Source organism: Rhizobium sp. 22-785-1 (assembly GCF_053521965.1).
The window spans coordinates 57,672-172,373 of sequence record NZ_JBNWDI010000005.1 but is presented as its reverse complement, the minus strand read 5'-3'; the positions used below and the strand labels follow the sequence as shown (position 1 = coordinate 172,373).

Here is a 114,702-nt window from a genome sequence, read left to right as displayed (position 1 = left end):
GGCTATGCCTTCATCCTTGGCATCATCTGCCTCATCCTAGCAGCGGGCGGTGTCTCGCGCCAATCCGAGAGAGCGAAAGCATGAATATCGGTCAGGCGGATGTGCGGCTCGAACAGGTGTCGCTCAGGCTTGGGGAACAGGATTTCCTCTTCGATACGTCCTTCCAGGCGGGCAGGGTCACGGCGGTCGTCGGCTCATCGGGTTCGGGTAAATCCACCCTTCTCAACCTCGTCGCAGGTTTCGAGAGGCCGGCAACTGGCCGTGTGCTGATCGGGGTTAAGGATATGAGCGAGTACGATCCGGCCGAACGCCCAGTGTCGCTGATCTTTCAGGATAACAACCTCTTCGCCCATCTCGATATCGCCACCAATATCGGGCTTGGCATCCATCCTTCTTTGCGTCTGTCCAGCGAAGATAAGGCTCGGATTACGACCGCGCTGGAACGCGTCGGGCTCGCCGGTTTCGAGAAGCGCTTTCCGTCGAGCATGTCTGGGGGAGAACGCCAGCGGGCAGCCCTTGCGCGTGCGCTGGTACGCGAACGTTCCGTCATGCTGCTGGACGAACCCTTCGCAGCGCTCGACCCGGGTTTACGCGCAGGCATGGCAAGCCTGTTGAAAGCGCTTCATGCGGAGAGCAACAACACCGTTCTCCTCGTCACCCATCATCCCGACGACATTCGCCGGCTGGCCGATACAGTGGTCCTTCTGTCCAACGGCGAGATCGTGTTTCAGGGAACGACTCAGGCGTTCTTCTCAGCAACCGATCACCCACAGGTGATGGATTTCCTCCACCAGTAGCGCATGGCTGCGCCACAATTTGGACGCGGGGGGGTGTCAATCCTCCACACACGCAGTGAAGCTGCTCATTTTTTGCACTTGCCAATCAGGCTCAACTATTTGAGACATGTATAGAGAACGTCTTTTTTCAGGGTCTTTCCGAAATATGGATCGTTTTGGATGTTCAGGCATTTCGGTGCCTGCGGGGTGTAAGCTGATATTCTGGTCTGCATATAACGGATGATCAGGAACGTTTGGAGCGGACTGGCAGGATGATGACGCGTGTGAAGGCCTCAAAGGGCCGCTACGGTCACGAAAGGGAAAAGCGGTCGATTTCGCGGCGGGGCATCGTAGCCCTCGGTGCCGCGGCATTGATGCTGTCCTCATGCCAGTCACTGTTCAGCCCGGCTTACCAATCCACACTCAAACCCTCAGACAATCCACAGACCGTGGAAGAGGTGCAGAAGAACGATCCGCGTGCGCAGATGGGAGCGCGCGAGCATCCGCGCATCGTCGCAAGCTATGGCGGTGAATATCACGACGAGAAGACCGAGCGTCTGGTCGCCCGTATCACCGGTGCGCTGACGGCGGTGTCGGAAAATCCACAGCAGTCCTACCGCATCACCATTTTGAATTCGCCAGCCATTAACGCTTTCGCGCTGCCGGGCGGCTATCTCTATGTGACCCGCGGCCTGCTGGCGCTTGCCAATGACGCGTCTGAAGTGGCAGCCGTGCTGTCGCACGAAATGGGCCACGTCACGGCCAATCATGGCATCGAGCGTCAGCGTCGTGAAGAGGCGGAAGTCATTGCAAGCCGCGTAGTGGCGGAGGTTCTTTCCAGCGATCTCGCCGGCAAGCAGGCGCTTGCGCGCGGCAAGCTTCGTCTGGCTGCCTTCTCGCGCCAGCAGGAATTGCAGGCCGACGTGATCGGCGTGCGGATGCTGGGTGAGGCGGGTTACGACCCTTACGCCTCGCCGCGCTTCCTCGATTCCATGGCGGCTTATGCGCGCTTCACCTCGGCCGATCCCGATAGCGACCAGAGCCTCGACTTCCTGTCGAGCCATCCGAATACGCCGCAGCGTATCGAGCTTGCCAAGCGCCATGCCCGCGCCTTTGGCCAGGAAGGCCAGGTGGGTGACAAGGGTCGCGACTGGTTCCTCACGGGCATCGATGGTCTGCTCTATGGCGATAGCCCGCAAGAGGGCTATGTCCGAGGCAACACCTTCCTGCATGGCAATCTCGGCATCCGCTTCGACGTGCCGGAAGGCTTCCAGATCGACAACAAGGTGGAAGCGGTTCTGGCAACCGGCCCCGGCGATATGGCGATCCGTTTCGATGGCGTGGCCGATCCCAAGCAGACGAGCTTGCCCAACTATCTGACGAGCGGCTGGGTGGCGGGTCTTTTGCCGGATACGGTTCGGGAAATACAGGTCAACGGCTTGCCAGCGGCCACCGCCCGCGCCAGCGCCGACAAGTGGGATTTCGACGTCACCGTCATCCGTGTCGGCAACCAGATTTTCCGTTTCCTCACTGCCGTGCCGAAGGGCAGCACGCAATTGGACACAGTTGCAAATCTCCTGCGCTCCAGCTTCCGCAAGATGACGCCTGCCGAAATTTCCTCGCTGAAGCCGCTTCGTGTCCGCGTCGTCACAGTCAAGCCGGGTGAAACGGTCGCCTCGCTTGCCGCGCGGATGATGGGGACGGATCGCAAGCTGGAGCTTTTCCGCGTGCTGAACGCACTTAGCACCACGGCTGCCATCGAGCCGGGGCAGCGCGTCAAGATCATTTCGGAGTAAGCGGAGCGCGTGACCGCGCCCTCGCATCCATAGTCTCGCTCAGACTGTCGGAACGTCGAACACTTCGCCTGGACGCATCGGGCGGAATTTTTCGCGTGCGACACCCTGATCCTTTAGTGCTGCTTCCAGCGCTATGATGGGCGCATCGATCGCCTCATCGGTCAGTTGCACGGTTCCCCAATGATGGCCGCAGGCATAGGCCGCATTGCAAATCTTCATGCCCTCGACCGCTTCCGCGGGGTTCTGGTGCTGGCCCTTCATGAACCAGCGTGGCTCATAGGCGCCGAAGGGCAGGTTGGCGAGGCGGAAGCTGCCATGCTTCTTGGCGACGGCGTGATAGTTCAATCCGCTGTGAAAGCCGGTATCCCCGATATGATAGATCTTGCCGCCTGGCGTTTCGATGACGAAGGCAGCCCAAAGCGCCATGCGACGATCATTGACGCCGCGCGCCGACCAGTGGTGGCAGGGTTCGAAATGGATTCTGACATCGGGGCTGACGGCAAGTGCGTCGCCCCAGTCTCCGACCGAAATCTTCGCCGCCTCGACCTGGGTACGGATGATCGCATCATTGCCAAGCGGCGTGACGAAATGCGGCTTGTGCTCGACATGCAGCCGGTGAAGCGTTTCAAGATCAAGGTGGTCGTAGTGGTTATGCGTGACCAGCACGAGATCGATCGGCGGCAGATCCTCGAACCGAATACCGGGCGGATTGACGCGCTTGGGTCCGACAAAGCTGAAGGGACTGGTGCGCTGCGACCAGACCGGATCGATCAGAATATTCAAGCCCGCCGTCTGGATGAGGAAGGAGGCGTGGCCAACGAATGTGACGCGCAGATCCTTGCCCTCGACGCGGGCCTGAGGCTTGGCTGTCGGATAGGGGCTTGGGTAGCTCTCCGGCCACTGCGCCTTTTGGCCGTTGAAGCGCCATTTCATCAGGTCGCCAAAGCCGTTCGGCTGTTCGCCATTGGGATTGAAGAAGCGAACACCGTCGAAATGGTCCGAAACGGGGCCTTTGTAGTAAGCGCTGGCATAGGAGCGGCTGGCAAAAATGCCGCCGCTGGCAAGCAGGATGCCGCCAATGGCGGAGAGGCGAAAGAAGTTTCGACGGTTCATGATATAAGCTATAGGAAGCGGATGGATAAACGACAAGCGCCTGACCCGTAGAAGACGCTCCCCGAAGTCGTCAAATTGAGGGCGTTTCGCCAAAACGCCGGACTTGCCTTGACTTTGGCGCGCTTTTCCTGTTTATCCCGCCCGATCAGCTGGCAGTTTCAAGACTCCAAGCCACCGACCGGGACCCGCAAAGGTATAAAGAGATCCCGGAGGTCAACACCCGACAGCGCAATGCGCCCTCGGGTGCTTTTTGGCTTTGCGCGTTCTTGGGCGTCTTGTTTTTGCCAGCAAAAGCACCGACGTTTCGGGAAACCGAAACGAAGAAGGAAGAACAGATGTTTGAAAACCTCCAGGACCGCCTTGGCTCCATTCTGAATGGACTGACCGGCCGTGGCTCGCTTTCGGAAGCCGATGTTTCCGCAGCGCTGCGTGAGGTTCGCCGTGCGCTTCTGGAAGCGGACGTGGCGCTGGAAGTCGTTCGCTCCTTCACCGAAAAGGTGCGTGAAAAGGCGGTTGGTGCCTCCGTTCTGAAATCCATCAAGCCCGGCCAGATGGTCGTCAAGATCGTTCACGACGAGCTTGTCGAGATGCTGGGTTCGGAAGGTGTTTCGGTCGATCTGCATGCACCAGCGCCTGTCGTCATCATGATGGTGGGTCTGCAGGGTTCGGGTAAGACGACCACCACCGGCAAGATTGCCAAGCGGCTGACTGATCGCGAGAAGAAGAAGGTGCTGATGGCATCTCTCGATACGCGCCGTCCCGCAGCCCAGGAGCAGTTGCGCCAGCTTGGCGTGCAGACCGGCATTGACACGCTGCCGATCGTTGCCGGCCAGTCGCCGACCGATATCGCCTCGCGCGCGGTCCAGGCGGCCAAGCTTGGCGGCCATGATGTCGTGATCCTCGATACCGCCGGTCGCACCCACATTGACGAGCCGTTGATGCTGGAAATGGCCGACATTAAGAAGAAGGCCAATCCGCACGAAATCCTGCTGGTGGCCGACAGCTTGACCGGTCAAGACGCCGTCAATCTGGCGCGCAATTTCGATGAGCGCGTCGGCATTACCGGCCTCGTTCTGACCCGTATGGATGGCGATGGCCGCGGCGGTGCAGCCCTTTCGATGCGCGCCGTCACCGGCAAGCCGATCAAGCTCATCGGTACCGGCGAGCGCATGAACGAGCTGGATGAGTTTCATCCACGCCGTATTGCAGACCGCATTCTCGGCATGGGCGACATCGTTTCGCTGGTCGAAAAGGCGGCCGAAAATATCGATGCGGAAAAAGCCCGCGCCATGGCCGAGAAGATGGCTAAGGGCAAGTTCGACCTCAACGATCTGGCCGATCAGCTGCGCCAGATGCAGAAGATGGGCGGCATGGGCGGCATCATGGGACTTATGCCCGGCATGGCCGGCATGAAGGACAAGATGGCCTCTGCCGGTTTGAACGACAAGATGTTCGACCGTCAGCTGGCGATCATCTCCTCGATGACCAAGGCCGAGCGCGCCAATCCGGATATTCTCAAACATAGCCGCAAGAAGCGCATCGCTGCCGGTTCCGGCACGGATGCCGCCGAAATCAACAAGCTGCTCAAGATGCATCGCGGCATGGCCGATATGATGAAAGCCATGGGCAGCAAAGGCAAGGGCGGCATCATGAAGCAGATGATGGGCGGTCTGGCCGGCAAGATGGGGCTCGGCGGCATGGGTGGGATGCCTGATCTCGCCAATATGGACCCCAAGCAGCTTGAAGCGTTGCAGAAGCAGGCGGAGGCCGCAGGTCTCGGCAAGCCGGGTGCTCTGCCTCCCGGTCTTGGTGGGTTGCCGGGCGGATTGCCTGGTCTGGGTGGCGGCAAGCTACCGGGCCTCGGCGGTCTTCCGGGGCTTCCCGGTTTTGGCAAGAAGAAGTGAGGCCATCCGTGACCACGACAGACGTCAAAGAAAAACTCGCTGAATACCGCCAGTCCATCGACAATGTCGATGCCGCACTGGTTCACATGCTGGCCGAACGCTTCCGCTGCACCAAGGCGGTTGGCGTGTTGAAGGCCACCTACGATTTGCCGCCGGCGGACCCGGCGCGCGAAGAATACCAGATAGAACGCCTGCGCCGTCTGGCCAAGGATGCCAATCTGGATCCGGATTTCGCCGAGAAGTTCCTGAACTTCATCATCAAGGAAGTCATCCGGCATCATGAAGCAATTGCCGCTGAACACAACGGCACAGAAAAGACCGCCTGACCGGCGGGCAAGCCATTATAAGGAGAACTCACATGGCACTGAAAATTCGTCTCGCACGCGGTGGTTCCAAGAAGCGCCCGTACTACCAGATCGTCGTAGCTGACGCACGCAGCCCGCGTGACGGCCGCTTCCTCGAGAAGGTCGGCTCCTGGAACCCGATGCTGCCCAAGGACAGCGCCGATCGCATCCAGATCAATGGCGATCTCGTCAAGGAATGGCTCGCAAAGGGCGCACAGCCGACCGACCGCGTTCTGCGCTTCCTCGCAGAAGCCGGCATTGCCACGCGCGACGCTCGCAGCAACCCTGAAAAGGCAAAGCCAGGCAAGAAGGCTCTTGAGCGCGTTGCCGAGAAGAAGCAGAAGGCTGAAGACGCCGCTGCTGCTGCCGCTGAAGCTGCTGCTGCAGAATAAGTCTGGTTTATCCTTTATAGAAACGGGTGGCACGGTTTCCGCGCCGCCCGTTTTCATGTTTACTCCCCAAGGGCTTGGCGACAGATCGGCCAGGCACTAAAATCATTCGCACAAGACGCGACAACGGACGGTTCAATGGCAAAGCTGGAAAACCCCATTCTCATGGCCAGGATTGGCGCAGCCCAGGGCTTGCGCGGCGAAGTGCGGGTCAGCTCCTATACCGACGATCCGCTGGCGCTTGGCGATTACGGCAATCTGGTTGCCGCTGATGGGCGCGTATTCGAAATTCTAGAGGCGCGCCAAGGCAAGAATGTTGTCATCGTGCGCTTCCGCGGCATCAACGACCGCAACGCCGCCGAGGCTCTGAACGGCCTCGAGCTGTTCATCGATCGCGATAATCTGCCGGACGAAGATCTGGATGAGGACGAATTCTTCTACACCGATCTGGAAGGTCTCGATGTGGTCGATGCCGAGGGCAAGAGCTATGGTTCGGTCAGCGCCGTGCACGATTTCGGTGCGGGCGATCTCCTGGAACTCAAAGGGGCTGGACGCCGTCCAGCACTCATCCCCTTCACCGAAGCCGCCGTTCTCGAAATCGATCTGGAGGGCGGAAAGATTCTGATCGATCCTTTTGCGGCTGGGCTGATCGACAATCCGGAAGACGGCAAGGACGATCCCGATCATCCGATCTTCGGCAAGGGCAAGAAGTAAGCCGATGCGCTTCAAGGCAACCGTGCTGACGCTCTACCCGGAAATGTTTCCGGGGCATCTTTCCTATTCTCTGGCTGGCAAGGCGCTGGAGCGCGGCCAATGGCAGATGGAGCCGGTGCAGATCCGCGATTTTGCCACCGACAAGCATCGCAGCGTCGATGACACCCCAGCAGGTGGCGGTGCTGGCATGGTGCTGAAACCCGATGTGCTGGCAGCGGCCATCGACGCCGTCTCTGAAGGCGATACGCGACCACGCCTGCTAATGAGCCCGCGTGGCAAGCCGTTGACGCAGGAACGCGTGCGGGAACTGGCGGCAGGCGAAGGCGTCATCATCATCTGCGGTCGTTTCGAAGGCGTGGATCAACGGGTGATCGATGCGCGCGGTCTCGAAGAGGTTTGCATCGGCGACTATATTCTTTCGGGCGGCGAGCCCGCAGCCCTGACGCTTCTCGATGCGGTGGTGCGCATTCTTCCCGGCGTGATGGGCAACGACCTGTCCGGCGTGCATGAAAGTTTCGAAGGCGGACTGCTTGAGCATCCGCATTATACAAGGCCACAGGTCTGGGAAGGCCGGGACATTCCCGCCGTTTTGACCTCGGGCAATCACAAGCTGATCGACACGTGGCGGCATGAGCAGGCGCTGGCCCTGACGAGAGAGCGCCGCCCGGATTTGCTGGCCGAAACTCAAGCGGTGAAGAAGTAGTAGCCCGTCAGCAGTAGCCCGACCGTGATCACCAATGCTCGGATGATCCATTGTGGAACGCGGCGGGCAAGATAGACGCCACAATAGCCGCCGAGCGCAGAGGCGGGGATCATGATCAGCGCCGCGTGCCAGGCGACAACACCACCGCCGACGAAGACGATAATGGCGACGGCGGCAATGACGACGGCCAGCAGGTTCTTCAGGGCGTTGAGATGATGATAGGTGCCGCCTGCGGTGAGGCCGAGCACTGCGAGCATCATGATGCCCATGCCGGCACCGAAGAATCCGCCATAGATCGAGGTGAAGAACTGGCCGATTAGGCTGGCGACATTGCTTTTCGGATGCTCTTCATTCGAGCGCGGACGGAGCAACGGCCCGGCGGCAAAGAGGGCAGTGGCCGCAAGCAGAAGCCACGGCACCATCTGGCGGAAGGACGGGTTGTCGAGCGAGAGAAGCAGCAGGGCGCCCCCCGTCGAGCCAAGGATCGAGAGAATGGAGAGCAGGACCGCGCCCTTCCAGTGGGCGCGAATTTCCGGCCAGTAGGCGATGACCGAGGTGACGTAGCCGGGAAACTGGACGATGGAGGAGGTGGCATTGGCGGAAATGGGGGCGATACCCGCCACGGTCATGGCACCGAAAGTCAGGAATGTACCGCCGCCGGCAATGGCATTGACCGCGCCGGACAGAAAACCGCTGACGAACAGCATGAGAATGATTGCAATGGACATGGCCCCTCCCGGCGTTCCATCTCCCATATAAGCAGATATCATTTCCGGCAATCAGGTCACGACCGACAAAATATTGTCACGAAAGGGATGACAAAGCGGCGATCTTCCTGTATTGGCCCGCGTGGAATTGGGCTTATGCCCATTAACCGCAAGCAAAGAATGGCGAACCCGCTCCTGCCGCAAGGCACAATTCCAAGGACAGGATCCAAGGAATGATCTCGTTGAGCGCTCTGGCTGTTTCAGAAGAACTCAGAGGTTAACATGACCAACATTATTGCACAGCTGGAAGCCGAACAGGCCGCCAAGATCGAAGCGAAGCGCAAGCTTCCTGAATTTTCTCCTGGCGACACCGTTCGCGTCAACGTGCGCGTTACCGAAGGTAACCGTACCCGCGTACAGGCTTACGAAGGCGTCGTTATCGCTCGCTCCGGCGGCGGTCTCAACGAGAACTTCACCGTTCGCAAGATCTCCTACGGCGAAGGCGTAGAGCGCGTATTCCCGGTTTACTCTCCGCTGGTTGAAGGCGTTGAGATCGTTCGCCGCGGTAAGGTTCGCCGCGCGAAGCTCTACTACCTGCGCGACCGTCGCGGCAAGTCCGCTCGTATCGTTGAAGACACCGGCGTTCGCGCTCGCAAGCTCAACGACGCCGAGCGTCAGGCTGCTGCCGAGGAAAAGGCACGCATCGAGGCTGAAAAGGTTGCAGCAGCACAGGCTCTGGCCGCCGAAAAGGCAGCAGCAGAAGCCGCTGAAGCCAAGGCAGCTGAAGAAGCTGCAGCAGCAAAAGCTGCTGAAGGCGCAGCTGAATAAGCTTTCGCTTTTGGGATTTTCGAAAAGGCGGTCTTCGGGCCGCCTTTTTTGTTTTGGGATTTCGTTGCCTGCCGCGCCACGAGCGTTCTACTCGGAAGCCAGGTTAAAAGACGGGTGGCATTCTAACCGCCGCCGTTTTCTTGAAACGCATATCTCTTGCGTGGCGGGTTCAAAGCGTGTCAATTTCCGCCATGTTTTTCAGGAGGCCGCCGTTGTTCAGACGCTCGTTTTTCATTGCCATCGCCGCAACGCTGCTATCGCCGGTTCTCGCATCGGCCGCCGATCTGCCGGATCTGAAGGGTCGCGAGATCGTCGTGGTGACGGAAAACGCCTATCCGCCGCTGCAATTCGTCGATCCGAAGACGGGCAAGCCGATCGGTTGGGAATATGATGCGATGAACGAGATCGCCAAGCGGCTGAATGCCAAGGTCGAGTATCAGAACGCCTCATGGGATGCGATGATTCCAGCTGTCTCCGCCGGGCAGTACGACATCGGCATGACCGGCATCAGCATCAAGGACGAGCGCAAGGAGAAGGTGGATTTTTCCAATCCCTACATGCGCTCGGAAATGTTCATGCTGGTGCGGGCAGACGAGACGCGCTTTACCGATGCCAAGAGCTTTGCGGCCTTCGACAAGGGGCTGGTCGGTGCTCAGGCTGGCACAACGCCTTTCTACACGGCCGTTTACGATATTCTCGATGGCAATGAGCAGAACCCGCGCATCAAGCTGATGGAAACCTTCGGTGCCACCGTGCAGGCGCTGCGCACCGGGGATGTCGATCTGGTGCTGACAGATGGCGTTGCCGGCAAGGGCTATGTCGATTCGTCGAATGGCACGCTGAAGCTGATCGGCGGGCCGCTCGGCGGCGACGATTTCGGCTTCATCTTCAAGAAGGGCTCCGATCTCGTGGCACCCGTCAATGCCGCGATTGCTGCCTTGAAGGCAGACGGCACCTTTGCCGCGCTCGATAAGAAGTGGTTCCTGGATTACAAGCTTGGCGAATAAGCGAATGGGCCTTTCGTTCTGCCCGGGCGTTCGGCTTTGAAGCGCCCGCCTTCGAGACATGCCGCCGATGATTTTCCTTGGTGGCTGGTGGCTCTGATTGGTATCGGCGCCATTCTTGCGGTGGTGATTGCCGTCAACGGCATCTATGCGCAGGTCTTCACCACGGTAATCAACGGCATCGGCATGACGGTCTTCGTGACGCTGGCCGCCTTCTTGCTTGCCTGCCTTTGGGGCCTGCTGATCGCGCTGCTCGGCATGGCCGATAGCATCCTGCTGCGACAGATCGCACGGTTTTACATCGAGACCATGCGCGGCATTCCGATCCTGGTCGTGCTGTTCTACATCGCCTTTGCCGGTGCGCCGCTTCTTGTCGATGGCATCAACTGGCTGATGACGCCGTTGATTGCTTCCGGTTGGGTCGAGCCGGTTATCGTGCGCGACTTTTCCCTGACGTGGAGGGCAATTCTGGCACTGACGCTCTGCTACGGAGCGTTCCTCGCCGAAATCTTCAGGGCGGGTATCGAGGCTGTCGATCAAGGCCAGATCGAGGCGGCAAAGGCGCTTGGGCTTAGCCGCTACCAGCGTTTCAGGCTGGTGATCTTTCCCCAGGCGGTGCGGACTATCTTTCCGCCGCTCTCCAATGATTTCGTTTCGATGGTGAAGGATAGCTCGCTGGTCTCGGTGCTGGGTGTCGCGGATATCACGCAGCTCGGCAAGGTCTATGCGGCGGGATCGTTCCGCTTCTTCGAGACCTATTCCATCGTCGCTTACGTCTATCTGATCCTGACGCTCGGACTGTCGCTGATCCTGCGGCGCATCGAAAAAGGGATGCGCCGCAAGCAGGGGCGTTGAGAGCCTCAGGCCTTCACATTGGGCTGCGATGTGATCTGCCTGGCGATCATTCGTCCGGCGATGATCACGAGCACACCGGCAATCGCCAGACAGGCCGAGAGGAAGAACATCGGTGCGATGGTGCTTCCCGTCTCATCTCTGATCCAGGGAACGACGTTCTGGGCAACGAAGCCGCCGAGATTGCCGACCGAGTTGATGGCTGCCAGACCGGCTGCAGCGCCCGCACCCTTCAGGAACCGACCGGGAAGGCTCCAGAACACGGGTTGTCCGGCAAAGATGCCAGCGGCTGCGATGCAGAGGAAGGCGAACTGCGCAACCGGCGCGGTCATCAAAGCGGACATCAGGAGGCAGAAGGCGCCGACAAAGGCAGGCACGACGATATAGGTGATCTTCTTCTCAGACCGGTCGGCAGCCGACGGCACCAGATAAAGTGCAACGGCAACGATCAGCCACGGAATGATGTTGATGAAGCCATTCGCGGTGTTCGACACGCCGAAGCTCTTGACGATGGTCGGCAGCCAGTAGCTGAGGCCATAGGCCGCAAGCGGAAAGCCGACATAGCAAAGCGACATGAAAAGAACGCGCGGATTGATCAGCGCGCGGAAGCCATCCTCGGCATGTTCGTCCATACCGGAGTTTTCCGATGCGATGCGCTTGTGCAACCAGTCCTTTTCGTCCTGCGACAGGAACTTCGCCGTCTCGGGCTTATCGTCGAGGTAAAAGATCGTGACGATGCCTGCGATCACCGCCGGAATGCCGGTCGCAAGGAAAACCCACTCCCAACCCGCGTAACCCCAGAGCCCGTCGAGATCGAGCAGCATTCCGCCAAGCGGTGCGCCGATGGCGTTGGCAAGTGCTGAGAAGATCATGAAAAGACCGACCATGCGGCCGCGATAATCGCGCGGGAACCACAGCGTCAGGAGATAGAGGACGCCGGGAAAGAAACCGGCCTCGCAGACGCCGAGAAGAAAGCGCAGGATATAGAACATGGTGGGGCTGCTGGTATAGGCGAGCGCAATCGTCACAAGCCCCCAGGAGATGATGATGCGGGCAAACCAGAGCCTTGCGCCAAATCGGTTCAGCAGAAGGTTGCTCGGCACTTCGAAGATGAAATAGCCGATGAAGAACAGCGACGCGCCAAGGCCATAGGCATATTCGCTCAGCCCCAGATCGCCGACCATCTGCAGCTTGGCGAAGCTGACATTCTGACGGTCGATATAGGCGATGAGATAAAGGATGCCGAGAAATGGCATCAGGCGCCATGTGATTTTTGAAATAAGTGTTTTTTCAGATACCAATGTGTATCCCTCCCTGTCGGCGGCACGCCGAGGTGCTGCCCGAGTTGACGAGACCGTGTCTCACGCAGCCTTCACGGCATGGTTGAGCAAGCGGTTCCGGTGCCGTCCTAACGTCAGACGCGAGACATTTATCCCGCACGCAACGTCCGGCATTTCTTTTTGCATTGCACAAAAAGAGATTTCTTAAATATCCTACCAGCCGTTTTCAATCACAAAGCGCCATGTTGCTGTTGAAAAGCCGATCTGCTATGAAATGGCCATGGGATCGAAATTCGGATGTCTCGCGCCAAATATTTTCGTGCTGCAGGATCACAAGCGTCTGCCGGCACGATTTTTCGCGCGTATTTCCGGCGCGTTCAATGGCCGACTTACGTCCGCCTGATGGCCTGAGAAGGCTGTCGGCCTTTACTCCACATCCCCACTTTCCTTTTTGACATTCGAATGGATAAAGCCATGAGCGCACCGCGTACTCTGTATGATAAAATCTGGGATGATCACGTCGTCAATCGCGACCCCGATGGAACCTGTCTTCTCTATATAGACCGTCACCTGGTGCATGAGGTGACGTCGCCGCAAGCATTCGAAGGCCTGCGCATGGCCGGTCGTCCGGTTCATTCGCCCACCCGCACGCTCGCCGTCGTCGACCACAACGTGCCGACCACGGCTGATCGCGTGGAAGGCATCAAGAACGAGGAAAGCCGAATCCAGGTGGAAGCGCTGGCGCAAAACGCCAAGGAATTCGGCCTCGAATATTATTCCGAGCGTGATAAGCGCCAGGGCATTGTCCACATCGTCGGGCCGGAGCAGGGCTTTACCCTGCCAGGCATGACCATCGTCTGCGGCGATAGCCACACCTCCACCCATGGCGCTTTCGGTGCGCTGGCGCATGGTATCGGCACGTCCGAAGTCGAGCATGTTCTGGCAACGCAGACGCTGATCCAGAGGAAGGCCAAGAACATGCTGGTGCGTGTCGATGGCAAGATTCCCGAAGGCGTTACGGCGAAGGACATCATTCTCGCCATCATCGGCGAGATCGGCACGGCAGGCGGCACGGGCCACGTCATCGAATTTGCCGGTGAGGCGATCCAGTCGCTGTCGATGGAAGGCCGCATGACGGTCTGCAACATGACGATCGAGGGCGGCGCGCGCGCTGGCCTGATTGCCCCCGATGAGACGACCTTCGAATACATAAAGGACAAGCCGCGCGCGCCGAAGGGCGAGACGCTGGAACAGGCGATTGCCTATTGGAAGACGCTGAAGTCGGACGAAGGCGCCCATTACGACAAGGTCGTGGTGCTGGATGCCGCCAACCTGCCGCCCATCGTCTCCTGGGGCTCGTCGCCGGAAGACGTCGTTTCGGTTCAAGGCATCGTGCCGAACCCGGACGATATTGCCGATGAGAACAAGCGCAATTCCAAGTGGCGCGCGCTCGACTATATGGGCCTGAAGCCCGGCACCAAGATGACCGATATCGCCATCGATCGCGTGTTCATCGGCTCCTGCACCAATGGCCGTATCGAGGATCTGCGCGCCGCCGCCAAGATCGTCGAAGGCCGCAAGGTAGCGCCAACCGTTTCGGCCATGATCGTGCCGGGCTCCGGCCTCGTCAAGGAACAGGCCGAGAAGGAAGGTCTGGACAAGATCTTCCTCGAGGCAGGCTTCGAGTGGCGCGAGCCGGGCTGCTCCATGTGCCTGGCGATGAATGACGACCGTCTGGCACCCGGCGAGCGTTGCGCCTCCACCTCGAACCGCAACTTCGAAGGACGTCAGGGCTACAAGAGCCGCACACATCTGGTTTCGCCTGCCATGGCTGCAGCCGCAGCGGTTGCCGGTCACTTCGTCGATGTGCGTGAGTGGCAGTAAGCATTCACCGTGATGGAGACTTTCGCACCCCCGGGTCATTCCGGGGGTGTTTTTTCTGGCTCTCTGCGCATCTGCTTTTCCTGCAGCCAGACTGGTAATTCCCCTGCTATTCCGCCATATAGGGGCAAATGAGGCGCTTGTTGCGCACTCCTCTCAGCAAGGTCAGGCACATGACGCAGACGGTCGAATTCGCGAAGATGAACGGGCTTGGCAACAAGATCCTGGTTGTCGATATGCGCGGCCGCAAGGACATGGTCTCCCCGCAAGCGGCCATCGCGCTGAATGCCGATGCCGAGACCGCCTTTGACCAGATCATGGCGATCCACGATCCACGTGTGGCGGGCACCGATGCCTATATCGACATTCTCAATTGCGATGGCACCAAGGCGCAGGCCTGTGGCAATGGCACACGCTGCGTGGTGCAGGCACTTGCCGCCGAGACCGGCAAGAAGGCCTTCACCTTCCAGACGGTCGCCGGCATTCTGAATGCCACCGAGCGTGAGGACGGGATGATTTCCGTCGATATGGGGCAACCCCGCTTTCACTGGCGCGATATTCCGCTTGCGGAAGAGTTTCACGATACAAGCCGCATCGAATTGCAGATCGGCCCGATCGACGAGCCGGTGCTTCATTCGCCTGCCGTCATGTCCATGGGCAACCCGCACGCCATCTTCTGGGTGGATCGCGATCCGATGGAATTCGATCTGGCGCGCTTCGGACCGCTGCTAGAAAACCATCCGATGTTTCCGGAAAAAGCCAATATTACGCTTGCGCAGGTCATTTCCGACACCCGCCTTCGCACCCGCACTTTCGAGCGTGGTGCTGGGCTGACGCTTGCCTGCGGATCTGCCGCCTGCGCTGCTGCCGTCTCGGGGGCGCGGACCGGTCGCACCGGTCGTCGCGTCGAGATCGATGTGGCTTCCAGCCCCGTGCGTATTCCACTCACCATAGAATGGCGCGAGGACAACCACGTCATCATGACCGGTCCCGCTGAATGGGAATGGGCTGGACAAGTCGATCCCGTCACCGGCCAATGGACGCGTGAGGTGGGCGTGAAGCAGGGCGTCCTATGAGCGGTGTCGAGGTCATAACCTTCGGCTGCCGCCTCAATACCTATGAATCGGAAGTGATGCGGGCTGAGGCCGAAAAGGCGGGGCTCAACAACGCGGTGCTGGTCAATACCTGCGCGGTGACGGGCGAGGCCGTGCGCCAGGCGCGTCAGGCGATCCGCCGGGCGCGCCGCGACAATCCGCATGCGCGCATCATCGTCACCGGCTGCGCTGCCCAGACCGAGAAGCAGACCTTTGCCGCCATGCCGGAAGTCGATGCCGTTCTCGGCAATGAGGAGAAGCTGAAGAGCACCTCCTACCGTGCCCTGCCGGATTTCGGCGTCTCGGCGGAAGAGAAGCTGCGCGTCAACGACATCATGAGTGTGAAGGCCACTGCGCCGCAGATGGTCAAGCACATCGATGGGCATGTGCGGGCTTTCATCCAGGTGCAGAATGGCTGCGATCACCGCTGTACCTTCTGCATCATCCCCTACGGACGCGGCAATTCCCGCTCCGTGCCGATGGGTGCAGTGGTGGATCAGGCACGCAAGCTGACCGAGAGCGGTTATCGAGAAATCGTGCTGACCGGTGTCGATGCCACGAGTTATGGTGCCGATCTGCCGGGCGAACCCTCGCTGGGTTACCTGGCGAAGACGCTGCTGAAGCAGGTGCCAGATATTCTCAGACTCAGGCTCTCCTCCATCGACAGCATCGAGGCGGATCGTCATCTGATGGACCTGATTGCCGACGAGCCGCGCTTCATGCCGCATCTGCATCTGTCGTTGCAGCATGGCGACGACATGATCCTGAAGCGGATGAAGCGCCGCCATCTGCGAGACGATGCCATTAGCTTCTGCCGCGAGGTCCGCGCTCTTCGCCCGGAGATGGCGTTTGGCGCCGACATGATCGCCGGTTTCCCGACCGAGACGGACGAGATGGCGGAGAATGCCGCCACACTTGCGGAAGAGTGCGGCATTTCCAGCCTGCATGTGTTCCCCTACAGTCCACGCCCCGGCACGCCCGCTGCCAGGATGCCGCAGCTCGACCGTGCGCTGGTGAAGGAACGGGCGGCAAGGCTTCGTGCTCGCGGCGAGGCGCTGCGTATCGCGCATCTTGACGCCATGGTCGGAAGTGAGCAGACGATCCTCGTGGAAAACAATGGTTTTGCCCATACGGACAACTTTACCCTGGTGGCGGCCCCTGATCTTGCGCCGCGCACTCTTGCGCGGGTTGCCATTACGGGCCACAACGGTAAGCACTTGAATATGCAATATCTGGCGGCGCAAGCGGCCTGAAAAATCACGAGACGGAACAGTCATGGCCCTCGGCTTCATCAAAAAAGTCTTTTCGTTCGGCAAGGACAAGGCCGAAACGGATAGTCCGGAAAGCGAAGAGGCCGTCTCCCGCCTTGAGGATCGCAGCGCCTTCGAAGAGGCGTTGAGCGAGGCGGAAGCCCATACGCTGCCCGCGCAAGACCCTGTACCCGATGTAGAGATGAAAAGTGCCGCAGGCCCTGTCTCTGACGACGTCGGGCAGGCAAGTGACACCGCTGGAAACGAGGACGAGGAAGCGCCGCTTCTGCCCGGGCCTGAGCTGGTTGGTGATATCGGCATGGTGCCGCTCTCTTTGCTGGAGGCGGAAGCTGAGGCCGGTGAGGACGTGGATGGTGCCGAGCAGGTGGATGCGCAAGCACCGCTGGACGACAATGCTCTGGGCGGCATTCTGGATGAAGCGGAAGCGGCAAGCGGCATTCCGCCGGCTGCGCTTTCACCTGCTGTTCCAGCTGCACTTCCCCCGGCGCTACCAAAAGGCTTTGCCTCTGCGGCCGATCGTGTCGAGCCGGTCGAGGCTGCACCTGAGCTGAAGCTCACCTGGTTCCAGCGCCTGCGCGCCGGTCTCGCACGCACATCTTCGCAGCTGACGAACCAGATTTCGGCGCTCTTCACCAAGCGCAAGCTCGATGAAGACACGCTGGACGAACTTGAAGACCTGCTGATCCAGTCGGACCTTGGCGTCGAGACCGCCATGCGCATCACCGGTGCCTTGTCTTCCGAGCGCTATGGCAAGGATGTCAGCGGCGAAGATGTTGCCAAGATCATGGCAAGCGAGATCACCAAGGTGCTTGAGCCCGTCGCCAAGCCGCTCGAACTCGATCTGTCGCACAAGCCGCATGTCATTCTGGTGGTCGGCGTCAATGGCACCGGCAAGACCACCACCATCGGCAAGCTTGCGGCAAAACTCTCCGGCTCCGGCCTGAAGGTGATGCTGGCCGCGGGCGATACATTCCGTGCGGCTGCCATCGAGCAGCTGAAGATCTGGGCCGATCGCACCGGCTCGGAATTCATCGGTACCAAGCTCGGGGCCGATGCGGCAGGGCTTGCCTATGATGCCTATGAACAGGCACGGGCGAAGAAGAGCGACGTGCTGATCATCGACACGGCAGGCCGTCTGCAGAACAAGACCGAACTGATGGCGGAGCTGGAAAAGATCGTGCGCGTTCTTGCAAAACTCGATCCGGACGCGCCGCACACGGTTCTGCAGACGCTGGATGCGACGACCGGCCAGAATGCCATGAACCAGGTGGAGATATTCCGCAACGTTGCCGGCGTCTCGGGCCTGATTATGACAAAGTTGGATGGCACGGCGCGGGGCGGTATCCTCGTTGCCATCGCTGCCAAGCACAAGCTGCCGGTCTATTTCATCGGCGTTGGCGAAGGCGTGGACGATTTGGAGCCGTTCGAAGCAGAAGATTTCGCCAAGGCGATTGCGGGAGTTTGAGTATGGACGTGGAAAGCAATCAGCGCGAAAGCGAAAAGATGGTGCGTGAGGTCAGCCCGCTTCTGAAGTTCGTTCTGGAACTCGGACCGCTTGTTGTCTTCTTCTTCGCCAACTCCAAGGGCGACTGGCTGGCGGAAAAGCTTCCCGTTCTGCATGAGTTCGGTGGGCCGATCTTCATCGCCACCGGCCTCTTCATGATTGCGACGGCGCTGGCGCTCACCGTCTCCTGGATTCTCACGCGCACATTGCCGATGATGCCGCTGATCTCCGGTCTCGTCGTTCTCGTCTTCGGCGCACTGACGCTCTATTTGCAGAACGACACCTTCATCAAGATGAAGCCCACCATCGTCAATACGCTCTTCGGCGTCATTCTGCTCGGCGGGCTGTTCTTCGGTCAATCGCTTCTCGGCTATGTCTTCAACTCCGCCTTCAAGTTGGATGATGAGGGCTGGCGCAAGCTGACACTCCGCTGGGGCGTATTCTTCCTGTTTCTTGCAGTGCTGAACGAAGTCGTCTGGCGCAATTTCTCGACCGATACATGGGTTGCCTTCAAGGTGTGGGGCACCATGCCGATCACTATCATCTTCACCATGGCGCAGATGCCGCTCGTCATGCGCCACTCGGTCGAGCCCCTGACCAAAGATGATAAATGACCAAGGACGACAAATGACGGTTTCGGTTGTGCCTGCCTCTCGCGCGTCTTCGGTCAAATGGTATTGGATGGCAGCGGGGCTCCTCGTCGCGCAGATCTTTATTCTCTACATGATGGGCCGCGTGCCGATCTGCGAATGTGGCTATGTGAAGCTCTTCGAACCCGGTGTGAACACGCCCGGCAATTCGCAGCACATTGCCGACTGGTACACGCCGTCCCACATCATCCATGGCTTCCTGTTCTATGGGCTCGCATGGCTTCTGTTCCGTAGCAAGCCTCTGTCGTTCCGGCTGTCTCTTGCGGTTCTGGTCGAGGCTGCCTGGGAAATCCTGGAAAACTCGCCGATCATCATTGACCGCTATCGCACTGCCACCATGGCGCTCGGCTATAGCGGCGACAGCATTCTCAATTCGGCGATGGACACGGTCTTCATGATCGTGGGCTTCTTCTTCGCTGCACGCATGCCAGTTTGGCTGACGATCCTGATTGCGATCCTCTTCGAGATCTTTACCGGCTGGCTGATCCGCGACAATCTTACCTTGAATGTGCTGATGCTGGTCTGGCCGGTAGACGCTATCAAGGAGTGGCAAAACGCGCTTCCTGGCGCCTGATCCGGGTTTGTCAGCGTGCGAGCGGGCGCTTTATTAACAAACGCGCCGTATATCTCGATGCCTGTTTTATCATTTCTTCAGAGGCGTCCGTCTTGCAGGACAATTTTGCTTATCTGCTGCCCTTTATCCTGCTCACATTCGGGTTGATCTTTCTTAGCCTCCAGACCGTGGGGTTTCATTCCGGACGCTACTGGGGCATGGGCTTTCTTTCAGCCGCCAGCGGCTTTGCCCTCCCGATGGTGCTGACGGACACGTTTCTGATCACCCAGGCGGTCGTCTCCAACCTGGTGTTCTTCGCGGCTTTCTTCTTTTATGGCCACGCGCTGCTTGTCCATTTTGGCGTGAAGACGCATTGGAGGCTGCGGCTTGCTTTCGCCGCTGCCGGATATTGCGCGGTGTGCTTCTTCATCTTCATCGAGCCGAATTTGAGAAACGAGCTGGCAACGTCCGACACGGGGCTAGCGCTGCTTCTCGCACCATCCATCTTCCTGGCGCGCAGGCAAGCGCGCAACCTCATGGATAAGCTGCTGCTGGTGGCGGTCAGCCTCGTGGTGATGGAGACGATGACGCGGGTGACGCTGTTGTTGACGCAAACCAGCGCCGCGTCGATGGAAAGCCTCGATACCTATCTCTTCTCCGACTACGCCTATATTGCTCAGTTTGCCGCCAGCATTTGCGGATTTCTAATGGCGCTGTCTGTGTTGGCGAGTGGCGCCGCGCGGGTGCTGGATCAGCATCGGCTGCTGGCAGACCAGGATTCGCTGACAGGGCTGTTAAATCGGCGAGGCTTCGATCTGGGCGCGCCGGATTTTCGCGTATCGCCGCTACCTTCCGGTGCCGTGCTGATCTGCGATATCGATCACTTCAAGACGGTCAATGACCGCTTTGGCCATGCAACCGGCGATCGGGTCATCATCGCGCTTGCGTCGCTCCTTAAGGACACGCTGCCTGCCAATGCCAAGATTGCGCGCTTTGGCGGCGAGGAATTCGTTGCTTACGTTCCCGATCTCCCGGCGTCGCAGCTGGCGGTGCTTGCCAATATGGTGCGCAGCGCCTTTGCCGCGCGTAACTGGTCAAACGGGCCGTTTCCGGTTCACATCACCAGCAGCTTCGGCGTATCCGCGATCGCGCTTGGCGACCACTCCATCCATGATGCGATCTCGCGCGCGGATGGCTTCCTCTACAAAGCAAAGCAGGCAGGACGAAATCAGGTAGTTCACGAAGGAGTTGCTGTTGTGAGTGTCACGCCTGCGGCCAGCCTCAAGATCGTTGCGAGCTGACGTTCACCACCGCAGCCATCAATCTCCGGCAGCAGCGCTTTCGATGGCCGGGATGAGTTCTCGTTCGTAGGTCGTCACGTCGATCGGGCCGACCTTCTTGTAGATGATCGTGCCGTCCGGACCGACCAGATAGGTCTCCGGAATACCGTACACGCCCCAGTCAATCGCCGCCCTGCCGTTCGGATCGATACCGATGGCGGCATAAGGGTTGCCGAGTTCGCCGAGAAAACGCACGGCGTTATCGGTCTTGTCCTTGTAATTGATGCCGACAATGTTGAGACGTTTGTCCTTGGACAGCTCCTTCAGCATCGGGTGCTCCTGCCGGCAGGGCACGCACCAGGATGCGAAGACGTTGACCAGCGTCAGCTTGCCGGCAATCGCCGCATCGGTCAGCGCGGGCACATTGGAGCCCTCCAGCGGCGGCAGTGTGAGCGAAGGTGCCTTGGTGCCGATCAGTGCCGAGGGAATAGCGCTGACATCGAGGCCGTTGACGTCCTGCTCATAGAGCATCTTGGCAGCGATGGCGGCAAAGCCGCCAAAGACCAGCAGTGGCAGAAGCGCCAGCACATAGCGCGATCGGCCACGCGATGCGGACGGTGGAGAGGCTTCTTTGTCGCTCATGCCGAAGGCGCCTCGGTTTTGGCCGGACGCGAGCGGCGGCGAATGCCGAGCGCTTCCAGTTCTTTCAATTCTCGCTTTCGGGCGCGCCCATCGAGCCAGACCCAGGCGATCAGGGACAAGACGATCAGGCCGGTGAGGGCGTAGGACATGCCGATGTAAAACGCGTGGGTCATCTCTTACGCTCCTCGTCCAGCCGCACGCGCGGCGAGGCGCCGCTGTGCGGCGATGCGACGGCGCATGATTTCATTGCGCATGGCGGCAAGGTGAAGCGTGAAGAACAGCAGGGTGAAGCCGATTGCCATGGTCAGCAACGGCCAGAGAAATTCCGGGTCGATGGCCGGACCGTCCATGCGCATGACGCTTGCCGGTTGATGCAGCGTGTTCCACCACTCCACCGAAAACTTGATGATCGGGATGTTGACGAAGCCGACGAGGATCAGAACGGCGCTGACACGCGCCGCCTTCGACGGATCGTCCATCGCCTTGTTGAAGGCAATGAGGCCGAGATACATCAGGAACAGAATGAAGACGGAGGTCAGGCGCGCATCCCAGACCCACCACGTGCCCCACATGGGCTTGCCCCAGAGCGAACCGGTGATGAGTGCAATCAGTGTGAAGGCCGCACCGATTGGCGCTGCGGACTTGTGGCTGACATCGGCCAGTGGATGGCGCCAGACCAGCGTGCCGATGGCCGACAGCGCCATCACGGTATAGCACATCATGGAGAGCCAGGCGGCAGGCACATGCACATACATGATGCGCACGGTGTTGCCCTGCTGATAATCGCCCTCCGTCGAGAAGGCGAGATAGAGACCAGCCAGCAGACACAGGGCGGAGAGCCCTGCTAGCCATGGCAGAATGCGCGATGACAGCGCCAAAAACCGGGTGGGATTGGCAAGATCGCTGAACTTGGTGATGGCTAGGCTCGTCTGGGTCATGGCATCTTTCTGGCCGCGGGCAAGGTCCTTTTACAGTGAGGACGAAGCCGCGGCAATTGATCCTTATCAATCCGTGGAGTTGCGCAGTGCCAAAGCGGCAAAGAACGGGCCGACCACCGATGAAAAGAGCGTGATGGCAATCAGGATCATGAAGGGCGGAAGGAATGGGGCGGGATCTTCCACCGCTGCGTAAGACGCGCTGACGCCGAAGATCAGCACGGGGATGGCAAGCGGCAGGACAAGGATAGATACCAGCAGGCCACCGCGCGGCAGGGCAACGGCGACGGCTGCACCCACCGCACCGATAAAGGTGAGGGCAGGGGTTCCGACCAGCAGCGTCAGCATGACGGCACCGATGGCCACCTCTCCCATGTTCATGAACAGGCCCAGCAGCGGCGAAGCGATGACCAGCGGCAGGCCGGTTGCCGTCCAGTGCGCCAGGCATTTGACCAGAACCGTCAGCACCAGCGGATTTTCATGCATCAGGATCAGGTCAAGGGAGCCGTCGTCCCTTTCTGCCTGAAACAGCCGGTCCAGGCCGAGAAGCGCTGCAAGCAGGGCGCCGATCCAGACGATGGCAGGGCCGATGCGGGAAAGGAGATTGAGGTCCGGGCCGACGCCGAAGGGTATGACGGCAACGACCGTCATGAAGAACAGGACGCCGATCAGTGCACCGCCGCCAGCGCGGATGGAGAGCTTGAGGTCTCGCAGGAACAGCGCGATCATCGGGCGGGGTTCCTGCTTCCGGGGCGTTTGCGCTTGAGGGTATGCTCGGTACAGGTGAGGAAGCTCATCAATAAACCTCCTCCACTCCGGCAAACCCAGTCATCCGCAACTCTTTGGCATCCTCCAGTCCAAGCGGCTGGTGCGTTGCCGCGACCACGAGACCACTCCTTGCCAGATGCGCCTTCACCAATCCGGTAAACATGCGGTCCGCCTCTGCATCCAGCGCTGCCGTTGGCTCATCCAAAATCCAGATCGGCTTCCAAGCCACGAGCAGCTTGGCCATGGCAAATCGCCGTTGCTGGCCGGCGGAAAGGTATCCGAAGGGCAGGTGGGTGATACCGGCAAGGCCGACGATCTCGGCAGCGTCTTCGATGGAGGCAGAGGGCACGCCGTTGAAGTCACCGAAGAAACGCTTCCAGAAGGAGAGGTTCTCGTAAACTGTCATTTCCTGTTTCATGGCGTTGCGGTGGCCGAGATAGTGGCTGACTTCAGCGGGCCGTGTGCCCTCTTCAATTCCTTCGCCGGCTATCTTTATGGTCCCGGTCTCGGCAGGCAGCAGGCCTGCAAGGACGCGTAGAAGCGTGGATTTGCCTGACCCGTTGGCGCCGGTGAGAACGAGGGCGACGCCATCCGTTAACTGGAGAGAAACGTTCATGAATATAAAATCTTCGCCCCGTCTGACGCCAAGATTTTCCGCTGTCAGATGCACTGCTCCGCCTCGTTTAAGAATTTCATCATCTCGATCAAAAAAAATCGATTTTAGCCATGAGTTGGTCTGGCACGTTTTGGCGAAATTATCTATATGGGTCTCAACCACGCCAGCGGCCGGCGTGAACATCACCTAGCGCCGGACCTGAATATTGCGGAAGCAATTTTCTCGTGCGGACAGCGGAAATGGTCGTACCCGCATCCTGATGTGCATGATAGTGCATAGGTGTCCGCACGCGCGTGTTGGCTATCAGAATGAACGGGGTTTACTACCGTGGCAAAATCTCTCGACAGTTTCAATTGTCGTTCCGTTCTTACCGTCGACGGTAAGGAATATGTCTATTACAGCCTGCCGAAAGCGGAAGCGAACGGCCTCAAGGGCGTCGCCAATCTCCCCTATTCGATGAAGGTTCTGCTTGAGAACCTGCTGCGCAATGAAGACGGCCGTTCGGTTCGCAAGTCCGATATCGAGGCTGTTGCCGAGTGGCTGAACAACAAGGGTCTGAAGGAAGCGGAAATCGCTTACCGTCCCGCCCGTGTTCTGATGCAGGACTTCACCGGCGTTCCCGCCGTCGTCGATCTCGCAGCCATGCGCGATGGCATCAAGGCTCTCGGCGGCGATCCGGAAAAGATCAACCCGCTCGTTCCCGTCGACCTCGTCATCGACCACTCGGTCATCGTCGACGAGTTCGGCAATCCGAATGCTTTTGCCCGCAACGTCGAGCTCGAATATGAGCGCAACGGCGAGCGCTACCGCTTCCTCAAGTGGGGCCAGCAGGCGTTCAAGAACTTCCGCGTCGTTCCGCCAGGCACCGGCATCTGTCACCAGGTGAACTTCGAATATCTCGGCCAGACTGTCTGGACGAAGGACGAGGATGGCGAGACGATCGCTTATCCGGATACGTGCGTCGGCACCGACAGCCACACGACCATGATCAACGGTCTTGGCGTTCTGGGCTGGGGCGTTGGCGGCATCGAAGCCGAAGCGGCCATGCTCGGCCAGCCGGTTTCGATGCTTCTGCCTGAAGTCATCGGCTTCAAGCTGACGGGCACGCTGAAGGAAGGCGTTACCGCGACCGACCTCGTTCTGACCGTGGTGCAGATGCTGCGCAAGAAGGGCGTCGTGTCCAAGTTTGTCGAATTCTTCGGCCCCGGCCTCGACACACTGCCGGTCGCAGACCGTGCGACGATCGGCAATATGGGTCCGGAATACGGCGCGACCTGCGGCTTCTTCCCTGTCGATACCGCCACCGTTGGCTACCTCAACATGTCCGGCCGCGCGAAGGATCGTATCGCGCTCGTCGAAGCCTATTCCAAGGCGCAGGGCATGTGGCGCGACAATGACGGCTCGCAGCTCGTCTTCACCGACACGCTGGAACTCGACCTCAACGACGTCGTGCCATCCATGGCCGGTCCGAAGCGTCCGGAAGGCCGCCTGCCGCTCGAAACCATTGCTTCGAACTTCGCGACCGCTCTCGAGAACGACTACAAGAAGCCTGGCCAGATCGACACTCGCTATGCGGTGGAAGGCGAAAGCTACGACCTCGGACATGGCGATGTGGCAATTGCCGCCATCACGTCTTGCACCAACACCTCCAACCCGTCGGTGCTGATCGCTGCCGGTCTTCTCGCCCGCAACGCCGTTGCCAAGGGCCTGAAGTCCAAGCCGTGGGTAAAGACATCGCTTGCACCTGGAAGCCAGGTCGTGGCGGAATATCTGGAAAAGGCTGGCCTGCAGAAGGAGCTCGACGCGCTCGGCTTCAACCTCGTCGGCTTCGGCTGCACGACCTGCATCGGCAACTCCGGCCCGCTGCCAGCGCCGATCTCCAAAACCATCAACGACAAGGGTCTGATCACCGCTGGCGTTCTTTCCGGCAACCGTAACTTCGAAGGCCGCATTTCGCCGGACGTCCAGGCGAACTACCTCGCTTCCCCGCCGCTCGTCGTCGCTTATGCGCTGGCCGGCACGGTGCAGAAGGACTTGACGAAGGAGCCGCTCGGTGAAGACCAGAACGGCAACCCGGTCTATCTGAAGGACATCTGGCCGACCTCTGCGGAAGTCCAGGAATTCATCCAGAAATACGTGACCCGTGAACTGTTCGAGACCAAGTACGCGGACGTGTTCAAGGGCGACGAAAACTGGCAGGCCGTTCAGGTTCCTGATGGTCAGACCTATGCCTGGGACGACAACTCCACCTACGTCCAGAACCCGCCTTACTTCGTCGGCATGGGCAAGAAGGGCACTGGTCTCAAGGACATCAAGGGCGCGCGCGTTCTCGGTCTCTTCGGCGACAAGATCACCACCGACCACATCTCTCCGGCCGGTTCGATCAAGGCAGCGTCTCCTGCCGGTGCTTATCTCACCGAAAACGGCGTGGCGGTTGCCGACTTCAACCAGTACGGCACGCGCCGTGGCAACCACGAAGTGATGATGCGCGGCACGTTTGCCAACATCCGCATTCGCAACCACATGCTCGGGCCGAACGGCAAGGAAGGTGGCTACACCATCCACTATCCGTCCAAGGAAGAGATGTCGATCTACGACGCTGCGATGAAGTACAAGGATGAGGGCGTTCCGCTCGTCATCTTCGCCGGTGTCGAGTACGGCAACGGCTCCTCGCGTGACTGGGCGGCAAAGGGCACCAATCTGCTCGGCGTCAAGGCCGTGGTGGCGCAGTCCTTCGAGCGTATTCACCGCTCCAACCTGGTCGGCATGGGCGTCGTGCCCTTCACCTTCCAGGAAGGCACAACTTGGGCAAGCCTGGGTCTGAAGGGCGACGAAACCGTCACCATCGAAGGCCTCGAAGGCGAGATCAAGCCGCGCGAAACCAAGATCGCAAAGATCACCTATTCGGACGGCACAGTGAAGGAAGTTCCGCTGCTTTGCCGCATCGATACGCTGGACGAAGTGACCTACATGGACAATGGCGGCATTCTGCAGACCGTTCTTCGCGATCTGGCAGCCTGATCCATCCGTCAAAGACATCGAACGCCGGGAGCAATCCCGGCGTTTTTTTGTGTCCGATCGGGACGCTCTGCGCATGAGATCATGATTGGGGAATTGCGTGAACGCGACGGCTCGCCATCCAGGTCTTTTGCACCCGCACGGGGCTTGCGATGCTCACCCCATCGTGACTTCCTCTTGAACAGAGTTCGAGGCTATTTTCCGCCTTGCCTCCACACCCAAATTGATTGCATCAATGGTTCGGACCGGCATTCAGACAAGGGTTCATATCATGCCGAATAAAATTGGCCCGCAGCGAAGCGGCACTTTTAGAAATGGGCTTCGCAGCTTCGGCGTTTCCCTGTGCCTTTTCGGCGGGCTTTCTGGCGGTGCAGCTTACGCACAGGACGGGCTGAAAGGCGTGGTCGAACTCTTTACCTCGCAGGGCTGCGCGTCCTGCCCACCGGCGGATGCCAATTTGCGCAAGCTTATCCAGAACGGCGATGTGATTGGCCTGTCCTATCACGTGGACTACTGGAACTATCTCGGCTGGACGGATTCGCTGGCGTCGAAGGAAAACACCGAGCGGCAATATGGCTATGCCCGGGCGCTCGGGCGCAACAATGTCTATACGCCACAGGCCGTGGTCAACGGACGCGACCATGTGAAGGGCGCGGATATCCAGACGATCTACAAGCGGCTCGACGATTTCAATCATGCGGGAGAGGGCCTGAGCGTTCCCGTCAGCACCGAGCGCGTCGGCGACGAGATCGAGATCGACATTGGCGCCGGTGAGGGCAAGGCAGAAGTCGTGGTTGCCTATTTCAACCGCGAGCAGGTCGTGGACGTCCAAAAGGGCGAGAACCAGGGCAAGACCATTTCCTACTGGCACAGTGTCTATGACGTGCAGACGGTGGGCATGTGGGATGGCAAGGCTATGACGGTCAAGCTGCCGGCAAGTGTGATGGCAAAGGCCAAGTCCGGCGGTTGCGCCGTGTTGCTGCAAAAAATGGATGCAGCGGGCAATCCGTCAGCTATCGTCGGCGCGAACGTGCTGATGCATTCTGAGGGGTAAGGCTCTCGGAATAGGTTTCCCCGATCCCCGCGAGGGGGAGATCCGGTCCGGGCATTGGGGGCTGGGGGTAAAGGGTCAATGCACCGGACCGGGTCATCTTGGTGCCTAGGCATCAATTGACGATCGCACTATTCCACCGAATTCGGGCCATGATTTGTTTGAAATTGGGCATTTGAGCCAGTCCGCGTGCCTCATTGGTTACCGATCAAGGTGTCGTTTGCACATCAACGTTGCGGGCTTGCAATTTGTCCAAGCCGGGCACAGACTGTCGCGCAGATGTCATATGCAGTCGAGCGAGGTGCCGGATGACCGATCAGCCGGATTTGCATTACGCGAATTCTCAGACGCGAGAAGGCTCAACCGTCGTTGATCTTCGTGAGTATAAACAAAGCAAGGATCCCTTGCCTGTCACCTTCCACCGCCGGGAATTGGACGCCATTCTGCGCATCTATGGCCGCATGGTGGGCGAGGGCGAGTGGCGCGACTATGCCATCGACCACATGAAGGAAAAGGCGGTGTTCTCCGTCTTCAAGCGCTCCGGCGAAATGCCGCTGTTCAGGATCGAGAAAAACCCGAAGCTAGCTGCCAAGCAGGGCGCTTACTGCGTTATCAACACCGATGGCCGCATTCTCAAGCGTGGGCATGAGTTGCCTCAGGTGCTGAAGGTATTCGACAAGGCTTTGAAGCTGATCGACTAGAGCGCCGTGCGCCTATTGGACGCGCAACGAGCGCTTCGCCGCTTTGAATTGATGTATCGTGCTTTCCGCAGATCGGGTCCGATTTTAGGGCCGGTGCTAAAAAACAGTCAGAAGCGGCGCTTCCTCTGCCTCGTAAGTGGACATGAAAAAGGCGGCCGGTGGCCGCCTTTATGTTTGAGCGCTGTCGCGACCCTTAGTTGTTCCGGTTGCCCAGGAACTGAAGCAGGAACATGAATAGGTTCAGGAAGTCGAGGTAGAGCGTCAGCGCACCCATGATCGCCTTGCGACCGGCTACGAGAACGTCGTCACCTTCGAAGTACATTTCCTTGATCTTCTGCGTATCGTAAGCCGTCAGACCCGCAAAGATCAGGACACCGATTGCAGAGACAGCGAAGCCTAAGCCGTCGGACTTAAGGAAGATGTTGACGATCGACGCGATGATCAGGCCGAACAGGCCCATGATCAGGAACGAGCCCATGGCGGACAGGTCCTTCTTGGTCGTGTAGCCGTAGAGCGACAGCGCGCCGAAAGAAGCAGCCGTAATGAAGAACGTCTGGACGATGCTGGCTTCGGTATATCTCAGGAAGATCGAAGAGATCGAGAGACCGACGAGTGCCGCATAGACCCAGAAGGTCGACTGGGCGGCAGACACGCTCATCTTATGCACGCGGAAGCTCAGGAAGAAAACCAAAGCTAGCGGAGCCAGCATGACGGCCCAGCGAAGCGGGGATGCATAGATCGCGTAGCCCAATTCCGTCAGCATCTTTCCGTTGGGCAAAGTCGCGACAGCCGCAGCTGGATCAGATGTCACAGCGAGGCTAGCAAAACCGAAGGCAGCAACACCGGTAATCACCAGTGCGAGCGCCATAAGGTTGTAGACCTTCACCATGTAGGAGCGAAGACCTTCGTCGATCATCGCACCAGACTGAGCACGGCCCTGGGCCACGCGGTTCTGGTAGTTGTTAAAGTCAGCCATTGTTTCCTCTTTTAGCTCCGAAGTTGCTACGGTGTCGGGATAAGACCGTTACACGGACATTACCCCAGGCGCCGCTGCGGAGCTACAGCAAGCCTACCAGAGAATATGAGACGATGGCGCATTTGTTACAAGAGCGGAGAATGCCGAAAAAACACCGTATGCGCGAAAAGCGATAACGTTTTTGACATCATTACGAAGAATTAATCGTAAAAGTTAAATCGCGCGCAACTTTTCCGATTTCAGCTTCTGCTTTGCATCTAGTGGATTATTCACCCGCCTGGCGCAGCACAGGTGCTGCCTTCTGCCCGAGAATGCGCCATGTGCCGATCAGGCCGATGCCCACCGTCATCAGGAGCGACACGACAAGCGTGCCGATCGCCACATCTGGCAGGAAGCTGGACGGCAGCTTCATGATGCGGGCAATCACGAACCACGCGGAGACACCACCCGCCAGAAGGGCAAAGGTGGCGGTCGCAACGCCGAGGATGATATACTCATAGGAGAAGGCTCGGATTAGCATGGAGCGGGTGCCGCCGAGCGTCTTCAAAATCACCGCATCACGGGTGCGCGCACGGTTCCCCGCCGCCAGAGCACCGGCCAGCACCAGCACGGAGGCAATCAGCGCAACGGCAGCCGCCGCACGGATCGCGGTGGCCAACTGTCCCACCAGCCTGTCGACGATATCGAGCGCATCCTTGACGCGCACGGTGGTGATTGTCGGATAAGCATTGGTGATGCTGCGCAGGATCTCGCCTTCCTTGGCGGGTGTCGCCGAAGGGTCAGCGAGGGTTGCAAGCCAGGCATGCGGTGCGCCGCGGAAGGTGTTGGGCGAAAAGACCATGACAAAATTGATCGACATGGACTGCCATTGCACGTCACGCAGATTGGCGATCCTGGCGGTGATGCTGCGGCCAAGGACGTTGACGGTCACCGTATCGCCGATCTTGAGGCCAAGCTCGCGGGCTTCTTCGGCGGCAAAGGACACCAGCGGCTCGCCGCTATAATCCTTGCCCCACCACGTGCCTTGCCTGAGCTTGGTATTTTCCGGAAGATCTTGAGAATAGGTGATGCCGCGATCGCCGCGCAGAACCCAGCGGCCCGATGGTGGCACCTCGATCTTGGTGACGTCCTGACCGTTGAGCGCCAGGATACGGCCGCGCAGCATTGGGACCTCGGTGAGGGTGCCTTCCGGCGCTTCGCGCTTGACGAGGTCGCGGAAACCGTCGCGCTCGCTTCCCTGGATATCCACGAAGAAGAAATTCGGCGCTTTCTCCGGCAGCGTCGAGGTCAATTCCCGCCGCAGGTTGCCATCGATCAGCGTCAGCGTCACCAGCAGCGTCAGTCCAAGACCGAGCGACAGGACGACAGAAGGGGTGAGTGCGCCGGGTCGGTGAATATTGCCGATCGCAAGCCTGAGAGCTGCGGAATGGACACGTGGGCTGCGTTTCGCCAAGGCTTTGATGCCGGCGGCGACTAGCCGCAAGACGACGAAAGCAAATGCGATGGCGCCAAGGAAGACCGAGGCGATGAAACGATCATCCGCCGTGAAGATCGCAAGGCTTGCAAGCACTGCGAGAAAGACTGCGGTTGCGGCAAGATACGGCCAGGAGGGAAGCCGTCCCTCTTCGAAACCCTGTTCGCGGAAGAGGGCCGTGGCGGGCACTTCACGCGCCTGGCCGAGCGGCACGATGGCGAAAGCAAGCGTGGTCAGCATGCCGAAGACGGCGGCAAGCCAGAGTGCCGATGGGTAGAAGGCAAGCTCTTTTGGCACCGGCAGCACGCCGTCCAGAAAGCGCATGGCGATGAGGGGTGCTACGGCACCGAAGAGTAGTCCAATCAGGATTCCGACGCAGGCAATGAAACCGATCTGGAACAGATAGGTCATCGTCACCACGCTCGCCGGTGCGCCAAGGCATTTCAGCGAGGCAATCGTGGTGCGCTTGGAATCGAGAAAGGCGCGCACGGCATTCGCCACTCCCACACCGCCGACGATCAGCGCAGTGAGGCCAACGAGCGTCAGGAATTGGGAAAAGCGGTTGACGTTTTCGGTGAGTTGCGGCGCGGCGCGGTCGCTGGTGCGAATGGACCAGCCGGCATTGGGAAATTCCTTGTTGGTCGTCTCAATAATCGTTGCGCGCTTGGATTGGTCGGTCAGGCGAACCTTGTAAGCATGCTCGATCAGGCTTCCTGTCTGGATCAGACCGGAGGCGACAAGCGCATCCCGGCTGATGAAAAGGCGGGGCGCGAAGCCGAAGCCGTCGGAAAGCGTGTCCGGCTCGGTCACGATGGTGCCCGTCAGTTTCAGCCTTGCATTGCCAAGAAGCAGGTCGTCGCCGACCTTGATGCCGAGGCGCTCAAGCAGCATCGGCGCCGCGACTGCGCCGAAGCTCTCACCCTGTCTAGCCAGAAGCTCGGGAAGCGGACGTGCCGGTTCGGAAACGAAATCCCCGTAGAGTGGATAGGCACCATCGACGGCCTTCACTTCGGCGAGCGTCTGCTGCGATCCGTCCTCAAGGCGGGCCATAGAGCGCAGACCGTCGGAGACGGCGACCTCGCCGAGACTGTCGATATAAGCGCGTTCGTCTGTATTGGCTTCGCGGTTTCTGAGCTCGAAACGCACATCGCCAGCCAGAATGGACTGACCCTCATCGGCAATGGCGCTGGTCACCGCGCGCGATACGGAATTGACCGCGGCGATCGCCCCGGTGCCAAGCGCAATGCAGGCGAGGAAGATGTAGAAGCCGCCGAACCCCCCACGGATTTCCCGGCGGGCCAGTCTCAATGCGTTTCGGATGTTGGCCACAGAGGGGATCATGCGCTTGCCGCCTGTCTGGCGGCGGTGGAACTGGCGCTGTCCCCTTCGATCTGGCCCGAGCGCACCTTGATCTGACGGGTGCAGCGGGCAGCAAGTGACGGATCATGGGTGACGAGGATCATCGTCATGCCGCGCTCGGCCTGCTTGGAGAAAAGGAGGTCGGCGATCTGCTTGCCGGTATCGGTGTCGAGATTGCCGGTGGGCTCATCCGCAATCAGCACGGCAGGCGAGGGGGCCAGCGCTCTGGCAATCGCCACGCGCTGCTGTTCACCGCCGGACAACTGGCCGGGATAATGGTTGAGACGCTGGCCGAGACCAACGGCCGTGAGCTCTCGCTCGGCGATGTCAAAGGCATTGGGCACATTGGCAAGCTCGAGTGGAACGGCGACATTTTCCAGCGCGGTCATGTTGGCGATCAGGTGGAAGGACTGGAAGACGATGCCGATATTCTTGCCGCGAAAATCGGCCAGCGCGTCCTCTCCAAGTGCGTGGAGATGCGTTCCCGCAATCGTGATCTCGCCGCTATCGAGCCTTTCAAGACCTGCCAGAACCATCAGCAGCGTGGACTTGCCGGAGCCGGAAGGCCCGACAATACCGACGGCTTCGCCTTCTTCGATGGTCAGATCGATGCTCTTCAAAACGTGGACGGAGGCGGCAGCACTGCCAAGAGTGAGATCCGCTTTCTTCAGCTCGATGGTGCTTTTCGCCACGTTTCGCGTTCCTATATATCCAAGAGTGCAGAAGCCTTGCCCGGCTTCACCAATTAGGAAGGCTGGTATGAATTTTAAAGCCGCTGCCGCTCACTTCGTCGTCATTTGTGGAGCGCTCTTTTCATCATCTTACGCGCAGGCTCAAGACAAGCCATTGCAGATCGTCGGCTTTGGCGACAGTCTCATGGCCGGTTATCAGCTGGCGCCAAACGAGAGCTATGCCGCGCAGCTTGAAGCGGCGCTGAAGGCCAAGGGCATGAATGTGGTGGTCACCAATGCCGGCGTTTCGGGAGATACGAGCTCCGCCGGGCTCGCCCGTGCCGAATGGTCGGTCCCGGACGGGACGGACGGCGTAATCCTGGAACTTGGTGCCAACGACGCGCTTCGGGGCATTCCACCGGCCGATACCGAGAAGAACCTCTCAGCCATCATCGAAGGGTTCCAGAAGCGCAAAATTCCGGTCCTGTTGGTGGGCATCATCGTGCCGCCGAATATGGGCGGCGATTACGGCAAGGCGTTCAACCCGATCTATGAGCGCCTGGCGCAGAAGTATCAGCTGCCGCTCTATCCGTTCTTCCTGGATGGTGTGGTGCTCGATCAGAGCCTGCAACTGGAAGACAGAATGCATCCCAATGCCAAGGGTGTGGCGGTGATGGTGGAGAAGTCTCTGCCAGCCGTCGAGGCCTTTGTTAAGACTATCAGTGCGCAAAAAAAATAAGCACTTGCGCAGCCAAGCGTTGCATGATTCGCTGTTCTTGTTCTGCCAAAAGATTCGGGGAGCTCGCCATGCCGAGACTGTTTACCGCCCTCGAAATTCCGCGCAACGCGGCGATGAGCCTTTCATTGTTGCGCGGTGGTCTACCGGGAGCCCGGTGGATTGACGTGGAGAATTATCACATCACCTTGCGCTTTATCGGGGATATAGACGGCCGCACTGCCGATGAGGTGGTCGACCGGCTGGATCGCATCGAGCGTGAGGAATTTCAGATCAACCTGACGGGCATCGGTTCCTTCGGATCGAAGAAGCCGCACTCCATCTGGGCCGGGGTGTCTCCTTCCCCGGAAATGGTCGCTCTCCAAGCAGAAATCGAGCGCATTTGCCAGAGACTCGGCCTGCCGCCGGATCCGCGAAAGTTCACGCCGCATGTCACGCTAGCAAGGCTTCGCAATTCGAGGCTCGACGATGTGGTCCATTATCTTTCGGGCCGCGGGGATTTTCGCACCTCCACCTTCACCGTCGGGCGCTTCGTCCTGATGTCTTCGAAGGAGTCGGTTGGCGGTGGCCCTTACATCGTCGAAGAGGCTTTTCCATTGTATGAAAGTCGTTCGGGCGGCATCTATGCCGATGCCGGCCTGCTTCCGGAAAAGACGCTGTTCTGAAACGTGTCTTGGAAACGGCCGATCATAGCATCGCCTGGCTGCCGGCTTGGTCGTGCGCCATTATCAGACGGTGGTCTGTGGGCCCCGAGTGAACCAAAGTGCATGCATTTCCGTTGAATCCCGGGCGAAACAGGAATGCGAGGGGAGGGTTCGTCGTGACCTATGCGAAGCTTGAAACGGACGCGGTGCTGACGGCGCTTGAGGAGATTGACGGTTGGTCACTGCGCGAAGATGGTTTGGCGATCGTCAAGGCATACAAATTCGCCAGTTTCGCCGAGGCTTTCGGCTTCATGGCGGAATGCGCGCTCGTGGCAGAGAAGCTCAATCACCATCCGGAGTGGTCGAATGTCTATTCGCGGGTGAAGGTCTGTCTCACCACGCATGATTCCCAGGGGATCACCGAGCGTGACATCCTGCTGGCCAAGGCGATGGAGAAGGCGGCTGCCGGGCGCGGCAATTGAACGCTGCACCAGCTTTCCTATATCATGGCCATGACCAAAGGAAACTCGACCATGGATGACGTCAAGATCGGTGAAATCCTGCTTCCCGGTGATCCCGACACGCAGAGAGAGCGCGAACAGACGGTGCGCTCCAAGTTCTGGCCCAAGATGAAGCGGGTCGTCAGCAAGGTGCCTTTTGCGAGAGACGCGGCGGCTGCCTATTATTGCGCGGTCGATCCGGGAACGCCGCTTCGTGCCAAGGGTATTCTTCTTGCCGCGCTTGGCTATTTCATCATGCCCATCGATGTTGTGCCGGATATGTTGGCGGTCATCGGCTTCACCGATGACATCGCCGTTTTGACCGCAGCGCTCGCCATGATCCGTGCCCATATCAAAATGGAGCACTACGACGCTGCGGATGCGGCGCTGGAGAAGATGCGCGAAGAGTAACGGCCCTGTGATGCGCCGTTAGCAACGCTTCCAAATCCTGACAAATTCTTGCCTGAATTGGCGTGTCATAGCTGTGGATGTGGCGCTGTCTCGCGTCGCCTGGAGCATCTTCTTGCATGCGTCAGGACGTTCTGACGCATGTGCTTTGTCCAAGCTTTCGTAAGCTTCGGTAGGGCAGGCTTCTCAGGGCGCGCGGGAAGTATCCGAACTGTAACACCGCGATACAATTCTCACCTTTTAACGATGGCGTTGACGGTTTGGTAACCGTTCCTTAGCCAAAATAAAGATGACGGCCTTCACCTAGCACCGGCCCGGCCTAGCCGTTCGGGCAACTGGAAGACAATAAACCCGGCAGGAAATTCAATGTTTGTAAGAAGTGTAGCAACCGCAGCCGCCATTTTGCTGACCAGTGTCAGCATTGCCTCTGCACAGTCGCCCACGCGCATCCAGCAGTTCAACGCTTGGGGTGCCTATTCGTACAAATCGGGTAAAAGCACCGTTTGCTATGTTCTGTCCGTCCCAACCGCCAAGGAGCCGGCGAGCGTCGACCATGGCGATATCTTTTTCATCGTGTCGCAGCGCCCTGGCCAGAACATCTCCTATGAGCCGCAGGCTATGGTGGGCTATCCTTTGAAGGAAGGCTCCAAGGTCAATGTGACGATCGATGCCAAGAACTTCGTCATGTTCACAAAGGACAAGGCGGCTTGGGTCGAGAACGCCGCTGAAGAGCCGGCACTTGTTGCAGCCATGAAGACGGGCAAGAGCATGACCGTCAAGGCGACGTCGGGTCGTGGCACGGCAACCTCCTATTCCTATTCGCTCTCCGGCATCTCTGCTGCGCTGAAGCAGATCGAAAGCTGCAAGTAAGCAAACGTCGAAGATCAAGTCTGATGGCCGGTCTCTTGACCGGCCATTTGCGTTTTGGCCGGTTTGATGCTAGATGCGCCCCCAACACGAATGCTGGCGACACCATGATGATCGCCGCAGTTTTGGATTTCTCGACATGCAGATGACGTTCCGCCGTTTCGACAGGTCGGTTTCGCTCGTGCATTGGATGATGGGATAGGACGATGTCCACTTTGGAAGCTACACCCGGTCTTGCAGTCAAAGCGCCTCTGGTCGCCAACAGCGATCTCATGTCGGACAAGCCGTCGCTCATCGGCATGACGCGCGAAGAGATGGCCGACGCGCTGATGGAGATCGGCGTACCGCAAAAGCAGGTCAAGATGCGTGTCAGCCAGTTGTGGAACTGGCTTTACGTGCGCGGCGTCTCCGATTTCGACAACATGACCAATGTCGCGAAAGACCTCCGCGAGACGCTGAAGGCGAAGTTTACCATTGCCCGGCCCGAGATCGTCGAAGAGCAGATTTCCAATGACGGCACGCGCAAGTGGCTGATGCGTTTTCCCCCGCGTGGTGCCGGTCGTCCGGTGGAAATCGAAACCGTCTATATTCCTGAAGAAGGCCGTGGCACGCTGTGCATCTCCAGCCAGGTCGGCTGTTCGCTCACCTGTTCCTTCTGCCACACCGGCACGCAGCGTCTGGTGCGTAATCTGACGGCCGAGGAAATTCTGTCGCAGCTTCTGCTTGCGCGTGATCGTCTGGGCGATTTCCCGGATGGCTCAACGCCGGTCGGCGCCTATGTTCCGAGCGAGGGCCGCAAGGTGTCCAACATCGTGATGATGGGCATGGGCGAGCCGCTTTATAATTTCGAGCATGTGAAGACCGCACTTTTGATCGCCACCGATGGCGACGGCCTGTCGCTGTCCAAGCGCCGCGTGACACTTTCCACCTCCGGGGTCGTGCCGGAAATCTTCCGCACCGGCGACGAGATCGGCGTGATGCTGGCAATCTCCCTGCATGCCGTGCGCGACGAACTGCGCGACATGCTGGTGCCGATCAACAAGAAGTATCCGCTGAAGGAACTGATCGAAGCCTGCCGCAACTATCCGGGTCTTTCCAATGCGCGCCGTATCACCTTCGAATATGTGATGCTGAAGGACGTCAATGACAGCCTGGAAGATGCCAAGATGCTGATCCAGCTTCTTAAGGGGGTTCCAGCCAAGATCAACCTCATCCCCTTCAACCCATGGCCCGGCACCAACTACCAGTGCTCGGACTGGGCGCAGATCGAGAAGTTCGCCGACTTCATCAACCAGGCCGGCTACGCCTCACCGATCCGCACGCCGCGTGGGCGCGATATTCTGGCAGCCTGCGGCCAACTGAAGTCGGAATCGGAACGCATGCGCAAGACCGAGCGCCTGGCGTTTGAAGCGATGATGATTGCCAATCATGGGGCTGACGACTGATTCTACGGTGTCGTCGCTCCGAGAGCAGCTTCAGTCTTGAGCTTCTCCGGTACAGGTCTGTGGCGACGCTCTTTCCGACGTCACGCCTGAAGCCAGATCATCTCCCGCTGTCACCGGCAGCTTTTACCTTATCCGCTGTGTTCCGCTGGCGATTGCAGCTTGCTCGGCACGGGGTTCGTCCATAACTCATCCAGCTTAGCAAACATTTGCTTGGCAAAATCGTCTTCCAAGAGGGCAAGTGCGGATGTTGCCACTGGTTCTATGGTAAACCGTTCTGGATAGCCCAGCGCTGAAAGGCGTTGAGAACAGGAGGGATGAGAGGACAGTTCGTCGACCTCCATCGACCATGCGTGGCGCGCATAGATGTTTAACAGCTCACTCATATTGAGCATAGACACCGCGTTCAAAAGGCGTTTCGTGGGCGAAATGACAGTTGGCATCGTATCCGTGCGTTCTTTCCGCAACGACTCGTAAAATGTTTGCTCCAGAAATATGGCGGACGCATCGACCAGAAGCAGGGCGCGAGCGGCCTCTTCGCCGTGACCACCATTCGCCGCTTCAAGATCGGCCTTAATCTCGGCGTCTCGAGATAGGCGCATCTTCTCAAGCTCAAATGATGGTGAGAGTGCTTTCCATAAGGAGTACAGCAGGTGTCCGGTGATTGATTTCTCCGGTGAAGCGAAGTCGAAGACGATGTTGAGGCTTTCTTCGAGTTCTGCCAGACGGAGCTTTCCATTCACATCCTCGTTCAGCACGTGGCCATTCTCATGCATGAGAATGGCGAACATCGCTTCTTTATCTGTGACTGCCAGCAAAGGAATGCCGACATTCAGCTGGTAATGCTGGCGAAATCCAAACAGAGCACGATGCATCCTGATGCTAACATTCAACGCGTCACTCAGTGTAATAGTGGTTTTCCTGGCTGTGGCCTTTCCGGCGACAGCTTCCCACATGGACCATAGTCCAGGGGCTTGGGCTCGACTGATCCCATTGACCTTTTCACTCGATAGATTTGTAAAGAATATGCCCTTCAACAAAGCGATCGTGATGTCTACCGTCCACAAGGCAAAGCCGATCAGAACAAAAAGCCAGATGAAGTGCTGATCCAACAAAAAGAACAACAGGCTCATGATGAGCGCCAGCAGCGCGATCAGAGCTAGTAAAATAAATCGCCCGAAACGGCGACCGGCAGCCAGAATAATCTTTGCCAAATTAGGCCTCACTCAAAGGCTGACGCCACCAATCGCGCAGGATGGTTTCCTGAACATTCCGATGACATTTCCTAGCCACCGTCTCAAGACCCTCATTCCTGTGACTTTGGTGATCTATCCAGGATAGTGCATGCCGACAAAGGCGTAAGGCGTCCTGTTCGCTGCAGGTTTGAGTGCTTATTGCAAGAACAAACCTCCATAGCGACGGCGGAAATCTTGTTCTACGTCAAGCGGTTGTGGGCGCTGGGCTTCGGAGTATCAGGGTTGCGCGGTATAGACCGCATTTGCGAGTAGAGGATCGGCAGTTTCGTTCCATTCTTCGACGGACTTATAAACCTCAGCAGCTTTTGATTGAACCTTACCCCTCCACCCAATCAAATATTTGATCGCTCCGATCTCTCCCGCGCGATTGATTTCGGCTTAACCCTTTCTTAAAGAGAGCGGGAAAAGCAAAATAATCGGAGGAATACCCTATGCGCGCACTTATTCTGGCGCTCGCCGCCGCCACGGCTCTCGTCCTACCTGCCAAAGCGGAAGACGTGACCGTTGCCGTGACTGCCATCGTCGAACATCCTGCCCTCGATGCCGCACGTGATGGTGTGAAGGCCGCGCTTGCCGAAGCTGGCTATAAGGAAGGCGAAAACCTGAAGTTCGTCTACCAGTCCGCGCAGGGCAACCCAGGTACCGCCGCGCAGATCGCCCGTCAGTTTGTTGGCGACGCGCCGAATGTCATCGTGCCGATCTCCACGCCGTCTGCTCAGGCCGTCGTTGCTGCAACGCGCGATATTCCGGTTGTTTTCACCGCCGTTTCCGATCCGGTCGGCGCGCAACTGATCAAGTCGATGGAAAAGCCCGGCCGCAACGTGACGGGTCTTTCGGACGCGCTTCCCGTCAACGAGCATCTGGCTCTGGTCAAGGAAATCGTGCCGTCTGCCAAGACGATCGGCTACATCTACAACTCGGCCGAGGCCAACTCTGTCTCGACGCTCGCTCTGTTGAAGGAAGCAGCGGCAAAGGCCGGTCTGACGGTTGTCGAATCCGTCGCCACCAAGTCCTCCGAAGTTCAGGGCGCGACCCGCGCATTGGTCGGCAAGGCGGATGTGATCTACGTTCCGACCGACAACACCATCGTTTCCGCCTTCGAGGCGGCTGCCGGTGTTGCGGCTGAGGCGAAGATCCCGCTCTTTGCTGCCGATACGGATTCCGTGGCACGTGGCGCTATCGCAGCGCTCGGCTTCAACTATTTCGATGTGGGCAAGCAGACGGGTGCTGTCGTTGTGCGTATCCTGAAGGGTGAGAAGCCTGGCGATATTGCGGCAACTACAGCTGTCGGCACCGACCTCGTTCTCAACAAGAAAGCCGCTGAAAAGATTGGCGTGACCTTCCCTGAGAGCGTCGTGAAGCGCGCTACGAAGGTGATCGAGTAAGGTCTCCTCGTCCGCCTCGCGCGATCGACATTGTTTATGTCGTTTCGTCCACACAAGGCCGGATCACTGAGATACATCACTTCCAATCGAGAGTGCCGCGCTTCAGCGGCACTCTTGCTCTATCGGCCCGGCGAAACGCCCGGTCGAAAAACCAAGGACTTCTGTCGTGAGCCAAATCGCCTTCTGGGGTGCCGTCGAACTGGGGCTGGTCTTCGCCTTTGTCGCGATCGGTGTTTATCTCGCCTTTCGCGTGCTCGATTTTCCCGATCTGACCGTTGATGGTTCTTTTCCGCTCGGCGCTGCCGTGGCGGCGGTGCTGATCATTGCCGGTCTCAATCCATGGCTTGCAACAGGCGTTGCGATGATTGCCGGTGCTGGCGCCGGCATGGTCACAGCACTTTTGAATGTCCGCTTCAAGATCCTCAATCTTCTGGCCTCGATCCTGACGATGATTGCGCTGTTTTCGGTCAATCTGCGCGTCATGGGCAAGCCGAATGTCGCGCTTCTCAATCAGGAAACGGTCATCGAGCCCTTCTATGGTCTTGGCATATCCGATTATCTGGTGCGGCCGCTCTTTGTCGGCCTGCTGGTTATCGTTGCTGTCGTCCTCGTGTGGCGCTTTCTGGAAAGCGATGCCGGGCTTGCCATGCGCGCCACTGGCGCGAATGCCCGCATGGCCCGCGCTCAAGGGGTAAAGACCGGCAACCAGATCTATCTCGGCATGGCGCTTTCCAATGCGCTCGTTGCGCTGGGCGGGGCGCTGTTTGCCCAGACCAACGGCTTTGCCGATGTGACATCGGGTGTCGGCACCATCGTTGTCGGGCTTGCCGCCGTCATCATCGGCGAAACGCTGTTCGGCTCTCGCGGCATTCTGATCGCGTTGATCGGCTGCGTCTTCGGCTCTATTGCCTATCGTCTGGCCATCCAGCTTGCTCTGTCGAGCGATGCGCTGGGCCTCAAGGCCTCCGACCTTAATTTCGTTACCGCCGTTCTGGTTGCCGTCGCCCTCATCCTGCCGCGCCTGCGCCGTGGAGGAGCCGCATCATGATTTCGCTGTCCGATATTCAGGTCATCTTCGGCAAGGGAACGCCGCTGCAAAAGCAGGCGCTGGCGAAGATCAACCTCACCATCGAAACCGGCTGCTTCGTCACCGTGATCGGCTCGAACGGTGCTGGCAAGTCGACGCTTCTCGGCGTTCTGGCGGGCGACGTGCTGCCGAGTGCTGGCAAGGTGACGATCAGCGGCGTGGACGTCACACGCAAGCCGACCGCCAGCCGTGCGGGTCAAGTGGCGCGTGTGTTTCAGGATCCGTTGGCCGGAAGCTGCGGTGCGCTGACCATTGAGGAAAATCTGGCGCTGGCAGCCGCACGCGGCAAGGTGCGCGGTCTGCTTCCGGCGCTTGGCGGCGGCCGTCGTGCCTTCTTCCAGGACCGCATCGCCTCGCTTGGCCTTGGGCTGGAAAACCGGTTGAAGGACCGCATGGATCTTCTCTCCGGCGGCCAGCGCCAGGCGGTCTCGCTGGTCATGGCAACGCTTGCCGGGTCCGATGTTCTGCTGCTGGATGAACATACCGCAGCGCTCGATCCGGGCATCGCCGAATTCGTCATGGAACTGACCCGAAAGGTGGTGGAGGAGCGCAAGCTTACCACGCTCATGGTGACGCACTCCATGCGCCAGGCGCTGGATTACGGGGACCGCACCATCATGCTGCATGCCGGTGAAATCGTGCTCGATGTCTCCGGCGAAAGCCGCAAGGGTCTCCAGGTGGAAGATCTGATCGAGATGTTCCGCAAGATCCGTGGTCAGACTCTCGATGATGATGAATTGCTCATCGGGTGATGCACAGGGCGGGCTACGCTCCTGTCACGCTTAGTGAGTGGGCAAAAAGACAACGCTGGAACTTCACGACCGCTGCACCATTTCTACCACATCCAATCCCTCACGAGGGACTGGATGTCCTGTCATGTTCGTTTCAGGTCGAATGTCACAGTCATGGAGAAATGATGTTTTTCAGAAAAAGTCTTTTCGCCGCACTCGCCGCCGCTTTTGCAATTCTTCTGACCGGTTGCAACGACAAGGATAATGAAAATAAGGGTGTTGTCGCCCCAGCGGCAGACCAGGCGGCGGTTTCCAAATACAACGCTTATGTCAAGGCAGCCAATTCGCTGGCCGTGAGCTTCAACCAGGTTCTGCAAAGCCACGCTCAGACATATGCTCGTGCCTTGGCTGGCGACAAACCGCTTCAGAATTACTCCGTCGCAAGCCCCATAGACGTTACCAAGGTCAAGTCTGCCCTGAATGAGGCGTTCGTCAAGGAGGCGACGTTTGCAGATATCGATCCTGCAGCGAAGTCTTATGCCGATGCTCTGGCCGGTTTCGAGCCGATCAACACTGACCTTGCGAATTATGCGCAATCCAAAGGGTATCTCGCAGATGGTGGCAAGACCGCACGTGAGAAGGATCCAGCCTTTGTGGATGCCCTGAAGAAGGTAGCGGCGGCAGAGGAGGCCTTCTTCAATAGTATGCAGAAGCACGATTACGATTTGGCGCGCAAAGCCTATGACGAGGCTGCGCCGGATAGTGTGGAGCGTGATCGAGCAGGGATCATTTTGTTTTCGAAGGACACAGTCTCCAAACTGACTGCCATGTTCGCAGCACCTGGTGACGCCAATCTCCGCGATGATACGAAAGCCAGCCTTAACCGCCTGAATGATGTGTCGGTGGCATGGGACAAGAAACTTCGGTCCAGCGATGCGAAGGGATGTCCCGCGACGATGAGCGCTATCAACACCTTCATAGCTGGCGCACGCACAGCCGTGCAAAGAGCGGAAAAGGGCGATTACAGCGTAGAAATTGATCCTCGCTACGTCAACACCATCCAAGATCCCGTTTACACGGATGGCCGTCAGTTGAACATGAACTATAGCTGGCTGATCAGTTCATTTAACGGCAGCAGGTGCTGATGGGCGCTGACTTGTAAGCTCACCGTCATCCTCGCCCTCGAGGCGGAGATCAATTTACTACGATGACTTATAAACGGTCTTGAAAAGCCAGACCCCACGAAGTTGCGGCGGCAGTATGGTCTACGCAAAAATGTGCAACGGTTGCGATACCGACATGCGATAAAACTAGGATCCAAAGCTTGTGAACAGATCTGACAGATCGCGAAACGCTTTAGACAGCTCTCGCCTTACTTCGCCTGCGTCAGGAAAATCTTGACGGCGAAGAGCGAGAAGACGCCGGCGATGGTGTAATCCAGACCGCGCAAAACCTTGCGATTGCGCTGCAGCCAGTCGGAGAGCGAGTCTGCAGCCACCACGATTCCGATGCCGATGGGCAGCGCGACGATGATCGACCAGAGACCGAGGAAGATCAGCTTTCCGGTAACGTGCGGATCTGTCGCCGTGACGAATTGCGGCAGGAAGGTCATGAAGAAGATGATGACTTTCGGGTTGAGCAGGTTGACCCATAGACCGTTGACCAGAGCCGATGTCATCGATGCGCCCGCCTTCTGTTCCTTCGGGCGCTCCATGACGAAGTTGGAACCGTGGCGGATAGCCTGGATGGCCAGCCAGACGAGATAGGCGGCACCGCCTGTCTTCAGCACCATGAAGGCTGTCGGTGAAGCGACGATGAGGGCTGCCACGCCAAAGGCGACCAGCAGCGTATGGACGGTGATACCGAGATTGGTGCCCACGAGCGTCATGAAGCCTGCCTTGCGTCCCTCGCGCAGGGAGCGGCTGATCCAGAGCGTCATGTCCGGACCGGGCGTCACTGCCAGAACCAGGATGGCGACGGTAAAGGCAATCAGGGTTGGCAGGCTCGGAATGAAGTCCACGGTGATACCATCCAAAACGGGGTTGCTGCATACTCATAACGCCGTTTCGTGAGCCTGCCAATTCCTCTTCGTATTGCGTCAGCTATTCAAAAACGTCTTGAAGTGCTCGGCATAATCGCCATGCCAGCGCGACAGCGGTGGTCTGTTCTGGACAATGTCGTTGGCAGCCCAGAGAATGCGCTTCTCATCGGTCTTTCTGTCCACTTCATTGTCGGGGCAGAGAATGTAGAAATCGCCGCGCCCAATGCTCTCGAGCATGAAGTCCACCGTCTGCTCCGGCGTCCATGCGCCATCCGGCTTTTCCGTACGCTCGCCTGCGGTAAGACCGGTGAAGACGAAGCCGGGAATCAGGAGATGCGCTGAAATCGCGCCGGTGTTTGAAGTGCGCAGTTCATGTTGAAGCGCTTCGGTGAACGCCTTCACGCCCGCTTTCGATACGTTATAGGCCGGATCGCCGGGTGGCGTGGTGATGCCCTGTTTCGAGCCGGTATTGATGATGAGGCCCGGCTCTCCATGGGCGACCATGCCCCCACCGAATACGCGGGTGCCGTTGATGACGCCCATAAGGTTGACGCCGATCACCCTGTCCCAGTTGACTTGGGGGCCGAAAAGGGCGCTGCCCGGCTGGATGCCGGCATTGTTCATCAGCAGATGGACGCGGCCAAAGCGCTGGATCACCGCTCGTTCGAGTGCCTCGAGTTCATCGAGCTTGGAGACATCCGTCGGGATGGCGACGATCTTCGCCGCGCCATCCTCAACCGTGGCGGCAATGTCACGTTCTGCCGCTCGCAATTTCTCACCGTCCAGATCGACCAGCACGACGCTCATGCCGAAACCGGCACATTGTTTTGCCGCTGCAAGACCTATGCCGGAGGCGGCTCCGGTGATGACGGCAACATTATCCTGTTGGAATGCGGGGTGAAATGTCGACATTGGTTTCTCCTTCTCCAGGGCCGTCCTTATCAAACGGCAGTGGCATCCCATGCAACCAGACGCCTTTTGGCGCGCCTTATGAAATCTAGCGCTTTTCTCGTCTCAGTCACGTGACAAGTCATCCGGCAAGCAAAGCGTTCCCAGGTCCGATCCGTTTTCATTATCTCTTGCGCCGACCGATAAACTCGCTAAAAGTGCCGCAATCCCAAGGAAAGGCGAGGCTTGAAGCGATCGCCGGTTATGCAAATGGATTTCACGAATGGCACTCCCGAAAGATGTTAAAAAAGTCGTTCTCGCCTATTCCGGCGGTCTCGATACCTCGATCATCCTGAAGTGGCTCCAGACCGAACTCGGGGCGGAAGTCGTCACCTTCACCGCCGATCTCGGTCAGGGCGAAGAGCTCGAGCCGGCGCGCAAGAAGGCCGAAATGCTCGGCATCAAGGAAATCTTTATCGAGGATGTGCGCGAGGAATTCGTTCGCGATTTCGTCTTCCCGATGTTCCGCGCCAATGCCGTCTATGAAGGCGTCTATCTGCTCGGCACCTCGATTGCCCGCCCGCTGATTTCCAAGCACCTGATCGAAATCGCGAAGAAGACCGGCGCTGATGCCATTGCCCATGGCGCCACCGGCAAGGGCAACGACCAGGTTCGCTTCGAGCTTTCCGCTTACGCGCTGAACCCGGATATCAAGATCATCGCCCCTTGGCGCGACTGGACGTTCAAGAGCCGTACGGATCTCTTGAACTTCGCCGAACAGCACCAGATCCCGGTTGCCAAGGACAAGAAGGGTGAGGCACCGTTCTCCGTCGACGCCAACCTGCTGCACTCCTCCTCCGAGGGCAAGGTTCTGGAAGACCCTGCACAGGAAGCTCCGGAATACGTGCATATGCGTACCATTTCTCCGGAAGCGGCTCCCGACAAGGCAACCATCATCAAGGTCGGTTTCCGCAAGGGTGATGCCTGCTCGATCAACGGCGTTGAAATGTCGCCAGCGACAATTCTCAAGACGCTGAACGATTATGGCCGCGACAATGGCATCGGTCGTCTCGATCTCGTAGAAAACCGCTTCGTCGGCATGAAGAGCCGCGGCGTCTACGAAACCCCCGGCGGCACGATCCTGCTGGCAGCCCACCGCGCCATCGAATCCATCACGCTCGACCGTGGTGCAGCCCACCTCAAGGACGAGTTGATGCCACGTTATGCCGAGCTGATCTATTACGGCTTCTGGTTCTCGCCGGAGCGCGAGATGCTGCAGGCCCTGATCGACAAGAGCCAGGAGCATGTGGAAGGCGAAGTGACGCTGAAGCTCTACAAGGGCAACGTCATGGTCACAGGTCGCGAGTCTGCCAAGTCGCTCTATTCCGACAAGCTCGTTACCTTCGAAGACGACCAGGGCGCTTATGACCAGAAGGATGCGGCAGGGTTCATCAAGCTCAACGCTCTGCGCCTGCGCACCCTCGCCAAGCGTAATCTCGGCAAGTAAGTCTGCGCGTAACCTCGCGTTATCAAAGCCCCGCTTAAAGGCGGGGCTTTTTCATGCCCTCATGTCAGCTTTCCGCGCGAGTCTTGTCCATGGCGGCGGTGTGAAGGTTCTTCTGCATGACAGACAGCAGCGCATGGAAGCGTTCGATGTCTTCCCTGTCCAACCCTTCTGTCGCCTGCGCCATCAGGCCATCCACCTCTTCGCGCACCGATTTCAGCATGTCTGTCGAGCTTTCGGTCAGGTAGATGCATTTCGACCGGCGGTCGTCCGGGTTCGGGCGGCGCTCCACGAGTGCAAGCGATTCCAGCTTGTCGAGATAGGTGCAGACCGTCATCGGTTCGAGACCGATGCGGGCGGCAATATCGGCCTGCTTGGCGCCATCGATGGCAGCAACCGTCAACAGCGCACGGGCTTCCCCCGGTGTCAGCCCAAGGCCAGCCGTTGCGATGCGTCGCTCGAAAACGCTGTTGAGAAAACGGGCGCTGCTGTTCAGCAGAAAGGCCAGCGGTTCTCGTTCGGGATTTGATGTCATCAATCGGTGCTTTTCATTAGAATTCTTCTACTTTGTGACAATTTCTCGTCTTCCATGCAATCCGACAAAAGGAGAAAGTCATCGCCACGTCGCTGCACATGGTGCGTGCGCGTCTCTTGGATGCAGGCGCTCATGCGCTTTCAATCTCCACTTCTTGATTTTTCCAAAATCCAACCCGGTTTTCGCGGCGATGCCCTGGCCGTTCTTGGCGTCAGATATTGAAAGCTGCTAGCGGGCATGCCCATATGGCTAACAATCACATTTGCATGAGGACGAACCATGACATCGACGATCGCGCACTACTCCGCTCTGACCGACTGGAACGGGAAAAACGGGCTGCCGCGTTTCGATGCTGTCAGGGATGAGGATTTTGCCGGTGCTTTCGACGCGGCACTGACAGCCCATAATATGGAGATCGACACCATAGCGGGCGATGGCGAAGCGCCGACATTCGCCAATACGGTTGTTGCGCTGGAAATTGCTGGCGATGAACTCTCTCGCGTTTCGGCCCTGTTCTGGAACAAGGCTGGTGCCCACACCAATCCGCAAATCCAAGCGTTGGAGCGGGAGATAGCGCCCAAGATGTCGCGCCACTATTCGCGCATCGGCATGAATGAGGCGCTGTTCAAGCGCATCGATACGCTCTGGGAGAAGCGCGAGACGCTTGGACTGACGAATGAGGAACTGCGGGTCTTGGAGCGCCACTGGAAGGGCTTCGTACGCTCAGGCGCCAAGCTCGAAAAGCCACAGCAGGAGCGCTTGGCCACGATCAACGAAGAGCTCGCAGGTCTTGGCGCCCAGTTTGGCCAGAACGTTCTGGCGGATGAGAAGAGCTGGAAGCTACTGCTGTCTTCAGATGAAGAGCTCGCCGGTATTCCAGATTTCCTGCGCGACGCCATGGCAGGTGCTGCAAAGGAGCATGGCGAAGAGGGCAAGTTCGCAGTCACGCTGTCGCGCTCCATCATCGAGCCGTTCCTCACCTTTTCCGAAAGCCGCGATCTGCGCGAGCAGGCCTTCAAGGCCTGGGTGGCGCGGGGTGAAAATGGTGGCGAGAGCGACAATCGCGAGATCGTCAAGACGACGCTGGCGCTGCGCGAGGAAAAGGCAAAGTTGCTCGGCTATGACAGTTTTGCCGCCTACAAGCTGGATGATACGATGGCGAAGACGCCGGATGCGGTGAACGGTCTTTTGACAGAGGTTTGGGAACAGGCTGTTGCGCGTGCAGGCGAAGAGGAAGCCGAGCTTGCCGCGATCATTGCGCAGGAGGGCAAGAACCATGAGATCATGCCCTGGGACTGGCGCCATTATGCCGAAAAGCTCAGAGCAAAACGCTTCAACTTCTCCGAAACCGAGCTGAAGCCCTATCTGCAACTGGAGAAAATCATCGAGGCCTGCTTCGATGTGGCCACACGTCTCTTCGGCATTCGTGCCGTCGAGTTGAAAGACGTGCAGGCCTATCATCCGGATGTGCGGACCTTCGAAATCCGCGATGCCAATGGCGAACTGAAAGCGATGTTCCTTGGCGATTATTTCGCCCGGCCCTCCAAGCGGTCTGGCGCGTGGATGAGTTCCTTCCAGTCGCAGCACAAGCTGCCGCTGAAGAATGGCGCGGTTGGCGAATTGCCGATTATCTACAATGTCTGCAACTTCGCCAAGCCATCGGCAGGCAAGCCAGCGCTTCTGTCACTCGATGATGCACGCACGCTGTTCCACGAGTTTGGCCATGCTCTGCATGGCATGATGTCGAACGTCACCTATCCGTCGGTATCAGGCACCGGCGTTTCGCGCGATTTCGTCGAACTGCCTTCGCAGCTTTACGAGCACTGGCTGACGGTGCCGGAAATCCTCGAAACCTATGCGCTGCATTACGAGACCGGCGAGCCAATGCCGAAGGCGCTGCTCGACAAGGTGCTGGCGGCCCAGACATTCAATGCCGGCTTCAACACGGTGGAGTTCACGTCTTCCGCGCTGGTCGACATGGCATTCCATACCCGCGGCACAGTGGAGGATCCGATGGCGGTGCAGGCAGAGGTTCTGGCCTCGCTCCGTATGCCGAAGTCGATCACCATGCGTCATGCAACGCCGCACTTCCAGCATGTGTTTTCCGGCGATGGCTATTCGGCTGGCTACTATTCCTACATGTGGTCGGAAGTGCTGGATGCCGACGCCTTCGAAGCTTTCGAGGAAACCGGCAATCCCTTTGATCCGGAAACGGCGCGCAGGCTTCTCGACAATGTCTATTCCGTCGGTGGTGCGGTCGATCCGGAGGAGACCTACAAGGCCTTCCGCGGCAAGATGCCGAGCCCCGAGGCCATGCTAAAGAAGCGCGGACTGGTGGCGGCCTGACCCCGTTCAGGGCGCAAAAACCTGTCACACATCTCTGATACGGCGTTTTCGCAAGGGGCTTATGTCGTAAGCCCCCCTTTCGCATTTGCAAAAAAAAGGTTATGAGCCCGCCAAACTAAATTGGCGCATCCCATACGATCAGCGCCCCAACCTCAGAGATATAATCATATGGCCCTTCGCAACATCGCGATCATCGCGCACGTTGACCATGGAAAAACGACACTTGTTGACGAGCTTTTGAAGCAGTCTGGTTCGTTCCGCGACAACCAGCGCGTTGCCGAGCGTGTTATGGATAGCAACGATCTGGAAAAAGAACGCGGCATCACCATTCTCGCCAAGGCGACGTCGGTTGAGTGGAAGGGTGTTCGCATCAACATCGTCGACACCCCCGGCCACGCCGACTTCGGTGGTGAGGTCGAGCGTATCCTGTCCATGGTGGACGGCGCCATCGTTCTGGTCGATAGCTCCGAAGGCCCGATGCCGCAGACGAAATTCGTCGTCTCCAAGGCGCTGAAGGTTGGTCTCCGCCCGATCGTCGCGATCAACAAGATCGACCGTCCTGATGGACGCCACGAAGAAGTCATCAACGAAGTCTTCGACCTTTTCGCCAACCTCGACGCGACCGACGAGCAGCTGGACTTCCCGATCCTTTACGGCTCCGGTCGTGATGGCTGGATGAACGTCAACCCGGAAGGTCCGAAGGATCAGGGTCTGGCACCGCTGCTCGATCTGGTTCTCGAGCACGTTCCGGAGCCCAAGGTCGAAGAAGGTCCGTTCCGCATGATCGGTACGATCCTCGAAGCCAACAACTTCCTTGGCCGTATCATCACCGGCCGTATCGCGTCCGGCTCGATCAAGCCGAACCAGGCCGTCAAGGTTCTGGGCCAGGATGGCAAGACGATCGAAACCGGCCGTATTTCGAAGATCCTCGCCTTCCGCGGCATCGAGCGCACCGCCATCGAAGAAGCCCATGCGGGCGACATCGTTGCGATTGCCGGTCTTTCCAAGGGCACCGTCGCCGATACGTTCTGCGATCCGTCGGTCACCGAAGCAATGACCGCTCAGCCGATCGACCCACCGACCGTCACCATGTCCTTCATCGTCAATGACAGCCCGTTGGCTGGCACCGAAGGCGACAAGGTCACGAGCCGTGTCATCCGCGACCGTCTCCTCAAGGAAGCCGAAGGCAACGTTGCGCTGAAGATCGAAGAAGCCGAAGGCAAGGACTCGTTCTTCGTGTCCGGTCGTGGCGAATTGCAGCTGGCCGTTCTGATCGAAACCATGCGTCGCGAAGGCTTCGAGCTTGCCGTGTCGCGTCCGCGCGTCGTCATGCACAAGGATGAGAACGGCACCCTCTTGGAGCCGATCGAAGAAGTCGTCATCGACGTCGATGAAGAGCATTCCGGTGTCGTCGTTCAGAAGATGTCCGAGCGCAAGGCTGAAATGGCCGAGCTTCGTCCGTCCGGTGGCAACCGCGTTCGTCTGAAGTTCTATGCCCCGACCCGTGGCCTGATTGGCTACCAGTCGGAACTGTTGACCGACACGCGCGGTACGGCGATCATGAACCGCCTGTTCCACGATTATCAGCCCTTCAAGGGCCAGATCGCTGGCCGTGTTAACGGCGTTCTCTTGTCGAACGGTTCGGGCGAAGCTGTCGCTTACGCCATGTTCAACCTGGAAGACCGTGGTCCGATGATCATCGAGCCGGGCGAAAAGGTCTATGCCGGCATGATCATCGGCATTCACACCCGCGACAACGATCTCGAAGTCAACGTGCTCAAGGGCAAGCAACTCACCAACATTCGCGCCGCCGGCAAGGATGAAGCCGTGAAGCTGACGCCGCCGATCCGCATGACGCTCGACCGCGCGCTGTCCTGGATCCAGGACGACGAGTTGATGGAAGTCACGCCGAAGTCGCTTCGTTTGCGCAAGCTGCACCTTGATCCAAACGATCGCAAGCGCTTCGAAAAAGCCAAGATGGCCGGCTGATCACAGCCATTAACCAGTTTTTGCGAAACCCGGCCTGAGCACCCCTCAGGCCGGGTTTTTCTTTGTGCAGGCGAATCAGGCCCGCTTGTCTGATTGGTAAAAAAAGCGTTAATCTCAGCGCCATCGTCCACATGAATAGGCTGTGGGTAAGCTTCCCGCCGTTAACCTTTATGGCTGGTAAGTTTTCATGGCTGGGGCCAGAATCGCGTTATGAAGACGTTATCCATAGATGTTCGCCGGGCTGAACCGGAAGACGCTGGCGCTATTGCACAGACGCACAGGCTGTCCTGGGAACAGGCCTATTCGGGTCTTATCCCGCACAAGCCGCTATGGCAGATGCTGGACCGCCGCGACGAGGACTGGTGGCGGCGCGCTGCCCGTGGCTCCGCAACACTTCTGGTAGTGGAGGTTGCCGGCGTCTTGGCCGGTTACACGACGCTTGGGCTAAACCGTGCCCGTGGTCTTCCCTATGATGGCGAGATCTACGAGCTTTATCTGCGTCCGGAATATCAGGGCATCGGGCTCGGTACCGTGCTTTTCAAAGAAGGCCGCCGCCTGTTGAAGTCGCTCGGCTGTAACGGCGTGGTGGCGTGGTGCCTCGAAGACAGCGATGTCGCGAGCCGCTTTTTCCGCTCGCATGGCGGAAGGGATATTGCCGAAGGCATGGAAGACTTTGCCGACAAGCAGTTGCGCAAGATCGGTTTTGCCTGGCGCTAAGGACGCTTCGAGCTGCAGGCTATGTATGGGTAACTCGATGATACCGATCGTTGAAGGTGGGAACGCGTGCGCGTTAAGACTTCTCGCCTGCGGTTTCTTGTAACGGTCTCAATCCTTTAATCTGCGCCCATTCTTGGTTCGCCAAAACAGTAAAGGTTGCGGCGGGTGATGTTGCAATAAGGCTGCTTTACCAGTATCGAGAACCATCTCAACTCACCGAAATAAGGAAAGAGTATGCGTATAGATGCAATCTCCGTCGGCAAGAACCCGCCTGAAGACGTCAATGTGATCGTTGAAGTGCCGGTCGGCGGCCATCCTATCAAGTACGAGATGGACAAGGATGCAGGCGCACTGATCGTCGATCGCTTCCTTTACACGCCGATGACCTATCCGGGCAATTACGGCTTCGTGCCGCACACGCTCTCGGATGATGGCGACCCGATCGATGTGTTGATCTGCAATACCCGCCCACTGGTTCCAGGCTGCGTCATCAATGTCCGCCCGATCGGCGTGATGATCATGGAAGACGATGGCGGCAAGGACGAAAAGATCCTCGCGGTTCCGGTTCCGAAGTTGACGCGCCGTTACGACAAGGTCGTCAACTACACGGACCTGCCAGAAATCACGCTGAAGCAGATCGAGCACTTCTTCGAGCACTACAAGGATCTGGAACCCGGCAAGTGGGTGAAGATGGGCGGCTGGCAGGATGTCGACGTTGCCAAGAAGCTGATCGTCGAAGCTGTCGAGCGTTACAAGGCTCAGGGCTGATTTCGGTCCAGCACCTTATCAAGTTTTAAAATGATGTCCTCCGGTTCGCCCTCGAGCCGGAGGTTTTTTTTGCGCGATGTTTCGCCGGAAATGAATTCGATCGAGGACTTTGGAATCTTCACCGTCTTCGAAAGAAGCGCAATCAGCGCCTTGTTCGCTTTGCCATCTTCCGGCACGGCGGTCACGCGGGCTTTCAGGTAAGCCTGCCCTTCGGCGTCCCGCTCTACGCCGTCGATCGCGTCACGCCCGCCAGAGGGCGTGAGCCTTACCCTCAGTTCAATCTGCGAACCGACGATCTTCCAGGGCTTCAGCGTCAAATGAAGAGCGAGATCAGGAAAGGTCTGATCGGATTCATCAGGATCATCTTGATAAAGACGATGGCCAGCAGCACGATGAGCGGCGACAGATCGATACCGCCCATATTGGGAAGGCGGTTACGGATCGGGCGCAGGACAGGCTCGGTGGCTTGATAGAGGAAGTTGCCGATCGCGTTGACGAACTGATTGGAAGAATTGATGACGTTGAACGCATAGAGCCAGGAGAAGATCGCGCTCGCGATCAGAATCCACCAATAGATGTCAAGCGCCAAGCTAATGACGGTAATCACTGCATCAATAAACCCTGGCATCCGTGTCTCCTATGTTGTTGGAAGACATTTAGACATTGCCAGATGAGCCGACAAGTGGTGCGGTGCGGGAACAGATCAATTGCGCGCCATCCAGCGAGCGTTTTCAAAATCAGCCTTAACACGAGACGAAGAAGCCGGCGGGTGCCACCGGCTCTTAAGCGTTACGCGCCCTTTTGGACGCACAAAGGACGATTCATATCTTGCATCTACCGTCATCCGGTCAAAATCGGCTTCGAGTTTTAGACGGGTACTGTTACCGATCAGGTGACGTCAGCCTCGCTTGCGTCTTGGACCTCAAGGTGCTTGTGGCCTTCCACTTGCTGGCGCTGGAGGACGCGGTCTCGGACGGAGACGCCAAGAAGCTCGGCGATACGCCAGATCACGTTGTCTTCCATCTCGTTGCGCTCGCCGTCTGCGTAGACGATGTCCCAAAGGATGCCGATGAGTTCGACGCGCTCCTGCTCGTTCAGATGGCGGCGGATATCGGTGGTGAAGCGGTAGTAATCCACGGCCTCCTTGCCGGCCTCCTGGCCTGCATCCATCAGCGCGTCCAGCTTGCCTGAACTGAGGTCGTAATGCTCCTGTAGCAATTCGCGCAGGCGTTGGCGCTCCACCTTGGACACCGTGCCATCCGCTTCCATCACTTGAAAGCAGAGAGCAGCGATGGCGACGCGCAGGTCATCGGGCGGAAAATCGCGAGACGTATCGCTGTTCGTCAGGCTTTGAAAGAAGGACTGGATACGTTCGAGCATGGCTCTCCTTGAGCATCAATGGCGCCTTAAAACAGATTGAGGCGAGTTTTTCCGTCGGTGGCGGCAGAGGTTTTCTTTACGCCCGGATCATCCGGAAGACCGCCGAAGAAAGGCACGGCTTCACCGTCCTTTTCAGCAGCTGTGGTTTTCTGCACGGATGGTTTGGCGCCGGGGCTTGTCGGGACCACGGGCTTTGCGGGTTCGACAAGGGGACTGCCCTCTGCTTTTTTAACGCCCGGATCATCCGGCGCACCGCCGAAGAAAGGAACCGGCTCCTCCATCTTTGCAGGAGAGACTGCCTGCGGCGATTGTGCTGGTGCTGGTGGAGCCTTTGGCTTCGATGCCTCGATCACGGGCTTGATCTCAGACTTCGGCTCAATTTTAGCATCGGCCTTAGGCTCGATATGCGGCTTGGGTTCGGTCTTCACCGGAACCGGGATTTCGATAATCCGCTCACGGATTTCAGGCTGCGCCACGTCAGGCAGTGATGCAAGTGCCGTGTCGACGCTCACATCTTCCACCGGGCCCTCGAGCTGGCCGAAAGGCGCCTTCCATTCAAAGGCATCGAGACGACCGGAGACGGGCGAGACGGGGTGCCACTTTTCCGAGACGATGCCGTCCGCTACCCATGCCGGGTCGCGTGGCGCGCGCAACGCCTGCGCCATCCAATGGCGTATACGACCCTGATCGCCGCTTTCGGCCTCTTCGATATCGGCAAGCAACAGGAAAATGCTTTCGCGGGGTGCGATGCGGGCTGCGGCCTGGGCCTTTGCTCTCGCCTTGTCGAAATCCTGTGCGGCGAGCGCGGCCTGCGCCACGGCAAACAGTGACTCGATATTGTTGGGCTTCAGGCTCTCCAGACGCTCGGCACGCTTCAGCCTGTCTATGGCGGTGTCGCCGCTGCGGGCACGGACGTAAAGCTCGGCGATCTGAGGATGCGGTTCGGCCCTCCAGACAGGTTCCAGAACGGCTGCGGCCTTGCGTAGATTGTCCTCGCGCAAATAGGATTTAGCAGCCACGAGCGCCGCTGGAACCAATGCCTTTGAGAGCTTCAACGCAGCCTTCGCATCGTCGCGTGCAGCTTTAGGATCGCTTTCGAACTTTTCTTCAGCCTTGGCCGTCAGAAGAACAGCCTTTAGACGTTCGGCTTCGCCCCGCTCGATGACGTGGGCGGCTTTTTGCTGGTCGAGCAGACGAATTGCGTCATCCCACTCGCCACTACGGCATTTGCTTTCCAGCGTTGCCTGAGCCGCCCAGGGTAGGTAGGGCGCGTTTCGTGCAGCGTCCTCGGCATATTGCAGAGCAGCCTCGTGCGCGCCTTGGCGGCGAGCTTCGATATAAAGACCGCGAAGGCCGAGCTCGCGTGTTTCGGGATCGTTCGCCATCGCCTCGAACTTGCGACGCGCGGCGTCATACTTGCCTTCGATCAGATCAGCCTGCGCTTCCAGCAAATGGATCAACGGTTCCTGGTCTGCACTGAGAAGGCCTTGCGTCCTTGCCGTCATCTTGCGGGCGAGGAGGGCGTTGCCAGCGCCAGCGGCAATCAGACCGGTGGAGAGGGCCTGATAGCCGCGGTCACGCTTGCGGGCCCGGAAATAGCGCCTTGCCATGTGCGGCGAGTTCCACAGCGTGCTGATCATCCACCATACCAGCATGATTGCGGCAACCAGCGTGGCGACGATGGTGGCGGCCACCATCAGGCTCATCTCGATCAACTGTCCCTGCCAGGTGATGGCGAGCACGCCCGGTCGATCCGCCAGCCAGGCGAAGCCGACCGCAATGAGAAGGACGATGACGACGAAGCTAACGATCCTGGTCATGTCTTACCCCTGCTGGCCCGTGCTGCTGACAGCGCGGTTCAATGTGCTGTTGACGAGATCCTCGACCTGAATGCGGGCATCGAGAGATTTCTTGTAGTCGGCGGATGAGGTTCTGGCCGGCTCCGGCAGTGCATCCCATTCGAGAGCGGCACCCTTCAGATCGCCATTCTGCAGCTTGTCTTCCATGCGCGCGATCTTTGCATCCGCGCCTTCGCCTTCAACATTGCCGACGGGACGAACCTTGACCAACGACATGGCGCTGTCTGCGAGGCGGTCGAAGATGCCCTGGTTTGGATCGGACGGTGTCAGTGCTGCAAGCATCCCGTTGGCCACATCGGGGAAACGGCGTACCAGTTCGGCGCGGGTCGGCACGCCAGTATTGGCGAAGGGCTTCAGAGCCTGGACCGCGGGGTCGTCCGGCGTGACCTTCGACAGCGTATCGAGTTCGGTGAGGAAGGGGCCGCCGCGATCGATCGCCGCCTTCAGCGCTGCCGAGGCTATCGCGCGCGCAACTTCGACATCGTCACGCGGCTCGTTGATCTTGGCTTCTGCTGCATCCAGTCGCTGCGTCAGCGTCGCGATCGTCTGGCTCTCGGCGGAGCGCTCGGATTGCAAGGTCGAAATCGTCTTTTCGAGCTCGGCGATCTTGGCGGAAGCATCGCCGCCGGAGGCTGTGGAGCTTTCCAGCGCGGCAAGGCGTTGCTCAAGCGCTGAGGCATCTCCTGTCTGCGTCTTGGGCGCGTCCGCGATCTGCTGCTGCAGGGTCGCGACCTGAGATTTTAGCGCGGCAAGTTCCGACGACGATCCGCCATCCGCTGTGCTGGACGGCAGATAGCCTGCATATTGCATGCTACCGGCGGCGAGAAGCGCAATCAGCCCGCCGACGATACCCGCAGCAATCAGGCCGGAGCTTCCCTGCGTTTTCGTATCGCGCGACGCGGTCGTCGAGGCTGTCGATGGCTTATCCGCAGCCGATGTTGCGGATGACGACGATGCGGAGCTTTGCGGCTTGAAGCTGTCACTTTTAAGCGCGTCTTTTGGGGAGGCGCCAAATGACCCCGGGGCGGTGTTTTTGGTCGCATCGGAAGATGGCGCAGCGGAGGCCGCAGAGGCTGCTGCGGTCGCGGAGGTGACAGGCTTTTGCGCGTCCTGCTTTGCGGCTGCGTTCTCCGCGCTATCCTGCTTTCCGGTTGTGTCTTTTTTGATCGACGCTTCCGTCTTGGAGACATTCGGCTCCGGTTCGATCGGCGGTTTCGTCGGCTGCTCCCAGATCGGCTTCGGTGTCTCGGCCTTCTCGGTGTCCGTGGCGCTGGTGGCAGGTTTTACCGGCTCGGATGCGCTTGTTTCCGTGACCGATGTTGGTTCATCGGCAGCAGGCTTTGACTGCTCTTGCGTATCGCTCGATGGCTTGGCCGCACTGATATCCGTCACGTCTTTGGCATCCAGATCGATCGTGACCGGTTCGGTCTTGGATTTGGAGTGGCGTGGCGGCTTTCCGGATACCATGACAACCTCATTTCGTCTTGTCTATTCCTCGGTCGCGGTGGCGACGTACCACCTTTCGGAAAGACGGGGTCGCTGGTCGCCACATTGCAAACCTAGTCAGTGATGGTGGCAAAGGAAAGAGGTGAAAGGGAATTAGGTTCCAGTACCTCGGTCCAGAAGATGGAACATTGCGTCCTCGCGTGGTGTAGCGCTTGCCAACGCGCGACTGCGATGTATGGCCGGAACGACGTCCAGAACATTCTCGCTGATGCAGATGAAACGTATCGCGCTGATCAGCGGTGCCAGATCGAGCCTATCAGAAAGCTCGAAGAAAATCCGGGCGGTTTCCCGAGAGTAGAGCAGAACCACGTCCGGAAGCGGTTCGAAGCGCGCTTGCAGCGTCGGTCGTTCCCAATGAACCGGCTGCATCTCGTAAATCTCCGCCACACTCACCCGTATCGCGTTCTCTGCAAGAGTGCTTTCGAATCCGCCTTCACGCGGGCGTCCGGCAAGATAAAGCAGATGCGGCGACCCATCATCGGGCGCGGGCTTGCTTGCCTGCGGCTTAAATGTGGTTTGCACCAGCCGCGCCAGCGCCACGCCATCACCATCGCCGCTGATGATGGTTCTGAAGCCGATGTCGCGTGCCGCCTTGGCGGTGGCCTCTCCCACGGCAAAGAGTGGACGGTCCAGGTAGTTGGACAAATCCACGCCGGATGCGCTCAAGGCGCGGATTGCCTCGGCGCTGGTGACGGCCAAAGCGGCAGGCTTGCGCGCCAGTGTTTCTCGGGCAACGTCCGTCTTGTAGACAGGCTCCGTCATGGGCAGGAGGATTGGCTGGTGACCGTGCTCGCGCAAAAGCGTCGCCGTCTTCTGCCCCGAACGGATCGGACGGGTCAGGACGACGCGCATGGCTTATGTCCAGCTTTCAAAGAAGCCGGGACCGGCGGCTTGGCGCACTTTTTCGCCAGCCTGACGTCCGAGCGTTTCGGCATCTGCAAGTCTGCCGGACACTTCTACGGCATGCTCCGTCTGCCCATCGGGTGTAAGGATGACTCCGTGGAAGTGCAAATCCTCACTATGACAGGTGGCAAGGCCTGCAATCGGGGTTCGACAGGAGCCGTCGAGCGCTGCCAGAAAAGCGCGTTCGCACATCACTGCATCATAGGTCGGCACGTCGTTGATGGCCGAGAGCAGGTCCTGAATCCGGCTATCGCCGATGCGACATTCAAGGCCGATAGCGCCTTGGGCGGGGGCAGGGGGAAACGCCTTTGGGTCCAACAGTTCGGTTGGAACCTCGTCCTTGTTCAGCCGCTTCAGGCCGGCAAAGGCAAGAAGGGTGGCGTCCGCCTGACCTTCCGCCAGCTTGCGCAGTCTCGTATCGACAAGCCCGCGAAAGATGATGACCTCAAGATCTGGGCGCAGGCGACGGATGAGGGCCTGACGACGCAACGAGGCCGAGCCGACGATCGCGCCATGCGGCAGCTCCAGAAGGCGAGGCGCTGTTCTGCCGATGAAGGCATCGCGCACGTCTTCGCGCGGCAGGAAGGCGCGAAGCTCCAGTCCCTCCGGCAGCTTGGTCGCCATGTCCTTTGAGGAGTGGACGGCAAAGTCGAGATCACCGGACAGCAGTTGCGCTTCCAGTTCCTCGGTGAACAGACCCTTGCCGCCGATTTCCGACAAGGGGCGGTCGGTCATGCGGTCGCCCTTGGTTGCCAGTGGCACGATTTCGAACATCTCCGGGGGCAAGTCATGCGCTGCCGAAAGCCGGTCGCGCGTTTCGAACGCCTGCGCCAGTGCCAGCGGGCTACCGCGCGTGCCTATTCGGAAAGGTTTTGTTTGCATCGGCATCTATCCGTTGTTACCGGAGGTGTTCGTACCTAAGTTTCAAAAGCACCGCAATCAACGAACCGGCAGATGACCCCCTTTCTTCGTATCCTCGGCATAGAGACCAGTTGTGACGAAACCGCTGCATCTGTGGTGGTTCGGCATGCCGATGGCCGTGGCGAGATCATCTCCGACGTCGTTTTGTCGCAGCTGGAAGAACACAGCGCCTATGGTGGCGTGGTACCGGAGATTGCTGCGCGTGCCCATGTGGAAGCGCTCGATACGCTGATCGAGGAAGCGCTCGGCAAGGCCGGCGTAACGCTGAAAGACGTCGATGCGATTGCCGCCACATCTGGACCCGGTCTCATCGGCGGACTGATCGTCGGGCTGATGACCGGCAAGGCGATTGCCAAAGCGGCGGGCAAGCCACTCTATGCCGTCAACCATCTGGAAGGCCATGCGCTGACGGCGCGGCTGACGGACGGGTTGTCATTCCCCTATCTGATGCTGCTCGTTTCCGGCGGCCATACGCAGCTCATTCTGGTGCGCGGTGTCGGCCAGTACGAGCGCTGGGGAACGACCATCGATGATGCACTCGGCGAAGCCTTCGACAAGACGGCCAAGCTGCTTGGTCTGCCCTATCCTGGCGGACCGGCGGTTGAAAAAGCGGCAAAGACCGGTAACCCGGATCGTTTTCCCCTGCCGCGCCCGATGGTGGGTGAGGCACGGCTCGACTTCTCCTTCTCCGGTCTGAAGACCGCCGTGCGGCAGGCGGCGACCGCCATTGCGCCGCTGACGGACCAGGACATCGCCGATATCTGCGCCTCGTTTCAGAAAGCGGTGTCGCGCACCCTTCAGGACCGGATCGGCCGCGGACTTCAGCGTTTTACCGAAACATTTCCTACTGTAGAGGGTGGCCCGGCCCTGGTCGTTGCCGGTGGTGTTGCCGCCAATCAGGAGCTGCGCGGCACCCTGCAGGCGCTCTGCGACAAGCACCGCTTCCGCTTCATCGCGCCGCCATTGCAACTTTGTACCGACAATGCGGCGATGATTGCCTGGGCGGGGCTCGAGCGCATGGCCCAAGGCATGGAGCCGGATAGTCTCGATGTGCAGCCGCGCTCGCGCTGGCCGCTCGATGCCGAGGCTCAGACCCTTGTCGGCTTCGGCAAGCGTGGGGCCAAGGCATGAGCAAGCGCGAAACCATCGTCGTCATCGGTTCCGGTGCGTTCGGCACGGCGATTGCGGTGGTGATTGCGCTGGAAAATCGTCATGAGGTGACGCTGCTCGGTCGCGATCCGTCGCTGATGGCAGACTTGCAGGCCGATGGCGTGCATGAGGCAGCACTCCCCGGCATTACGCTCCCCGATGCGCTGAAATACTCGGCCGAACCCGAGGTCCTGCGCAATGCAGACATCGTGCTGTTTGCTATGCCTTCGCAGGCGCAAAGCGATGCGGCGCGCCACTATGGTCCTTACCTGGCTAAGGATGCTGTGGTGATGACGCTCGCCAAGGGTATCGACCGCTCCTCCGGCCAGTTGCTGACGGACGTGCTGGAAAAGGAATTGCCCTTTCATCCTGTTGCCGTGCTTTCGGGGCCGGGCTTTGCCGCCGATATCGCCAAGGGGCTGCCGACAGCCATGGCGGTTGCTGCAAGCGACGCAGCGCTTGCAGAGCATCTGGCGCAAACCATTTCCGGACAGACCTTCCGGCTTTATGCGTCGACCGATCGGATCGGCGTGCAGCTTGGTGGCGCTCTGAAGAACGTGCTGGCGATTGCCGCCGGGATTGTCGAAGGGGCGGGGCTCGGAGAATCGGCACGTGCTGCACTGATTGCGCGCGGACTTGCCGAAATGTCGCGGCTTGTCGTGGCAATCGGCGGGCAGGCGGATACGGTTCGCGGGCTTTCCGGTCTCGGCGATCTTGTGCTCACGGCCACCAGCCACCAGTCGCGCAATCTGCGCTTCGGCATAGCGTTGGGGCAGGGGGACTCGCCGTCCGCCTTCCATGGCGGGCTGGTCGAGGGCGCTTATGCAGCCTCCGTGGCCTCGCGTCTTGCGGCAAAGCATCAGGTCGATATGCCGGTGACCGATGCGGTTGCGGCGATCATCGACGGACGGCTGGACATTCTGACCGCCATGCGACAATTGATGACACGGCCCATCACCACTGAGTAGTGACTGGGCGACAAGAGGAGAAGACAATGCTGTTTGCCTTTATCTGCAAAGATAAGCCCGGTCACCTGAATGTGCGCATGGATACGCGCCCGGCGCATCTGGAGCATCTCAACAAACTGAATGCCGAAGGCACGCTGAAGATCGCTGGCCCGTTTCTCGATGCCGAAGGCAAGCCGAATGGCAGTCTGGTGATCGTTGAAGCCGCCGATATCGAGGCTGCGCGCGCTCTCGCCGATGCCGATCCTTACGCTAAGGCAGGGCTGTTCGAGAGCGTCGATGTGAAGCCCTATAACTGGGTCTTCAACAATCCGGCGGCGTGAGGACAAACGACGATATGGCGAATTACTGGCTTTTCAAATCCGAACCCGACACATGGTCCTGGGAACAGCAGAAGGCCAAGGGTGAGGCTGGCGAGGAATGGACCGGCGTGCGCAACTATCAGGCACGCAACAACATGCGGGCCATGAAGCTCGGCGACAAGGGCTTCTTCTACCACTCCAATGAGGGGCTGGAAGTCGTAGGCATCGTCGAGGTTTGCGAATTGTCGAAGCCTGATTCCTCTGCCGAGGGCGATGCGCGCTGGGACTGCGTACACATCAAGGCGGTCCGCGACGTGCCGAAGCCCGTGACCTTGAAGGCGGTGAAGGCCAATCCGAAGCTTGCCGACATGTCGCTCGTTACCTCCATGCGGCTTTCCGTCCAGCCGGTGACGGAAGAGGAATATCTGGAAGTCTGCCATATGGCAGGTGTCGACAAGCCGCCGCGCTCGCCAGACTGATCCAGACCTTGAAGACCGCGCCAGACGACTTCATCCGCGCCAATACGACCATCATGGCATCGCCGCATGTTCCAGAGCTTCGCCTGCATCTGGCAAGTGAAGCGCATGATCTGTGGCTGAAGACGGAAGAAGAACTGGAAGAGATCGGCCTACCTCCGCCCTTTTGGGCTTTCGCATGGGCCGGCGGCCAGGGTCTGGCGCGCTATATTCTCGATAATCCGCAAGTGGTCCATGGCAAACGTGTGGTCGATTTCGCCAGCGGCTCCGGCATGGTGGCGATTGCCGCGGCTCGTGCTGGTGCCTCACAAGTGCTCGCGGTCGATATCGATCCCTGGGCAAAGAGCGCGGTTCTGCTGAACGCCGCGGTGAACGGGGTGACGATCGATGTGATCTCCGACGACCTGATCGGCAATGACATCGACACCGACGTTCTGCTTGCCGGCGACGTGTTCTACGACAAGGGATTTGCCGATGCGCTCATCCCTTGGTTCTCAGCCCTCGTCGCCAGGGGTATTGCCGTGCTGGTCGGCGATCCGGGTCGCGCCTATCTCCCGAAGACCAAGTTGACCGCCTGCGCTACCTATCAGGTGCCGGTCACGCGCGCGCTGGAAGACAGCGAAATCAAGCAGACGACAGTCTGGCGTCTATCGTAAAGCTACAGCATCGCGCTTCAGGCAAGGCTGTTAAGGGCGAATGACGCAGACGCCAGCTTCATATTGGCAGTTAGCGTTCATCGTGCGCAGGTTCACGTGGATGATGCGCGGTTCGACCGTCGTCTTGCGGTATCCATCCGGCAGATAAGCACCGCCGCTTTGGGCGTAGAAATAGTTTCCGTTGCCAGGAAAACGCGCCGCCGACAGTCCGCCTGCATAGGTGCCAAGGCCTCTGATATAAGACGGCAGACCATAACCGCCGACGACAGAGGGCTGCGAATGGCTGTAAGGACGGTACGAGCGATGGTCGCGGTGGCCGTCGTTCGCCCTCGCAAGAGAGGGGAAACCAATGGCGATCAGGAGGATTGGAATGATCCAATGGGCCTGCTTGAACATGATCTTCTCCATCTAGTTTTTTAAGCTCTCCGTTGAGTCGGAAAGGCATTTTTGTGTTTACGTTTACGTAAATGAATTTGAATGTTGACGTCTGGAAACGCTCGACATTTTATTTTCGATCCCAAGAATCACGCAGAATTTTTAGACCACAATCGATTAAATTCAAAACGGTTGCCGATTGTACTTGTCGTGATGCCCTCGTGCGATTAAAGGTCGCGCTTGGTGCAATGCACATTCTTTCGTCATGTGCGTTGTTTGGGGGCGCCCGGCTATGATCGGCGCCAAAAACGCCGTGAGGTTCATATGGCGAACACGACAAATAATCGGCCTTTGTCGCCGCATCTTCAAATCTATAAGCCCATTCCGACGATGGTTGCGTCCATTGTACACCGTATTACCGGTGGTGCACTCTATTTCGGCACGCTTCTGGTTGCCTGGTGGTTGATCGCGACCGCGTCTGGCGTCGATGCCTACGCGTGGGTGCAATGGGCCATGAGCTCGCTGATCGGCAAGCTGATCCTGATTGGTTATACCTGGGCGCTGGTTCACCACATGCTCGGCGGCCTGCGCCACTTCATGTGGGATCTCGGCCACGGCTTCGAGAAGCATTTTACCACCAAGCTCGCCAAGGCGTCCTTCGTCGTTTCGATCTGTCTGACCGCGCTGATCTGGGTTGTCGCCCTGATCGTGCGCTGAGGAGATATAATCATGGATATGCGCACCCCTCTCGGCAAGGTTCGTGGTCTCGGCTCCGCCAAGGAAGGCACCGAGCACTTCTGGCGCCAGCGCGTGACGGCTGTTGCCAACGTGCCGCTGCTGATCTTCTTCGTCGGTTTCCTGGTCATGTATGGCGGCGCACCCTATGAGGTCGTCGTTTCGGCTCTTTCAAATCCGCTCGTTGCAGTGATCATGGCGCTCGTCGTCGTGTCCGGCCTCATCCATATGAAGCTTGGCATGCAGGTCATTATCGAGGACTATATTCATGCAGAAGTTCCCAAGCTGGTTCTTCTGATGCTGAACACCTTCTTCGCGGTAGTCGTCGGCGGTCTCTGTCTCTTCGCCGTTCTGAAAATCGCATTCGCAGGATAATCCGTCATGGCACCGAACAGTTCACCTTCACAGAACGGCAAGGCCTATACCTACGTCGACCATTCCTATGACGTCATCGTCGTGGGTGCCGGCGGCGCTGGCTTGCGCGCAACGCTCGGCATGGCCGAGCAGGGCTTCAAGACAGCCTGCATCACCAAGGTTTTCCCCACCCGCTCGCACACGGTTGCGGCGCAGGGCGGTATTGCCGCCTCGCTCGTCAACATGACGCCCGACTGTTGGCAGTGGCACCTTTACGACACAGTGAAGGGCTCCGACTGGCTCGGCGACGTGGATGCCATGCAGTATCTCGCCATGGAAGCGCCGAAGGCGGTCTACGAGCTTGAGCATTACGGCGTGCCGTTTTCGCGTAACGCCGAAGGCAAGATCTACCAGCGCCCCTTCGGCGGCCACATGCAGAATTACGGCGAAGGCCCGCCGGTACAGCGCACCTGTGCTGCCGCTGACCGTACTGGCCACGCCATCCTGCACACGCTTTATGGCCAGTCGCTGCGCAACAATGCGGAATTCTTCATCGAGTATTTCGCGCTCGACCTGATCATGTCGGATGACGGTCGCTGCACCGGCGTCGTTGCCTGGAACCTGGACGACGGTACCATCCACCGTTTCTCCGCCAAGATGGTCGTTCTGGCCACCGGCGGTTACGGCCGCGCCTACTTCTCTGCCACCTCCGCGCATACCTGCACGGGTGATGGCGGCGGCATGATCGCGCGTGCCGGCCTTCCGCTTCAGGACATGGAATTCGTTCAGTTCCACCCGACCGGCATTTACGGTGCGGGCTGCCTGATTACCGAAGGCGCACGCGGCGAAGGCGGTTATCTCGTTAACTCCGAAGGCGAGCGCTTCATGGAGCGTTACGCTCCGTCTGCCAAGGACCTGGCATCGCGTGACGTCGTGTCGCGCTGCATGACCATGGAAATCCGCGAAGGCCGTGGCGTTGGCAAGAACAAGGACCACATCTTCCTCCACCTCGATCACCTTGATCCGGCGGTTCTCCATGAGCGTCTTCCGGGCATTTCCGAAAGCGCCAAGATCTTCGCAGGCGTGGACGTGACGCGCGAGCCGATCCCGGTTCTGCCGACGGTTCACTACAATATGGGCGGCATTCCGACCAACTATTGGGGCGAAGTGCTGAATGCCGACAGCGAAAATCCTGGTCGCATCGCACCCGGCCTCATGGCTGTCGGCGAAGCGGGCTGCGCCTCGGTTCACGGTGCGAACCGTCTTGGCTCCAACTCGCTCATCGACCTCGTGGTCTTCGGTCGCGCAGCCGCCATCCGTGCGGCCCAGGTCATCAACCGCGAGGAGCCGGTGCCGGCGCTCAACATTGCTGCCTGCGACAAGATCATGGATCGCTTCGATCGTCTGCGCAACGCCAGCGGCAGCACGCCGACGGCGGTGCTGCGCGACAAGATGCAGCGCGCCATGCAGGAAGATGCCGCCGTGTTCCGCACGCAGGAATCGCTTGCAAACGGTTGCCAGCGTCTCTCCGCCATCTGGAAGGAACTTCCGGACGTGAAGGTCACCGACCGCTCGATGGTGTGGAATTCCGATCTGGTGGAAACGCTGGAACTGGAAAACCTGATGGCCAACGCCATCACCACGGTCTACGGCGCGGAAGCCCGCAAGGAAAGCCGCGGCTCGCATGCACGCGAGGACTATACCGATGGTCCGTTCGCTGGCCGCGACGACGTCAACTGGCGCAAGCACACGCTGGCCTGGGTCAGCGAAGCGGGCGACGTCAAGCTCGACTACCGTCCGGTTCACACCGAACTCATCGCCGATGGCATCGATCCTAAGAAGATCGAGCCAAAAGCACGCGTCTATTGATTTGAGAGGTATTGGACATGGTTGAACTTGCTCTCCCCAAAAACTCTCAGATGACCGAAGGCAAGGTCTGGCCGAAGCCGGCAGGCGCGAAGAATGTTCGCGAGTACCGGATCTATCGCTGGAACCCTGACGACGGCCAGAACCCGCGCATCGATACCTATTACATCGATATCGACGATTGCGGCCCGATGGTTCTCGATGCGCTTTTGTACATCAAGAACAAGATCGACCCGACGCTGACGCTTCGCCGTTCCTGTCGTGAAGGTATCTGCGGTTCCTGCGCGATGAATATCGACGGCACGAATACGCTCGCCTGCACCAAGGGCATGGAAGAGATCAACGGCACGGTGAAGGTCTATCCTCTGCCGCATATGCCGGTGGTCAAGGATCTTGTGCCGGACCTTTCGAACTTCTACGCCCAGCACCGCTCCATCGAGCCATGGCTGAAGACGGTATCTCCGACGCCTGCCAAGGAATGGAAGCAGAGCCATGAAGACCGCCAGAAGCTGGATGGTCTTTACGAGTGCATTCTGTGCGCCTGCTGCTCCACCTCCTGTCCCAGCTACTGGTGGAATGGCGACCGTTACCTTGGTCCAGCCGTTTTGCTCCAGGCCTACCGCTGGCTGATCGACAGCCGCGACGAAGCAACGGGCGAGCGTCTCGATAACCTCGAGGATCCTTTCCGTCTGTATCGCTGCCACACGATCATGAACTGCGCGCAGGCCTGCCCGAAGGGTCTGAACCCTGCCAAGGCGATTGCCGAGATCAAGAAGATGATGGTCGAGCGTCGCGTTTGATGGTGGCCTGATCCTTGAGACATGTCAAAGCCGCGGCCCGAGGTCGCGGCTTCTTTATTCGCAAACGGCCAGGAATTTTCCTAAAATGCCGTCGAAATGGCAATTATCGTTGCTGCGTCTTGCGTTAGCTAAGGCTTTGGTAATAATTCAGCCGCTTTGTGTAACCATGAATTTTCCGAAGCGAAGAGAATCGGGAGCTTGAGATGCAAGTTAGATATGTGGTGACGGGCCTTATGGTCGTTATCGGCCTCGCCGGTTGCCAGCGTACCTCTTACGACTATAGCAGCAATTCCAATGCTGGACCCGGCTATACGCCGCCGCTTCAGGCTCAGCCCGTTCCCTCCGTCCAGTCCGGCGCGCTTCCTCCTCCAGGCGGCTCGTCGCAGTTCCCGACAGCGCCGGCTGCAGCAGCACCGACAAGCACGACAATGGCATCTGCGCCGACGACGGCGCTCGACGTGACCAAGGAATCGATGGTTGGCAACTGGCGCGTTTCCAACGGTGCCGCCAACTGCGACATGTTCCTGACGCTCACCAATCTCGGCAGCGGCTCGCGTGGGGGTACGCGCGGTTGCACCGGCGACCTGACGGCCATGGGCTCCTGGGAAGTCTCTGGCAAGATGGTCCAGTTCAAGAACCGTGCAGGCGATACGATCGGCCGCGTCTACAAGACGTCTGACGCCCGTTACGACGGTACGACCAATAACGGCCAGCCTCTGAGCCTGAGCCGATAACAGATCGACGAGGAGCGCGCGTCTGCTTCAAGCGACGTGCGCTTCGCGCGCGGGGTCTTTCTCCATGCAGCCAGTGCCGGCCTATAACCAGAGTGTCGTTGAGCAACTCAACGCATTGACGGCATCCGGCGAGTTGAAGGCGGATGCTGCCCAGCTTGGCGTCGCGGCCCATCTCGACAGAATCCTCTCCGATCTGAAGCTGCGCAAGCCAGCCAAGAAGAAAAGCGCGCTCGGCTGGATGTTTGCCCGCAAGGCTGCATCTTCTCCTTCAGTCAAGGGTCTTTACGTTCATGGCAGTGTCGGTCGCGGCAAGACCATGCTGATGGACATGTTCTTCCAGATGGCGCCGATCGAGAAGAAGCGGCGTTGCCATTTCCATGAATTCATGGCCGATGTACATAACCGGGTCCATGCGCACCGGCAGAAGCTGAAAAGCGGTGAGACCAAACAGGCCGATCCAATCCCGCCGGTGGCCGCGCAGTTGCTTGCCGAAGCTGAACTGCTTTGCTTCGACGAGTTCACCGTCACGGACATTGCCGATGCGATGATCCTGGCCCGGCTCTTCACAGAACTCTTCGCCAATGGCTGCACGCTGGTGACGACCTCCAACGTCGTGCCAGACAATCTCTACAAGGACGGCCTCAATCGCGGCCTGTTCCTGCCCTTCATCGATCTGTTGCAGCAGAATGTCGAGGTCGTCAGCCTTGATAGCCCGATCGACTACCGGATGGAGAAGGTCAAGAGCCTGCCCGTCTATGTGACGCCGCTCGATGGTGCGGCCGATCAGGCGATGGACATGGCCTGGCATCATCTGACTGTGGGGCAGGCCGTCGCGCCGGTGGAGATCGAGATGAAGGGTCGCTCGGTCCTCGTGCCGCGCGCAGCGGGGCGGGTCGCACGCTTTACTTTCCGCGATCTCTGCGAGAAGCCTCTCGGCGCGTCCGACTTTCTGGCCATTGCCGACCGGTTCGATACGGTTTTCATCGATCACATACCGATGCTGAGCGCGGATCGCCGCAATGAGACCAAGCGCTTCATCATCCTGATCGACGCGCTTTACGATCACACTGTTCGGCTCTTCGCCTCTGCCGCCGCCATGCCGGAGGATCTTCTGGGGACCAGAAAGGGTATCGAAGGTTTCGAGTTCGATCGGACTGCATCTCGGCTTTTCGAGATGAGAAGTGCCGATTATCTCGCGCTTCACAACGAGAAACGGCGTGCAGCATGACGTTTTAATGACACAATATATTACGCTTACGTAAGAATTTTATCATCTAAACGATTGAAAAACCTTGCTCTGAAAGAATCGGTTGCCATTTTTGGCCAATGCGTCTAAGCCGAGTGCGACAATTTCAGCCGCAGTCCGTCTGCGGAAAATTGAGTTGAAGCTTAAGAGGAAGCATTCGATGTCTCGCAAAAAAATTGCACTTATTGGTTCTGGCATGATCGGCGGCACGCTGGCGCATCTCGCCAGCCTGAAGGAATTGGGCGACATCGTCCTCTTCGATATTGCTGACGGTATTCCGCAGGGCAAGGGTCTGGATATTGCCCAGTCCGGTCCGGTCGAAGGCTTCAACGCAAAGCTCACCGGCGCGTCCGATTACGCTGCCATCGAAGGCGCAGATGTTTGCATCGTCACCGCAGGCGTTGCCCGCAAGCCCGGCATGAGCCGCGACGATCTTCTCGGCATCAACCTCAAGGTCATGGAACAGGTTGGCGCGGGCATCAAGAAGTATGCCCCCAATGCTTTCGTGATCTGCATCACCAACCCGCTCGACGCCATGGTCTGGGCTCTGCAGAAGTTCTCCGGCCTGCCGAAGAACAAGGTCGTCGGCATGGCCGGCGTTCTCGACAGCGCCCGTTTCCGCCTCTTCCTCTCCGAAGAGTTCAACGTTTCGGTTGAAGACGTCACCGCCTTCGTTCTCGGCGGCCACGGCGACACGATGGTGCCGCTTGCACGTTACTCCACCGTTGCCGGCATTCCGCTGACCGACCTCGTCAAGCTTGGCTGGGTCTCGGCTGAGCGTCTCGAGCAGATTATTCAGCGCACCCGTGATGGCGGCGCGGAAATCGTTGGTCTCCTGAAGACTGGTTCTGCCTACTACGCGCCTGCCGCTTCCGCTATCGAGATGGCCGAATCCTACCTCAAGGACAAGAAGCGCGTTCTGCCTGCTGCCGCCTACCTTTCCGGCCAGTACGGCGTCAACGACATGTATGTCGGCGTGCCGACTGTTATCGGTGCTGGCGGTATCGAGCGCATCATCGAGATCGAACTCAACAAGGACGAGGAAGCAGCCTTCCAGAAGTCCGTCGGTGCCGTTGCCGGTCTTTGCGAAGCCTGCGTCAACATCGCTCCGTCGCTGAAGTAATTGCCTCTCAGGCTGTAAACAGGGAATAATCCATGAATATTCATGAATATCAGGCCAAGGCTCTTCTGAAGAGCTTCGGTGCGCCGGTTGCCGAAGGGGTTGCCATCCTCAAGGTCGAAGAAGCCGAAGCTGCTGCCAAGCAGCTTCCTGGCCCGCTTTACGTGGTCAAGAGCCAGATCCACGCCGGTGGCCGCGGCAAGGGCAAGTTCAAGGAACTCGGCCCTGACGCCAAGGGCGGCGTTCGCCTCGCCAAGTCCATCGAGGAAGTCGTTTCCCACGCCAAGGACATGCTCGGAAACACGCTGGTTACCGCCCAGACGGGCGACGCCGGCAAGCAGGTCAACCGTCTTTACATCGAAGACGGCGCCGACATTGCTCGCGAACTCTATTGCTCGCTGCTGGTTGACCGTTCGGTCGGCAAGGTTGCTTTCGTCGTTTCGACCGAAGGCGGCATGGACATCGAAGCTGTCGCCCACGACACGCCCGAGAAGATCCACACGATTGCTATCGATCCGCAAGCCGGTGTAACGGCTGAAGACGTTGCCAAGATCTCCAGCGCGCTGGAACTTGATGGCGCTGCTGCCGAAGACGCAAAGTCGCTGTTCCCGATCCTCTACAAGGCCTTCGTCGAAAAGGACATGGCGCTTCTCGAGATCAACCCGCTGATCGTCATGGAAAATGGCCATCTGCGCGTTCTCGACGCCAAGGTCTCCTTCGACGGCAACGCGCTGTTCCGCCATGACGACGTCAAGGCTTTGCGCGACGAGACCGAAGAAGACGCCAAGGAAATCGAAGCCTCCAAGTGGGACCTCGCCTACGTTGCTCTCGACGGCAACATCGGCTGCATGGTCAATGGCGCCGGTCTTGCCATGGCAACGATGGACATCATCAAGCTGTACGGCAAAGAGCCTGCAAACTTCTGCGACGTCGGCGGTGGCGCTGGCAAGGAGAAGGTCGCTGCAGCCTTCAAGATCATCACCGCAGACCCGAAGGTCGAGGGCATCCTCGTCAACATCTTCGGCGGCATCATGAAGTGCGACGTCATCGCTGAAGGCGTTATCGCCGCAGTGAAGGAAGTCGGTCTTGAGGTTCCGCTCGTCGTGCGCCTGGAAGGCACGAATGTCGAACTTGGCAAGAAGCTCCTGAACGAATCCGGCCTCGCCATCACGGCTGCCGACGATCTGGACGATGCTGCCAAGAAGATCGTCGCCGCGGTCAACGGCTAATTTTAAGGATCCTGATTCATGTCCATTCTCGTCAATAAAGACACAAAGATCCTCGTGCAGGGCCTGACCGGCAAGACCGGTACGTTCCACACCGAACAGGCGCTTGCCTATTACGGCACGCAGATGGTCGGCGGTATTCACCCCTCCAAGGGCGGCACCAACTGGACCGGCTCCAAGGGCGAAACCCTGCCGATCTTCGCAACCGTTGCCGAAGCAAAGGAAAAGACCGGTGCAGACGCATCCGTGATCTACGTTCCGCCAGCAGGTGCAGCGGACGCGATCATCGAAGCGATCGACGCCGAGATCCCATTCATCACCTGCATCACCGAAGGTATTCCGGTTGCAGACATGGTTCGCGTCAAGGCTCGCCTCGACCGTTCGAACTCGCGCCTGCTTGGCCCGAACTGCCCAGGTATCCTGACGCCGGAAGAATGCAAGATCGGCATCATGCCGGGCTCGATCTTCCGCAAGGGTTCGGTCGGTATCGTCTCGCGCTCCGGCACGCTGACCTATGAAGCCGTGTTCCAGACATCCAACGAAGGCCTCGGCCAGACGACGGCTGTCGGTATCGGTGGCGACCCGGTCAAGGGTACGGAATTTATCGACGTGCTGGAAATGTTCCTCGCAGACGAAGCCACGACCTCGATCATCATGATCGGCGAAATCGGTGGTTCGGCTGAAGAAGATGCAGCCCAGTTCCTGATCGACGAAGCCAAGAAGGGCCGCAAGAAGCCAATGGCTGGCTTCATTGCCGGTCGTACGGCGCCCAAGGGCCGCACCATGGGTCATGCCGGTGCTGTGGTTTCCGGCGGCAAGGGCGACGCGGAATCGAAGATCTCTGCCATGGAAGCAGCGGGCATCAAGGTTTCGCCCTCTCCGGCACGTCTTGGCAAGACGCTGGTCGAAGTCCTCAAGGGCTGAGACTGACATAATCTGGCAGCGGGCAGGGGCCGGAGACGGTAGCCTGCCCGAAGCCGCATGAAGACGGATGCAAGAGCCTGACCACGATGGGTCGATCGGTTTTCGCGTCTGACATGCAAGACCAGAGGCTTTCGAGCATCCCGGCGTTTCTTCTCAGAAACATGGCGATGCTCAAGCGGCAAGAATGCAAGCGACCGGTCGCGAATGACCATCAACGGGATTGAGGAGGCGGACCACCACGTCCGCGGAAAAACAATGGCAAGGCAAGAAGCCAACGAGCAGTTTCAGATCACGTCGTTTCTCGACGGCGCGAATGCGGCCTATATCGAGCAGCTCTATGCCCGGTACGAAGAGGACCCTTCCTCGGTATCGCCTGAGTGGCAGAGTTTCTTCAAGGGTCTGTCCGACAATCCCGACGATGTGAAGAAGGCCGCCAAGGGCGCCTCCTGGAAGCGCGACAACTGGCCGATCGCGGCTGGCGGTGAGCTGATTTCCGCACTCGACGGCAATTGGGCGACGGTCGAAAAGGCCATCGAGAAGAAGGTTCAGGCCAAGGCCGAAGCCAAGGGTGCTGCGACCGGCAAGCCGGTCTCCGAAGCCGAAGTGCTGCAGGCGACCCGTGACAGCGTTCGCGCTATCATGATGATCCGCGCCTACCGCATGCGCGGCCACCTGCATGCCAAGCTCGATCCGCTCGGCATTGCCAGCGCCGTTGAGGATTACAACGAGTTGTCGCCGAAGTCCTACGGCTTCGAGGAAAGCGACTACGACCGCAAGATTTTCATCGATAACGTGCTCGGCCTCGAATATGCGACCGTGCGCGAGATGATCGATATTCTGGAGCGCACCTACTGCTCCACCATCGGCGTCGAATTCATGCACATGTCCAACCCGGACGAAAAGGGCTGGATCCAGGAACGCATCGAAGGTCCGGACAAGGGCGTTGCCTTCACTGCCGAAGGCAAGAAGGCGATCCTGTCGAAGCTCGTCGAAGCTGAAGGCTACGAGCAGTTCCTCGACGTGCGCTTCAAGGGCACAAAGCGTTTCGGTCTGGATGGCGGTGAATCGCTGATCCCGGCGCTCGAACAGATCATCAAGCGCGGCGGCCAGGACGGTCTAGAAGAAGTCGTTCTCGGTATGGCTCACCGTGGCCGTCTGAACGTCCTGACCAACGTCATGGGCAAGCCGCACCGCGCCGTGTTCCACGAGTTCAAGGGCGGCTCCTTTAAGCCTGACGATGTCGAAGGCTCGGGTGACGTGAAGTACCACCTCGGTGCCTCTTCCGACCGCGAATTCGACGGCAACAAGGTTCACCTGTCGCTGACGGCAAACCCCTCGCACCTGGAAATCGTCAACCCTGTGGTCATGGGCAAGGCCCGCGCCAAGCAGGACCAGTTGGCGAAGGTCTGGGATGGCGACACCATTCCGCTGTCGGAGCGCGCCAAGGTACTGCCGCTTCTGCTGCACGGCGATGCCGCATTCGCAGGCCAGGGTGTCGTTGCCGAAATTCTCGGACTGTCCGGTCTTCGCGGTCACCGCGTTGCCGGCACCATGCACTTCATCATCAACAACCAGATCGGCTTTACGACGAACCCCGCTTTCTCGCGCTCGTCGCCTTATCCGTCCGACGTTGCCAAGATGATCGAAGCGCCGATCTTCCACGTCAATGGCGATGATCCGGAAGCGGTGGTCTATGCGGCCAAGATCGCGACCGAATATCGCATGAAGTTCCACAAGCCTGTCGTCATCGACATGTTCTGCTACCGCCGCTTCGGCCATAACGAAGGCGATGAGCCGTCCTTCACGCAGCCGAAGATGTACAAGGTCATCCGTGGCCACAAGACCGTTGCCCGCATCTATGCCGACCGCCTGATTGCCGAAGGGCTGATGAACGAAGGCGAATTCGAAAAGATGAAGGCGGACTGGCGCGGCCATCTGGAGCAGGAATTCGAAGCCGGCCAGAGCTACAAGCCGAACAAGGCCGACTGGCTGGACGGTCAGTGGTCGGGTCTGCGCGCAGCTGACAATGCCGACGAGCAGCGTCGCGGCAAGACCGGCGTGCCGATGAAGCAGCTGAAGGAAATCGGCAAGAAGCTGTCGACCATTCCGGAAGGCTTTACCGCGCACCGCACGATCCAGCGTTTCATGGAAAACCGCGCACAGATGGTCGAAACCGGTGAAGGAATCGATTGGGCGATGGCCGAAGCCTTTGCCTTCGGTTCGCTTGCCGTCGACGGCCACAAGATCCGTCTTTCCGGTCAGGATTGCGAACGCGGCACCTTCTCGCAGCGTCACTCGGTTCTCTACGATCAGGAGACAGAAGAGCGCTACATTCCGCTGGCAAACCTGTCGCCGACCCAGGCGCGTTACGAAGTCATCAACTCGATGCTGTCTGAAGAAGCCGTTCTCGGTTTTGAATACGGCTATTCGCTTGCTCGTCCGAATGCGCTGACCCTTTGGGAGGCCCAGTTCGGCGACTTCGCCAACGGCGCCCAGGTGGTGTTCGACCAGTTCATCTCGTCTGGTGAACGCAAGTGGCTTCGCATGTCCGGTCTCGTCTGCCTTCTGCCGCATGGCTATGAAGGTCAGGGTCCGGAGCACTCTTCCGCCCGTCTGGAGCGTTTCCTCCAGCTTTGCGCCGAAGATAACATGCAGGTTGCCAACTGCACCACGCCTGCCAACTACTTCCACATTCTGCGCCGTCAGGTGAAGCGCGACTTCCGCAAGCCGCTGATCATGATGACGCCGAAGTCCCTGCTGCGCCACAAGCGTGCGACCTCTTCGCTGACGGAAATGGCGGGCGAATCCTCCTTCCACCGTCTGCTGTGGGACGATGCGGAAGTTATCAAGGACGGTCCGATCAAGCTGCAGAAGGATTCCAAGATCCGTCGCGTCGTGCTCTGCACCGGCAAGGTCTATTACGACCTTCTGGAAGAGCGTGAGAAGCGCGGTGTGGACGATGTCTACCTGCTGCGTATCGAACAGCTCTATCCGTTCCCGGCCAAGGCGCTCATCAACGAGCTGTCCCGCTTCCGCAATGCGGAGATGGTCTGGTGCCAGGAAGAGCCGAAGAACATGGGCGCGTGGTCCTTCATCGACCCGTATCTCGAATGGGTTCTGGCGCATATCGACGCCAAGTACCAGAAGGTCCGTTACACGGGCCGTCCGGCTGCCGCCTCTCCGGCGACCGGCCTGATGTCCAAGCATCTGGCGCAGCTTGCTGCGTTCCTCGAAGACGCATTGGGAGAGTAACCGCTCTCCCGCTTCGACCCTCGCAACAAAGACACCTGAATAACGGAACGATAACATGGCCACTGAAATCCGCGTACCAACACTGGGTGAGTCCGTCAGCGAAGCGACTGTCGGCACCTGGTTCAAGAAAGTCGGCGATACCGTCAAGGCTGACGAGCCGCTAGTCGAACTGGAAACCGATAAGGTTACCGTCGAAGTCCCGGCTCCTGCCTCCGGCGTGCTGACCGAGATCGTTGCCCAGAATGGCGAAACCGTCGGGCTCGACGCACTCCTCGGCCAGATCGCCGAAGGTGCTGCTGGTGCCGCCACCTCTGCACCGGCTCCTGCTGCTGCCGCTCCTGCTGCCGCTCCGACTCCTGCCGCAGCGCCTGCTGCTGCAGCACCGGCGCCTGCTGCATCCGGCTCGGTCCCCCCAGCGCCTGCTGCCGGCAAGCTCCTGTCCGAAAACAACCTGTCTGCCGATCAGGTCGATGGTTCGGGCAAGCGCGGCCAGGTTCTGAAGGGTGACGTTCTGGCTGCTGTCGCCAAGGGCGTCTCGGCTCCTGCCGCTGCCCCTGCACCGGTTACCGCAGCGCGTCCGGTTTCTGCAGAGCAGGACGCCGTTCGCGAAGAGCGCGTGAAGATGACGCGCCTGCGCCAGACGATTGCTCGCCGCCTCAAGGACGCGCAGAACACCGCTGCCATGCTGACCACCTATAACGAGGTGGACATGAAGGCGGTCATGGATCTGCGCAACCGCTACAAGGACGTGTTCGAGAAGAAGCACGGCGTGAAGCTCGGCTTCATGGGCTTCTTCACCAAGGCCGTGACCCACGCGCTGAAGGAACTGCCTGCCGTCAATGCCGAGATCGACGGCAACGACATCATCTACAAGAACTATTGTCACGTCGGCATGGCTGTCGGCACGGACAAGGGTCTTGTCGTTCCAGTCATTCGCGATGCGGACCAGCTCTCCATCGCTGGCGTAGAAAAGGAACTTGGCCGTCTTGCCAAGGCAGCCCGTGATGGCTCGCTCGGCATGGCAGACATGCAGGGCGGAACCTTCACCATCACCAATGGTGGCGTTTACGGTTCGCTGATGTCCTCGCCGATCCTCAACGCACCGCAGTCCGGTATTCTCGGCATGCACAAGATCCAGGAGCGTCCGGTCGCCATCGGCGGTCAGGTCGTCATCCGTCCGATGATGTATCTGGCGCTCTCCTACGATCACCGCATCGTTGACGGCAAGGAAGCCGTGACCTTCCTCGTGCGCGTCAAGGAAAGCCTGGAAGATCCGGAACGTCTGGTTCTCGATCTCTAATCGACTTGCTTTTCGTTTCAGCGGGGTTTCAAGTGAAATCCCGCTGAATTCCTATAAGGAGCATCCCTTGCAACCGACATTCCTCGCCGCTTCGCCCTTTCTGCCGGTTATCGGCTTGAGCGTCATGATCCTCGTGATCCATGTGATGTTGCAGGCGCTAATCGCGACCAAGGAGCTTGGGCGCGAGTGGAATGCCGGTCCGCGTGATGATGAGCGCCAGGCCAAGGGCAAGCTTGCCGGTCGCGCCAAGCGCGCTTCGGCTAATTTTCGCGAGACCTATCCGGCCTTCATCGCTCTCGCCTTCGGCGTGATCATGGCGGGCGACCCGTCCGGTTTTGCTTTGATCGGCGCATGGATCTGGTTGGTGTGCCGCATCATCTACATCCCGCTCTATCTGATGGGCATACCTTATATCCGGTCCCTCATCTGGGTCGGATCGATGATCGGCTTGCTGCTGATGTTCTTCGTATTGATGTTCTGAAGGCGGCCAAATCATGCACCAGTATGTCGTCGAACTTGCATCCCTGATGGCCATTTTTGCATTCGCGATCGTCTCCCCCGGCGCTGACCTCGCCATGGTCATGCGTCAGGCCATGGTGCATGGACGTCGCGAGGCCATCATCACCAGCTTCGGTATCGGCACGTCGCTGATGTTTCACGTCACCTACACGATCCTCGGTCTTGGCCTGATCATCTCGCAGTCGATCTATCTCTTCAATATCGTCAAGTGGCTCGGCGTCGCCTACCTCATCTACATCGGCATCAAGGCCCTGCGCGCTGGCAAGATGGAACTGCCGGAGGTTTCGGAGAACGCGGTAGCGCATAAGCGTCAGTCCGCTCTCAAATCCTTCACGCTTGGCTTTGCCGCCAATGCGCTGAACCCGAAGCCCGTCTTCTTCTTCCTTTCGATCTTCTCCACTGTGGTGCATGCCCACACGCCGGTCATGATCAAGTTCGGCTATGGCATCGTCATGGCAAGCTGCCTCATCGCATGGTTCGTCGGCGTCAGCCTGTTCATGACGACGCCGCGCATGCGCTCAGCCTTTGCCCGCGCCAGCCAGTGGATCGACCGCACAAGCGGCGTGGTCTTTATCGCGCTTGGCATCAAGCTCGCAACCGAAAAAGCGGCCTGACATGCAGTTGCGACACGGCAGGGTAGGCGCTGATGACTGAAGGTCCGGTTCTTCTCGTGACGGGTGGCAGCCGTGGTATTGGTGCGGCCACCGCGCGTCTCGCCGCCAACCGCGGATGGCGCGTGCTCGTCAATTACGCCACCAACGAAGCGGCGGCACAAAGCGTGGCTGATGATATTGCCCGCGATGGCGGCACTGCTCATATCGTGCAGGGCGACACGGGAACGGAAGACGGCATCGCCTCGATCTTTGCCGCACTGGATAGCCGTTTCGGTCGCATTGACGGGCTGGTCAACAATGCCGGCGTGGTCGATCAGACGGCCCGCGTCGATGAGTATTCGCGCGAGCGGCTCGACCGGATGTTTGCGATCAACGTCATCGGCAAGATCCGTTGCGCCTCCGAAGCCGTCCGGCGCATGTCCACCAAGCATGGTGGGCGCGGCGGCTCGATCGTCAACATTTCGTCGATGGCTGCAGTGCTTGGAAGTGCCGGCCAGTATGTGGACTATGCCGCGTCCAAGGGGGCGGTGGACACGTTCACCATTGGTCTGTCACGGGAAGTCGCCGCGGAGGGTATCCGCGTCAACGCGATCCGCCCCGGCATTATCGATACCGACATCCATGCATCGGGTGGGCTGCCAAACCGTGCAACGGATCTGGCCCCCATCGTGCCGATGCAAAGACCCGGTACAGCTCAGGAGATCGCGGACGCGGTCCTCTACCTTCTTTCGCCCGAGGCGTCCTATGTGACGGGCGCCATATTGAATGTGAGCGGCGGCAGATAGCTGCCCAACAATAAAGGAAATCCAATGGCTTATGATGTAGTTGTTATCGGTACCGGCCCTGGTGGTTATGTTTGCGCCGTCAAGGCCGCACAGCTCGGTCTCAAAGTCGCTGTCGTCGAAAAGCGCGCCACCTATGGCGGCACCTGCCTGAACGTTGGTTGCATTCCTTCCAAGGCACTGCTGCATGCATCGGAAATGTTCGCCCATGTTGCCCATGGCATGGATAGCCTCGGCATCGAAGTTGCAGCACCGACGCTCAACCTCGACAAGATGATGGGGCACAAGGACGGCGTGGTGAAGGCCAATGTCGATGGCGTGGCGTTCCTGTTCAAGAAGAACAAGATCGATGCCTTCCAGGGTACCGGCAAGGTCGTGTCCGCCGGCAAGGTGTCCGTCACCGCCGAAGATGGCTCGGTGCAGGAACTGGAAACCAAGAACATCGTGATTGCCACGGGTTCGGATGTTGCTGGCATCCCAGGCGTTCAGGTCGATCTTGACGAGCAGATCATTGTCTCCTCCACCGGCGCGATTGCGTTGCCGAAGGTTCCGGAAAAGCTCATCGTCGTTGGTGGCGGTGTGATCGGTCTCGAACTCGGTTCCGTCTGGCAGCGTCTCGGCGCCAAGGTGACTGTCGTCGAATATCTCGACAACATTCTCGGCAGCATGGATGGCGAACTGTCCAAGCAGGCGCAGCGTCTGTTTGCCAAGCAGGGCATCGACTTCAAGCTTGGCGCCAAGGTGACGGCGGTCGAAAAGACCGGCGCTGGCGCCAAGGTCACGTTCGAGCCGGTCAAGGGCGGTGCAGCCGAAACGCTGGACGCCGACGTCGTGCTGATCTCCACCGGTCGTAAGCCCTACACGGATGGCCTCGGTCTGGCCGAAGCCGGCGTGGCGCTCGACAGCCGCGGTCGCGTTGAAATCGACGGTCACTACAAGACCAATGTTGCCGGCATCTATGCTATCGGCGACGTGGTGAAGGGCCCGATGCTGGCGCACAAGGCAGAAGACGAGGGCGTGGCCCTTGCCGAAATCCTTGCCGGTCAGCATGGTCACGTCAATTACGACGTCATCCCGGGCGTGGTCTATACCCAGCCGGAAGTCGCTTCCGTCGGCAAGACAGAAGAAGAACTGAAGGCCGCAGGCATCGCCTACAAGGTCGGCAAGTTCCCCTTCACCGCCAATGGCCGCGCACGCGCCATGCAGGTCACCGACGGCTTCGTCAAGATCCTCGCCGACAAGGAAACCGACCGCGTGCTCGGCGGCCACATTCTCGGCTTTGGCGCTGGCGAACTGATCCAGGAAATCTCGGTTCTGATGGAATTCAGCGGTTCGTCCGAAGATCTGGGTCGTACCTGCCATGCGCATCCGACCATGTCGGAAGCGGTGAAGGAAGCGGCACTCGCAACCTTCTTCAAGCCGATCCACATGTAATCGGCGCGTTCGGCTCTCTCGCAGGTGAGGCGGGCCGAACATTATATTTCGGTAAGCTTGAAAGCCGCATCTTGTTCTTCAGGATGCGGCTTTTATTGTGGCCTTTCGAACAACTCCATCGAGAGGGATAGTCCATGGGTTCAACGTCCGTCACCGGCTACAGCATTCCGCAGAAAGCGCTCCACTGGATGATGGCGCTGCTCATCTTCTTCAACCTCATCTTTTCCGATGGCATGGAACACTGGAACCGGTTGATGCGCCGCGGCGAGCCGATCACGCCGGACGATATTTTCTCAGCCAATATCCATGCCTATGTCGGGATCGCCATTCTGGTGCTATGTCTTGTGCGTCTCTGTCTTCGGGTGGTGCAAGGGGTGCCTGCGGCGCCTGCCGACGAGCCGCCAATCGCAAAGCTGGTCGCCAAGGTTACGCACTGGGCTTTCTACGCAATCTTCCTGGCCATGCCTCTCAGCGGCATCGGCAAATATTACTTCGGCAATGACATTGCAGGAGAGCTGCATGGCGGACCGATCAAGACTCTGCTGTGGGCACTGATCGGCTTACACATTCTGGGCGTGCTGGTTCACCAGTTCCTCTGGCGTACCAACCTGTTGCGACGCATGGCCTGAAGCGTCGGGCAAATGAGACGAGGGGCAGGCTACTTGATCGCGACCTGCCCCTCGGGATTTCTACAAGACCAAGCTACGCGCGAATGGCGTGGAGGTACTGGAAGTGGCGCTCATACTGTTCCAGCACGTCCTGGATCAGTTCGTCCTTTGAGAACTCCATGACGTCGTAGTCCTGGCCGCCATCGAGGAGGAAGACCTCGGCACGGTAGTAATATTCGGCGCGTCGGCGGTTGCTCTGGCTTTCGAAGAAGCTATAGCCCGGGGTCTCGTAGCGGCGCATGCGCACGCCATAGACGAATTCCTCCGGCTCACCAGGCGCTACCGTAAGCTTCAGCTTGCCCGGCTCTTCGCCAAGTGTCGTGACCAGTGAACGTTTTTCCAGTTCGGTCGCCACGGCGCGTAGCGCCTCGGTGGCGATGCCGCTCATGAAGCGTTCGCCTTCTGCCTTTGACGGATGATGCAGAATGCCCTGCAACTGTCGCTGCCAGGAGACCGCGTTGCGCGGTCGGAGATTCTGGACCAACGCGTTCTGGCGCGCACCCTCGCGTCTCAGACCCTTCCACAGGCCCCAGCACATCAACAGCATGACGAAGGTGAAGGGTAGGGCGCCTGCTATGGAGGCCGTTTGCAAGGCGTCGAGGCCGCCCGCGTAGAGCAGGATCGCGCCGATGACACCGGATATGATGGCCCAGAAAACACGGCGCGCCACTGGTCCGTCTTCACGTCCGCCCGATGTCAGCGTATCGATGACGAGTGCTGCCGAATCCGCCCCTGTGACGAAGAAGAAGACGATCAGCGCCATTGCGAACCAGGACACGTAAAGTCCAAGCGGGAACTGTTCCAGAAGCACGAAGAGCGCCAGCGATACATCCTTCGACACGGCCTCGGAGACGGCAGTGGTGGCGCCCGTCAGGTGGAGCGACAGGGCCGTATCGCCAAAGACGGTCATCCAGGCGAAGCTGAAGCCAGCCGGCACGATAAGAACACCGGCGATGAATTCACGGATAGTGCGACCCCGCGAGATGCGGGCGATGAACATGCCGACGAAGGGCGACCAGGCAATCCACCAGCCCCAGTAGAACAGCGTCCAGTTGCCGAGCCATTTGCTTGGACCCTCATCCGGCGAATAGGCGTACATGTAAAAGGTGCGCATGACGAAGTGATCGAGATAGGCGCCTAGATTCTGGACGAAGGCGCGCATCAGGAAGGTCGTCGGCCCCATGACAAAGACGAAGAGCATCAGCGCGACGGCCATCAACATGTTCATGTTCGACAGAAACTTGATGCCCTTGTCGAGGCCTGTCGCCACGGAGACGGTCGCCATCGCGGTGATGATGACGATGAGCGGTAGCTGCACCCAGAACGAGATCGACCAGCCGAGCACGTGGTTGAATCCGGCATTGACCTGAAGCACACCAAGTCCAAGCGATGTCGCGACGCCGAACAACGTACCGATAACGGCGAAGATATCGACGGCGTTGCCAATCGGACCGTAGATGCGGTCTCCGATCAGAGGATAGAGCGCCGAGCGCATGGTGAGTGGAAGACCATGGCGGAAGGAGAAGTAGGCAAGCGACAGGCCGATAACCGCGTAAACGGCCCAGGCATGCAGGCCCCAATGGAAATAGCTGATTTCCATCGCGGTTCTCGCCGCTTCGACCGTCTCTGGGTCGCCGATCGGCGGTGCGGTGAAATGCTTGATTGGCTCGGCAACGCCGAAGAAGACCAGACCGATGCCCATGCCGGCTGCAAACAGCATGGAGAACCATGCGCTATAACTGTAGTCCGGCTCCGCATGGTTCGGACCGAGCTTGATGCGGCCATAGCTGGAGCAGCCAAGATAGAGCATGAAGATCAGAAAGATCGCGACCGACAGCAGGTAGACCCAACCGAGTTCGGTGACAATCCATGACTGTACCGCACTGAAGACGGCAGCAGAGCCTTGAGGCCAGATGACACCGGCCAGCACGAAGATGGCGGTCAAACCGGCCGACCAGAAAAATACGGGTTTATTGACGCCTTCCATCAACCCCATAGGCTTCGTGTCTTCAGACGCTTGTTCTTCGCCCATCTGTTTTCCCTCTCAATCGATAACGTGATCAAATACCTATTGCGCGGGCGCGCATGCCCCACGCTAAACGCGCCCATGCCGCAAATGTATTGCGCGCCAAATAGTTGCGTATGCATGTCCGTTTTCGTACGCGGCCTCTAATACACGCTGAAGCCGAAGCTGCCGAAGTCGCAGCAGCGTCGGATTGTCGCGTATTCGCGCCTTACGAAAAGGGCGATAGTGCCTTTCATGGGTGTCGCGATGGAAGGCGGGGGCGTTGGGTGTGAGAGATTTAAGCGGCATATTGCCGGGTGCCGATTGGCGCGATTGCTTCGAAGGAGAGGTGGGCGATCACCAGTCTCACTCGCTCGAGATCGCCCGGCGTCTTCTCGATCATCCCCCAGCATGGATCAGCGGGTTGATGGCACTTCGCAACCGCATCGTATCGCTCGTCGGGCTGAAAGCGGTGGCGCTTGCGACCGGCGAATCGGCTGGCGGATTTCCTGTCGTTTCGTCGTCACGGGAGCGGACGGTTCTCGGTTTCGATGACCGTCATCTGGATTTCAGGATCGTCGTCGATCTGCAGGAAATGGAAGATGGCAGCGTGGTGCGCGTGACAACTCTCGTTCGGCGCAAGAACCTGTTTGGCAGGATCTATCTCTTCGCTGCTGGGCCGTTTCATCGTCGCATCGTGCCGGCGACAATGCGACCCTTTTGCACGCACATTCATCCGGTCTTGCTTAGCGAAAACCGTTAGTTTGCCGGGCTCAGCGTAAAGCCCTTTTTCCGCAGCAGTTCGATCACGCCCTCATTGCCTGGCAGGTGAAGCGCGCCGACGGCCATGAACACGCCGCCTTCATCGAGGTAGTGGTCGGCGCGATCCGCCATCACGTGGTTACGGTCGGTGATCAGCCGTTGTTCGAAAGCGGCGTAACCGTCATCGGAGTTTTTGTCCTTTGTGGGGTCGATGCTTTTCATCATCGGCGTGATCGTGGCGATCTCGCCCTTCAGATAAAGGTCGATCATGGTGGCCATGAGGTCCTCCATCTTGTCACCCATGTCCAGCATCTCGATCAGCGACTGCACATGAAATGTCATGGGCAACTCGGACATGGCGGTCAATTGCTCCGCCACCGTTTCCAGCCCGACGAGATGCTTGCCTTGTTTCAAAGCGTCATTGGCAAGCTTCATGTCGAGAAATTCGGCACCCTTTGCCTTGCGGGCCAGTTCGCAGGCGGGCAGGGCAACGAAGCTGGACAGGATCCATGGCTTCATCTTCATCACCGCATTCAGCGGTATGCCGCGCTCCTTCAGGCCGCGTTCAAGCTTTGCCACATCCTCCTTGGACAGCATATCGGTGATCGACTTGCCATCGAGAAACATTGTGAGTTCAGGCTTGGCAAGCAGTGAGCCGGTAGCCTTCTTTTCGTCGGTGATCTCATCGGATTCGACGATGACTGTCCGGGCATTGGCAAAGGCTTCCTTCGCGCCCTTGGGCATCGCAACAACGCGGGGATCGGCAAGATGCATGGTGCCGAGAAGCCAGGAAGGTTGCTTGCCTTCCTTCTCAATCTTCCAGAGAGTGCCTCTGCCGTTCGGCGTCTTTTCCGCCTCGGAAACGATCGCGGCATAGGCAGCCGGATCGGTCTTTTGCATGTCGACAAGAATATCCTTGCCGCCACAGGTCACGTCGCCATTTTCGGCGGCGCCCGCTTCCGATATGGTAAAGAGCGTCACGAGCAGAATGGAAAGCGCAGCCACGTGCAGGGCGGCAAGTAGCCACAGAAGTGCGTTGCCGAACCGGCCCATCAAGAGTGCTGTCAGGCCTTGCGGCCGCAAGAGAACGGTCATCGAATCACCTCCGTCTGCGTGTTATGGCTTATAGGGGAGGGGATTTGCACGGACGGTTAATGCTCATGGTTTCCAATGTGTTAAAAAGGTCTCAAGCCCTTGGGTGGGCCTTGTCGTAAATGTCCAGCAGGCGTGCCGTATCGACACCGGTATAGATCTGCGTCGTCGACAGGCTGGCGTGGCCGAGGAGTTCCTGAATGGTGCGGAGATCGCCGCCGCCTGCCAGAAGATGGGTGGCGAAGGAATGGCGCAGCGCATGCGGCGTGGCGTTATCCGGCAGGTTGAAGGCGCTGCGCATCTTTTGCATTTCGCGCTGGATGATGGCTGGCTGGAGCTTGCCGCCGCGTGCGCCGAGAAAGATCGGCTCGTCGTTTGAGAGCGCATAGGGGCAGAGCTTGCGATAGGCCTCCACCGCTTCCAGCACCAAGGGCAGCAGCGGCACGAGCCGCATCTTCTTGCCCTTGCCGATGACGCGAAGACTCCTGGCGCCTGCCGGAAAGTCGGAGGGCCTGAGATTGAGTGCTTCGGAGATACGAAGACCGCAGCCATAAAGCAGTGCCAGCACTGCCGCGTTGCGCGCGGCAATCCACGGCTCTTCTGCCAGTTGCCCCTCTTGGGTAGTGATCCTCAGCGCCTGACCATCTGTCAGCGGTTTGGGTAGCGACTTTGGCTGTTTGGGCGCGCGCATGGCGGTGGCACCTGCGGCATTGACCAGCCCGGTCTTCTCCAGAAAGCGCAAGAGGGAGCGTAGACCCGCCAGATTGCGGCCGAGCGAACGTGCGCCTGTGCCCTCTTTGCGCCGCGCAGCCAGAAACGCGCGCAGATCGGTGGCGCGGAGATTTTCGATATCCTTGATGCGGGCGGGATGGCCGTTATAACCGGTCATGAAGATCAGGAACTGGCGCGTGTCACGCTCATAGGCATCCAGCGTGTGGCGCGACAAACGGCGCCCGTCTTCCAGTCCGGCCAGCCACTCCCGACGCTTTTCCAGAAGCTCCGGATCGGCAAAGGTGAGAATTTCGTCCACGTCGTGCATCCTGTTTCGATTAGGTATCCATCATAGGCTTATGCGGTCAGTATTTGGTTAAAGGCTCGATATCGGCGTGATGAGCTTTGCCCACTTGCGTGTTCGAAAACCGTTCCGATTTTCCTGCCGATGCTATAGAGGTTCCCTTTTCGTTTCCTAAAGGACAATGTCGCCGCAACCATGGCAGACGATTCGACCGATCTTTTTGGCGCTCTATTTGGCCCTGCATCCGGCAGCATGAAACCGGGTGACGCTTCGCCAACCGTTGCCGTTCCCGTTCTGGTGCCGATGCCGGCGCCGGGGCCCTATAGCTATGGCGTGCCGGAGGATATGGTGGTGGAGCCGGGCTCCATCGTGCAGGTGCCGCTCGGTCCGAGGCAGGTCATCGGCGTGGTGTGGGACAAAAGCGACGGGCCGCCCGTCGACCCGAAGAAGCTTCGCCCGATCACGAAAACCTTCGACTGCCCGCCGCTTCGCGAAGAGATGCGCCGCTTCATCGATTGGGTGGCATCCTATACGCTCTCGCCGCCGGGGCTGGTGGCGAAGATGGCATTGCGTGCGCCCGCCGCCTTCGATCCGGAGCCGATGGTCGAAGGATTGCGGCTGACCGAAGCCCGGCCTGAACGGCTCACCCCCGCCCGCGAGCGGGTAATCGAGCTTGCCGGTGAAGGTCATGGCTGGACGCGCAGCGGGCTTGCCCATGCGGCGGGTGTCTCCACAAGCGTGGTCGAGGGGCTTGCCAAGCAGGGCGTATTCGAAACCATCTTCCTGCCAGCGCCTCCCGTGGTGGCGGAGCCCGACCCGGAATATGCGCCGTCGCGACTGGAAGGTCCGCAGAAGCAGGCCGCATCCGAAATTCTGGAGGACGTGCGCAAAGGCGGCTTTGCCGTGTCGCTGATCGATGGCGTGACGGGCTCCGGCAAGACGGAAGTCTATTTCGAGGCGGTTGCCGAGACCCTGCGCCAAGGCAAGCAGGTGCTGATCCTGTTGCCAGAAATCGCGCTGACCGCCGCCTTCCTCGATCGCTTCGAAGACCGCTTTGGCTCGCGTCCGGCAGAGTGGCATTCCGATATTTCGCCGCGCATGCGCGAACGGGTCTGGCGCCAGGCGGTGACGGGTGAGGTGAGGGTGGTTGCGGGTGCGCGTTCTGCACTCTTCCTGCCCTTCGACAATCTCGGTCTCATCATCGTCGATGAAGAGCATGATCCGGCTTACAAGCAGGAAGACCGCGTCTTTTATAATGCGCGCGATATGGCGGTGGTACGGGCTCGCATCGGCGATTTTCCCATCGTGCTGGTGTCGGCAACACCCTCGGTCGAAAGCCAGGTGAACGGCAATTCCGGTCGCTACAACACCATTCATCTGCATACGCGCTTCGGTGATGCGGCCATGCCCGATCTACATCTGGTCGATATGCGCCGTCACCCGCCGGAACGCGGGGGCTTTCTGTCTCCCGTCCTGTTGCGCGGTATTGGCAAAACCATCGAGAAGGGCGAGCAGGCGCTGCTTTTCCTCAATCGACGCGGCTATGCGCCGCTGACGCTCTGCCGTGTCTGTGGCCATCGCTTCCAGTGCCCGCAATGTTCAAGCTGGCTGGTGGAGCATCGTTTCCGCAGCCAGCTGCAATGCCATCAATGCGGCCACAGCGAGCCGACACCGGATCATTGCCCGGAATGTGGCACCTTCGACCATCTGGCTGCCTGCGGTCCGGGGGTGGAGCGCATTGCCGAAGAGGTGGAGAAGCATTTTCCAGAAGCCCGCACAATCGTGCTGTCCTCCGACCTGATGGGGGTGAAGCGCCTGCGGCTGGAACTCGAAGCCATCGTCAAGGGCGAGGCGGATATCGTCATCGGCACTCAGCTCGTCGCCAAAGGGCATAACTTCCCGCTGATGACGCTGGTCGGCATTGTCGACGCCGATCTAGGGCTTGCCAATGGTGATCCGCGCGCGGCCGAGCGCACCTTCCAGCTCTTGTCGCAGGTGACGGGCCGCGCAGGGCGCACCGGGCGTAAGAGCCATGGTCTGCTGCAGACCTACCAGCCGCAACATCCGGTGATGCAGGCGATCGTATCCGGTGACGCGGAAGCATTTTACGAGCGCGAAATCATCGAGCGTGAAAAGGCGCTGCTGCCGCCTTTTGGTCGCTTGGCGTCTATCATCGTGTCCGCCGATAGCCGGGCGGAAGCGGAAACCCATGCGCGAGCGTTGCGCGCCTCGGCTCCGCAAGCGCCGGGCATCATGCTGCTCGGTCCGGCGGAAGCGCCACTCGCCTTGATCCGCGGGCGCCATCGCTTCCGGCTTCTGGTGCATGGCAAGCGCAATTCCGACATGCAGTCCTTCCTGCGGGCGATGATCACCAATGGCCCGAAGGCGCGCGGCTCCATCCACGTGCAGACCGATATCGATCCGCAAAGCTTCCTGTAAGGGCTGTGGCACGACCATCTTTCGGCCTCGCTCCCGCCGTGGCATAAGGCGGCCCAAGGGATTCGCGATTTGGGGATGATCAATGGAGTTTTACTTTCCGACAGAGCTGGGTGAACAGCTCGCTTTCGGGGCAGCGGTGTTGTCGTCGCTGATAGGCCTGCTGGTGATGTTTGCGCCGATGATCACCTTCCGTCTCTTCGGGCTTCAGGTGACGGGCGAACGCCGCGATGGTCTGGTGTTGATCCGCTCCTCGCTTGCCGGACTTTATCTCGGCCTGGGTGTGTCCGCGCTTCTGCTCGCCCAGCCCATGGTCTATCTGGCATTTGGCGCGGCTTTCGCACTTGCGGTCTTCGGCGCGCTGCTTTCCATCCTGTCGGATGGAGGCGCAACGCTTCGCAATTTATTACTTATGGTTGTGCATGTTGTTCTTGCTGCTTTCCCGCTGATGTATGTTTTCGGCCTCGTTTAACATCGGCTTCAAAGCATTTCCTCCCGCTGGTAGCGTCACAAGCGCGTCATTGGGAAAATTAAACCGCATTACCCCTTGTTCAAAAGAAGGTTTCCGCTATTACGCGTGTTGCGAGTCCCGGCGTCGTATGCTAGACGGACCGCGAAATCGAGATAAGGCAGGGGGGAATTCCAGCCTTTTTCGGGGAAATTGAAACGAATTCAAGAATTTGACGAAGCCGATCTCTCGGCTGCGTTTTCTTGGATGAATAGCAGGGAAAAATTGCCCGTGGCAGATACCTCCCATGGAACATCCGGTGTAGCGGAAAGGTATGCGTCTTCGCTTTTCGAGCTTGCCTTGGAAGCGGGTGTTGTTGAGGCAGTCGGTGCCGATCTCGACAGGTTTCAGGCCTTGCTCGATGAAAGCGACGACTTGAAGCGTCTGGTTGCGAGCCCGGTCTTCTCTTCGGAAGATCAGTCGAAGGCCATTTCGGCCATCGCTGAAAAGGCTCGCATTTCCGGTCTTGCTGCCAATTTCCTCAAGGTCGTGGCCAATAACCGCCGCCTGTTTGCCGTTCCCGGCATGATTGCCTCCTACCGTACTATTGCTGCTGCTCATCGCGGCGAAATTGTTGCCGAAGTTACTTCGGCGCATGCGCTCGACGAAGCGCAGGAAACTGAACTGAAAGCGGCGCTGAAGAGTGTGACCGGCAAGGACGTGGCGATCGCTCTTACGGTCGATCCTTCCATCCTCGGCGGTCTCATCGTCAAGGTCGGTTCACGCCAGATCGATACGTCTCTTCGCACCAAACTTTCCACCCTTAAGCTTGCACTGAAAGAGGTTGGCTGATGGATATCCGCGCCGCGGAAATTTCCGCAATTCTGAAAGATCAAATCAAAAATTTCGGCAACGAGGCGGAAGTCTCCGAAGTCGGCCAGGTTCTGTCCGTTGGTGACGGTATTGCTCGCGTTTACGGCCTCGACAATGTTCAGGCTGGTGAAATGGTCGAGTTCCCCGGCGGCATTCGCGGCATGGCGCTGAACCTTGAAGCCGACAATGTCGGTGTGGTTATTTTCGGTTCCGACCGTGACATCAAGGAAGGCGACACCGTCAAGCGCACAGGTGCGATCGTTGACGTTCCCGTCGGTCCCGAGTTGCTCGGCCGCGTCGTTGACGCCCTCGGCAACCCGATCGACGGCAAGGGCCCGATCAATGCGACGGAACGCCGCCGCGTCGACGTCAAGGCTCCTGGCATCATTCCGCGCAAGTCGGTTCATGAGCCGATGTCGACCGGCCTCAAGGCTATCGACGCTCTGATCCCGGTTGGCCGTGGCCAGCGCGAGCTCGTCATCGGCGACCGCCAGACCGGCAAGACCGCCATCATTCTCGACACGTTCCTGAACCAGAAGCCGATCCACGACAACGGCCCGGACAACGACAAGCTGTACTGCGTCTACGTCGCCGTCGGCCAGAAGCGTTCGACCGTTGCCCAGTTCGTCAAGGTTCTGGAAGAGCGTGGCGCTCTGCAGTATTCCATCGTCATCGCGGCGACTGCTTCGGACGCTGCTCCGATGCAGTTCCTGGCACCGTTTGCCGGCTGCGCCATGGGCGAATACTTCCGTGACAACGGCAAGCATGCCCTGATCGGCTATGACGACCTGTCCAAGCAGGCTGTTGCCTACCGTCAGATGTCGCTTCTTCTGCGTCGTCCTCCGGGCCGCGAAGCTTACCCTGGCGACGTTTTCTATCTGCACTCGCGTCTTCTCGAGCGCGCTGCAAAGATGAGCGACGAAATGGGCGCTGGCTCGCTGACGGCTCTGCCGGTCATCGAAACGCAGGGCAACGACGTTTCCGCCTTTATTCCGACCAACGTGATCTCGATCACCGACGGCCAGATCTTCCTCGAAACCGACCTGTTCTACCAGGGTATCCGTCCGGCTGTTAACGTCGGTCTGTCCGTTTCGCGCGTTGGTTCTGCCGCTCAGATCAAGGCCATGAAGCAGGTTGCCGGCTCGATCAAGGGTGAGCTTGCCCAGTATCGCGAAATGGCAGCATTCGCCCAGTTCGGTTCGGACCTCGATGCCTCCACGCAGCGCCTGCTGAACCGTGGTGCGCGTCTGACCGAACTTCTGAAGCAGCCGCAGTTCTCTCCGCTCAAGACGGAAGAGCAGGTTGCGGTGATCTTCGCTGGCGTCAATGGCTACCTCGACAAGGTCGCGGTAAACCAGGTCGGCAAGTTCGAACAGGGTCTGCTGTCCTACCTTCGTTCCGAAGGCAAGGCGATCCTCGACACCATCCGCACGGAAAAGGCTATCAGCGACGATACCAAGGGCAAGCTCAAGGCTGCTCTCGATAACTTCGCCAAGTCTTTCTCCTGATTAGGCTCTGACTGGGACGGATAACGGATGCCTTCACTAAAGGATCTGAAAAACCGCATTGCCTCCGTAAAGGCGACGCAGAAGATAACCAAGGCGATGAAAATGGTCGCCGCGGCGAAGCTTCGGCGCGCCCAGGAAGCTGCGGAGGCCGCCCGCCCATATTCGCAGCGCATGAGCGCCGTGCTGGCCAACATCGCTCAGGCGGTGGAAGCCGATGTCGCTCCGGCGCTGATGACCGGAACCGGCAAGGACGATGTGCATCTGCTCGTCGTCTGCACGGCGGAGCGCGGTCTGTGCGGCGGTTTCAACTCACAGATTTCCCGTTTTGCCCGCGATCATGCCCGCAAGCTGATGGCGCAGGGTAAGACGGTCAAGATCATCACCGTCGGCAAGAAGGGCTACGACAGCCTGCGTCGCGAATTCTCATCCAACATCATCGAGCGCATCGAACTGCGTGACGTGAAGCGGGTGGGCTTTGCCAACGCCGATATGATCGCCAAGAACATCATTGCCCGTTTCAATGCCGGCGAGTTCGATGTCTGCACGCTGATCTACTCGGAATTCAAGTCCGTGATCAGCCAGATCCCGACCGGCCTTCAGTTGATCCCGGCTGCTGTTCCAGCCACCGAGCAGGCAGCGACCAACAATACGGCGATCTACGAATACGAGCCGGATGCAGCCTCCATTCTGGAAGACCTCATTCCGCGCAACATTTCCGTCCAGGTTTTCCGCGCACTGCTGGAAAACGTGGCTGGCGAAATGGGCGCCAAGATGAGCGCGATGGACAACGCAACCCGCAATGCCGGTGAAATGATCCACAAGTTGACGCTGTCCTACAACCGTCAGCGTCAGGCTCAGATCACCAAGGAACTCATCGAAATCATTTCGGGCGCGGAAGCGCTCTGAGGTAAGGAAAGAGGGTAAGGATAATGGCTCAGGCAGCTACCCCCATTAAGACCGCAGCGACCGAGGGCGCTACCGGCAAGGTTACGCAGGTTATCGGCGCTGTTGTGGACGTTGCGTTCGAAGGCGAACTGCCGGCGATCCTGAACGCGCTCGAAACCGACAACAATGGCAACCGCCTCGTTCTCGAAGTTGCGCAGCACCTCGGCGAAAACGTCGTTCGTACCATCGCGATGGACTCCACCGAAGGCCTCGTTCGCGGCCAGCCGGTCGCCAACACCGGCGCGCCGATCTCGGTTCCGGTCGGTCCTGAAACGCTCGGCCGTATCATGAACGTCATTGGCGAGCCGGTTGACGAAGCTGGCCCGCTGAACACTGCGTCCAAGCGCGCCATCCACCAGGAAGCTCCGTCCTACGTCGACCAGTCGACGGAAGCGCAGATCCTCGTCACCGGCATCAAGGTCGTCGACCTGCTCGCACCTTACGCAAAGGGCGGCAAGATCGGTCTGTTCGGCGGCGCGGGCGTTGGCAAGACGGTTCTGATCATGGAACTCATCAACAACGTCGCCAAGGCGCATGGCGGTTACTCCGTCTTCGCAGGTGTGGGTGAACGTACCCGTGAAGGTAACGACCTTTACCACGAAATGATCGAGTCCGGCGTTAACAAGCACGGCGGCGGCGAAGGCTCCAAGGCTGCTCTCGTTTACGGCCAGATGAACGAGCCGCCAGGCGCGCGTGCCCGCGTTGCTCTGACCGGTCTGACGATCGCTGAAAACTTCCGCGACGAAGGCCAGGACGTTCTGTTCTTCGTGGACAACATCTTCCGCTTCACGCAGGCTGGCTCGGAAGTGTCCGCTCTGCTTGGCCGTATCCCGTCTGCCGTTGGCTATCAGCCGACACTGGCAACGGACATGGGCCAGATGCAGGAACGCATCACGACGACGACCAAGGGTTCGATCACCTCGGTTCAGGCCATTTACGTTCCTGCCGACGACTTGACCGACCCGGCACCTGCGACCTCGTTCGCCCACTTGGACGCAACGACCGTTCTGTCGCGTTCGATCGCCGAAAAGGGTATCTACCCGGCTGTTGACCCGCTCGACTCCACCTCGCGCATGCTCGATCCGCTGATCGTCGGCGAAGAGCACTATGAAGTGGCTCGTAAGGTTCAGTCGACCCTGCAGCGCTACAAGGCTCTACAGGACATCATCGCCATCCTCGGCATGGACGAACTGTCGGAAGAAGACAAGCTGTCGGTTGCCCGCGCCCGCAAGATCGAGCGCTTCCTGTCCCAGCCGTTCTTCGTCGCCGAAGTCTTCACCGGTTCTCCGGGCAAGCTCGTGGCTCTCGAAGACACGATCAAGGGCTTCAAGGGTCTCGTCAACGGCGAGTACGACCACCTGCCGGAAGCGGCTTTCTACATGGTCGGCTCCATGGACGAAGCTATCGAGAAGGCAAAGAAGCTGGCTGGCGAAGCCGCTTGATGTGATTGAACTGGTGCGCGGTTTTTCGCCGCGCGCCGTTGCCCCCCGCGACATCGTCTGTCGCGCAATCAGAAGAAGTGAATAGCCATGGCCGACACTTTCAAATTCGAACTTGTTTCTCCCGAACGTCTGCTGGTGTCCGAGACGGTCAGCGAAGTCGTTATTCCGGCAACGGAAGGCGAAATGACGGTTCTGGTCAATCACGCGCCGGTCATGACGACGATTAAGCCTGGTATCGTCCGGGTAAAGACGGCATCTGGCGAAACGCACAAGTATGTGGTTTTCGGCGGTTTTGCCGATATCCTGCCGACCGGTTGCACATTGCTCGCCGAATCTGCCGTTTCGGCTGACGACATGACACCGGACGATCTGCAGAAGCGCATCGCTGCTGCCCGTTCGGAGATCGAGGAGGGCAACCACCACCACGATCATCTGACGAAGCTTGAAAAGTACCTTTACGAGTTGACGGACCTGCACGAGGTTCTCGTCGCCGCTTGAAAGGACCGGGCGGGTTAAGTTGAGCAACCGTCCACATATAAGCTCAGACGAAAGCGGCTTTTATGGCCGCTTTTTGTTTTTCTAGCCTCGGCAGGAGGCGCAGAGGATAGCTGGCCGCTCACCATCAAAAACGGCACTCTCCTGCGATGGCAACATCACACGGCGTCTCTGGCCGACGTCCGATGTGTGAAGTCAACGATGGGCAACAGGCTATGCCCTCGGAACTCAGTCCATTTCGGAGCTACCGCAGCAGAGACTTTACGTGGCCAGGCAAGGGCCCCACAGAGTGCGTTGCCGCAGGCGCGGATTGCGACGATGAAGGGAAGGGCGCGTCAGCGAGGCCCACGTCGAACTGGGTGAGTAGCTGGCGCAGTGCGTCTGCTTCTCGCCCATATAAACGCTAATCTGCGATGGCGTCATCACACGGCGTCTCTGACCGACGCCTGATGTGTGAGGCCAACGGAGGGCAACATGCTATGCCCTCAGAACTCAGTCCATTTCGGTGCTACCGCTGCAGAGCCATTCCGTCGGCCAGCCAGCGGCGTCACAGAGTGCCTTGCCGCAGACGCTGATTGCGCGGAGGCAGGGGAGGGCGCGCCTGCCAGCCCCACGTCGAACTGGGTGAGTAGCTGGTGCAGAGCGTCTGCTTCGCGCGCCAGACCGTGGCTCGCCGCATTCGTCTCCTCGACCATCGCGGCATTTTTTTGCGTGGCCTGGTCCATGAGGTTGACGGCGTGGTTGATTTCGCTGAGCCCATTGGCCTGCTCGCGGGCCGCCTCGACGATGGCCGCAACATTGGTGTCAATCCTGTCCACCTGAGTGGCAATATGTTGGAGGGCTTGCCCTGCCTCGCCAACGAGGTCAACGCCGTGCGCCACATGCTGGCCCGAGGTGTTGATCAGTTGCCGGATCTCCTTGGCTGCACTGGCGGAGCGCTGCGCCAGATCGCGTACCTCCTGTGCCACGACGGCAAAGCCTTTGCCGGATTCACCCGCCCGCGCCGCCTCGACCCCTGCATTCAGGGCCAGGAGATTGGTCTGAAAGGCGATCGTATCGATGACGCCGATGATGTTGGTGATTTCGCCGGCAGATTGTGAAATGGCATCCATAGCGGCAATCGCCTTGTCCACAATCGTACCGGAGCGTTCGGCCTGGGCTTTGGTCTCGCTGACGAGCCGTCCTGCCTCATCGGCCCGCCTGCTGGCATCGGCGCCCGTGGTGGTAATCTGCTCGATAGCCGCAGCACTTTCTTCCAGCGAGGCTGCCTGCTGCTCCGTGCGCCTTGCCAGATCATCTGCCGCCGAACGAATTTCGGATGAGCCGGATGCAATGGTCTCGGCATTCTGGGCAACGGTGAGCATCGTCAGACGCAGCTTTTCGATTACCTCGTTGAAGTCGCTCCTGAGCTTTTCCATGCTCGGGACGAAGGGCGTATCGAGGCTTTGCCGCAGATTGCCTTCGGCCAGCGCGCGCAGGGCCTGCCCGAGCGTCGTGATCGCGCTCATGCGCGGGGTGACGTCAGTGGCGAATTTGACGACTTTAACCACCGCTCCCGTGTCATCCAGGATAGGGTTATAGGCAGCCTGTATCCATACTTCCTTGCCGTGTTTGCCGTAGCGCACGAACTCGTCGGAGATGAACTCTCCGGATGCCAGGCGTCGCCAGAAGTTGCTATAGGCATCAGAGGCGACATAGGCTGGATCGCAAAACATCCGGTGATGACGGCCTTCGATTTCTTCCAGAGCGTAGCCCAGCCCGTCGCAGAAATTGCGGTTTGCAGTGAGGATATGGCCGGTCGGCGTGAACTCTATGACCGCCTGTGAGCGTGAGATTGCCTCCAGCTTGCTGTTGTCCTCATTTGCCTTGAGCTTCCTTGCGGTGATGTCGGTTGCTATCTTCACGACCTTGTAAGGCTTGCTGCCGCGAAAGACCGGATTGTAGGACGCCTCTATCCAGATCTCACGGCCATCCTTGCGTAGCCGCTTGAATTCTCCGGTTCGGGCTTTACCCGTCTTGAGGTCTTCCCAGAAGTCGCGGTAGGCTTGAGAGGCACAATGATCGGCATCACAGAATATCCGGTGATGCTGCCCGACGATTTCGGCAAGCTCGTAACCGAGTTCCGAACAGAAATTGGTGTTGGCGTGAAGGACCGTACCGCTTAGATCGAACTCGATAACGGCATGTGATGCGGCAATCGCCCTCACGATATTACTGTTATCTGCACCTTGCCCCAGCAAAAACATCTTGACCCCCAGGACAGCCGAAATCGTGGTGGCAGTTTGGAGGAAAGACGAAAGGTTTCCGAAACTGCTACTTGCGCACTGGCTGATTGATTTCTGCGCTCGCACAGGTTTCATTAGAGCAAATCAATATTAAAAGTTTCTTTCTTAGAATTGACGAAATAATACGATCTCTTTGATACCTGACTAAAGCATCTCTTGTAGAAGTGTACAGCGGTTTTGCCAGAGCGACATGCCGCAGAAGAAGAGCCCAAAGGGTGCAGAGCGAATCTCGGAAATCGCTACCTGCTTTCCACTTACGCGTGGATGGATGCGACATAAAAAAGCCGCGCGGAGGGCGTCCGCGCGGCTTTTTCGATGACTTCGTATGTCGGGCGCGTATCAGGCGGCCAGTTCTTCCATCTCGCTTCCCTTGAACATCTTGGCGAGGTTCAGGAAGCAGATCATGCCATGTTCGTTGGCGATGATGCCTTCGGAGAAGGACTTGTCGAAGGAGGCGGATACTTCCGGCACGGGCTGAACCTGGTTTGCCGGGATCGTCAGAATATCGGAGACGCGATCGACCAGCATGCCGATGACCATGTTGTGGACTTCAGCCACCACGATGGCGCTGCGCTCATTGGCCACGGTGCTCTTCATGCCAAGCTTGTAAGCCAGGTCGATGATCGGAATAACCGAGCCGCGAAGGTTCATGACGCCGATGACATCCGGCGGCGCGTGCGGGATGGGCGTGGATGGCGCCCAGCCGCGAATTTCGCGGATCGTCGTGGTCTTGACGCAGAATTCCTGATCGTGGAGGCGAAAAGCGATGATTTCCAGTGTCTCACCGCCAAAATTTGTCGAATTGATCGTTGCCATCAGAATTCTTCCCAATCCTTTTGTGTCGGAGCCAAAGCGAGAGAGCCGGACGTCGCATAGAGAGCGGGCTTCGGCTTTCTTTCAGGGGCGCGTGTGACCGGCACCTTCCGTTCAGGCTGCAGTGATTGATTCGTAACAGAAGATTGTTTCCCAAATCTAAATTGCGTGAGCAATTCCTGCAGAAGATAAGCCTCATGCGCCAGCCCGTGGCTGGACGCGGTCGTCTGTTCCACCATTGCGGCGTTCTGCTGGGTGTTGGTATCCATGGCTGCGATGGCGTGGTTGATTTCCTTGATGCCATTGGCCTGATCGTGGGCGGTTTCGACAATGGCTGCGACGTTGGTATTGATCTCTCCGACCTGGGTGACGATCTTGCCGAGTGCCTTGCCGGTTTCACCCACGAGCTCGACGCCTTCGTCGACCTGGCGCGCGGACGTGTCGATCAGCGTCTTGATCTCCTTTGCGGCCTGTGCGGAGCGTTGCGCCAGTGCGCGCACCTCTTGCGCCACAACGGCAAAGCCTTTTCCAGCTTCACCCGCGCGGGCGGCTTCCACGCCGGCGTTCAGCGCCAGGAGGTTCGTCTGGAATGCGATCTCATCGATAACGCTGATGATGCTGCCGATTTCATTGGACGATTGCGAGATGCGCCCCATGGCGTCGATGGCCTTGCTGACGATCAGGCCAGACTGTTCCGCATCGTTTTTCGTATTGGTGACCAGACGGCTGGATTGTTCGGCACGCTCCGCGTTCTGCGCCACCGTTCGGGTGATCTCCTGTAAGGCGGCGGAGGTTTCTTCCACAGCTGCCGCCTGCTGCTCGGTACGCCGGGCAAGGTTGTCGGTGGCTTCGCTGATTTCGCGCGCACCCTCGGTAATGCTCTTGGTGCTTTCCGCTACGTTGCGCATGGCGTGCTGGAGTTTATGCAGCGAGGCATTGAGATCGTGCCGTACCTTTTCGAGGGCGGGGGTAAAGGAGACGGAGATCGTACCGGTCAGGTCTCCATTCGAAAGAGCCGTCAGGCTGGAGGCAAGATCGTCCACGGCGGTGACGCGATCGGTCACGTCGGTTGCGAACTTGATAATCTTGAAGACCTTGCCGTTTTCGTCGAAAATCGGATTGTAGGACGCCTGGATCCAGATCGGTTTGCCGCTCTTGGCAATGCGCTTGTACTCTGCTGACATATACTCGCCGGAGCCCAGTCTTCTCCAGAATTCGCCATAGGACGGATCGTTGCGAATGCTGTCTTCGCAGAAAATGCGGTGATGCTTGCCGCGGATCTCCTCAAGGCTATAGCCGACAGCGTTCAGAAAATTCTGGTTTGCTGTAACGATCTCACCGGTCGGGGTGAATTCGATGATGGCCTGCGCGCGGGAAATAGCGTCCAGCTTACCAGCATCTTCGGCCGCCTTGCGCTTCGCATCGGTGATGACGGTGGCAAGCTTGACGACGCTCGTGACCCTGTTGCCCTCCATGACGGGGTTGTAAGAGGCCTCGATCCAGACCTCATTTCCGCCTTTGGCGATCCGCTTGTATTGCTGCTTGTCGAAGCGACCGGCTCTAAGATTCGCCCAGAACTGCTGGTAAGCATCGCTATCGGCATAGGAGGGTTCGCAGAAAATGCGGTGGTGCTTGCCGATCAGCTGATCGGCGGTATAGCCCATCGCTTTGCAAAAATTTTCGTTGGCTGAGAGTATATGTCCGGAAGTGTCGAATTCGATAACGGCCAGCGAGCGGCCTAACGCTGCAAGGACCGCTTTTGCATGGGTCCCGGGAAGAGAGAGCATTCAGTGAACTCCGTCACGGCTCAACCCCTTGGTCGGACCGGTATTGTGGTGCGTGAAGACAAGATCCTAAAGCACAACAGCCGCGAAAGGTTCAAGGCAACAACAATTGTTTAGCTCATCAAATTTAACAATCTCTGAACTCGAAAAAGTTTAACGATTTCCTTAACGACGTGACCTGAATTCTTGTGGTTCACGCATAAGTTGATCAGTACTCCTTTTCATAGAAGATGCCGGCTGCACCTTCGCCGCTGGCTCCCGCTTCGCCGCGCAGCTTGACGCCGCGTCCGACGTCGAGATTGATGACTGCTTTTGCGCCGGAATCGCCGCTCTGCTCGAGCTGGAGATAGGTACGCTCATTGATATATTTGCCTGCCGATACCCGCGCCCGTCCTTCGGAATCGGTGGATATATCGAGATCGTCGATGCCGAGGTTGCTTCGCAGGCTATCGAACAGGGAGGTTGAGCGCCCGCCCGCCAGCTGACTTGCCGCTTCCGCCAGTCTCGCAATCTGCAGAGGTGACAGTTTGGACATGGACTGGCCGAAGATCAGCTGTGCCATCACCTCATCCTGGGGCAGCGCCGGGGACGATGTGAAGGCGAAAGATGGATCGTTGGCGTTGCCGCTGACGGTCACCGTCACGGTGTTGGAGCCGACGCTCGAATCGGCAGAGAGGTTGAGAACCGGGATCAGCCCGCCGCCGAAGGTGATTTCGCCATTGGTGAAATCCAGCCGCCGCGTCAGGATTTCGAGACGGCCACGACGCATGGTGAAACCGCCGGAGATCTGCGGACTGGCAGCCGTGCCGCGTATCGTCAGGTTGCCAGTCAGTTCCGCATCGATGCCGCGTCCGCGCACGAAGATGCCGCTTGGTGCGTTGATCTGCAGATCAAGACCAATTGTTGATGAACTACCGCTGCCACCTTCGTCAGCGCGGATCTCCGCCTCCTGGCGTCTCACCGCCCGTGGCGCGTTCTTGTGCTTGATATCGATTTCCGTCAGCGATGCGGGCAGGCGTTCCGGAATGGTGATCGCGCTTTTATCCAGTGTCAGCGTACCGGCGAGAAGCGGCGACGACAGGACCGGACCCTTCAGCGTCAGCGTGCCGCTTGCCTGCGTGGTGAACAGTGTTCCGTCCGCGTAGGTTGCGCGGTTCAGCGTGATGCTGAGATCTGCCGGAAACCCTGATGCGGGGTTGATGCCGACAGTGCCGGACCCGGAAATGGTTCCACCGCCCGACAGGCTTCCCGTCAGCCTCGATATGGTCGCGACATCGCGGTTGAAGGTAATCGTTGCGGCAAGATTGTTGAGGGTAAGGTTGCGTCGCACATCGGTAACGCGCGTACCCTGGGTGCTGATCGTCCCCGTCACGGAAGGCGCGGCGACGCTGCCTTCGATGCGGATATCAACTGCCGCCGAACCATCGACGACCAGGCCCTGTTCGGATGTTTGGGCCGCAAGCGCGGCAAAGGGCAGTTGCCCCTTGAAGCTCATGGCAAGCGGGCGGTTGCCGGAAAGGCCAAGCGTACCGCCGCCGGAAACCGTCAGCCCACCGCCGCCTGTCAGGCTGGTATCGAGTTGGAGCGACTGGTTGGCAAAGCGGCCATTGGCCTTGATCCCCAGCGCGCCGAGCCCTGCGGCGCGCGTCTGGGCAATAGCTGCATCGGACCAGGTCAGATCGTAATCGATGGCGGGATCTGCGGCCGAACCCTTGGCGACAACCGTGCCGGAAATGGTGCCTGCCGCATCGAGCCCAGGTGAAAAGGCATTGGCGAGACTGGCCGGAAGAGCGCGTATGGCGGCATTGACGTCGAGCGTCGATCCGGCGCTACCGTTGACTTCGACCCGACCGTTGCCGGTCTGGATGGTCAACCCGGATATGCGCGCATTGCCATTCTCCACCGTGATGACGCTCGGAGCGGCAAGGCGAACGGGGATTCCGCGCGGCGTGGCGGAAAAGCTTTCCAAAGCGACGCGCATGGGCGAAGCGCCGGTGTCTGCCCGGCCTTTCAGCACCAGCGGGGCATTATCATAGCGGCCATTGAGATCGAATGTCGTGGCATTTGCTGCGTGATCGATATCGAGTTCGAGACCTGAGAGTGCTGCTGCACCGGCATTGATGCTCTGCGCCTTCACCGTGCCGTTGATGGCCAGAGCCAGGAGATCGTCCACCTTGAGGTCGGCAACCAATCCGGAAATTGCTGTCGTGTCCTTGCGGATCGTTTTGCCGTTGGCGCGAATGGTGGCGGCAATCTTGCCATCGGCGTTGCTGATGGCGATATCGCCCTTCAGATCGCCGCGCGCCTGCTGGGCGGCAAGCGCTGCCAGAAGCGAGATATCGGGAAAATCGAAAGACAGAGCGCCGGACGGCAGGAATTGCGGCGTCAGTTGCAGCTTGCCCGTCATCACGTTGGGGCCGACCTTGACGTTCAGCTCCGGAATGGCGGTGCCTTCGCCCGTCTGCACCAGCGCGGCAGAGGCGTCGATCGGCTGGTTGTCCAGTGTGCCGGTCGCTTGAAACTTGGCCTGCGGCGCGGCCACATCCGCCTTGCCACTCGCCGAAACCTTCAGCGATTGCAGCGAACGTCCCGCAAGCGTGGCGCGCGCCGCAGAGATATCTGCGGTGAAGTCGGCAGCGCTGATCGGACCGTTTGCCTGAAGAGAGAAATCGAGCGAACCGGCGGCCTGCGGCGACAACTTCTCCAATGCCGGCAGCCGACCGGAGAGTTTGGCGGCGATCGCGCCATTGTCGAGCGACACGCCGCCATTGGCTTCGAGCGTGGTGGACTTGATGACGAGGTTCTCTAGACTTGTCGCGCCGCCCATCAGGCTCTCGACATAGCCGTTGATCGCGATCGTGCCGTCGAATTTTTCCGCCAGCGCCGGGGGAAGCACGGACGGCAGAACGAAGAGGCGCAGGTTCGACGAGACTTTTCCAGCCGAAAGATCATAGGCGCCGCTTGCCGTTCCGCCGATGCTGGCGCTTTCGAGCGTCGCGCCTTCGAAGGCGATGGTCTGTGGCGAGACGCGCAGCGGTGCGCTGAGCTTTAACGGAGCCTTGACGATGCGCTCCAGGTCCGGCGAGGTCAGCGCCGACTGATCGACCGACAGCAGGGTTCGGATCGTGCCGGTCATGCTCGCCACGTCGAGATCGTCGCTGGCTGCGGTAAGCTTCACGCCCTGAAGCGTACCCTGTGGCACCTTGAGAGAGCGAAGCGAGGCGACGGTGTTCAGGCGTGCTGCGTCGGCGTTGCCGCGCAGGCTGAGGTCAATGCCATCCACCAGCGCCTGGAGCTCGCCATCCGCCAGCGGCAGGCGAATATCGACGGGTCCGTTGGTTCCGATCAGATTGGCGGAAAGGTCGTTCTGGCCCTGGGGATCGACGCTGCCGGATGCGGTGAGTATCAGCGCGCCGGTTTCCAGATTGCCGTTCTCGACACTGATACGACCTTCCGGCGACATGGTCGCGGCCAGGTCGATCTTCGTTTCTCCGCTGAAGAGCTGGCGCACCAGCGGCGGCAAAAGCCGATCCGGATGACCGCCGCCTTGCAGCGTCACGCGCCGCGTTCCGTCCTGTGCCAGGCTGTGGTGGCCATTGAGCGCGACGACTTCGTTTCCAGAAACGGAACCGGCGAGTTTCCCCGACCAGTTGGAGAGAGGGCCTTCGCCGCTGAGCTTTATGGAGACCGCAGGCGCACCCGGTAGACGCAGAAGGTTTGCAAGCAGGCCACCCTCCGGCTCGTTCAGCAGCGCCTGAAGTTTCAGCACGTTTTCAGCCGGGATATACGCCAGATCCGCATCGATCGACGCGCGCTGCTCATCCTTGCGGGAGGCTGAGAGCGATGCCGTGATGGTGTCGGAGGTGGCATAACCATGGCCCGATGCCGACAGAGCGAAGGCGCGTCCGGCCAGCTTCTCGCCAAGCTCGATGTTGGGAAGCGACAGATCGTCGATGGTCACTTTCAGGGGAAGGGAGAAGCTGCCGGAGCTTGGCTCTGCCTGTTGCGATGCTGGCAGCGGTGCCCGATCGACACGGATATTGGCAGCCGTCAGCCGTTCGGCGTGAAACGTTCCTGTCAGGAGATCGAGCGGCGACCAGTCGAGCTCCACACCGTCGAGTGTCGCATAGCTGCCTTCACGATCGGCAATGGTGACGTTATCCAGTCTCAATCTGCCGGTCAGCAGACCCTTCGGTGGCGAGATAGTGATCGTCTGGTCCGTGCTGGAAGCAATGCGAGACACCTCGTTTGCAAGGAATCGCGCGCCGAAGGGGCTCAAGCCGAAAAACAGCAACACGACCACAAGAAGCGCGACGGCCCCGAGTGCGATGCAGGCGAACCACTTCAGCAATCGAATCAGCATGTTCATAAAGGACAATCTACACTTCGCTTGGTCGTCGTGACAGGGTTGGGTTTACTGCGGAGCAAAGCCCGGCGTTTTTGAACGCTCCTTCCTCAGAAGGATTGTCCGATCCCGGCGTAAATGCCGAAATTGCTGCCGCTCGGATATTTTTCCAGCGGCATGGCGACATCAAGACGCAGAGGCCCGAACGGTGTCGCATAGCGAAGACCGATGCCGGCACCTGCGCGAATATCAGAAAAATCCGGTGTGACTTCGGATGAAACCACGCCCGCATCGATGAAGGGAACAATGCCAATGGTTTCCGTCACCTTCACACGCGCTTCAAGCGAGGTGACGACATAGGACCGGCCGCCGGTGGCCTTGCCATTGACGTCATAGGGCGAGATCTCCTGATAGCTGTAACCGCGCACAGAGCCGCCGCCGCCAGCGAAGAAGCGGCGTGTCGTGGGAATGTCCTCAAGCGAACCGCCGCCGAAGAGAACGCCGCCTGCGATCTTGCCGGCCAGCACCACCTGATCGTCCGAGCCCAGGCCCTTGTAGCCGGTGGTCGATGCCTCGAACGACGAGAAGATGGTGCCGTTTAGCGCTTCATAGCTCGGTTTGGCGGAAATCGATGCGCGGAAACCATCGGTCGGGTTCAGCTTGTCATTGCGCCTGTCTCGCACGAACTCCAACGGCACAGAGGTCGTCAGATAGTCATTGGTGCCGAAAGCGTCTTCGGTGCTCGCCCATTCGACTTCGAGACCGGCTGCTGCTGTATCGTAATCGTTGAAATCATACGCGAATCCGCCATATCCGGTCACCGTCTGCGCATCATAGCTGTCGGGGTGCTCGGTCTTGGCCTTGAGGCTTGCGGTAAAGGTCGTCTGCGGATTGAAGATTCCGGGCTTGGTAAAGATGATGCCGGCGGAATAGTCTATGTCCTGAACGGTCGATGCCTCGCCAAGGCGCGTCACAGCGCCCTCGATGCGAAGCGATTCGGCTTTGCCGAACAGGTTGCGGTGGCCCCAATAGCCCTGCAAGCCTGCTCCTTCCGTCGTCGAATATTGCGCGCCCACGCCAAAATAGCGAAATTTGCCTTCGGAAACCTCGATGGTCAAAGGAAGGCTGCCATTGGGGGCAAGCGTATTGGCTTCCTTGATTGCGACGCTGGAAAACACGCCGAGTTTGCGAAGCCTGTCGGAGGCCTTGCGCAGCTTGTCCGGCGAATAGGGCTCTCCGCTGTTGAGGCGTGAGTAGCGACGGATGAAGTCCGGATCGACGGCCTTGTCACCCTTGACCGCCACGTCTCCCAGCGGCGCCACCGGGCCACCTTCGGCCACCATGGTCAGATCCACCGTGTTGTTCGCGTGGTTTGCCACCGCCTCGCGCTTTGTGAGCTTTGCCAGCGGGCGACCTTCCGCCTTCAGGTCGTCTATCAGTTTGTTGCCTGCGCGGATGATGGCAAGCGAGCCCGCGTCGCCGCCGGTTACCAGACCGTAATCTGCGGGGTCGTGCCCCGTGATATCGCCTTGCAGTCTGACCGTTCCGAGCTTGAAGACCGGGCCCGGCGTCACATCGATTACGACCGGCACGGGGCCTGCTCTGTTGAATGTCGGATTGGGCGGAATGGAATCAATATCCCGCCCGGCGATCTTGACCGTAACGATACCGCCATAGCGGGCATTCTCGTAAAGTGCGGCAATCAACCGGTCGCGGTCGTCCTTGGCGCGAATGAGCAGGCCGAGATCGCCCGATGCCGGCTTTTCCGGCTCGGTCACCATCAGGGAGCTGTTTTCCAGACTGTCTCTGAGTTTGCTGTCTGCTCCCGGCGTATTGAGCGTCACGGTAAAGCGGACGGGATCGAGAACTTCGTTTGCCTCGTCCTTGTCCGAGCCCCATAGCTGGATGCCGAAGATCTTCAAAGCGAAGGCTTCGCGAACGAATACGGGATAAACGCTCATGGCTGCCGCCACCGCCAATGCAGTGCCTGCCCTCCAGTACGCTATACTCTTCCGTTGGTCAGTCCGTTTTTTCGGCATGCGGTGCTTTATGGTTGAGCATTTATTATTGCTCCTGCCCGTTTATCCTTCGTTAATGCGCAAATTTAATCATAATTAGACAAGGAGGGGCACCCCAAAAAAGGGCCAATGCGGGGAAACAAAAAAAGCCCCGACGATTGCCGGGGCTTCTGATGCAATTCTGTCACGCTGTTAGCGGCAACGTGCCGTGTAGCGCTGGCCGTACTGGTCACGGTAGTAGCAGTAGCCAGGCTCGGAAGCGCGGCCGATCAGGTAACCGGTTGCGCCGCCGATGAGGCCGCCAACCGCTGCGCCACGGACGTTACCGGTAATTGCGCCGCCAGCCAGTGCGCCGATCACCGCGCCGCCGCCGGTGGTCTTTTCAGTCTGCGTGCAGCTTGCCAGCGCCAGACCCATAACAGCAAAAATAACAGCCTTTTTCATGAACTCTCTCCACGTTACATTTGAGCTCGATGGCTCTCGGTAGGCGTCCCAATAAGTCTGCGGCGACTGCTACCTCCGACCGCCGCAGATATCTAACAAGTCGAATGTTTCTTTGGAAGCCCCCTTGTAAGGCTGCGCTCCCCGGGCCAATCGATTGTGCCCTACTCAACGGCGGCTGAATTAAAAGGTTCCAAATTTTTTAGCGGTTTGACATGAATCAAGTTTGTCATTCCTCAAGACTCTTATAAGTATATTGGAACGGTTCAAAAGTGGAGGCGAATTGACGCATCGGTTCGATATCGGCGTCGAGGGGGTTGACGGTTCAAGGAGGTGGGCCGAAAACGCTTGCACGTATTCTGGAGCATGGAATGGACTTCGAGGCATTTTTCAAGACCGAGCTGGATGGCTTGCATTCGGAAGGTCGCTACCGCGTTTTTGCCGATCTCGAGCGACAACAGGGACACTTTCCGAAAGCAACCCGTTACACCGCCGACGGTGAACAGCGCGATGTCACGGTTTGGTGCTCCAACGACTATCTCGGTATGGGTCAGAACCCCAAGGTCATCGAGGCAATGAAGGCCGCCATCGATCACTGTGGCGCGGGTGCGGGAGGCACCCGGAATATTTCTGGCACCAACCACCACCACGTCAAGCTCGAGCGCGAACTGGCCGACCTGCACGGCAAGGAATCGGCGCTGATCTTCACCTCCGGCTATATTTCCAACTGGGCGACCCTCGGTACGCTCGGTCAGAAGATCCCCGGCCTCATCATCTTCTCGGATGCGCTGAACCATGCCTCGATGATCGAAGGCATTCGCTATGGTCGCTGCGAGAAGGTCATCTGGAAGCATAACGATCTGGACGATCTGGAAGCCAAGTTGAAGGCCGCCGATCCCGCAGCGCCGAAGATGATCGCTTTCGAATCTGTCTATTCGATGGATGGCGATATTTCGCCGATCAAGGAAATCTGTGATCTCGCCGATAAATACGGCGCCATGACCTATCTCGACGAAGTGCATGCGGTCGGCATGTATGGTCCTCGTGGCGGCGGCATTGCCGAGCGTGAAGGACTGATGGATCGCCTGACGATCATCGAAGGAACGCTTGGTAAGGCTTTCGGCGTGATGGGCGGCTACATCGCGGCTTCGGAAGCGCTCTGCGATTTCATCCGTTCGTTTGCGTCCGGCTTCATCTTCACCACCGCACTTCCGCCGTCTCTGGCAGCTGGAGCGGTCGCGTCGATTCAGCATTTGAAGGCGAGCCCCTTCGAGCGCGCCCGTCACCAGGAGCGCGTGCGCACGCTACGCTCCATGCTGGACGCTGCCGGTATTCCCCACATGACCAATCCCAGCCATATCGTTCCGGTGATGGTGGGCGACGCCGCCAAGTGCAAATGGATTTCCGATATCCTGCTCGACGACCACGGTGTCTATGTGCAGCCGATCAATTATCCGACGGTGCCGCGCAAGACCGAGCGTCTGCGCATCACGCCGACGCCGCTTCATACCGATGCGGATATGGAACGGCTCGTCGGAGCGCTTCATCAGCTCTGGTCGCGTTGCGCGCTTGCACGCGCCGTCGCCTGATCAGCAAGACGCGGAATGAAAAAAGGGGCGCAGCTTATTCGGCTGCGCCCCTTTTGCATTTAATGCTCAAGCATCTCCTGGACGATTTCCTTGCCGGAAAGCGACGATGGGTAGTAGGTCGGCCAATTGGTGAGTTCCTTCAACACCGTGGCGCGGTCATCACCCCAGTAGAGGTGGTAGTGGCCAGCCTTTTGCGGTGCGATGGTGTGGTCGCTGAACTGGATATATTGCGGTGCGGCTGCATCGCCACCGGTCTTCTTGAAGATGTAGCGAACGCCGCGATTGCCCTTCTTGTAGGTCAGGATCTCGTAGCCGTCGCTCGCATATTTGCCTTCGGTGGCCTTTCCGTCACGGTAGAAGGTCACGTCTTCACCCTTGATGGTGATGCGGTTGACGTCGGTCTTGTAGCCGACATCATATTCCTCACGAAACTCCTTGGCGCTCTTCTTGCCGTGCTCGGCCTTGTGCTGCATCACCGGATCGAGCGTGCCATCCTTGAGATAAGGATAAACCGACTGCCAATCGCCTTCCCAATCAGAGAGCGGGCGTTCCTTAACGGCGCTGTCTTCAAAGTAGCCCTTATAGACGTCGCTGGAACCATGTGAATGCCCATGGGAATGGTTATGGGCGTGATTGTGGGTTTCGGACTTCGATGGTGCCGATTTCTCCTGCGCCACCGCAGCGGCGGACAGAAGCAGCAGCGAGCTAACGGAAAGGGCGAGGGCTTGCGTGAGTTTCATCGTGTTTCCTCATTGTGATGTAATAACGTAACAAAAGGCGACATAACGGGAAAGCATGGAGGTGGCAAGTCCGTTTCCGGAACTTTAAATAATAGGAAGGGTGTTGAAAAAGGGATGACAGCACGGCGTCCCGCAGATCTAGATTTTTGCCATCAAGCCATCAGCAATGGCCCTCGCTTCTGAAGCCTTCAGGCGTCTTTCTCATTTCGCGCTGACTGTCAGTCATAATAAGAAGGGCGGAGATGCCAAAATCGGTCACTCCACCCTTAAACCAGTGCATGTTTTAAACAGTCTGCGCGACGTGGCCGAGCATGTTGCCGTTCAACCGTCAGGCCGCCCAGCGGCGAGAGCTTTGCTCGGCACCGGCGGTGCGGAAACTTTGCAGCTTGCGCGCGATCTCCACCATTTCGTCGATCATCGCATTGGATGCCGCAGCCGTTTCTTCCACCATCGCCGCATTCTTCTGCGTGACCTGATCAACCTGTCCAATAACGCTATCGATTTCGCGAATGGCGGCTTCCTGGTCACTGGCGGAGCGTTCGATGGTTTCGACGGAGCCGCCGACCTGCGCAATGTGGGCAGAGATGCGACCAAGGGCCGAGCCTGTTTCGTTGACGAGGCCGACGCCATTTTCCACCAATTGGTTCGACGTGGTGATCAGCGCGCGGATTTCCCGGGCCGCTGTCGCAGAGCGTTGGGCAAGCTCGCGCACTTCCTGCGCCACCACGGCAAACCCCTTACCCGCTTCACCCGCACGGGCGGCTTCCACGCCGGCGTTCAGGGCCAGCAAATTGGTCTGGAAGGCGATCTCATCGATGACGCCGATGATCTTGGCGATTTCGCCGGAGGATCGGTCGATGGCTTCCATGGCAGCGATTGCCTTCTCGACAATCACATGGCCTTCGCCGCTGTCATTGCTGGCGAGTGCGATCGTCTTTTTGGCGGACCGAGAGGCGCTCGCCGCATCGCTCACGGTATTGACGATCTGTGAAAGTGCTCCGGACGCTTCTTCGATGCTTGCAGCCTGGCGCTCGGTGCGACCTGCCAGTTCCGAGGAAGCGGAGCCAATCTCCCGACAGCGATGCAGCACCGAGGTCACGGCGTTCGACACCTCACTGACGAGCGCGCGCAATTGCTCTGTGGCAACGTTGAAATTCTGTCGGAGGCTATCAGTCTTTGGGGAGAAGGCGCGGTCGATCTGTTGTGTCAGATTTCCATCGGCCAACTGACGAAGAGCTGCTGCCAGCTGCTCGATTGCCGCGCGGTCTTCCTCTGCCTCACGTGCGGCCTGTTCCTGGCGCTGGCGTTCGGCAGTGCGCAGCCGGATCATTTCTTCAATGTCCTGCCAGACGACGATCAGCAGTGTTTCATCGTTTCGCTTCCAGGAAATGAGCGTGACCTGAACCTGGAAAAGGCTGCCGTCGCGGCGCTGTCCTTCCCATTCGAAGCGGGAAAATCCTTCCTTCATGGCCTGACCGATATGCACGCTTGCCTTCTGGTCGGAGCGTTCTCCGTCCGGCTGACGTTCCGGCGAAAAATCCGGAGGTGTCAGGCCATTGATCGTGTCGGCCGGCTGACGAAGGGCTTTCTGGAACGCGTCGTTGAAGGCGACGACCCTGCCTTCGCGCAGAACGCAGTAAGCATCCGGCGAGCTCTCGAAAAGAAACGATGCAAGCTCACGGCGAAAATCTTCTTTCGGGCGGGCAAAACCGAACATTGCAATATCTCCAACGACTATGTCGTCGGAATTATCATTAATAATTTAATCTCATATTAATTCAGCTCTATACTATTTCCACTATAAAACAGGTTTTCCAGCTGCAGCCTGCGGGTCTCGGAGGTCTTCTCTTGTAAGCGTCATCTTCGGCTATTGTGCCTAAGCGGCCTTCTGCTTTTGCGAAATGACATCCTCGGCGTAGGCGCGCGCCTCGGCATCGGCGGCCAAGATGGCATCGATCGTGTCAGCTGACCTGCCGTCATTCATTTTCTCCATCACCGTCTCGACGGTATCGGCCATATGCAGAAAGCCGATCTTTCCGTCGACGAAGGCGTGGAAGGCTGTTTCTTCCGCCGCGTTCAGCACCGCACCTTGCACACCGCCGCGCTCCAGCGCCAGACGTGCGAGCCTGATCGAGGGAAAGCGTTCCTCGTCAGGCGCTTCGAAATCAAGCCGTGCCAGCTTGGCAAAATCGAGCCGCTCGACATCGAGCGCGCCGCGTCCGGGATAGGTCAACGCATAGGCAATCGCCGTGCGCATATCCGGGCAGCCGAGCTGGGCGATCACCGATCCGTCGGTATAGGCCACCATGGAGTGGATGATGGATTGCGGGTGGACGATCACCTCGATCTGCGAGGGATCAAGGTCGAAAAGATATTTCGCCTCGATCATTTCCAGCGCCTTGTTGAACATGGAGGCACTGCCAATCGAGACTTTCAAGCCCATGGACCAGTTGGGGTGGGCACGGGCGATCTCGGCGGTGACGCCGTCCATCTGTTCGCGGCTCCAGGTGCGAAAGGGGCCGCCGGATGCAGTGAGAACGATGCGCTCCACCTTGTCGCGGTTTTGGGGTTCCAGGCACTGGAAGATGGCGCTGTGTTCGCTATCGACCGGAATGAGCGTGCCGCCGCCCTCGCGCATGGTGGAGATGAAGACATCGCCGCCGGTGACCAGGCACTCCTTGTTGGCGAGCGCGATGTTGGCACCGCGCCGCGCCGCCGTCAGCGTCGGCTCGAGCCCAGGCGTGCCGGCAATCGCCGCCATCACCCAATCAGCCTCCAGACTTGCGGCTTCCTGCAAGCCGCTTTTGCCAGAGGCGACGGTAATGCCGCTTCCGGAAAGCGCATCCTTCAACTCGGCATATTTCTCGTCGTCGGCGGTGACTGCCAGCGTCACGCCGAACTCGCGCGCCTGTTCAGACAGCAACGCCACATTGCCCGCACCCGTAAGGCCTAGAACCTCGAAGCGGTCCCGCCCACCGAGCTGGCGAATGACATCCAGCGTGTTTGTACCGATCGAGCCGGTGGCGCCAAGGACGGTCAGTTTTTCAGGCGGGTTGCTGCCCTTCTGGCTTGTCATATGAAATCCGGCTTTCGTGGAAACTCTCCCTCAAGGCTCTACAAGCGAAACAGGGGCAGAACAAGATCAAAGCCTGCCAGCAATTTTTCGCCACACTGCGTCCTTCTCCTCATCGATGACATCTGCGTGCGCCGCTTGCTAATGGCAGCGCGAGCATGCAGTTTGAGTGGCTGATGCGACGCGGTGCTGAAGTGCTGATACGGCATTGATAAATAGAGGATTTTCATGAAGCGATTTTTGATCTCGAGCGGCTGGATTTTTGTCATCACTCTTCTGCTGGTGCTCGTCTTCATCCCTTTCGATCCGCGCATTTCGCAGCGCGCGCAGGCCCTTCCGGGCGCGGTCGTCGGCTTCAACAAGGCGATCACCGATTTCGGCACCTTCCGATGGATGCTCTACAGCACCGGGCTCTTTTCCATCCTCGCCTATATTTCCGGACGCTTTCTACTGGCGAGCCCCTATTCGGCAAGGATCGGGACGGCGATGCGGCTCTTTGCCTATTTCTTCCTGACGATCGGCAGCGCCAGCATCTTCGTGCATCTCCTGAAATTCCTCATCGGTCGCGGACGGCCCGAGCTTTATGGCGATATTGGCGCCTATAGCCTGACGCCGTTTACCGGCGACAATCTCTATGAGAGTTTCCCGTCCGGTCATTCGACGGCGGCGGGTGCCTTTTTCGGTGCTTTTGCCATGTTGATCCCGCGTTTTCGTTACGTCTTCATGGCCCTTGCGCTCGTCATCGGCATTTCGCGGGTGATCGTCGGCGCGCATTATCCGAGCGATGTGGCCGCTGGCCTTCTGCTCGGCATCTGGACGTCCATGCTCTTCGCCTTTATCTTCGCCCGCAAGGAATGGTTGTTCCGTTTGGTCAAGGGTTGGCCCTATCCGAAGAACAAGCCGCTTCCGCCTGCAGATCAGGCATGATGACACAGGATATTGCCATGCCAAGCGACCACCGCGACGATGTTCAGGCAATAGAGACCACGGTTGCCATCGTCGGCGGCGGGCCCGCTGGCATGATGCTCGGCCTGCTTCTGGCGAGGGCGGGCATCGACGTGACGGTCATCGAGAAGCATGGCGATTTCCTGCGCGATTTTCGCGGTGATACGATTCATCCCTCGACGATTGCGCTGATCGAACAACTCGGTTTTGCAGAGGAGTTTCTGGCACTGCCGCACACCAAGGCGGAAAAGCTGCATGCGGAGATTGGCGGCGAGAAGCGCACCATCGCGGATTTTTCCTGGCTGCCGGTCAAAAACAAGTTCATCGCCTTCATGCCGCAATGGGACTTCCTCAGTTTCCTGGCAGGCAAGGCTGGGCAGTTCGACAGTTTCCGTTTGCTGCACAACGCCGCTGTCAGCGATCTCATCGAGACGAAGGGGCGCGTCAGCGGCGTGGTCCTCTCCACCCCATCCGGTACACTCACCGTGAAGGCCGATCTGGTGGTCGGTGCCGATGGCCGCAATTCCACGGTGCGCGAAAAGGCCGGTCTCCATATCGAACGCTTCGGCGTACCGACCGAGGTTTTGTGGATGCGGCTGTCGAAACAGCCAGGCGATCCTCACGAAACCATGGGTCATGCCGGTCCGCAGCAGGGGTTCGTGCTGATCGATCGCGGCGATTACTGGCAGTGCGGTTATGTGGTGCGCCGGGGCGTCTATGCGGAGATCAGCGAGAAAGGCATTGAGGCTTTTCGCAATAGGGTTGCCGAGGTCTGCCCGTTGCCGGCTGATCGACTGCAGGAAATCAAGAGCTTCGATGATGTCTATCTTCTCACCGTGCGTATCGACCGGCTGACGCAATGGTGGAAGCCGGGCCTCATCTGCATCGGTGATGCCGCCCACGCCATGTCGCCGATCAGCGGCGTCGGCGTCAATCTCGCCATTCAGGATGCGGTGGCGGCCGCCAATATTCTGGTGCCCGCCCTGCGTGACAGAGGTGTCATCTCCGACGACGATCTGACCGCCATCCAACAGCGCCGCACCTTTCCGACCAAAGCCACGCAGAAGCTGCAATTGATGATGCGCAGCAAGAACCGTAAGGATCACGAAGCGGCACCCAAGTCCAAAGGCCCGCCCGCCTTCGTTCGCGCTATCCTGCGCTTCCCACTTCTAGCCCATCTCGCTGGCCGTCTGATCGGGCTCGGCTTCAGGCGCGAGAAGATTACCTATTGAAGGGCTGAGACCTACTCGTCATCCATCTGATGTTCGGCATAGAGCCTGCGCAGTATCTGCGCCGTGCCGTTTGCGCCATCCAGATTGAGGGTGATCTCACCAGGCTCCGGTAGCGCCAATGCTGCACGAATCGCCTCGGCCATGGACTGCGGCGCGATGGCATGTTCTTCCAGCACCTGAGCAAGGCCGAGCTTTGCCAGCCGTGAGGCGCGGGCGCCTTGTTCGGTTTCGCCGCCTGCGGCAAAGGGGATGAGCAGCGAGCGGCATTTGGCTTGCAGAATGTCGCAGACGGTGTTGTAGCCGGCTTGCGAGATGGAGAGCTTTGCACCGGAGAGAAGGCTGGCGAAATCCTTGCGGAAGCGGAAGACGGAGATGGCGTCACCGGCTTCAGCCGAGATCGCATCGAAATCCGCCTGCGGCATGTTCGGGCCGGTGATCAGGCACCATGTCTTCAGTTCCGGAATGTGTGGTGCGGCTGCGAGCGCTGCTTTCAGAAGCGCGCCGCCGACGGCACCGCCGCCTGCCGAGACCACCACGTCGAAGCGCTCCTGCGGCGGAGTCGGTTTGCTGGGTGCCACCAGGCCGGTATAGACAATGCGCTGGCGGATTTGTTCGGCCAGCGGAAAGGTTTCTTCCAGCCGCACGAAATTCGGATCGCCATGGACCAGCACAGTATCGAAGTGCTTCTTGACGAGATCGATCGTTTCTTCGTCACGACCGGGCTTGGCGCGTTCCTGCAGGATGTCGCGCAGCGAGGTCATGACCAGCGGGCGCTTGAGACTTTTCTCGATCGCCGCCAGCAGCGGCAAGAGTTCGAATCGCACTTGTCGACGGCCAAAGGGGAAGGCCTCGATGATGACGATATCCGGTTTTGCGCCGTGATAAGCACCGAGCAGCATGCTGGTGCGGTTGTCCTTGAAGGCATCGTCCACCGGCGCGCCATTGGCATCGACAAGGCCGGAGAAATTGCCATCGGCAACGGCGACCGGCGGCAGTTCGACATGGCGAATGCCCTCACCGGGGAAGCCCGGCACCGGCGTTCCGCCCGTCACCATCGTCACGTCAAAGCCGTCTGCCACCAGCGCATGGGCGACGCGGCTGGCGCGGGCAATATGTCCGATGCCGAGCAGATGCTGGACATAGAAGAAAACGCTGGGAGCCTTGCTGGCAGGGGCGGAGGCGATTGTCACGAGGTCTTCTCCCATTCCTGTTCGAAGAGATTTTTCAGGTCGGTGATGCTGGTGCGGTGATCGAAGGCGGTGCGCACGCGATGCTCAGCGGCAGCGCCCAGTCTTGATCTGAGCGCTGGATCGGAGATTGCGCGCTCCAGGGCTTTCGAGAACGCGGCTTCGTTTTCCGGCTCGGTCAGCAGGCCGTTTTCGCCATCGACGAAGAATTCGGGAATGCCGGAGATGTTGGTGGACACGCAGGTTAGCGCCTGGCTTGAGGCTTCCACCAGCACGTTGGGCAGGCCATCGCGGTCGCCATCGGCGGTGATGCGGCAGGCAAGCGCGAAGAGATCGGCCTTGCGATAGTGCTCCAGCACCTGCTTCTGGTCCATCGCGCCCGTCCAGGTGATCTTGTCGGCGATGCTCAACTGCTGGGCAAGCGCTTTCAGCGTCGCCAGCTCATCGCCGCCGCCAATATGGGTG

At 59.1% G+C, this 114,702-nt stretch carries 105 protein-coding genes (2 of these 105 running past the window's edge); 68 read left to right on the top strand and 37 right to left on the bottom strand.

Annotated features, from left to right (window positions below; genetic code table 11):
• From thiP to ACQZ5M_RS12375, 3 genes are all read left to right on the top strand, one after another.
• Positions 1 to 84 carry the end of a thiamine/thiamine pyrophosphate ABC transporter permease ThiP gene (thiP, locus tag ACQZ5M_RS12385; RefSeq protein ID WP_449079892.1) on the top strand. Its footprint begins 1,536 nt before the window's first position, so 84 of the gene's 1,620 nt are visible here — the last part of the coding sequence; its start codon lies beyond the left edge, outside the window; its stop codon occupies positions 82 to 84.
• Complete coding sequence (locus tag ACQZ5M_RS12380; RefSeq protein ID WP_296073699.1) at positions 81 to 797, top strand: thiamine ABC transporter ATP-binding protein; 717 nt, start codon at positions 81 to 83, stop codon at positions 795 to 797. Before thiP ends, ACQZ5M_RS12380 begins: the two co-directional genes overlap by 4 nt.
• A gap of 254 nt (positions 798 to 1,051) precedes the next feature.
• Positions 1,052 to 2,572 carry a M48 family metalloprotease gene (locus tag ACQZ5M_RS12375; RefSeq protein WP_449079955.1) on the top strand — a complete coding sequence of 507 codons (1,521 nt, stop codon included), beginning with the start codon at positions 1,052 to 1,054 and terminating at the stop codon, positions 2,570 to 2,572.
• Positions 2,573 to 2,611: 39 nt separating this feature from the next.
• On the opposite strand, the gene ACQZ5M_RS12370 is transcribed toward ACQZ5M_RS12375, so the two are convergent.
• Positions 2,612 to 3,685, bottom strand: coding sequence for an MBL fold metallo-hydrolase (locus ACQZ5M_RS12370; RefSeq protein ID WP_296034798.1), 1,074 nt, complete (start codon positions 3,683 to 3,685; stop codon positions 2,612 to 2,614).
• 335 nt (positions 3,686 to 4,020) lie between these two features.
• On the opposite strand from ACQZ5M_RS12370, the gene ffh reads away from it, so the two are divergent.
• The 5 genes from ffh to trmD all read left to right on the top strand — a co-directional run bounded on the left by ffh (position 4,021) and on the right by trmD (position 7,739).
• Positions 4,021 to 5,589, top strand: a complete 1,569-nt coding sequence (gene ffh, locus ACQZ5M_RS12365) for a signal recognition particle protein (protein ID WP_449079891.1) — start codon at positions 4,021 to 4,023, stop codon at positions 5,587 to 5,589.
• An 8-nt stretch (positions 5,590 to 5,597) separates the two neighbouring features.
• Positions 5,598 to 5,915 (top strand): chorismate mutase, encoded by a 318-nt coding sequence (locus tag ACQZ5M_RS12360; RefSeq protein ID WP_062444677.1) that lies wholly within the window; start codon positions 5,598 to 5,600, stop codon positions 5,913 to 5,915.
• Between the two features lie 32 nt (positions 5,916 to 5,947).
• On the top strand, positions 5,948 to 6,325 hold the full coding sequence (gene rpsP, locus ACQZ5M_RS12355; RefSeq protein ID WP_296013982.1) for a 30S ribosomal protein S16: 378 nt from the start codon (positions 5,948 to 5,950) through the stop codon (positions 6,323 to 6,325).
• Between the two features lie 135 nt (positions 6,326 to 6,460).
• Positions 6,461 to 7,036 (top strand): ribosome maturation factor RimM, encoded by a 576-nt coding sequence (gene rimM / locus ACQZ5M_RS12350; protein WP_449079890.1) that lies wholly within the window; start codon positions 6,461 to 6,463, stop codon positions 7,034 to 7,036.
• Positions 7,037 to 7,040: 4 nt separating this feature from the next.
• Positions 7,041 to 7,739 carry a tRNA (guanosine(37)-N1)-methyltransferase TrmD gene (trmD, locus tag ACQZ5M_RS12345; RefSeq protein ID WP_449079889.1) on the top strand — a complete coding sequence of 233 codons (699 nt, stop codon included), beginning with the start codon at positions 7,041 to 7,043 and terminating at the stop codon, positions 7,737 to 7,739.
• On the opposite strand, the gene ACQZ5M_RS12340 is transcribed toward trmD, so the two are convergent.
• Positions 7,721 to 8,467: a sulfite exporter TauE/SafE family protein gene (locus ACQZ5M_RS12340; RefSeq protein WP_449079888.1), complete on the bottom strand. Its 747-nt coding sequence runs from the start codon at positions 8,465 to 8,467 to the stop codon at positions 7,721 to 7,723. The two genes, trmD and ACQZ5M_RS12340, sit on opposite strands and share 19 nt — an antisense overlap.
• 261 nt (positions 8,468 to 8,728) lie before the next feature.
• On the opposite strand from ACQZ5M_RS12340, the gene rplS reads away from it, so the two are divergent.
• The 3 genes from rplS (at position 8,729) to ACQZ5M_RS12325 (ending at position 11,133) form a co-directional block, all read left to right on the top strand.
• On the top strand, positions 8,729 to 9,274 hold the full coding sequence (gene rplS, locus ACQZ5M_RS12335; protein ID WP_027673599.1) for a 50S ribosomal protein L19: 546 nt from the start codon (positions 8,729 to 8,731) through the stop codon (positions 9,272 to 9,274).
• Positions 9,275 to 9,486: 212 nt separating this feature from the next.
• Complete coding sequence (locus ACQZ5M_RS12330; protein WP_296080908.1) at positions 9,487 to 10,281, top strand: transporter substrate-binding domain-containing protein; 795 nt, start codon at positions 9,487 to 9,489, stop codon at positions 10,279 to 10,281.
• Positions 10,282 to 10,317: 36 nt separating this feature from the next.
• Positions 10,318 to 11,133 (top strand): amino acid ABC transporter permease, encoded by an 816-nt coding sequence (locus ACQZ5M_RS12325; protein WP_449079887.1) that lies wholly within the window; start codon positions 10,318 to 10,320, stop codon positions 11,131 to 11,133.
• 5 nt (positions 11,134 to 11,138) lie between these two features.
• Here the strand turns inward: ACQZ5M_RS12325 and ACQZ5M_RS12320 are convergent, their stop codons facing one another.
• Positions 11,139 to 12,431: an MFS transporter gene (locus ACQZ5M_RS12320; RefSeq protein ID WP_449079886.1), complete on the bottom strand. Its 1,293-nt coding sequence runs from the start codon at positions 12,429 to 12,431 to the stop codon at positions 11,139 to 11,141.
• 453 nt (positions 12,432 to 12,884) lie between these two features.
• Here ACQZ5M_RS12320 and leuC point away from each other — a divergent pair, with 453 nt between their 5' ends.
• The 7 genes from leuC (at position 12,885) to ACQZ5M_RS12285 (ending at position 20,664) form a co-directional block, all read left to right on the top strand.
• Complete coding sequence (gene leuC / locus ACQZ5M_RS12315) at positions 12,885 to 14,294, top strand: 3-isopropylmalate dehydratase large subunit (RefSeq protein ID WP_296013993.1); 1,410 nt, start codon at positions 12,885 to 12,887, stop codon at positions 14,292 to 14,294.
• Between the two features lie 170 nt (positions 14,295 to 14,464).
• A complete protein-coding gene (gene dapF / locus ACQZ5M_RS12310) occupies positions 14,465 to 15,367 on the top strand; it encodes a diaminopimelate epimerase (protein ID WP_449079885.1) in 903 nt (300 codons plus the stop codon).
• Entirely contained in the window at positions 15,364 to 16,638 is a 1,275-nt protein-coding gene (gene mtaB / locus ACQZ5M_RS12305) for a tRNA (N(6)-L-threonylcarbamoyladenosine(37)-C(2))-methylthiotransferase MtaB (RefSeq protein ID WP_449079884.1), read from the top strand. The genes dapF and mtaB overlap by 4 nt, the downstream gene beginning before the upstream one ends.
• A gap of 22 nt (positions 16,639 to 16,660) precedes the next feature.
• On the top strand, positions 16,661 to 18,121 hold the full coding sequence (gene ftsY / locus ACQZ5M_RS12300) for a signal recognition particle-docking protein FtsY (RefSeq protein ID WP_449079883.1): 1,461 nt from the start codon (positions 16,661 to 16,663) through the stop codon (positions 18,119 to 18,121).
• A 2-nt stretch (positions 18,122 to 18,123) separates the two neighbouring features.
• A complete protein-coding gene (locus ACQZ5M_RS12295; RefSeq protein ID WP_296020528.1) occupies positions 18,124 to 18,774 on the top strand; it encodes a septation protein A in 651 nt (216 codons plus the stop codon).
• A 13-nt stretch (positions 18,775 to 18,787) separates the two neighbouring features.
• Positions 18,788 to 19,384: a DUF2585 domain-containing protein gene (locus ACQZ5M_RS12290; RefSeq protein WP_296074707.1), complete on the top strand. Its 597-nt coding sequence runs from the start codon at positions 18,788 to 18,790 to the stop codon at positions 19,382 to 19,384.
• A gap of 92 nt (positions 19,385 to 19,476) precedes the next feature.
• The gene (locus tag ACQZ5M_RS12285; RefSeq protein WP_449079882.1) at positions 19,477 to 20,664 is read left to right on the top strand and encodes a GGDEF domain-containing protein; all 1,188 of its coding nucleotides are present in this window, start codon (positions 19,477 to 19,479) and stop codon (positions 20,662 to 20,664) included.
• 18 nt (positions 20,665 to 20,682) lie between these two features.
• On the opposite strand, the gene ACQZ5M_RS12280 is transcribed toward ACQZ5M_RS12285, so the two are convergent.
• The 5 genes from ACQZ5M_RS12280 to ccmA form a co-directional block, all read right to left on the bottom strand.
• Positions 20,683 to 21,285 carry a DsbE family thiol:disulfide interchange protein gene (locus ACQZ5M_RS12280; RefSeq protein WP_296039739.1) on the bottom strand — a complete coding sequence of 201 codons (603 nt, stop codon included), beginning with the start codon at positions 21,283 to 21,285 and terminating at the stop codon, positions 20,683 to 20,685.
• On the bottom strand, positions 21,282 to 21,458 hold the full coding sequence (gene ccmD, locus ACQZ5M_RS12275; RefSeq protein ID WP_296039737.1) for a heme exporter protein CcmD: 177 nt from the start codon (positions 21,456 to 21,458) through the stop codon (positions 21,282 to 21,284). Before ccmD ends, ACQZ5M_RS12280 begins: the two co-directional genes overlap by 4 nt.
• Before the next feature lie 3 nt (positions 21,459 to 21,461).
• A complete protein-coding gene (locus tag ACQZ5M_RS12270; RefSeq protein WP_296020516.1) occupies positions 21,462 to 22,223 on the bottom strand; it encodes a heme ABC transporter permease in 762 nt (253 codons plus the stop codon).
• 66 nt (positions 22,224 to 22,289) lie between these two features.
• Positions 22,290 to 22,949 carry a heme exporter protein CcmB gene (ccmB, locus tag ACQZ5M_RS12265; protein WP_296020514.1) on the bottom strand — a complete coding sequence of 220 codons (660 nt, stop codon included), beginning with the start codon at positions 22,947 to 22,949 and terminating at the stop codon, positions 22,290 to 22,292.
• Positions 22,950 to 23,016: 67 nt separating this feature from the next.
• The gene (gene ccmA / locus ACQZ5M_RS12260) at positions 23,017 to 23,658 is read right to left on the bottom strand and encodes a heme ABC exporter ATP-binding protein CcmA (RefSeq protein WP_296074717.1); all 642 of its coding nucleotides are present in this window, start codon (positions 23,656 to 23,658) and stop codon (positions 23,017 to 23,019) included.
• Positions 23,659 to 23,931: 273 nt separating this feature from the next.
• On the opposite strand from ccmA, the gene acnA reads away from it, so the two are divergent.
• The 3 genes from acnA to ACQZ5M_RS12245 all read left to right on the top strand — a co-directional run bounded on the left by acnA (position 23,932) and on the right by ACQZ5M_RS12245 (position 28,374).
• Complete coding sequence (gene acnA, locus ACQZ5M_RS12255) at positions 23,932 to 26,625, top strand: aconitate hydratase AcnA (protein ID WP_296039731.1); 2,694 nt, start codon at positions 23,932 to 23,934, stop codon at positions 26,623 to 26,625.
• A 268-nt stretch (positions 26,626 to 26,893) separates the two neighbouring features.
• Complete coding sequence (locus tag ACQZ5M_RS12250) at positions 26,894 to 27,676, top strand: DUF1223 domain-containing protein (RefSeq protein WP_296020507.1); 783 nt, start codon at positions 26,894 to 26,896, stop codon at positions 27,674 to 27,676.
• Between the two features lie 305 nt (positions 27,677 to 27,981).
• The gene (locus ACQZ5M_RS12245; RefSeq protein WP_296020505.1) at positions 27,982 to 28,374 is read left to right on the top strand and encodes a DUF2794 domain-containing protein; all 393 of its coding nucleotides are present in this window, start codon (positions 27,982 to 27,984) and stop codon (positions 28,372 to 28,374) included.
• Positions 28,375 to 28,567: 193 nt separating this feature from the next.
• On the opposite strand, the gene ACQZ5M_RS12240 is transcribed toward ACQZ5M_RS12245, so the two are convergent.
• The 3 genes from ACQZ5M_RS12240 to ACQZ5M_RS12230 form a co-directional block, all read right to left on the bottom strand.
• Positions 28,568 to 29,350 (bottom strand): Bax inhibitor-1/YccA family protein, encoded by a 783-nt coding sequence (locus ACQZ5M_RS12240; protein ID WP_296020503.1) that lies wholly within the window; start codon positions 29,348 to 29,350, stop codon positions 28,568 to 28,570.
• 265 nt (positions 29,351 to 29,615) lie between these two features.
• Positions 29,616 to 32,165: an ABC transporter permease gene (locus tag ACQZ5M_RS12235; RefSeq protein WP_296074727.1), complete on the bottom strand. Its 2,550-nt coding sequence runs from the start codon at positions 32,163 to 32,165 to the stop codon at positions 29,616 to 29,618.
• A complete protein-coding gene (locus tag ACQZ5M_RS12230; RefSeq protein ID WP_296074730.1) occupies positions 32,162 to 32,875 on the bottom strand; it encodes an ABC transporter ATP-binding protein in 714 nt (237 codons plus the stop codon). The genes ACQZ5M_RS12235 and ACQZ5M_RS12230 overlap by 4 nt, the downstream gene beginning before the upstream one ends.
• A 67-nt stretch (positions 32,876 to 32,942) precedes the next feature.
• On the opposite strand from ACQZ5M_RS12230, the gene ACQZ5M_RS12225 reads away from it, so the two are divergent.
• From ACQZ5M_RS12225 to rlmN, 6 genes are all read left to right on the top strand, one after another.
• Positions 32,943 to 33,593, top strand: coding sequence for an arylesterase (locus ACQZ5M_RS12225; RefSeq protein ID WP_296074731.1), 651 nt, complete (start codon positions 32,943 to 32,945; stop codon positions 33,591 to 33,593).
• Positions 33,594 to 33,661: 68 nt separating this feature from the next.
• Entirely contained in the window at positions 33,662 to 34,255 is a 594-nt protein-coding gene (thpR, locus tag ACQZ5M_RS12220; RefSeq protein WP_296020490.1) for an RNA 2',3'-cyclic phosphodiesterase, read from the top strand.
• A gap of 155 nt (positions 34,256 to 34,410) precedes the next feature.
• A complete protein-coding gene (locus ACQZ5M_RS12215) occupies positions 34,411 to 34,716 on the top strand; it encodes a 4a-hydroxytetrahydrobiopterin dehydratase (RefSeq protein ID WP_112519409.1) in 306 nt (101 codons plus the stop codon).
• Between the two features lie 51 nt (positions 34,717 to 34,767).
• On the top strand, positions 34,768 to 35,145 hold the full coding sequence (locus ACQZ5M_RS12210; RefSeq protein WP_296020487.1) for a YkvA family protein: 378 nt from the start codon (positions 34,768 to 34,770) through the stop codon (positions 35,143 to 35,145).
• A gap of 363 nt (positions 35,146 to 35,508) precedes the next feature.
• Positions 35,509 to 36,012, top strand: a complete 504-nt coding sequence (locus ACQZ5M_RS12205; protein WP_112519410.1) for an invasion associated locus B family protein — start codon at positions 35,509 to 35,511, stop codon at positions 36,010 to 36,012.
• A gap of 269 nt (positions 36,013 to 36,281) precedes the next feature.
• Positions 36,282 to 37,454, top strand: coding sequence for a 23S rRNA (adenine(2503)-C(2))-methyltransferase RlmN (rlmN, locus tag ACQZ5M_RS12200; RefSeq protein ID WP_296074735.1), 1,173 nt, complete (start codon positions 36,282 to 36,284; stop codon positions 37,452 to 37,454).
• Between the two features lie 128 nt (positions 37,455 to 37,582).
• Here the strand turns inward: rlmN and ACQZ5M_RS12195 are convergent, their stop codons facing one another.
• Positions 37,583 to 38,665: a M48 family metalloprotease gene (locus tag ACQZ5M_RS12195; protein ID WP_449079881.1), complete on the bottom strand. Its 1,083-nt coding sequence runs from the start codon at positions 38,663 to 38,665 to the stop codon at positions 37,583 to 37,585.
• Between the two features lie 473 nt (positions 38,666 to 39,138).
• Between ACQZ5M_RS12195 and ACQZ5M_RS12190 the strand changes: the two genes are divergently transcribed.
• The 4 genes from ACQZ5M_RS12190 (at position 39,139) to ACQZ5M_RS12175 (ending at position 43,055) form a co-directional block, all read left to right on the top strand.
• On the top strand, positions 39,139 to 40,092 hold the full coding sequence (locus ACQZ5M_RS12190; protein ID WP_296075042.1) for an ABC transporter substrate-binding protein: 954 nt from the start codon (positions 39,139 to 39,141) through the stop codon (positions 40,090 to 40,092).
• 166 nt (positions 40,093 to 40,258) lie between these two features.
• Complete coding sequence (locus ACQZ5M_RS12185) at positions 40,259 to 41,140, top strand: ABC transporter permease (RefSeq protein WP_062424964.1); 882 nt, start codon at positions 40,259 to 40,261, stop codon at positions 41,138 to 41,140.
• Positions 41,137 to 41,931, top strand: coding sequence for an ABC transporter ATP-binding protein (locus tag ACQZ5M_RS12180; protein WP_449079880.1), 795 nt, complete (start codon positions 41,137 to 41,139; stop codon positions 41,929 to 41,931). Before ACQZ5M_RS12185 ends, ACQZ5M_RS12180 begins: the two co-directional genes overlap by 4 nt.
• 164 nt (positions 41,932 to 42,095) lie before the next feature.
• Complete coding sequence (locus ACQZ5M_RS12175; protein WP_449079879.1) at positions 42,096 to 43,055, top strand: DUF3829 domain-containing protein; 960 nt, start codon at positions 42,096 to 42,098, stop codon at positions 43,053 to 43,055.
• A gap of 227 nt (positions 43,056 to 43,282) precedes the next feature.
• Here the strand turns inward: ACQZ5M_RS12175 and ACQZ5M_RS12170 are convergent, their stop codons facing one another.
• Positions 43,283 to 43,930, bottom strand: coding sequence for a LysE family translocator (locus ACQZ5M_RS12170; protein WP_112519415.1), 648 nt, complete (start codon positions 43,928 to 43,930; stop codon positions 43,283 to 43,285).
• Between the two features lie 78 nt (positions 43,931 to 44,008).
• Positions 44,009 to 44,863 carry an SDR family NAD(P)-dependent oxidoreductase gene (locus ACQZ5M_RS12165; RefSeq protein WP_296020475.1) on the bottom strand — a complete coding sequence of 285 codons (855 nt, stop codon included), beginning with the start codon at positions 44,861 to 44,863 and terminating at the stop codon, positions 44,009 to 44,011.
• 259 nt (positions 44,864 to 45,122) lie between these two features.
• On the opposite strand from ACQZ5M_RS12165, the gene ACQZ5M_RS12160 reads away from it, so the two are divergent.
• Positions 45,123 to 46,346, top strand: coding sequence for an argininosuccinate synthase (locus ACQZ5M_RS12160; protein WP_112359232.1), 1,224 nt, complete (start codon positions 45,123 to 45,125; stop codon positions 46,344 to 46,346).
• 64 nt (positions 46,347 to 46,410) lie between these two features.
• Here ACQZ5M_RS12160 and ACQZ5M_RS12155 read toward each other — a convergent pair whose 3' ends face one another.
• Positions 46,411 to 46,878: a MarR family winged helix-turn-helix transcriptional regulator gene (locus ACQZ5M_RS12155; RefSeq protein WP_296039714.1), complete on the bottom strand. Its 468-nt coding sequence runs from the start codon at positions 46,876 to 46,878 to the stop codon at positions 46,411 to 46,413.
• Between the two features lie 279 nt (positions 46,879 to 47,157).
• Here ACQZ5M_RS12155 and ACQZ5M_RS12150 point away from each other — a divergent pair, with 279 nt between their 5' ends.
• The 4 genes from ACQZ5M_RS12150 to ppa all read left to right on the top strand — a co-directional run bounded on the left by ACQZ5M_RS12150 (position 47,158) and on the right by ppa (position 52,698).
• Complete coding sequence (locus ACQZ5M_RS12150) at positions 47,158 to 49,224, top strand: M3 family metallopeptidase (RefSeq protein WP_449079878.1); 2,067 nt, start codon at positions 47,158 to 47,160, stop codon at positions 49,222 to 49,224.
• Between the two features lie 168 nt (positions 49,225 to 49,392).
• Complete coding sequence (gene typA, locus ACQZ5M_RS12145; protein ID WP_296039711.1) at positions 49,393 to 51,213, top strand: translational GTPase TypA; 1,821 nt, start codon at positions 49,393 to 49,395, stop codon at positions 51,211 to 51,213.
• Positions 51,214 to 51,423: 210 nt separating this feature from the next.
• On the top strand, positions 51,424 to 51,930 hold the full coding sequence (locus ACQZ5M_RS12140; protein ID WP_296074520.1) for a GNAT family N-acetyltransferase: 507 nt from the start codon (positions 51,424 to 51,426) through the stop codon (positions 51,928 to 51,930).
• Between the two features lie 234 nt (positions 51,931 to 52,164).
• On the top strand, positions 52,165 to 52,698 hold the full coding sequence (gene ppa, locus ACQZ5M_RS12135) for an inorganic diphosphatase (protein WP_296020462.1): 534 nt from the start codon (positions 52,165 to 52,167) through the stop codon (positions 52,696 to 52,698).
• On the opposite strand, the gene ACQZ5M_RS12130 is transcribed toward ppa, so the two are convergent.
• From ACQZ5M_RS12130 to hemC, 7 genes are all read right to left on the bottom strand, one after another.
• A complete protein-coding gene (locus ACQZ5M_RS12130; protein WP_449079877.1) occupies positions 52,689 to 53,015 on the bottom strand; it encodes a DUF167 domain-containing protein in 327 nt (108 codons plus the stop codon). The genes ppa and ACQZ5M_RS12130 overlap by 10 nt on opposite strands.
• A complete protein-coding gene (locus tag ACQZ5M_RS12125) occupies positions 53,012 to 53,326 on the bottom strand; it encodes a YggT family protein (RefSeq protein ID WP_296020460.1) in 315 nt (104 codons plus the stop codon). Before ACQZ5M_RS12125 ends, ACQZ5M_RS12130 begins: the two co-directional genes overlap by 4 nt.
• A gap of 260 nt (positions 53,327 to 53,586) precedes the next feature.
• Positions 53,587 to 54,078, bottom strand: coding sequence for a tellurite resistance TerB family protein (locus tag ACQZ5M_RS12120; protein ID WP_296020458.1), 492 nt, complete (start codon positions 54,076 to 54,078; stop codon positions 53,587 to 53,589).
• A gap of 26 nt (positions 54,079 to 54,104) precedes the next feature.
• Positions 54,105 to 55,898, bottom strand: a complete 1,794-nt coding sequence (locus ACQZ5M_RS12115; RefSeq protein WP_449079876.1) for a heme biosynthesis HemY N-terminal domain-containing protein — start codon at positions 55,896 to 55,898, stop codon at positions 54,105 to 54,107.
• A gap of 3 nt (positions 55,899 to 55,901) precedes the next feature.
• Complete coding sequence (locus ACQZ5M_RS12110; protein WP_449079875.1) at positions 55,902 to 57,404, bottom strand: COG4223 family protein; 1,503 nt, start codon at positions 57,402 to 57,404, stop codon at positions 55,902 to 55,904.
• A gap of 132 nt (positions 57,405 to 57,536) precedes the next feature.
• Positions 57,537 to 58,295 (bottom strand): uroporphyrinogen-III synthase, encoded by a 759-nt coding sequence (locus ACQZ5M_RS12105; protein WP_449079874.1) that lies wholly within the window; start codon positions 58,293 to 58,295, stop codon positions 57,537 to 57,539.
• A gap of 3 nt (positions 58,296 to 58,298) precedes the next feature.
• On the bottom strand, positions 58,299 to 59,228 hold the full coding sequence (gene hemC / locus ACQZ5M_RS12100) for a hydroxymethylbilane synthase (protein WP_449079873.1): 930 nt from the start codon (positions 59,226 to 59,228) through the stop codon (positions 58,299 to 58,301).
• A gap of 72 nt (positions 59,229 to 59,300) precedes the next feature.
• Here hemC and tsaD point away from each other — a divergent pair, with 72 nt between their 5' ends.
• The 5 genes from tsaD to ACQZ5M_RS12075 are packed head-to-tail and all read left to right on the top strand — an operon-like array spanning position 59,301 to position 62,815.
• A complete protein-coding gene (gene tsaD, locus ACQZ5M_RS12095) occupies positions 59,301 to 60,398 on the top strand; it encodes a tRNA (adenosine(37)-N6)-threonylcarbamoyltransferase complex transferase subunit TsaD (RefSeq protein ID WP_296020448.1) in 1,098 nt (365 codons plus the stop codon).
• Positions 60,395 to 61,384 carry an NAD(P)H-dependent glycerol-3-phosphate dehydrogenase gene (locus ACQZ5M_RS12090; protein WP_449079872.1) on the top strand — a complete coding sequence of 330 codons (990 nt, stop codon included), beginning with the start codon at positions 60,395 to 60,397 and terminating at the stop codon, positions 61,382 to 61,384. The genes tsaD and ACQZ5M_RS12090 overlap by 4 nt, the downstream gene beginning before the upstream one ends.
• A 26-nt stretch (positions 61,385 to 61,410) precedes the next feature.
• Positions 61,411 to 61,704 carry a YciI-like protein gene (locus tag ACQZ5M_RS12085; RefSeq protein ID WP_296020444.1) on the top strand — a complete coding sequence of 98 codons (294 nt, stop codon included), beginning with the start codon at positions 61,411 to 61,413 and terminating at the stop codon, positions 61,702 to 61,704.
• Positions 61,705 to 61,718: 14 nt separating this feature from the next.
• Positions 61,719 to 62,162, top strand: a complete 444-nt coding sequence (locus tag ACQZ5M_RS12080; protein WP_062424897.1) for an EVE domain-containing protein — start codon at positions 61,719 to 61,721, stop codon at positions 62,160 to 62,162.
• 8 nt (positions 62,163 to 62,170) lie between these two features.
• The gene (locus tag ACQZ5M_RS12075; RefSeq protein ID WP_449079871.1) at positions 62,171 to 62,815 is read left to right on the top strand and encodes a class I SAM-dependent methyltransferase; all 645 of its coding nucleotides are present in this window, start codon (positions 62,171 to 62,173) and stop codon (positions 62,813 to 62,815) included.
• Positions 62,816 to 62,845: 30 nt separating this feature from the next.
• Here the strand turns inward: ACQZ5M_RS12075 and ACQZ5M_RS12070 are convergent, their stop codons facing one another.
• On the bottom strand, positions 62,846 to 63,211 hold the full coding sequence (locus tag ACQZ5M_RS12070; protein ID WP_449079870.1) for a hypothetical protein: 366 nt from the start codon (positions 63,209 to 63,211) through the stop codon (positions 62,846 to 62,848).
• Between the two features lie 303 nt (positions 63,212 to 63,514).
• Here ACQZ5M_RS12070 and sdhC point away from each other — a divergent pair, with 303 nt between their 5' ends.
• The 16 genes from sdhC to ACQZ5M_RS11990 all read left to right on the top strand — a co-directional run bounded on the left by sdhC (position 63,515) and on the right by ACQZ5M_RS11990 (position 80,725).
• Positions 63,515 to 63,907, top strand: a complete 393-nt coding sequence (gene sdhC, locus ACQZ5M_RS12065; protein WP_296035216.1) for a succinate dehydrogenase, cytochrome b556 subunit — start codon at positions 63,515 to 63,517, stop codon at positions 63,905 to 63,907.
• Between the two features lie 12 nt (positions 63,908 to 63,919).
• Positions 63,920 to 64,300 carry a succinate dehydrogenase, hydrophobic membrane anchor protein gene (gene sdhD, locus ACQZ5M_RS12060; RefSeq protein WP_296020435.1) on the top strand — a complete coding sequence of 127 codons (381 nt, stop codon included), beginning with the start codon at positions 63,920 to 63,922 and terminating at the stop codon, positions 64,298 to 64,300.
• 6 nt (positions 64,301 to 64,306) lie between these two features.
• On the top strand, positions 64,307 to 66,148 hold the full coding sequence (gene sdhA / locus ACQZ5M_RS12055; RefSeq protein ID WP_296035219.1) for a succinate dehydrogenase flavoprotein subunit: 1,842 nt from the start codon (positions 64,307 to 64,309) through the stop codon (positions 66,146 to 66,148).
• A 17-nt stretch (positions 66,149 to 66,165) separates the two neighbouring features.
• Positions 66,166 to 66,945: a succinate dehydrogenase iron-sulfur subunit gene (locus ACQZ5M_RS12050; RefSeq protein ID WP_296020430.1), complete on the top strand. Its 780-nt coding sequence runs from the start codon at positions 66,166 to 66,168 to the stop codon at positions 66,943 to 66,945.
• 203 nt (positions 66,946 to 67,148) lie between these two features.
• Entirely contained in the window at positions 67,149 to 67,679 is a 531-nt protein-coding gene (locus ACQZ5M_RS12045; protein WP_296020427.1) for a protease inhibitor Inh/omp19 family protein, read from the top strand.
• 64 nt (positions 67,680 to 67,743) lie between these two features.
• Positions 67,744 to 68,907, top strand: a complete 1,164-nt coding sequence (gene zapE, locus ACQZ5M_RS12040; RefSeq protein ID WP_449079869.1) for a cell division protein ZapE — start codon at positions 67,744 to 67,746, stop codon at positions 68,905 to 68,907.
• Positions 68,908 to 69,085: 178 nt separating this feature from the next.
• Entirely contained in the window at positions 69,086 to 70,048 is a 963-nt protein-coding gene (gene mdh, locus ACQZ5M_RS12035) for a malate dehydrogenase (protein WP_062424888.1), read from the top strand.
• Positions 70,049 to 70,080: 32 nt separating this feature from the next.
• Positions 70,081 to 71,274 carry an ADP-forming succinate--CoA ligase subunit beta gene (gene sucC / locus ACQZ5M_RS12030; RefSeq protein WP_449079868.1) on the top strand — a complete coding sequence of 398 codons (1,194 nt, stop codon included), beginning with the start codon at positions 70,081 to 70,083 and terminating at the stop codon, positions 71,272 to 71,274.
• A gap of 18 nt (positions 71,275 to 71,292) precedes the next feature.
• On the top strand, positions 71,293 to 72,195 hold the full coding sequence (sucD, locus tag ACQZ5M_RS12025) for a succinate--CoA ligase subunit alpha (RefSeq protein WP_296035224.1): 903 nt from the start codon (positions 71,293 to 71,295) through the stop codon (positions 72,193 to 72,195).
• 255 nt (positions 72,196 to 72,450) lie between these two features.
• Entirely contained in the window at positions 72,451 to 75,447 is a 2,997-nt protein-coding gene (locus ACQZ5M_RS12020; protein ID WP_296020415.1) for a 2-oxoglutarate dehydrogenase E1 component, read from the top strand.
• A 55-nt stretch (positions 75,448 to 75,502) separates the two neighbouring features.
• Positions 75,503 to 76,747, top strand: a complete 1,245-nt coding sequence (gene odhB / locus ACQZ5M_RS12015) for a 2-oxoglutarate dehydrogenase complex dihydrolipoyllysine-residue succinyltransferase (protein ID WP_449079867.1) — start codon at positions 75,503 to 75,505, stop codon at positions 76,745 to 76,747.
• 67 nt (positions 76,748 to 76,814) lie between these two features.
• Positions 76,815 to 77,228: an MAPEG family protein gene (locus ACQZ5M_RS12010; RefSeq protein WP_296020412.1), complete on the top strand. Its 414-nt coding sequence runs from the start codon at positions 76,815 to 76,817 to the stop codon at positions 77,226 to 77,228.
• A gap of 13 nt (positions 77,229 to 77,241) precedes the next feature.
• A complete protein-coding gene (locus tag ACQZ5M_RS12005) occupies positions 77,242 to 77,880 on the top strand; it encodes a LysE family translocator (protein WP_312809368.1) in 639 nt (212 codons plus the stop codon).
• Positions 77,881 to 77,912: 32 nt separating this feature from the next.
• Positions 77,913 to 78,665: an SDR family oxidoreductase gene (locus ACQZ5M_RS12000; RefSeq protein WP_449079866.1), complete on the top strand. Its 753-nt coding sequence runs from the start codon at positions 77,913 to 77,915 to the stop codon at positions 78,663 to 78,665.
• A 24-nt stretch (positions 78,666 to 78,689) separates the two neighbouring features.
• Positions 78,690 to 80,096 (top strand): dihydrolipoyl dehydrogenase, encoded by a 1,407-nt coding sequence (gene lpdA, locus ACQZ5M_RS11995; protein WP_449079865.1) that lies wholly within the window; start codon positions 78,690 to 78,692, stop codon positions 80,094 to 80,096.
• 134 nt (positions 80,097 to 80,230) lie between these two features.
• The gene (locus tag ACQZ5M_RS11990; protein WP_449079864.1) at positions 80,231 to 80,725 is read left to right on the top strand and encodes a cytochrome b; all 495 of its coding nucleotides are present in this window, start codon (positions 80,231 to 80,233) and stop codon (positions 80,723 to 80,725) included.
• A gap of 73 nt (positions 80,726 to 80,798) precedes the next feature.
• Here the strand turns inward: ACQZ5M_RS11990 and ACQZ5M_RS11985 are convergent, their stop codons facing one another.
• Positions 80,799 to 82,796, bottom strand: coding sequence for a BCCT family transporter (locus tag ACQZ5M_RS11985; RefSeq protein ID WP_296035239.1), 1,998 nt, complete (start codon positions 82,794 to 82,796; stop codon positions 80,799 to 80,801).
• A 262-nt stretch (positions 82,797 to 83,058) separates the two neighbouring features.
• Between ACQZ5M_RS11985 and ACQZ5M_RS11980 the strand changes: the two genes are divergently transcribed.
• Positions 83,059 to 83,532, top strand: a complete 474-nt coding sequence (locus ACQZ5M_RS11980; RefSeq protein ID WP_449079954.1) for a DUF2867 domain-containing protein — start codon at positions 83,059 to 83,061, stop codon at positions 83,530 to 83,532.
• Here ACQZ5M_RS11980 and ACQZ5M_RS11975 read toward each other — a convergent pair.
• Entirely contained in the window at positions 83,529 to 84,626 is a 1,098-nt protein-coding gene (locus ACQZ5M_RS11975) for a TraB/GumN family protein (protein WP_449079863.1), read from the bottom strand. The two genes, ACQZ5M_RS11980 and ACQZ5M_RS11975, sit on opposite strands and share 4 nt — an antisense overlap.
• 91 nt (positions 84,627 to 84,717) lie before the next feature.
• Positions 84,718 to 85,653 carry a tyrosine recombinase XerC gene (locus ACQZ5M_RS11970; protein WP_449079862.1) on the bottom strand — a complete coding sequence of 312 codons (936 nt, stop codon included), beginning with the start codon at positions 85,651 to 85,653 and terminating at the stop codon, positions 84,718 to 84,720.
• A 180-nt stretch (positions 85,654 to 85,833) separates the two neighbouring features.
• On the opposite strand from ACQZ5M_RS11970, the gene ACQZ5M_RS11965 reads away from it, so the two are divergent.
• The 7 genes from ACQZ5M_RS11965 to ACQZ5M_RS11935 all read left to right on the top strand — a co-directional run bounded on the left by ACQZ5M_RS11965 (position 85,834) and on the right by ACQZ5M_RS11935 (position 93,788).
• Positions 85,834 to 88,077 (top strand): primosomal protein N', encoded by a 2,244-nt coding sequence (locus ACQZ5M_RS11965; protein WP_296077374.1) that lies wholly within the window; start codon positions 85,834 to 85,836, stop codon positions 88,075 to 88,077.
• A gap of 82 nt (positions 88,078 to 88,159) precedes the next feature.
• Positions 88,160 to 88,546, top strand: coding sequence for an AGROH133_08824 family phage infection protein (locus ACQZ5M_RS11960; protein WP_296037749.1), 387 nt, complete (start codon positions 88,160 to 88,162; stop codon positions 88,544 to 88,546).
• Positions 88,547 to 88,807: 261 nt separating this feature from the next.
• The gene (locus ACQZ5M_RS11955) at positions 88,808 to 89,374 is read left to right on the top strand and encodes a F0F1 ATP synthase subunit delta (RefSeq protein WP_296077384.1); all 567 of its coding nucleotides are present in this window, start codon (positions 88,808 to 88,810) and stop codon (positions 89,372 to 89,374) included.
• The gene (atpA, locus tag ACQZ5M_RS11950) at positions 89,374 to 90,903 is read left to right on the top strand and encodes a F0F1 ATP synthase subunit alpha (RefSeq protein WP_296020386.1); all 1,530 of its coding nucleotides are present in this window, start codon (positions 89,374 to 89,376) and stop codon (positions 90,901 to 90,903) included. Before ACQZ5M_RS11955 ends, atpA begins: the two co-directional genes overlap by 1 nt.
• 27 nt (positions 90,904 to 90,930) lie before the next feature.
• Complete coding sequence (locus ACQZ5M_RS11945; RefSeq protein WP_296020384.1) at positions 90,931 to 91,809, top strand: F0F1 ATP synthase subunit gamma; 879 nt, start codon at positions 90,931 to 90,933, stop codon at positions 91,807 to 91,809.
• 23 nt (positions 91,810 to 91,832) lie between these two features.
• Positions 91,833 to 93,290: a F0F1 ATP synthase subunit beta gene (gene atpD, locus ACQZ5M_RS11940; protein ID WP_296020383.1), complete on the top strand. Its 1,458-nt coding sequence runs from the start codon at positions 91,833 to 91,835 to the stop codon at positions 93,288 to 93,290.
• Positions 93,291 to 93,377: 87 nt separating this feature from the next.
• The gene (locus ACQZ5M_RS11935) at positions 93,378 to 93,788 is read left to right on the top strand and encodes a F0F1 ATP synthase subunit epsilon (RefSeq protein WP_296020380.1); all 411 of its coding nucleotides are present in this window, start codon (positions 93,378 to 93,380) and stop codon (positions 93,786 to 93,788) included.
• 482 nt (positions 93,789 to 94,270) lie between these two features.
• Here the strand turns inward: ACQZ5M_RS11935 and ACQZ5M_RS11930 are convergent, their stop codons facing one another.
• The 6 genes from ACQZ5M_RS11930 to ACQZ5M_RS11905 all read right to left on the bottom strand — a co-directional run bounded on the left by ACQZ5M_RS11930 (position 94,271) and on the right by ACQZ5M_RS11905 (position 105,474).
• Positions 94,271 to 96,031, bottom strand: a complete 1,761-nt coding sequence (locus ACQZ5M_RS11930; RefSeq protein WP_449079861.1) for a methyl-accepting chemotaxis protein — start codon at positions 96,029 to 96,031, stop codon at positions 94,271 to 94,273.
• 378 nt (positions 96,032 to 96,409) lie between these two features.
• Complete coding sequence (locus ACQZ5M_RS11925) at positions 96,410 to 96,886, bottom strand: chemotaxis protein CheW (protein ID WP_296020376.1); 477 nt, start codon at positions 96,884 to 96,886, stop codon at positions 96,410 to 96,412.
• Positions 96,886 to 98,670: a methyl-accepting chemotaxis protein gene (locus ACQZ5M_RS11920; protein WP_296084816.1), complete on the bottom strand. Its 1,785-nt coding sequence runs from the start codon at positions 98,668 to 98,670 to the stop codon at positions 96,886 to 96,888. The genes ACQZ5M_RS11925 and ACQZ5M_RS11920 overlap by 1 nt, the downstream gene beginning before the upstream one ends.
• Positions 98,671 to 98,875: 205 nt before the next feature.
• Positions 98,876 to 103,036, bottom strand: coding sequence for a translocation/assembly module TamB domain-containing protein (locus tag ACQZ5M_RS11915; RefSeq protein WP_449079860.1), 4,161 nt, complete (start codon positions 103,034 to 103,036; stop codon positions 98,876 to 98,878).
• An 86-nt stretch (positions 103,037 to 103,122) separates the two neighbouring features.
• The gene (locus ACQZ5M_RS11910) at positions 103,123 to 105,051 is read right to left on the bottom strand and encodes an autotransporter assembly complex protein TamA (protein WP_449079859.1); all 1,929 of its coding nucleotides are present in this window, start codon (positions 105,049 to 105,051) and stop codon (positions 103,123 to 103,125) included.
• A gap of 171 nt (positions 105,052 to 105,222) precedes the next feature.
• Complete coding sequence (locus ACQZ5M_RS11905) at positions 105,223 to 105,474, bottom strand: glycine zipper domain-containing protein (protein ID WP_296020367.1); 252 nt, start codon at positions 105,472 to 105,474, stop codon at positions 105,223 to 105,225.
• 368 nt (positions 105,475 to 105,842) lie between these two features.
• On the opposite strand from ACQZ5M_RS11905, the gene hemA reads away from it, so the two are divergent.
• Complete coding sequence (gene hemA / locus ACQZ5M_RS11900) at positions 105,843 to 107,060, top strand: 5-aminolevulinate synthase (protein ID WP_296020364.1); 1,218 nt, start codon at positions 105,843 to 105,845, stop codon at positions 107,058 to 107,060.
• A 59-nt stretch (positions 107,061 to 107,119) separates the two neighbouring features.
• Here the strand turns inward: hemA and ACQZ5M_RS11895 are convergent, their stop codons facing one another.
• From ACQZ5M_RS11895 to dxr, 3 genes are all read right to left on the bottom strand, one after another.
• Positions 107,120 to 107,800, bottom strand: coding sequence for a metal-binding protein ZinT (locus tag ACQZ5M_RS11895; RefSeq protein WP_296020361.1), 681 nt, complete (start codon positions 107,798 to 107,800; stop codon positions 107,120 to 107,122).
• A 328-nt stretch (positions 107,801 to 108,128) separates the two neighbouring features.
• Positions 108,129 to 109,517, bottom strand: a complete 1,389-nt coding sequence (locus tag ACQZ5M_RS11890; protein ID WP_449079858.1) for a methyl-accepting chemotaxis protein — start codon at positions 109,515 to 109,517, stop codon at positions 108,129 to 108,131.
• Positions 109,518 to 109,676: 159 nt separating this feature from the next.
• Complete coding sequence (gene dxr, locus ACQZ5M_RS11885; protein WP_449079857.1) at positions 109,677 to 110,876, bottom strand: 1-deoxy-D-xylulose-5-phosphate reductoisomerase; 1,200 nt, start codon at positions 110,874 to 110,876, stop codon at positions 109,677 to 109,679.
• A 225-nt stretch (positions 110,877 to 111,101) separates the two neighbouring features.
• Here dxr and ACQZ5M_RS11880 point away from each other — a divergent pair, with 225 nt between their 5' ends.
• Positions 111,102 to 111,800, top strand: a complete 699-nt coding sequence (locus ACQZ5M_RS11880) for a phosphatase PAP2 family protein (protein ID WP_296076357.1) — start codon at positions 111,102 to 111,104, stop codon at positions 111,798 to 111,800.
• A gap of 17 nt (positions 111,801 to 111,817) precedes the next feature.
• Complete coding sequence (locus ACQZ5M_RS11875) at positions 111,818 to 113,050, top strand: FAD-dependent oxidoreductase (RefSeq protein WP_449079856.1); 1,233 nt, start codon at positions 111,818 to 111,820, stop codon at positions 113,048 to 113,050.
• A gap of 11 nt (positions 113,051 to 113,061) precedes the next feature.
• On the opposite strand, the gene ACQZ5M_RS11870 is transcribed toward ACQZ5M_RS11875, so the two are convergent.
• Positions 113,062 to 114,240, bottom strand: coding sequence for a glycosyltransferase family protein (locus ACQZ5M_RS11870; protein WP_296105998.1), 1,179 nt, complete (start codon positions 114,238 to 114,240; stop codon positions 113,062 to 113,064).
• On the bottom strand, positions 114,237 to 114,702 hold the final stretch of the coding sequence (locus ACQZ5M_RS11865) for a glycosyltransferase (RefSeq protein WP_449079855.1). It continues 782 nt past the right edge of the window; only the last 466 of its 1,248 coding nucleotides appear in the window; its start codon lies beyond the right edge, outside the window — the gene reads right to left on this strand; it ends in the stop codon at positions 114,237 to 114,239. The genes ACQZ5M_RS11870 and ACQZ5M_RS11865 overlap by 4 nt, the downstream gene beginning before the upstream one ends.

Coding starts and splice junctions, on each gene's coding strand:
- ACQZ5M_RS12375 (WP_449079955.1), top strand. CDS start 1,052: ATGACGCGTGTGAAGGCCTCAAAGGGCCGCTACGGTCACGAAAGGGAA.
- rimM (WP_449079890.1), top strand. CDS start 6,461: ATGGCAAAGCTGGAAAACCCCATTCTCATGGCCAGGATTGGCGCAGCC.
- sdhC (WP_296035216.1), top strand. CDS start 63,515: ATGGCGAACACGACAAATAATCGGCCTTTGTCGCCGCATCTTCAAATC.
- ACQZ5M_RS12225 (WP_296074731.1), top strand. CDS start 32,943: ATGAATTTTAAAGCCGCTGCCGCTCACTTCGTCGTCATTTGTGGAGCG.
- ACQZ5M_RS12070 (WP_449079870.1), bottom strand. CDS start 63,211: ATGTTCAAGCAGGCCCATTGGATCATTCCAATCCTCCTGATCGCCATT.
- ACQZ5M_RS11895 (WP_296020361.1), bottom strand. CDS start 107,800: ATGAAACTCACGCAAGCCCTCGCCCTTTCCGTTAGCTCGCTGCTGCTT.
- ppa (WP_296020462.1), top strand. CDS start 52,165: ATGCGTATAGATGCAATCTCCGTCGGCAAGAACCCGCCTGAAGACGTC.
- atpD (WP_296020383.1), top strand. CDS start 91,833: ATGGCTCAGGCAGCTACCCCCATTAAGACCGCAGCGACCGAGGGCGCT.
- ACQZ5M_RS12115 (WP_449079876.1), bottom strand. CDS start 55,898: ATGACCAGGATCGTTAGCTTCGTCGTCATCGTCCTTCTCATTGCGGTC.
- ACQZ5M_RS12110 (WP_449079875.1), bottom strand. CDS start 57,404: ATGGTATCCGGAAAGCCGCCACGCCACTCCAAATCCAAGACCGAACCG.
- trmD (WP_449079889.1), top strand. CDS start 7,041: ATGCGCTTCAAGGCAACCGTGCTGACGCTCTACCCGGAAATGTTTCCG.
- ACQZ5M_RS12180 (WP_449079880.1), top strand. CDS start 41,137: ATGATTTCGCTGTCCGATATTCAGGTCATCTTCGGCAAGGGAACGCCG.
- ACQZ5M_RS12125 (WP_296020460.1), bottom strand. CDS start 53,326: ATGCCAGGGTTTATTGATGCAGTGATTACCGTCATTAGCTTGGCGCTT.
- thpR (WP_296020490.1), top strand. CDS start 33,662: ATGCCGAGACTGTTTACCGCCCTCGAAATTCCGCGCAACGCGGCGATG.
- ACQZ5M_RS11945 (WP_296020384.1), top strand. CDS start 90,931: ATGCCTTCACTAAAGGATCTGAAAAACCGCATTGCCTCCGTAAAGGCG.
- ACQZ5M_RS11920 (WP_296084816.1), bottom strand. CDS start 98,670: ATGCTCTCTCTTCCCGGGACCCATGCAAAAGCGGTCCTTGCAGCGTTA.
- ACQZ5M_RS11990 (WP_449079864.1), top strand. CDS start 80,231: ATGGGTTCAACGTCCGTCACCGGCTACAGCATTCCGCAGAAAGCGCTC.
- ACQZ5M_RS12160 (WP_112359232.1), top strand. CDS start 45,123: ATGGCACTCCCGAAAGATGTTAAAAAAGTCGTTCTCGCCTATTCCGGC.
- ACQZ5M_RS12340 (WP_449079888.1), bottom strand. CDS start 8,467: ATGTCCATTGCAATCATTCTCATGCTGTTCGTCAGCGGTTTTCTGTCC.
- dapF (WP_449079885.1), top strand. CDS start 14,465: ATGACGCAGACGGTCGAATTCGCGAAGATGAACGGGCTTGGCAACAAG.
- ACQZ5M_RS11910 (WP_449079859.1), bottom strand. CDS start 105,051: ATGCCGAAAAAACGGACTGACCAACGGAAGAGTATAGCGTACTGGAGG.
- ACQZ5M_RS12290 (WP_296074707.1), top strand. CDS start 18,788: ATGACGGTTTCGGTTGTGCCTGCCTCTCGCGCGTCTTCGGTCAAATGG.
- ACQZ5M_RS12105 (WP_449079874.1), bottom strand. CDS start 58,295: ATGCGCGTCGTCCTGACCCGTCCGATCCGTTCGGGGCAGAAGACGGCG.
- ACQZ5M_RS11890 (WP_449079858.1), bottom strand. CDS start 109,517: ATGTTCGGTTTTGCCCGCCCGAAAGAAGATTTTCGCCGTGAGCTTGCA.
- ACQZ5M_RS12150 (WP_449079878.1), top strand. CDS start 47,158: ATGACATCGACGATCGCGCACTACTCCGCTCTGACCGACTGGAACGGG.
- sucD (WP_296035224.1), top strand. CDS start 71,293: ATGTCCATTCTCGTCAATAAAGACACAAAGATCCTCGTGCAGGGCCTG.
- ACQZ5M_RS11875 (WP_449079856.1), top strand. CDS start 111,818: ATGCCAAGCGACCACCGCGACGATGTTCAGGCAATAGAGACCACGGTT.
- ACQZ5M_RS12120 (WP_296020458.1), bottom strand. CDS start 54,078: ATGCTCGAACGTATCCAGTCCTTCTTTCAAAGCCTGACGAACAGCGAT.
- ACQZ5M_RS11905 (WP_296020367.1), bottom strand. CDS start 105,474: ATGAAAAAGGCTGTTATTTTTGCTGTTATGGGTCTGGCGCTGGCAAGC.
- ACQZ5M_RS12050 (WP_296020430.1), top strand. CDS start 66,166: ATGGTTGAACTTGCTCTCCCCAAAAACTCTCAGATGACCGAAGGCAAG.
- ACQZ5M_RS11935 (WP_296020380.1), top strand. CDS start 93,378: ATGGCCGACACTTTCAAATTCGAACTTGTTTCTCCCGAACGTCTGCTG.
- ACQZ5M_RS12190 (WP_296075042.1), top strand. CDS start 39,139: ATGCGCGCACTTATTCTGGCGCTCGCCGCCGCCACGGCTCTCGTCCTA.
- ACQZ5M_RS11960 (WP_296037749.1), top strand. CDS start 88,160: ATGGAGTTTTACTTTCCGACAGAGCTGGGTGAACAGCTCGCTTTCGGG.
- ACQZ5M_RS12250 (WP_296020507.1), top strand. CDS start 26,894: ATGCCGAATAAAATTGGCCCGCAGCGAAGCGGCACTTTTAGAAATGGG.
- ACQZ5M_RS12205 (WP_112519410.1), top strand. CDS start 35,509: ATGTTTGTAAGAAGTGTAGCAACCGCAGCCGCCATTTTGCTGACCAGT.
- rpsP (WP_296013982.1), top strand. CDS start 5,948: ATGGCACTGAAAATTCGTCTCGCACGCGGTGGTTCCAAGAAGCGCCCG.
- atpA (WP_296020386.1), top strand. CDS start 89,374: ATGGATATCCGCGCCGCGGAAATTTCCGCAATTCTGAAAGATCAAATC.
- ACQZ5M_RS11975 (WP_449079863.1), bottom strand. CDS start 84,626: ATGACCGTTCTCTTGCGGCCGCAAGGCCTGACAGCACTCTTGATGGGC.
- ACQZ5M_RS12020 (WP_296020415.1), top strand. CDS start 72,451: ATGGCAAGGCAAGAAGCCAACGAGCAGTTTCAGATCACGTCGTTTCTC.
- zapE (WP_449079869.1), top strand. CDS start 67,744: ATGCAGCCAGTGCCGGCCTATAACCAGAGTGTCGTTGAGCAACTCAAC.
- ACQZ5M_RS12245 (WP_296020505.1), top strand. CDS start 27,982: ATGACCGATCAGCCGGATTTGCATTACGCGAATTCTCAGACGCGAGAA.
- ACQZ5M_RS12000 (WP_449079866.1), top strand. CDS start 77,913: ATGACTGAAGGTCCGGTTCTTCTCGTGACGGGTGGCAGCCGTGGTATT.
- sdhD (WP_296020435.1), top strand. CDS start 63,920: ATGGATATGCGCACCCCTCTCGGCAAGGTTCGTGGTCTCGGCTCCGCC.
- ACQZ5M_RS11985 (WP_296035239.1), bottom strand. CDS start 82,796: ATGGGCGAAGAACAAGCGTCTGAAGACACGAAGCCTATGGGGTTGATG.
- odhB (WP_449079867.1), top strand. CDS start 75,503: ATGGCCACTGAAATCCGCGTACCAACACTGGGTGAGTCCGTCAGCGAA.
- ACQZ5M_RS12270 (WP_296020516.1), bottom strand. CDS start 22,223: ATGACCCAGACGAGCCTAGCCATCACCAAGTTCAGCGATCTTGCCAAT.
- ACQZ5M_RS12240 (WP_296020503.1), bottom strand. CDS start 29,350: ATGGCTGACTTTAACAACTACCAGAACCGCGTGGCCCAGGGCCGTGCT.
- ACQZ5M_RS12235 (WP_296074727.1), bottom strand. CDS start 32,165: ATGATCCCCTCTGTGGCCAACATCCGAAACGCATTGAGACTGGCCCGC.
- sdhA (WP_296035219.1), top strand. CDS start 64,307: ATGGCACCGAACAGTTCACCTTCACAGAACGGCAAGGCCTATACCTAC.
- ACQZ5M_RS12140 (WP_296074520.1), top strand. CDS start 51,424: ATGAAGACGTTATCCATAGATGTTCGCCGGGCTGAACCGGAAGACGCT.
- leuC (WP_296013993.1), top strand. CDS start 12,885: ATGAGCGCACCGCGTACTCTGTATGATAAAATCTGGGATGATCACGTC.
- ACQZ5M_RS12280 (WP_296039739.1), bottom strand. CDS start 21,285: ATGAGCGACAAAGAAGCCTCTCCACCGTCCGCATCGCGTGGCCGATCG.
- ACQZ5M_RS12045 (WP_296020427.1), top strand. CDS start 67,149: ATGCAAGTTAGATATGTGGTGACGGGCCTTATGGTCGTTATCGGCCTC.
- ACQZ5M_RS12370 (WP_296034798.1), bottom strand. CDS start 3,685: ATGAACCGTCGAAACTTCTTTCGCCTCTCCGCCATTGGCGGCATCCTG.
- lpdA (WP_449079865.1), top strand. CDS start 78,690: ATGGCTTATGATGTAGTTGTTATCGGTACCGGCCCTGGTGGTTATGTT.
- mdh (WP_062424888.1), top strand. CDS start 69,086: ATGTCTCGCAAAAAAATTGCACTTATTGGTTCTGGCATGATCGGCGGC.
- ffh (WP_449079891.1), top strand. CDS start 4,021: ATGTTTGAAAACCTCCAGGACCGCCTTGGCTCCATTCTGAATGGACTG.
- ACQZ5M_RS11925 (WP_296020376.1), bottom strand. CDS start 96,886: ATGGCAACGATCAATTCGACAAATTTTGGCGGTGAGACACTGGAAATC.
- ACQZ5M_RS12380 (WP_296073699.1), top strand. CDS start 81: ATGAATATCGGTCAGGCGGATGTGCGGCTCGAACAGGTGTCGCTCAGG.
- ACQZ5M_RS12090 (WP_449079872.1), top strand. CDS start 60,395: ATGAGCAAGCGCGAAACCATCGTCGTCATCGGTTCCGGTGCGTTCGGC.
- ACQZ5M_RS12085 (WP_296020444.1), top strand. CDS start 61,411: ATGCTGTTTGCCTTTATCTGCAAAGATAAGCCCGGTCACCTGAATGTG.
- sucC (WP_449079868.1), top strand. CDS start 70,081: ATGAATATTCATGAATATCAGGCCAAGGCTCTTCTGAAGAGCTTCGGT.
- mtaB (WP_449079884.1), top strand. CDS start 15,364: ATGAGCGGTGTCGAGGTCATAACCTTCGGCTGCCGCCTCAATACCTAT.
- ACQZ5M_RS11880 (WP_296076357.1), top strand. CDS start 111,102: ATGAAGCGATTTTTGATCTCGAGCGGCTGGATTTTTGTCATCACTCTT.
- ACQZ5M_RS12155 (WP_296039714.1), bottom strand. CDS start 46,878: ATGACATCAAATCCCGAACGAGAACCGCTGGCCTTTCTGCTGAACAGC.
- tsaD (WP_296020448.1), top strand. CDS start 59,301: ATGACCCCCTTTCTTCGTATCCTCGGCATAGAGACCAGTTGTGACGAA.
- ACQZ5M_RS11915 (WP_449079860.1), bottom strand. CDS start 103,036: ATGAACATGCTGATTCGATTGCTGAAGTGGTTCGCCTGCATCGCACTC.
- ftsY (WP_449079883.1), top strand. CDS start 16,661: ATGGCCCTCGGCTTCATCAAAAAAGTCTTTTCGTTCGGCAAGGACAAG.
- ACQZ5M_RS12005 (WP_312809368.1), top strand. CDS start 77,242: ATGCACCAGTATGTCGTCGAACTTGCATCCCTGATGGCCATTTTTGCA.
- ACQZ5M_RS12295 (WP_296020528.1), top strand. CDS start 18,124: ATGGACGTGGAAAGCAATCAGCGCGAAAGCGAAAAGATGGTGCGTGAG.
- ACQZ5M_RS12080 (WP_062424897.1), top strand. CDS start 61,719: ATGGCGAATTACTGGCTTTTCAAATCCGAACCCGACACATGGTCCTGG.
- ACQZ5M_RS11965 (WP_296077374.1), top strand. CDS start 85,834: ATGGCAGACGATTCGACCGATCTTTTTGGCGCTCTATTTGGCCCTGCA.
- dxr (WP_449079857.1), bottom strand. CDS start 110,876: ATGACAAGCCAGAAGGGCAGCAACCCGCCTGAAAAACTGACCGTCCTT.
- ACQZ5M_RS11930 (WP_449079861.1), bottom strand. CDS start 96,031: ATGTTTTTGCTGGGGCAAGGTGCAGATAACAGTAATATCGTGAGGGCG.
- hemC (WP_449079873.1), bottom strand. CDS start 59,228: ATGCAAACAAAACCTTTCCGAATAGGCACGCGCGGTAGCCCGCTGGCA.
- rlmN (WP_296074735.1), top strand. CDS start 36,282: ATGTCGGACAAGCCGTCGCTCATCGGCATGACGCGCGAAGAGATGGCC.
- ACQZ5M_RS12165 (WP_296020475.1), bottom strand. CDS start 44,863: ATGTCGACATTTCACCCCGCATTCCAACAGGATAATGTTGCCGTCATC.
- ACQZ5M_RS12210 (WP_296020487.1), top strand. CDS start 34,768: ATGGATGACGTCAAGATCGGTGAAATCCTGCTTCCCGGTGATCCCGAC.
- ccmD (WP_296039737.1), bottom strand. CDS start 21,458: ATGACCCACGCGTTTTACATCGGCATGTCCTACGCCCTCACCGGCCTG.
- rplS (WP_027673599.1), top strand. CDS start 8,729: ATGACCAACATTATTGCACAGCTGGAAGCCGAACAGGCCGCCAAGATC.
- hemA (WP_296020364.1), top strand. CDS start 105,843: ATGGACTTCGAGGCATTTTTCAAGACCGAGCTGGATGGCTTGCATTCG.
- typA (WP_296039711.1), top strand. CDS start 49,393: ATGGCCCTTCGCAACATCGCGATCATCGCGCACGTTGACCATGGAAAA.
- ccmB (WP_296020514.1), bottom strand. CDS start 22,949: ATGATCGCGCTGTTCCTGCGAGACCTCAAGCTCTCCATCCGCGCTGGC.
- ACQZ5M_RS12175 (WP_449079879.1), top strand. CDS start 42,096: ATGTTTTTCAGAAAAAGTCTTTTCGCCGCACTCGCCGCCGCTTTTGCA.